General features: G+C 70.9%; 58 protein-coding genes, 1 tRNA gene, 1 other RNA gene and 2 pseudogenes. 24 read left to right on the forward strand and 38 right to left on the reverse strand.

The window, feature by feature from the left end; genetic code table 11:
• Nucleotides 1–445 precede the first annotated feature (445 nt).
• Nucleotides 446–496: pseudogene (locus tag E6A26_RS18125) on the forward strand (hypothetical protein); the annotation flags it as partial.
• Nucleotides 497–640: 144 nt separating this feature from the next.
• Here E6A26_RS18125 and E6A26_RS17845 read toward each other — a convergent pair.
• Both E6A26_RS17845 and E6A26_RS04485 read right to left on the reverse strand, forming a co-directional pair.
• The gene (locus tag E6A26_RS17845; RefSeq protein WP_136609985.1) at nucleotides 641–832 is read right to left on the reverse strand and encodes a hypothetical protein; all 192 of its coding nucleotides are present in this window, start codon (nucleotides 830–832) and stop codon (nucleotides 641–643) included.
• Between the two features lie 99 nt (nucleotides 833–931).
• An RNA gene (locus E6A26_RS04485) (hammerhead ribozyme type II) lies at nucleotides 932–1,004 on the reverse strand.
• 62 nt (nucleotides 1,005–1,066) lie between these two features.
• On the opposite strand from E6A26_RS04485, the gene E6A26_RS04490 reads away from it, so the two are divergent.
• From E6A26_RS04490 to E6A26_RS04500, 3 genes are all read left to right on the forward strand, one after another.
• The gene (locus tag E6A26_RS04490) at nucleotides 1,067–3,691 is read left to right on the forward strand and encodes an MMPL family transporter (protein ID WP_136609986.1); all 2,625 of its coding nucleotides are present in this window, start codon (nucleotides 1,067–1,069) and stop codon (nucleotides 3,689–3,691) included.
• 35 nt (nucleotides 3,692–3,726) lie between these two features.
• The gene (locus E6A26_RS04495; RefSeq protein ID WP_136609987.1) at nucleotides 3,727–4,395 is read left to right on the forward strand and encodes a Maf family protein; all 669 of its coding nucleotides are present in this window, start codon (nucleotides 3,727–3,729) and stop codon (nucleotides 4,393–4,395) included.
• A gap of 117 nt (nucleotides 4,396–4,512) precedes the next feature.
• Nucleotides 4,513–6,354 carry an acetyl/propionyl/methylcrotonyl-CoA carboxylase subunit alpha gene (locus E6A26_RS04500; RefSeq protein WP_136609988.1) on the forward strand — a complete coding sequence of 614 codons (1,842 nt, stop codon included), beginning with the start codon at nucleotides 4,513–4,515 and terminating at the stop codon, nucleotides 6,352–6,354.
• 143 nt (nucleotides 6,355–6,497) lie between these two features.
• Here the strand turns inward: E6A26_RS04500 and E6A26_RS04505 are convergent, their stop codons facing one another.
• The gene (locus E6A26_RS04505; RefSeq protein ID WP_136609989.1) at nucleotides 6,498–7,925 is read right to left on the reverse strand and encodes an MFS transporter; all 1,428 of its coding nucleotides are present in this window, start codon (nucleotides 7,923–7,925) and stop codon (nucleotides 6,498–6,500) included.
• Between the two features lie 248 nt (nucleotides 7,926–8,173).
• On the opposite strand from E6A26_RS04505, the gene E6A26_RS04510 reads away from it, so the two are divergent.
• From E6A26_RS04510 to E6A26_RS04520, 3 genes are all read left to right on the forward strand, one after another.
• Nucleotides 8,174–9,616, forward strand: coding sequence for an MFS transporter (locus E6A26_RS04510; protein WP_136609990.1), 1,443 nt, complete (start codon nucleotides 8,174–8,176; stop codon nucleotides 9,614–9,616).
• A gap of 97 nt (nucleotides 9,617–9,713) precedes the next feature.
• The gene (locus E6A26_RS04515; protein ID WP_211128955.1) at nucleotides 9,714–11,903 is read left to right on the forward strand and encodes a molybdopterin oxidoreductase family protein; all 2,190 of its coding nucleotides are present in this window, start codon (nucleotides 9,714–9,716) and stop codon (nucleotides 11,901–11,903) included.
• On the forward strand, nucleotides 11,900–13,489 hold the full coding sequence (locus E6A26_RS04520) for an FAD-dependent oxidoreductase (protein WP_234865031.1): 1,590 nt from the start codon (nucleotides 11,900–11,902) through the stop codon (nucleotides 13,487–13,489). Before E6A26_RS04515 ends, E6A26_RS04520 begins: the two co-directional genes overlap by 4 nt.
• A gap of 277 nt (nucleotides 13,490–13,766) precedes the next feature.
• On the opposite strand, the gene E6A26_RS04525 is transcribed toward E6A26_RS04520, so the two are convergent.
• On the reverse strand, nucleotides 13,767–14,474 hold the full coding sequence (locus tag E6A26_RS04525; RefSeq protein WP_136609992.1) for a hypothetical protein: 708 nt from the start codon (nucleotides 14,472–14,474) through the stop codon (nucleotides 13,767–13,769).
• A 162-nt stretch (nucleotides 14,475–14,636) separates the two neighbouring features.
• On the opposite strand from E6A26_RS04525, the gene E6A26_RS04530 reads away from it, so the two are divergent.
• On the forward strand, nucleotides 14,637–14,945 hold the full coding sequence (locus E6A26_RS04530; protein WP_168928667.1) for a PadR family transcriptional regulator: 309 nt from the start codon (nucleotides 14,637–14,639) through the stop codon (nucleotides 14,943–14,945).
• 493 nt (nucleotides 14,946–15,438) lie between these two features.
• Here E6A26_RS04530 and E6A26_RS04535 read toward each other — a convergent pair whose 3' ends face one another.
• From E6A26_RS04535 to E6A26_RS04545, 3 genes are all read right to left on the reverse strand, one after another.
• Entirely contained in the window at nucleotides 15,439–15,912 is a 474-nt protein-coding gene (locus E6A26_RS04535; RefSeq protein ID WP_136609994.1) for a hemerythrin domain-containing protein, read from the reverse strand.
• A 73-nt stretch (nucleotides 15,913–15,985) separates the two neighbouring features.
• Entirely contained in the window at nucleotides 15,986–17,143 is a 1,158-nt protein-coding gene (locus tag E6A26_RS04540) for a M20 metallopeptidase family protein (RefSeq protein ID WP_136609995.1), read from the reverse strand.
• A gap of 25 nt (nucleotides 17,144–17,168) precedes the next feature.
• Entirely contained in the window at nucleotides 17,169–18,578 is a 1,410-nt protein-coding gene (locus E6A26_RS04545) for an NAD(P)H-quinone dehydrogenase (RefSeq protein WP_136609996.1), read from the reverse strand.
• A gap of 180 nt (nucleotides 18,579–18,758) precedes the next feature.
• Between E6A26_RS04545 and E6A26_RS04550 the strand changes: the two genes are divergently transcribed.
• Together E6A26_RS04550 and E6A26_RS04555 are read left to right on the forward strand one after the other, a co-directional pair.
• On the forward strand, nucleotides 18,759–19,598 hold the full coding sequence (locus E6A26_RS04550; RefSeq protein ID WP_234865033.1) for a purine-nucleoside phosphorylase: 840 nt from the start codon (nucleotides 18,759–18,761) through the stop codon (nucleotides 19,596–19,598).
• A gap of 17 nt (nucleotides 19,599–19,615) precedes the next feature.
• Nucleotides 19,616–21,394 carry a phospho-sugar mutase gene (locus E6A26_RS04555; protein WP_136609997.1) on the forward strand — a complete coding sequence of 593 codons (1,779 nt, stop codon included), beginning with the start codon at nucleotides 19,616–19,618 and terminating at the stop codon, nucleotides 21,392–21,394.
• A 111-nt stretch (nucleotides 21,395–21,505) separates the two neighbouring features.
• Here the strand turns inward: E6A26_RS04555 and nirD are convergent, their stop codons facing one another.
• A complete protein-coding gene (gene nirD / locus E6A26_RS04560) occupies nucleotides 21,506–21,910 on the reverse strand; it encodes a nitrite reductase small subunit NirD (RefSeq protein WP_211128946.1) in 405 nt (134 codons plus the stop codon).
• A gap of 304 nt (nucleotides 21,911–22,214) precedes the next feature.
• Here nirD and nirB point away from each other — a divergent pair, with 304 nt between their 5' ends.
• The 6 genes from nirB to E6A26_RS17850 all read left to right on the forward strand — a co-directional run bounded on the left by nirB (nucleotide 22,215) and on the right by E6A26_RS17850 (nucleotide 29,282).
• Nucleotides 22,215–24,773 (forward strand): nitrite reductase large subunit NirB, encoded by a 2,559-nt coding sequence (gene nirB, locus E6A26_RS04565; protein ID WP_234865060.1) that lies wholly within the window; start codon nucleotides 22,215–22,217, stop codon nucleotides 24,771–24,773.
• 1 nt (nucleotide 24,774) lies between these two features.
• A complete protein-coding gene (cobA, locus tag E6A26_RS04570) occupies nucleotides 24,775–25,860 on the forward strand; it encodes a uroporphyrinogen-III C-methyltransferase (protein WP_136609999.1) in 1,086 nt (361 codons plus the stop codon).
• A gap of 38 nt (nucleotides 25,861–25,898) precedes the next feature.
• Complete coding sequence (locus tag E6A26_RS04575; protein WP_136610000.1) at nucleotides 25,899–27,065, forward strand: uroporphyrinogen-III synthase; 1,167 nt, start codon at nucleotides 25,899–25,901, stop codon at nucleotides 27,063–27,065.
• 77 nt (nucleotides 27,066–27,142) lie between these two features.
• A complete protein-coding gene (deoC, locus tag E6A26_RS04580) occupies nucleotides 27,143–27,838 on the forward strand; it encodes a deoxyribose-phosphate aldolase (RefSeq protein WP_407695360.1) in 696 nt (231 codons plus the stop codon).
• A 19-nt stretch (nucleotides 27,839–27,857) separates the two neighbouring features.
• Nucleotides 27,858–28,091 carry a DUF2207 domain-containing protein gene (locus E6A26_RS04585; protein ID WP_136610001.1) on the forward strand — a complete coding sequence of 78 codons (234 nt, stop codon included), beginning with the start codon at nucleotides 27,858–27,860 and terminating at the stop codon, nucleotides 28,089–28,091.
• A gap of 249 nt (nucleotides 28,092–28,340) precedes the next feature.
• Nucleotides 28,341–29,282 (forward strand): hypothetical protein, encoded by a 942-nt coding sequence (locus E6A26_RS17850; protein WP_234865035.1) that lies wholly within the window; start codon nucleotides 28,341–28,343, stop codon nucleotides 29,280–29,282.
• Between the two features lie 262 nt (nucleotides 29,283–29,544).
• Here the strand turns inward: E6A26_RS17850 and mfd are convergent, their stop codons facing one another.
• Nucleotides 29,545–33,228, reverse strand: a complete 3,684-nt coding sequence (gene mfd, locus E6A26_RS04595) for a transcription-repair coupling factor (protein WP_168928668.1) — start codon at nucleotides 33,226–33,228, stop codon at nucleotides 29,545–29,547.
• Nucleotides 33,229–33,473: 245 nt separating this feature from the next.
• Between mfd and E6A26_RS04600 the strand changes: the two genes are divergently transcribed.
• From E6A26_RS04600 to nhaA, 3 genes are all read left to right on the forward strand, one after another.
• A complete protein-coding gene (locus E6A26_RS04600) occupies nucleotides 33,474–33,977 on the forward strand; it encodes a DUF2505 domain-containing protein (protein WP_136610002.1) in 504 nt (167 codons plus the stop codon).
• Nucleotides 33,977–34,198, forward strand: a complete 222-nt coding sequence (locus tag E6A26_RS04605; protein ID WP_136610003.1) for an SCO4848 family membrane protein — start codon at nucleotides 33,977–33,979, stop codon at nucleotides 34,196–34,198. The genes E6A26_RS04600 and E6A26_RS04605 overlap by 1 nt, the downstream gene beginning before the upstream one ends.
• 153 nt (nucleotides 34,199–34,351) lie before the next feature.
• Nucleotides 34,352–35,686: a Na+/H+ antiporter NhaA gene (gene nhaA, locus E6A26_RS04610; protein WP_136610004.1), complete on the forward strand. Its 1,335-nt coding sequence runs from the start codon at nucleotides 34,352–34,354 to the stop codon at nucleotides 35,684–35,686.
• 96 nt (nucleotides 35,687–35,782) lie between these two features.
• Here nhaA and E6A26_RS17545 read toward each other — a convergent pair whose 3' ends face one another.
• Complete coding sequence (locus E6A26_RS17545) at nucleotides 35,783–35,935, reverse strand: hypothetical protein (RefSeq protein ID WP_168928669.1); 153 nt, start codon at nucleotides 35,933–35,935, stop codon at nucleotides 35,783–35,785.
• On the opposite strand from E6A26_RS17545, the gene E6A26_RS17550 reads away from it, so the two are divergent.
• Nucleotides 35,934–37,085, forward strand: a complete 1,152-nt coding sequence (locus tag E6A26_RS17550; RefSeq protein WP_168928670.1) for a hypothetical protein — start codon at nucleotides 35,934–35,936, stop codon at nucleotides 37,083–37,085. The genes E6A26_RS17545 and E6A26_RS17550 overlap by 2 nt on opposite strands.
• On the opposite strand, the gene E6A26_RS04620 is transcribed toward E6A26_RS17550, so the two are convergent.
• On the reverse strand, nucleotides 37,025–37,714 hold the full coding sequence (locus E6A26_RS04620; RefSeq protein ID WP_136610005.1) for a hypothetical protein: 690 nt from the start codon (nucleotides 37,712–37,714) through the stop codon (nucleotides 37,025–37,027). The two genes, E6A26_RS17550 and E6A26_RS04620, sit on opposite strands and share 61 nt — an antisense overlap.
• A 632-nt stretch (nucleotides 37,715–38,346) precedes the next feature.
• Here E6A26_RS04620 and E6A26_RS04625 point away from each other — a divergent pair.
• From E6A26_RS04625 to E6A26_RS04635, 3 genes are all read left to right on the forward strand, one after another.
• The gene (locus tag E6A26_RS04625; RefSeq protein ID WP_136610006.1) at nucleotides 38,347–38,955 is read left to right on the forward strand and encodes an acyltransferase; all 609 of its coding nucleotides are present in this window, start codon (nucleotides 38,347–38,349) and stop codon (nucleotides 38,953–38,955) included.
• Nucleotides 38,952–41,702 carry a WecB/TagA/CpsF family glycosyltransferase gene (locus tag E6A26_RS04630; protein WP_168928671.1) on the forward strand — a complete coding sequence of 917 codons (2,751 nt, stop codon included), beginning with the start codon at nucleotides 38,952–38,954 and terminating at the stop codon, nucleotides 41,700–41,702. The genes E6A26_RS04625 and E6A26_RS04630 overlap by 4 nt, the downstream gene beginning before the upstream one ends.
• A gap of 128 nt (nucleotides 41,703–41,830) precedes the next feature.
• Nucleotides 41,831–46,756, forward strand: a complete 4,926-nt coding sequence (locus E6A26_RS04635) for a DUF4082 domain-containing protein (RefSeq protein WP_234865037.1) — start codon at nucleotides 41,831–41,833, stop codon at nucleotides 46,754–46,756.
• Between the two features lie 289 nt (nucleotides 46,757–47,045).
• Here E6A26_RS04635 and E6A26_RS04640 read toward each other — a convergent pair whose 3' ends face one another.
• The 24 genes from E6A26_RS04640 to E6A26_RS04755 form a co-directional block, all read right to left on the reverse strand.
• On the reverse strand, nucleotides 47,046–50,093 hold the full coding sequence (locus tag E6A26_RS04640) for an O-antigen ligase family protein (protein WP_168928672.1): 3,048 nt from the start codon (nucleotides 50,091–50,093) through the stop codon (nucleotides 47,046–47,048).
• A 259-nt stretch (nucleotides 50,094–50,352) separates the two neighbouring features.
• Nucleotides 50,353–51,186 carry a YveK family protein gene (locus tag E6A26_RS04645; RefSeq protein WP_136610010.1) on the reverse strand — a complete coding sequence of 278 codons (834 nt, stop codon included), beginning with the start codon at nucleotides 51,184–51,186 and terminating at the stop codon, nucleotides 50,353–50,355.
• Nucleotides 51,187–51,296: 110 nt separating this feature from the next.
• Complete coding sequence (locus E6A26_RS04650; protein WP_136610011.1) at nucleotides 51,297–52,163, reverse strand: glycosyltransferase; 867 nt, start codon at nucleotides 52,161–52,163, stop codon at nucleotides 51,297–51,299.
• Nucleotides 52,160–53,458: a hypothetical protein gene (locus tag E6A26_RS04655; protein ID WP_136610012.1), complete on the reverse strand. Its 1,299-nt coding sequence runs from the start codon at nucleotides 53,456–53,458 to the stop codon at nucleotides 52,160–52,162. The genes E6A26_RS04650 and E6A26_RS04655 overlap by 4 nt, the downstream gene beginning before the upstream one ends.
• Nucleotides 53,455–54,588 (reverse strand): glycosyltransferase family protein, encoded by a 1,134-nt coding sequence (locus tag E6A26_RS04660; RefSeq protein WP_136610013.1) that lies wholly within the window; start codon nucleotides 54,586–54,588, stop codon nucleotides 53,455–53,457. Before E6A26_RS04660 ends, E6A26_RS04655 begins: the two co-directional genes overlap by 4 nt.
• Nucleotides 54,585–55,841, reverse strand: coding sequence for a glycosyltransferase (locus tag E6A26_RS04665; RefSeq protein WP_136610014.1), 1,257 nt, complete (start codon nucleotides 55,839–55,841; stop codon nucleotides 54,585–54,587). Before E6A26_RS04665 ends, E6A26_RS04660 begins: the two co-directional genes overlap by 4 nt.
• Nucleotides 55,838–57,331 carry an oligosaccharide flippase family protein gene (locus tag E6A26_RS04670; protein WP_136610015.1) on the reverse strand — a complete coding sequence of 498 codons (1,494 nt, stop codon included), beginning with the start codon at nucleotides 57,329–57,331 and terminating at the stop codon, nucleotides 55,838–55,840. Before E6A26_RS04670 ends, E6A26_RS04665 begins: the two co-directional genes overlap by 4 nt.
• A complete protein-coding gene (locus tag E6A26_RS04675) occupies nucleotides 57,325–58,452 on the reverse strand; it encodes a DegT/DnrJ/EryC1/StrS family aminotransferase (protein WP_136610016.1) in 1,128 nt (375 codons plus the stop codon). Before E6A26_RS04675 ends, E6A26_RS04670 begins: the two co-directional genes overlap by 7 nt.
• The gene (locus E6A26_RS04680; RefSeq protein ID WP_136610017.1) at nucleotides 58,449–59,114 is read right to left on the reverse strand and encodes a NeuD/PglB/VioB family sugar acetyltransferase; all 666 of its coding nucleotides are present in this window, start codon (nucleotides 59,112–59,114) and stop codon (nucleotides 58,449–58,451) included. The genes E6A26_RS04675 and E6A26_RS04680 overlap by 4 nt, the downstream gene beginning before the upstream one ends.
• Nucleotides 59,111–60,319, reverse strand: coding sequence for a DegT/DnrJ/EryC1/StrS family aminotransferase (locus tag E6A26_RS04685; protein ID WP_234865039.1), 1,209 nt, complete (start codon nucleotides 60,317–60,319; stop codon nucleotides 59,111–59,113). Before E6A26_RS04685 ends, E6A26_RS04680 begins: the two co-directional genes overlap by 4 nt.
• Nucleotides 60,316–61,311 carry an NAD-dependent epimerase/dehydratase family protein gene (locus tag E6A26_RS04690; RefSeq protein ID WP_136610018.1) on the reverse strand — a complete coding sequence of 332 codons (996 nt, stop codon included), beginning with the start codon at nucleotides 61,309–61,311 and terminating at the stop codon, nucleotides 60,316–60,318. The genes E6A26_RS04685 and E6A26_RS04690 overlap by 4 nt, the downstream gene beginning before the upstream one ends.
• Nucleotides 61,308–62,477, reverse strand: a complete 1,170-nt coding sequence (locus E6A26_RS04695; protein ID WP_136610062.1) for a Gfo/Idh/MocA family protein — start codon at nucleotides 62,475–62,477, stop codon at nucleotides 61,308–61,310. The genes E6A26_RS04690 and E6A26_RS04695 overlap by 4 nt, the downstream gene beginning before the upstream one ends.
• A 59-nt stretch (nucleotides 62,478–62,536) precedes the next feature.
• Nucleotides 62,537–64,045, reverse strand: coding sequence for a sugar transferase (locus E6A26_RS04700; RefSeq protein ID WP_136610019.1), 1,509 nt, complete (start codon nucleotides 64,043–64,045; stop codon nucleotides 62,537–62,539).
• Nucleotides 64,046–64,369: 324 nt separating this feature from the next.
• On the reverse strand, nucleotides 64,370–67,048 hold the full coding sequence (locus E6A26_RS04705) for a helix-turn-helix transcriptional regulator (protein ID WP_168928673.1): 2,679 nt from the start codon (nucleotides 67,046–67,048) through the stop codon (nucleotides 64,370–64,372).
• A 25-nt stretch (nucleotides 67,049–67,073) separates the two neighbouring features.
• Nucleotides 67,074–69,785, reverse strand: a complete 2,712-nt coding sequence (locus E6A26_RS04710; protein ID WP_136610021.1) for a LuxR C-terminal-related transcriptional regulator — start codon at nucleotides 69,783–69,785, stop codon at nucleotides 67,074–67,076.
• A gap of 134 nt (nucleotides 69,786–69,919) precedes the next feature.
• Nucleotides 69,920–70,369, reverse strand: coding sequence for a Fe-S cluster assembly sulfur transfer protein SufU (gene sufU, locus E6A26_RS04715; RefSeq protein ID WP_136610022.1), 450 nt, complete (start codon nucleotides 70,367–70,369; stop codon nucleotides 69,920–69,922).
• Nucleotides 70,366–71,727: a cysteine desulfurase gene (locus E6A26_RS04720; RefSeq protein WP_136610023.1), complete on the reverse strand. Its 1,362-nt coding sequence runs from the start codon at nucleotides 71,725–71,727 to the stop codon at nucleotides 70,366–70,368. Before E6A26_RS04720 ends, sufU begins: the two co-directional genes overlap by 4 nt.
• Before the next feature lie 344 nt (nucleotides 71,728–72,071).
• Nucleotides 72,072–74,696, reverse strand: a complete 2,625-nt coding sequence (locus tag E6A26_RS04725; protein ID WP_136610024.1) for a helix-turn-helix transcriptional regulator — start codon at nucleotides 74,694–74,696, stop codon at nucleotides 72,072–72,074.
• A complete protein-coding gene (locus E6A26_RS04730) occupies nucleotides 74,693–77,407 on the reverse strand; it encodes a helix-turn-helix domain-containing protein (RefSeq protein ID WP_136610025.1) in 2,715 nt (904 codons plus the stop codon). The genes E6A26_RS04725 and E6A26_RS04730 overlap by 4 nt, the downstream gene beginning before the upstream one ends.
• A gap of 133 nt (nucleotides 77,408–77,540) precedes the next feature.
• The gene (pth, locus tag E6A26_RS04735; RefSeq protein WP_136610026.1) at nucleotides 77,541–78,125 is read right to left on the reverse strand and encodes an aminoacyl-tRNA hydrolase; all 585 of its coding nucleotides are present in this window, start codon (nucleotides 78,123–78,125) and stop codon (nucleotides 77,541–77,543) included.
• A 247-nt stretch (nucleotides 78,126–78,372) separates the two neighbouring features.
• On the reverse strand, nucleotides 78,373–78,984 hold the full coding sequence (locus tag E6A26_RS04740) for a 50S ribosomal protein L25/general stress protein Ctc (RefSeq protein WP_136610027.1): 612 nt from the start codon (nucleotides 78,982–78,984) through the stop codon (nucleotides 78,373–78,375).
• A 289-nt stretch (nucleotides 78,985–79,273) separates the two neighbouring features.
• Complete coding sequence (locus E6A26_RS04745; protein ID WP_136610028.1) at nucleotides 79,274–80,254, reverse strand: ribose-phosphate diphosphokinase; 981 nt, start codon at nucleotides 80,252–80,254, stop codon at nucleotides 79,274–79,276.
• On the reverse strand, nucleotides 80,255–81,814 hold the full coding sequence (gene glmU / locus E6A26_RS04750) for a bifunctional UDP-N-acetylglucosamine diphosphorylase/glucosamine-1-phosphate N-acetyltransferase GlmU (protein ID WP_268815207.1): 1,560 nt from the start codon (nucleotides 81,812–81,814) through the stop codon (nucleotides 80,255–80,257).
• A gap of 117 nt (nucleotides 81,815–81,931) precedes the next feature.
• Nucleotides 81,932–82,003, reverse strand: a tRNA-Gln gene (locus E6A26_RS04755).
• Between the two features lie 161 nt (nucleotides 82,004–82,164).
• On the opposite strand from E6A26_RS04755, the gene E6A26_RS04760 reads away from it, so the two are divergent.
• A complete protein-coding gene (locus E6A26_RS04760; RefSeq protein WP_234865043.1) occupies nucleotides 82,165–82,815 on the forward strand; it encodes a TetR/AcrR family transcriptional regulator in 651 nt (216 codons plus the stop codon).
• Nucleotides 82,816–82,869: 54 nt separating this feature from the next.
• Here E6A26_RS04760 and E6A26_RS04765 read toward each other — a convergent pair whose 3' ends face one another.
• The 3 genes and pseudogenes from E6A26_RS04765 to E6A26_RS17555 all read right to left on the reverse strand — a co-directional run.
• Nucleotides 82,870–83,532, reverse strand: a complete 663-nt coding sequence (locus E6A26_RS04765; protein WP_136610029.1) for a DedA family protein — start codon at nucleotides 83,530–83,532, stop codon at nucleotides 82,870–82,872.
• Nucleotides 83,533–83,592: 60 nt separating this feature from the next.
• Nucleotides 83,593–83,805 (reverse strand): hypothetical protein, encoded by a 213-nt coding sequence (locus E6A26_RS04770; protein WP_136610030.1) that lies wholly within the window; start codon nucleotides 83,803–83,805, stop codon nucleotides 83,593–83,595.
• Nucleotides 83,806–83,929: 124 nt separating this feature from the next.
• A pseudogene (locus tag E6A26_RS17555) lies at nucleotides 83,930–84,249 on the reverse strand (ABC transporter ATP-binding protein); the annotation flags it as partial.

Genomic DNA, 84,249 nt, shown 5'->3' on the forward strand with positions numbered 1-84,249 from the left:
TTGCGGGGTCCCGTCCCACCGGTTGCGGGGTCCCGTCCCACCGGTTGCGGGGTCCCGTCCCACCGGTTGCGGGGTCCCGTCCCACCGGTTGCGGGGTCCCGTCCCACCGGTTGCGGGGTCCCGTCCCCTCAGAAAGCGCCCGCGCACATCATGTGCGTGGGCGCTTTTCCGTTCGAGTAGCGGTGCCCCGACTTGGCGGACGAGACCCAACAAGGTTGTCGACGGGACCCCACAACACCCTGGACGGGACCCCACAAGCTAAGGGACGGGACCCCGCAACACCCGGGACGGGACCCCGCACCGGGAGGAGGCGAGAGTCGGTGTCTCAAGTTTGCACAGAGTGCAAACTTGCACTTAGTGTAATGGCGTGAGCACTTCATCCGATGCGCCGTCCCGCCGCGAGCTCAACAAGGCCGCGACGCGACAGTCGATCGTCCTCGCGACCGTGGGCCTTGCGCGCGAGCGCGGGCTCGGCGAGTTCACGGTCGAGGACGTCGCGGACGCCGCAGGCGTCTCCCGTCGCACGTTCTTCAACTACTTCTCGAGCGCCGAGGAGGCCATGGCCGCGCCGACGTTCGGCTTCCTCGACTCCGCGCTCGAGGGATTCCGCGCGCGCCCACAGGGCGAACCGCTCCTCGACTCAGCCATCGCGGTCCTCCTCGGAGTGGCCGACAACGAGTTCATTGAGCCCATGGCCGAATCGTTCATCGTCTCCCACGGACACGATCCGGTGACCCGCTACCAGCTCCAAGCCTTCGACGAGTGCAGCGAGAAGATCGTCGCCGCGATCCGCGAGCGCGAGGGCGAGACCCTCGACCCGATCTACATCCACGCGCTCGCCGGCTGCGTCATGTCCTGCGGCAAGGCCGCCCTCGAGGTCTGGCTCGCCGAGCGCGGCGGCGACCTCGCGCCGTCGTCCCTTGAGCGCCTCCGCGAGCTGCTCATCAGCTCGTTCGGCCACCTGAGGACGGGCTTCGCGGCCCGGTAGGCCGCCCGTTTCGCTTCCCAACCCACCCGTCCAGCCCGCCTCACCCATCCCGCCCGTCTCACCCAGAAGGCACCGATCATGGCTACCCTCCTCTATCGCCTCGGCCGCTTCGCCTACGACCGCCGCTGGCTCGTCCTCTCGGCCTGGATCGTGGTCCTCCTCGCCGTCGGCGGATCCGCCCTCGCGTTCCACGGCGCCCTGAGCAACACGTTCCAGATCCCCGGCACCGAGACCCAGCGCATGCTGGACAAGCTCAAGACGGACCTGCCCTCCTCCGCGGGCGGAAGCGCGAGCATCGTCTTCGAGTCCCCCGACGCCGCATTCACGCCCGCCCAGAAGCAGGGCATCAGCAACGCCCTGACCCAGATCAAGGGCCTGGACGGCGTCCAGAACGCCACCGACCCGTTCGCAACCCAGACCCAGCTCGACAACGCGGCCACTCAGGTGGCCAGCGGACAGAAGCAGCTCGCGGCCTCCGAGGCCCAGCTCGCCGCGGGACAGCAGCAGCTTGACGCCTCGGCGCAGCAGCTCGCCGCATCGAAGGCGCAGCTCGACGCGGGCCAGGCCCAGCTCGACGCCCAGAAGCAGGCCCTCGCCGCCCAGGGCATGTCTCCGGCAGCGGTCGCCCAGGCCACCGCGAGCGCGCAGGACAAGCTCGACGCCGGCCGGTCCCAGCTTGCCTCCGGCCAAGCGCAGTACGACGCCGCCAAGAAGAAGGCGGACGACGGCGCCGCGCAGCTCACGCAGGCGAAGGCCGACCTCGCGCTCGGCCAGCGTCAGGCCCAGGCCTCGCAGGGGCTCCGCTTCGTCTCGACCGACGGCAAGGCCGCGATCGCGACCATCCAGTTCACGAAGTCCACCGACGCCCTCCCCGCCGACCTTCGGCAGAAGGTGCAGGACCTCGCTGGCCAGGTCCCGGGCGTCCAGTCGCACGCGAGCAAGGAGCTCACGCAGGACATCTCGCAGCTCTTCGGCACCTCGGAGGCGACGGGCGTCATCATCGCCGCGATCGTGCTGCTCCTCATGCTCGGGACGTTCGTCGCCGCGGGCCTTCCGCTGCTCATGGCGCTCGTGGGCGTCGCAGTCGGCGTGGGCGGAACGTTCGCCCTGACCGGCCTCATCCAGATGAGCTCCACGACCCCCATGCTCGGGCTCATGCTCGGCCTCGCGGTGGGCATCGACTATTCGCTCTTCATCGTCAACCGGCACCGGACCCAGCTCCTGCACGGCATGCACCCCCGCGAGTCCGTCGCGCTGTCGATCGGCACCTCGGGCAACGCGGTCCTCTTCGCGGGCCTCACGGTGATCATCGCGCTCGCCGCGCTCGTAGTCCCGGGCCTGCCGTTCCTCGCCGTCATGGGCATCGCCGCGGCCGCCACGGTGGCCGTCTCCGTGCTCGTGGCGATCACGCTCCTCCCGGCCCTCCTCGCCTTCGCGGGCAAGCGCCTCATCTCCAAGCGGCGCTGGAAGAAGGCGGAGGCGCAGAACGCGCGGTTCGCCGGCCACGCCGAAGAGCGGGACGCGGCCGAGGCCCGCGAGGACCTGGTGAAGGCCGAGCGGGGCTGGGGCGCGTGGGTCACGCGGCACCCGTGGATTGCCCTCGTGGCGTCCGTGCTCGTCCTGGGTGCGCTCGCGCTCCCGGCGGCCCAGCTGCGGCTCGCCCTCCCCGACGGCGGCTCCGAGCCCGTCGAGTCGAGCGCCTACCAGGCCTACGACGCCACCGGGAAGTACTTCGGCCAGGGCATGACAGGGCCGATCGTGGTGGTTGGCGAGCTCCCGTCCGGCCTCGACGCGACCGCCGCGAAGACCAGGGAGTACGACGTCGCGGACCAGCTCCGCTCGGTCCAGGGCGTCACCGCCGCGGTCCCCGTCGCGCTGAGCGACGACCGCCGCACCGCGGTCTTCCAGGTCATCCCGACCGACGGCCCCGCGAGCGCCAGCACGGTGCAGGTGGTCCACGATCTCCGCGCGAAGGGGGCGCAGATCCAGAGCGCCACCGGCGTCACGATCGGCCTCACGGGACAGACCGCCGCGAACGTGGACGTCTCGTCCAAGCTCGCCGACGCCCTTCCGCCGTACCTCGCGATCGTCGTCGGACTCTCGCTCGTGCTCCTGCTCCTCGTGTTCCGTTCGCTCCTCGTGCCGCTCCTCGCGACCGGCGGGTTCCTCCTCTCCCTCGGGGCAGCGTTCGGCGCGGTGGTCGCGGTGTACCAGTGGGGATGGCTGGGCCAGGTGTTCGAGGTCTCGCACCCCGGCGCGGTGCTGAGCTTCCTTCCGATCCTGCTCATCGGCATCCTGTTCGGCCTCGCGATGGACTACCAGGTGTTCATCACGGCCGGCATCCGCGAGGCCTACGCGCATGGGCAGGAGGCGCACGTCGCGGTCAAGACGGGCTTCCGGCACGCGGCGCGCGTCGTGACGGCCGCCGCGATCATCATGGTGAGCGTCTTCGCGGGCTTCATCTTCAGCCACGTGACGATGATCCGGCCGCTCGGCTTCGCGCTCGCGCTCGGCGTCCTCCTGGACGCATTCCTGGTCCGCATGACACTCGTCCCGGCGGTCATGCGCCTCCTGGGCAAGGGCGCCTGGTGGCTCCCGCGCTGGCTCGGGCGGATCCTCCCGGACCTCGACATCGAGGGCGCGCGCCTCGAGCGGACGACGGCGGAGCCCACTCCGCGCGTCCCGGAGCCTGCCGGCCGCTAGGCCCCGCGACGAACTGCAGCGTTAGGCTGGACGGCGTGACTTCCACACCGTCCAGCCTTTCGCCGTCTCCGGGTCCCCTCGCGCCGCTCATCCTGGCCTCGAAGTCCCCTGCCCGCACGAAGCTCCTCGCGGAGGCCGGGATCCCGCACCGCATCGTCGTCTCGGCCATCGACGAGAATGCCATCACGGCCCAGCATCCCGAAGCGAGTCCGGCCGAGATCGCCCTCCTGCTCGCACGGTCCAAGGCGGAGGCCGTAGCGTCCCTCCCCGAGGCCGACGGCGCGCTCGTGCTCGGCTGCGACTCCGTGTTCGAGTTCGACGGCCACGCGCTCGGCAAGCCGTACACGCCCGACGTCGCCGTCGAGAGGCTGCGGGCCATGAGCGGCCGCGCGGGCGTGCTCCACACTGGCCATTGGCTCGTCGACTGCCGCGACGGAGTGGTCTCGAGCGAGGGCGAGCTCGCATCCGCGGGGGTCGAGTTCACCGAAATGGCCGACGACGAGATCGCCGCCTACGTCGCGACCGGCGAACCGCTCCACTGCGCCGGCTCGTTCACGATCGACGGCCTGGGCGGCGCGTTCCTCGCCCGAGTCGACGGCGACCCGCACACTGTCGTGGGCCTCTCGGTCTCGACCCTTCGGCTGCTGCTTTCCCGCGCCAAGGTGCGGATCACCGATTTCTGGGCTCCCGCCGTCGTGCGCTGAGCGGTTGCGCCCGTCCAAGGTGCGGATCACCGACTTCTGGGCCCCCGCCGTCGTGCGCTGAAATTTGTAGGACTCCGACAAAGGAATGGCCGGTCCCCCGCCGAATCCGCCATCAATATGGGCGATTCCGCCAAAGGGGCGTTAGGCTCTCGGACAGTACAGAACGGAGTAGCCTTGTCCCTCAACGCTGGAAGCACGTCCATCACGAAGGTGCTCATCGCGAACCGCGGTGAGATCGCCGTACGCGTCATCCGCGCGGCTCGCGACGCGGGGCTGGCCTCGGTCGCCGTCTACGCGGACCCGGACCGGGACGCGCTGCACGTGCGCCTGGCCGACGAGGCCTTCGCGCTCGGTGGGACGACGGCCGCCGAGTCGTATCTGGTCATGGACAAGATCCTCGACGCCGCCCGGCAGTCCGGCGCGGACGCCATCCACCCCGGCTACGGCTTCCTGTCCGAGAACGCGGAGTTCGCGCGCCGCGTCATCGAGGCCGGGCTGACCTGGATCGGTCCGTCGCCTGATGCGATCGCCGCGCTCGGCGACAAGGTGCGCGCCCGGCACATCGCGGAGAAGGTCGGCGCGCCGCTGGTTCCCGGCACGAAGGATCCCGTGGAGTCCGCGGCGGAGGTCCTCGAGTTCGCCCGCGAGTTCGGCCTGCCGGTCGCGATCAAGGCGGCCTACGGCGGCGGCGGCCGCGGCATCAAGGTGGCCCGTACGCTCGAGGAGATTCCCGAGCTCTACGACTCGGCCGTGCGCGAGGCCACGGCGGCGTTCGGCCGCGGCGAGTGCTTCATCGAGCGCTTCCTCGACGCCCCGCGCCACGTCGAGACGCAGTGTCTCGCCGATTCCGACGGCCACGTCGTGGTGGTCTCGACGCGCGACTGCTCGCTCCAGCGCCGCAACCAGAAGCTCGTCGAGGAGGCCCCGGCGCCGTTCCTCACGGAGGAGCAGACCAAGCGCCTCTACGAATCCTCGAAGGCGATCCTCAAGGAGGCCGGGTACCTCGGCGCCGGGACGTGCGAATTCCTCGTCGGCCAGGACGGCACCATCAGCTTCCTCGAGGTCAACACGCGCCTCCAGGTCGAGCACTGCGTCTCCGAGGAGGTCACGGGGCTCGACCTCGTGCGCGAGCAGTTCCGCCTGGCCCGCGGCGAGGCCCTCGGCTACGACGATCCCGAGATCCGCGGCCATTCCTTCGAGTTCCGGATCAACGGCGAGGACCCAGGCCGGAACTTCATGCCCGCACCCGGCACCGTCGAGACGCTCAAGTACCCGGCCGGCCCGGGCGTGCGCGTCGACTCCGGCATCGAGGCGGGCGAGGTCATCAGCGGCAACTTCGACTCGATGCTCGCGAAGCTCATCGTGACCGGCTCGAGCCGCGAGCAGGCGCTCGAGCGATCGCGCCGCGCGCTCGACGAGCTCGTCATCACGGGCATGCCCACGGTGGTCCCCTTCCACGCGGCCGTGGTGCGGGACGCCGCGTTCGCGCCGGCCTCGGGCCCCTTCAGCGTCCACACCCGCTGGATCGAGACGGAGTTCGAGAACGAGATCCCCGCGTGGTCGGGCGTGCCCGGCGCAGGCGCGGACGACGCCGGAGAGCGGCAGAGCGTCGTCGTCGAGGTGGGCGGCAAGCGCCTCGAGGTGACGATCCCGGCTGGCCTCGGCGGCGTGGCCCGGGCCAGCAAGGCCAAGGCCAAGAAGGCCCGCCCGCAGCGTGGTGGCGCGGCCTCGACGGCGGCGAGCGGGGACGCACTCACGGCGCCGATGCAGGGCACCATCGTCAAGGTGGCTGTCGAGAACGGCGAGCAGGTCGCGGAAGGCGATCTCGTCGTCGTCCTTGAGGCGATGAAGATGGAGCAGCCGCTCACGGCTCACCGCTCCGGCACCGTCCACGGCCTCACGGCCGCCCCGGGCCAGACGGTCGCGGCCGGCTCGGTGATCGCGACGATCGAGGACTGACCCCGCAACGCGACGGCAGGGACCCCGCAACACGAGGGACGGGACCCCACAACGAGAGGGACGGGACCCCACAACGAGAAGGTTCGTTGCGGGGTCCCGTCCCTTAGCTTGCGGGGTCCCGTCCCTTAGCTTGCGGGGTCAGGTTACGCCGCGATGTTGTCCTCGAAGTCCCGGTCGCGGGTCTCGCGCGTGAGGAACAGGGCGACGAGCGTCAGGAGCGCGGCGACGGCGAGGTAGACGCCCACGAGCACCGTGCTGCCCTTCCCGGCCTGCCACAGGGCGATCGCGACGAACGAGGCCGGCGCCGCGCCGATCACGGACGAGAGGTTGTACGCGATCGCCGAGCCCGTGTAGCGGACGTTCGCCGGGAACAGCTCGGGCAGGATCGCGGCCATGGGCCCGAACGTCGCGCCCATGAGCGTGAACCCAACGATGAGGCCGACCATCGCGGCGCCCGTGCCCGGCCCGAACATGAGCCCCCACGCGATGCCGAACGCGAAGATGCCGCCCGTGACCCACAGGAGGAACTTCCGCCGGCCGTACCTTTCGGCGAGCGGGCCCGAAACAACCGTGAAGACGCCGAAGAACACGACGCCGATGATGAGCATCCACAGGAACGTGCCCCTGTCGATCCCCAGCCCGGGCACGAAGGAGGCGGCGTCGAACGTCTTCCCCGCCTTCTCGGCGGCGGCCCGCGCCACCTCGGCCTTCGCGGGAGCCGTCCCATACGTGAGCGTGAAGCTCGTGGTCAGGTAGAACAGCACGTAGGTGGCCAGCATGATGAACGTGCCCGCGATGACGGCGCGCCAGTGGTGCTTGAACGTCGCGGCCAGCGGGACGCGGGCCACTTTGTCCTCCTCGAGGACCTTCTGGAACGACGTGCTCTCGACGAGCTTGAGCCGCACGTAGAGCCCGATCGCCACCATGACGACGCTGAACAGGAACGGGATGCGCCACCCGAAGTCCTCGAACTGCTTCGTGGTCAGGAAGCCGTTCATCACCACGTACATCGTGTTCGCGATGATGAAGCCGATCGGCGCCCCGAGCTGCGGGAACGTGCCCCACACCGCGCGCTTGCCCGCGGGCGCGTTCTCCGTCGCGAGGAGCGCCGCACCGGACCATTCGCCGCCGAGGGCGAGCCCCTGGAGGAAGCGGAGGACCACGAGCAGGAGCGGCGCGAGGACCACCCAGCCGGGCGTCGTGGCCGGCGGCAGGACCCCGATGAAGAACGTCGCGAGGCCCATGGTGAGCAGCGACGCGACGAGCGTGCCCTTCCGTCCGAGCTTGTCCCCGAAGTGGCCGAACACGATCGACCCGATGGGCCGCGCAAAGAAGGCGACGCCGAAGATCGCGAAGGAGGAGAGGATCGCGTTGATGTCCGTCGCGCCCGGGAAGAACAGCTTCGGGAAGACGAGGACGGACGCCGTCGCATACGCGTAGAAGTCGAAGAACTCGATCGTCGTTCCGATGAGACTCGAGAAGATCACCCGCCCGCGGGTGTTCGCGCTCTGCTGCGGCGTGGTTCTCTGCGGCTCGGCCGCCGATTCCTCGGCGACGGCTCGTGTGGCCATGGGTGCTGGTGCCTTTCGCATGCCGGACCCACCGTTGACACGGGTCCTGGGATTGTGCTCGGCCATCCTATGAACCGCGTCCACTGACCGGACATTCGGTCCATATAGCGGACATCACCTCACGCCTCACCGGGACCAGCCGTGAGGTGAGAGGTCGATGTCACGGCCTGTTTACACCCCGCGACGCTCGCGGAAACGCGCCGTTCCTAGCGTGGAACCAGATAAGTTCCCACGTCCAAGGAGCGCCCATGAGCACCGACCCCCAGATCACCGCCCGTGCCGGCACGGCGGAGCGGACGACGGCGGCCCCCGCCTCCCGCCCGAGCCTCGACTTCCGCGCGGGCCGCTGGATCGAACACTGGAACCCCGAGGACGCCACCCAATGGGAGCGCGAGGGCCGCGCGATCGCGCGGCGGAACCTCGCGTGGTCGATCTTCGCCGAGTTCCTCGGCTTCGTCGTGTGGCAGCTGTGGTCGATCGTCGTGGTCTCGCTCCCCGCGGCCGGCTTCAAGTTCGACACGTCGCAGGCATTCTGGCTCATCTCGATGCCGAGCCTCGTCGGCGCGACGCTCCGCATCCCGTACACGTTCATGGTGTCCCGCTTCGGCGGCCGGAACTGGACGATCGTCTCCGCGCTCCTGCTGCTCATCCCGACCGTCGGCCTCGCGGTCTGCGTGGCGAATCCCTCGACGCCGTTCTGGGCCATGCTCGCGGTCGCGGGCCTCGCCGGCTTCGGCGGCGGCAACTTCGCGAGCTCCATGGCCAACATCACGTTCTTCTTCCCGGCGAAGGAGAAGGGTTGGGCGCTCGGGCTCAACGCCGCCGGCGGCAACCTCGGCGCGGCGGTCTCGCAGCTCGCGGTGCCGATCGTGGTGAGCCTCACGGCCGTCGTCGTGACGGGCGCGGCGGGGACCGGCTCGACGCTTGCCATGGCGGGCCTCATGTGGGTCCCGTTCATTGTCATCGCCGCGTTCGGCGCGTGGCGGCGTATGGACAACCTCTCGAACGCGAAGGGCGATCTCGCGGGCTCGCTGGCCGCCCTCAGGGAGCCGCACCTGTGGGTCGTCGCGTTCCTCTACATCGGGACGTTCGGCTCGTTCATCGGCTTCGGCGGCGTCTTCCCCAAGCTCATCCACGACATCTTCCCCGCGTACTCGTCGTTCGCGCTCGGCCCGGCGGCGCTCTCCCTCGCGTTCCTCGGCCCGCTCGTCGGCTCGCTCTCCCGCCCCTACGGCGGCAGGCTCGCGGACCGCTTCGGCGGCGCGCGGATCACCGTCGCCTCCTTCGCGACGATGGCGGTCGTGACGCTCGCGCTCATCGCGACGCTTCCGGTCAAGAACTTCTGGCTCTTCCTCGTGCTGTTCCTCGCGCTGTTCGCCGCGAGCGGGATCGGCAACGGCTCGACCTACCGCATGATCCCGGTGATCTTCGCCCGGGCGAGCCGGGCCGCCCGGGCCGGCGCGGCGCCGTCGTACACGGCGCGGCTCTCCTCCGCCGCCCTCGGGCTCATCTCCGCCATCGGCGCGTACGGCGGCTTCGCCATCCCGCAACTGCTCGGCGCCTCGAGCACGGCGACGGGCTCCTACGTCCCCGCGTTCTACGGCTTCGTCGGCGCGTACGTGCTCATGCTCGTAGTGTCCTGGGCCTGCTACCTCCGCCGCGGGAGCACCGTGGCCCGGATGGGGGCCTGAGGTGCCCGGGCCCGGCGCCCCCGTGCAGGCCGCCCTGCCCGCGCAGGCCGCCCTGCCCACGGCGACGCACTGCCCCTACTGCGCCCTTCAATGCGGGATGAATCTCGCCCCCGCGGGCTCGGCCCGGACACCCGTCGAGGTGACCGCCCGGGACTTTCCGACCAACCGCGGCGGCCTGTGCCGCAAGGGCTGGACGTCCGCGGAACTCCTGCGGCACCCGGAACGGATCACCGAGCCGCTCGTGCGGGACGCCGAGGGCGTACTCCGCCCGGCGAGCTGGGAGGAGGCGCTCGGGCGCATCGCGGACGAGGTGCGCCGGGCCCAGGCCGCCCACGGACCGGACGCCGTCGGGATTTTCGGCGGCGGCGGCCTCACGAATGAGAAGGCCTACCTCCTCGGGAAGTTCGCCCGCGTGGCGCTCGGAACGTCGCGGATCGACTACAACGGCCGGTTCTGCATGTCCTCCGCGGCCGCCGCGGGCAACCGCGCGTTCGGGATCGACCGAGGGCTGCCGTTCCCGCTCGCCGACCTCGGCGCGGCGGATACGGTCCTCTTGCTCGGCTCCAACGTCGCCGAGACCATGCCGCCGTTCGTGCAGCACCTCGCGGGCGCGCGCGAGGCGGGCGGGCTCATCGTGGTGGACCCGCGGCACTCAGCGACGGCCCGGCTCACGGACGACGGCGCGGGCACTCACCTCGCGCCGGCCCCGCACACGGACCTGATCCTGCTCCTCGGCCTCGCCCACGTGGTGGTCAACGACGGCCTCCTCGACTCTCGGTACCTCGCCGAGCGCACCCAGGGACTCGAGGCCGTGATCCGCTCGGTGGCGCCCTGGTGGCCCGAGCGGGTCCAGGCTGCCACGGGCGTTCCCGCGGACCTTCTGCGCAGGACGGCGCACCGGCTTGCCGAGTCGGCGCGGACCGGCTCGTGCTACATCCTCACGGGCCGCGGCATCGAGCAGCACGCCGACGGCACGGACACCGTCACGGCGGCGATCAACCTCGCGCTCCTGCTGGGCCTGCCGGGCTCGCGCCGCGGCGGCTACGGGACCCTCACCGGCCAGGGGAACGGCCAGGGCGGCCGCGAACACGGGCAGAAGGCCGATCAGCTCCCCGGCTACCGCAAGATCACTGACCCCGAGGCCCGCGCCCACGTCGCACGAGTCTGGGGCGTGCCGGAGGCCAGCATCCCGGGTCCGGGGCTTCCCGCCGTCGAGCTTCTGCGCACCTTGGGAACGGACGACGGCGTGCGCGCCCTGCTCGTCCACGGCGCCAACGTCGTGGTCTCCGCGCCGGACGTGTCCGCGGTCCGCGAAGGGCTCCGGCGCCTCGATTTCCTCGCGGTGTCCGACTTCTTCCTGTCCGAGACGGCGCGCGAGGCCGACGTGGTGCTGCCGGTCCTCCAGTGGGCCGAGGAGGAGGGCACCATGACGAACCTCGAGGGGCGCGTCCTGCGGCGCCGCCGCGCCGTCGCGCCGCCGCCGGGCGCGCGGTCCGAGCTGTGGATCCTGAACCGGCTCGCGGAGCTGCTCGACGCGCCGTCGGCCTTCCCGACCGAGCCCGAAGTGGTTTTCGAGGAGCTCCGTGCCGCCTCGGCGGGCGGGCCTGCCGACTACTCGGGGATCTCCTACGGCCTCCTCGACGGGGGCGCCGAGGCGTATTGGCCGTATCCCGAGGGCTCCCAGGGCACGCCGAGGCTGTTCCTCGACCGGTTCGCGCACGACGACGGGCGGGCTCGGCTCGTCGCGGTGCGGGCCCAGTCGCCGGCGTGGTCGGGCTCCCGCCCCGCGGTCGAAGAGTTCCAGCTCGCGACCGGCCGCCTGCTCGAGCACTACCAGTCGGGCGCGCAGACCCGCCGCGTGGAGGCCCTGTCCGCCGCCCAGCCCGAGCCGCGGCTCCAGCTGCACCCAGCCCCTGCCGCGCGCCTGCGGATCGCGGCCGGCTCGTGGGTGCGGGTCACGCGCTCGGGCGGTGCCGCGCCGTCGGCTGTTTCCTCCTTGGACGGCGCGGCAGCGGCGATCGGCGCGGCAGCGGCGACCGACGCGGAAGCGGCGACGAGCCCCGAAGTGCTGTGCCAGGTCGAGCTCACGCTCGATATCCGCCCCGACACCGTGTTCCTGCCGTTCCACTTCCCGGGGCTCGCCGCAGCAAATCAGGTCACCGAGTCCCGCACCGACCCCATCTCGGGCATGCCCGAGTTCAAGACCACCCGAGTGCTCGTCGAGCCGACGGGCTTTCCGCCGGCGGACGCCGGACTCATCCACGCCCCACGAGAGGAGCGCCAGTGATTTTCGGCGCCGACCCGTCCCAGCCGCGGCCCGACGCCCCGGAGCGCATTGTCGTGGTGGGCTTCGGGCCAGTCGGCGCGCGCTTCGTCGACGAGCTGCGCCCGGCGACCCTCGCGGGCCTCGCGGAGGTGACGGTGGTCGGCGAGGAGGAGCAGGCGGCGTACAACCGCGTGCTCGTCGCCGATCTCGGTGTGGGGCGGACCACGCTCACGGCGATGCAGCTCGCCGACCGGGACGAGCTCGAGGTCGACGGCGTCCGGGTGCTCCTCGGCACGCGGGCGGCGCGGATCGACCGAAGCCGCCGTCGGCTGCACCTCTCGGACGGGACCACCGTCGCGTACGACAGGCTCGTCCTCGCGACCGGGGCCCGCGCCGCCGTCCCCAACCTCACTGGTCTCAACCCGGATCCGCTCCATCCCGTGCTCCCCCCGGGCGTCACGACACTGCGCGACCTCGCGGACGCCGAGCGGCTGGGCGAGGCCGTGCGCGGCGGGAGGCACATCGTGGTCCTCGGAGGCGGCGTGCTGGGCCTTGAGGCCGCGCTCGCGGCCTCCGAGGAGGGCGCGACGGTCACGGTCGTGCACCACGGCGAGAAGCCCCTCGGGCAGCAGATCGATCGGGCGGGCGGAGGGACGCTCTCCGCCGCCCTGCGCCGCCAGGGCCTGCGGCTCGCCCCCAATGCGCGGGCCAGGGGCATCGAGACGGGCGACGACGGCGCGTTCCGGGCGCTGCTCCTCGACGACGGCTCCGCGATCGACGGTGACCTCCTGGTCATCGCGTGCGGCGCGCGGCCGCGGCGCGAACTTGCCGAGGGCGCGGGCCTCGCGGTCGATCGAGGCATCCTCGTGGACCATCGGCTCGCCGCCGTCCACACGGAGCACGTCTTCGCGATCGGCGACTGCGCGGAGATCCGCTGCCCCGACCCTTCGTGCGCGGCGTGCGCGCATCAGCCGGGCCCGAGCGGCCTCATCGCCCCGGGATGGCGCCAGGCCGACTGGCTCGCCGCCTCCATCCGGGCCCGGCTCCTCGGCGATTCCGCCCCCGCTCCCCTGCCCGAGGAGCGGCCCGGCGTCATCCTGCTCAAGGCGCGCGGGGTGAACCTCGCCGTCGCGGGAGACGCGCAGACGGATCCGTGGGACACCGTCGCGTGGGACGCGGATCAGGCCGCGGGCCGCGGGCCGCTCGAGGTTTCGTTGTGGGCGGATCCGGCGCACGGCCGCTACGTGAAGATGTGCACGCGGGACGGAGTCCTCGAGGGCTTCATCGCGCTCGGCATGCCCCGCGCCGCGGCCGAGCTCACCCTCCTGTTCGGGAGCGGTTCCGAACTCCCCGCCGACCGCTCGGTGATCCTCCGCCTCGACGGGCCGGAGAGCTCGCTCGGCGCGCCGGGCTCCGCCGCCGGCCCAGAATCGACGCTGTGCCGCTGCGCCGGCGTGAGCCGGGGAACGGTCCAGGAGGCCATCGTGGGCGGCTGCTCGACCGTGGAGTCGGTCTCGAAGGAGACCCGCGCCGGAACCGGCTGCGGCGGCTGCAAGGACGGCGTCCGCGAGCTCATCGAGCAGCACTTCGCCGCCGTCGGGGCCTGATCGGGGCGCGCCGCTCTGGACCCTTCGGGGCCCGGCGGTCTCAAGAAACCTCAGGGCGGCCCGGCGATCTCAAAAAAACGGCGCCGAAAAATTTGTTTGGCGTAACCTTTCGCGCCGCCCCGGCGATTACCTCGTTGGAAGCCGGGACGGACTGTCCCCCAGCCCGGCTTTGCTCTGTCCCAGCAGCTGGGCCGGGCTGGAACCTTCCCCCAGTTGTTCCAGCCCGGCCGGGCCCGGGTTCTCGGTCCCGCGGCTGTGACTTCCTTACTGGACGTTCCTAGACGTCGTAGAAGACCCGGCTGACCACGCCGGGCCCGTTGACCGTGAGCTCCTGGTAGGAGCTGGCCTGGATCCGGCCCACCCCGTAGTTCAACTCATAGGTCCAGAGCGTGCGGCACATGCCCCTGCCGCCGCCGATCAGGAAGTGGCTCGTGCTCCCATTCACAAAGCCCAGCGGGTAATACTGTGAAGCAGCGTGCTGGCATGACTGGGTGTTCAGGACGACACCGCTCCCGGTCTGGTAGCTGAAGTCTTGCCGAAGGCTGAAGAGAAGCAGACCGAAAGATCGAATCTGGTGGACGTAGGACGCCCGGACGTTGTACGACGTTGACATCGGAGCAAGGGTTCGGGTCTTGCCCGCCGGAAGCTCGCTCGTTGACTCGGAGATCCCCTGGGCCTTGCGCTGCGCGGGGGTTCCGCCGACGATAGCCTGCTGAAAGGTCGGGTCATTGAACTTGGCGATCGCTTCGCCCTGCCTCTCGGCGCTCCACGACCTGAAAATCCTCAGGTTCTCCGCCGCAGCTGAGTCCGTGATCGCCTTGACTCTCAGGAACTCGATGTATCCAGAGGCGGTCAGCGGCCCCTGAACGCTCTTGACGGTGCTATTCGCCGGCACTGGAGCGGCATTTCCAGCGACGGCCGTGACGGCAACCATACCCATCGAAATGCCCAGCGCGAGAACCGCCTTTGCTATACCAGTATTCATTTTCAGCCCCCCACTTTCGGTGATTACTGACGTGCTAGGTTCTTCAGTGAATCACATCTGGAAATCGTGGCGGTAGTGAACCAAGAAAGGTACCGAATCGGGTATGAGAGTGAGCGCCGGGGGACTACTCACTAATCTTCGACGTGGGTCATGGAGTACTGCGTGCTCGCCGCCCTCCAGGACAATCCGGCTTACGTCTATCAGCTTGAACGCCTGATGTCCGCACAAGGCGTCATTGCCGGACCAGAGAGCAGCCTGTACCCCGTGATGACCCGCCTGCTCCGCATGGGCCACGTCTCGGCAAGCTGGAAACCCTCCGCATCAGGTCCACCGAGAAAGTACTACCGCATCACCGAGAAAGGACAGGGCGCGCTTGAAGAATTCAAAATTGTTTGGCCAGTATTCAGCGATTTCGTTTCAAACACCATGAATAGATCTCATCATGCAGAGAATTACGCGGCCCCCGAATGAAGAAATCTTAGGCGAGGCCACCAAGGCAGGCCGAATTGTCCGCCCGTGGAAGACTATGATTCTGGCTTTGGCCGTCGGCATCATAGCGATCACGGCCTTCGCCCTGAGCCTGAGCTCTTCAGACGGCCCCGCCGAGCCGATCGTCTCAACGCCGGCGTCCACTGCAGCGAACGGGAATTGACAATGGAGACCGCAATCGTTCTTAGTTTCGCCCTCTTTGTCATCGCTGCAGTCGCGGCAATTCTGATCGTCCGCGGGGTGATCCTGTGGATGCACAAGAGGCGCTCGATTCGTAGGCACACAGATGCTACGAGCCGCGACGGGGCTGGCCCGTAGCCCGGACTTTGGCTGCTCTGGGCGTTCTGGACGTTCTGCTCCGACAGCGCAATTCTTTCGACCGCGCACTCTTTCTTCGAGGGAGCACCTTTCCACGCCGCGAAACGTGCGCTCTCGCATCAGAGGTGCATCTTCGCGCCGACCGTCCGCTCTGGACCTAATCCTCGACCACGTCCTCGAGCGAGCCGACGGCCTCCGCCAGGCTCAGGTCGGGGCTTGCAGCGATGAAGGGCAGCAGCAGCCGCTCCTCCTGCCCGACGTGCAGGGCGAAGACCCTCGAAATAGCCATTCCGATGGCCGCAGCCCTTGCGCCCTCGGCGCCGCGCAGTTCGTCCGCGAGACCGACGAGGGTCTGATGCTCCTGGAGGAGCGCCTCGACCAGCAGCCCCGCCTCGCCGGTCCCGTGCGCGCCCGAATACAGCGGGCCCTCCTCGGCGAGCATGTGGGGAATGAGCTCGTCCTCGCACCAGGACACGAGGTTGGCTTGCTCATCGTGCGCGGTGCTCCGTGCGCCGGCCTCGACGGCGGCGAGGAGCGACCCCGTGAGGCCGCGAACCCGTTCAAGCATGCGGTCGTGACGGAACCCGAGGGCTGCCGCTGCCTCCCCGACCGTATGGTGATTGCGTTCCATGGCGTCATCATGCGACGCGGTTCGAGACCCCTCAAGGGCCGAGCCTGCTCACTCCCGAGCCGAGGCCGCACGTTCAGGCCTCCGCGGCGAGGAAGTCGAGCGCGATCTGCACCTCGAGCCGGGCGCCGAGGGTGAGTGCGGACTCCATGACGTTGAACTTCGGATGGTGGTTCTGGAACGGGAAGCCCTCGGACTCGTCGCCTCCACCGAGGAAGACGAAGCAGCCGGGCACGCGGGCCGCGTACACGGAGAAGTCCTCGCTCCCGCTCGTGGCCGGCCCCCACTCGATCTGGCCCTCGCCGAGGGCCGTGGCCGCCGCGGCGAACGCGAGCTCCGCCGCGCCGTCGTCGTTCTGGATCGCGTCGTAGCCCGGCTCCCAGTCGAGTCTGTAGGTCGCGCCGTGGACCGCGCACACGCCCGCGATCACCTCGTGCACGCGCCGTCGCACGGTCTCGCGGTCCTCGGGATCGGTTGTGCGGACGGAGAGGGCGAGCCGCGCCGTGTCGGGGATGATGTTGGGCGCTTCCCCCGAGTTGAAGGCCCCGACCGTCACCACCGCGAAGTGGTCCGGCGCGATGGAGCGGGACACGACCGTCTGCAGCGCGAGCACGATCTCCGAGCCGACCACCACGGGGTCGATGCCGTGCTGGGGCATCGACCCGTGGGAGCCTCGGCCCTGGATGGTGAGCATCCCGCCGTCGTACGCGGTCGAGGCCGCGCCACGCGTAATGGTGGCCGTCCCCGCCTTCTGATTCCGGACGTGAAGTCCGAACACCCCGTCGACGTCTTCGAGCGCCCCCGCCGCAACGATCTCGACAGCGCCGCCGGGCGGATGCTCCTCGGCGTGCTGGAAGAGGAACTTCACGTTCCCCGCGAGCTCGTCGCGCAGGCCGGCGAGCGTCTTGGCGGCGGCGAGCAGCATCGCGGTGTGCGTGTCGTGACCGCACGCGTGCATGACTCCCGGATTCCGGGACGCGAACGGCTCGCCGGTCTCTTCCTCCAGGGGGAGGGCGTCCATGTCGGCGCGCAGGGCCACGGTCCTGCCGGGCCGGGCGCCGCGGAGGAGGCCGACCACGCTCGTGGGCGACGGTCTCGTCACCTCGAGGCCGAAGCCCTCGAGGAGCGTCGCCACAAGGCCCGAGGTCCGGGTCTCGTGGTAGCTCAGCTCGGGGTTGGCGTGGATGTCACGCCGCAGCGCAACGAGGGACTCTTCGTCGATCTCCCAGTTCACGCACCCAAACCTACGCCCGATACCGCTACATGTGGACGTGCAGCCGGCGTGCCGCCTCGGAGATCGAGCCGGACAGCGACGGATACACCGCGTAGGTCGCCGCGACGTCGTCGACGTGGAGGCTCTGCTCCACCGCGATGGCGAGGCCGAAGATGAGCTCGGACGCGTTCGAACCCATGACGACGGCGCCGATGACCGTGCCGGTCCCCTTGCGCGCGATCACCTTCACGAAGCCGTCCGTCGAGTTGCGCATCTTGGCGCGCGCGTTGCTCTTGAGCCGCAGGGTGATCACGTCCCCCGCGACCTTCCCGCTCGTGACATCCGCCTCGGAGACGCCCACGGAGGCGATCTCGGGCGAGGTGAAGATGTTCGACGCAACGTGGTTGAGGTTGAGCGGCATGACCCGGTCCCCGAGGAAGTGCGCCACCGCGATGCGCCCCTGCATGGCCGCGACCGAGGCGAGCGCGAGCACGCCCGTGCAGTCCCCCGCCGCATAGACGTTGATCGCCGTGGTGCGGGAGACGCCGTCGACCTTGATGTGTCCGCTCTCCGAAAGTGCGATGCCTGCCTCTTCGAGGCCGATGCCCGCGGTGTTCGGGATGGAGCCGACGCACACGAGGCAGTGCGAGCCGGTCACCTTCGTGCCGTCGCCGAGGACGACGGCGACGCCGTCCCCCGTGCGCTCGACGGCGGCCGCGCGGGTGCGGGAGAGGACGTTGACGCCGCGGCGCGCGAAGACCTTCTCGAGCAGCTCGGCGCCGTCCTCGTCGTTGCCGGGGAGCACCCGATCGCGCGAGGACACGAGCGTGACCTTCGCGCCCAGGCCGTTGTACGCCGAGGCGAACTCGGCGCCGGTCACGCCCGAGCCCACCACGATGAGGTGCTCGGGGACCTCGTCCAGCTCGTAGAGCTGGGTCCAGTTGAGGATCCGCTCGCCGTCGTAGCGCGCCGTGGGGAGCTCCCGCGGGTGGGCGCCGACGGCGAGGATGACGGCGTCCGCGTCGATCGGCTCGACACCGTTCGCCGTCGTCGCCTCGATCGTGTGCGGGCCCGAGAGGCGGCCCGAGCCCTCGACAATGCGCACGCCGAGCTGCTCGAGCCCGGAGCGGATGTCCTGCGACTGCTGCCGGGCGAGGCCCAGGAGGCGCTCGTTGATGGCGCGCAGGTCGGCGTGCCGGATGAGCCCACCGTCGGTGTGGCCGAGGTGGATGCCCAGGGCGGCTGCCTCCTCGACGCGAGTCATGAGGTCGGAGGAGGCAATCAGGGTCTTCGAGGGGACGACGTCCGTGAGGACGGCCGAGCCGCCCAAGCCCGAACGCTCGACGACGGTCACGCGCGCGCCGAGCGACGCGGCGACGGACGCCGCCTCGTAGCCGCCGGGGCCACCGCCGAGGATCGCGATGTGGGGAACGCTGAAATCGGGGTTCATCGTCACGGACACCCATTGTGCCCTGACCATGCCGCACCCCACCACCGCGTACGCCACTCACCCGCGTGATCTCGGGCACTTCCGCCGCGTCACGCACCCGCGGCGGGCGCGGAAAGGTCCGGACCGCACTCGGACCGGCGCCGTGTGAGAGGTGCCACCCCGGGTCCGCATTGGTAGGTTCTTCCTGTGACAACTACTGAGCCTGTGACGGCTCCCGACCCCGAGTCGCCTTCTGCGCCCTTCCAGCTGGCCCAGGCTGCCGCCGACCACCTTGCGCGGGCCACCGGCGTGCCTTCGCATGACATCGCACTCGTGCTCGGATCCGGCTGGGGCGCCGCCGCGGACCTCATCGGCGAGGTCACCGCGACCGTCCCCGCAGACGAGGTCCCGGGCTTCTCTGCCCCGGCCGTCGAGGGACACGTGGGGACGATCCGCTCCGTCCTCACCCCCGAGGGCAAGCGCGCGCTCGTGCTCGGCGCCCGCACGCACTACTACGAGGGCAAGGGCGTGCGCGCCGTGGTCCACGGCGTGCGGACGGCTGCCGCTGCCGGCTGCCGCGTGCTCGTCCTGACCAACGGCTGCGGAGGGCTCAACCCCGCGTGGCAGCCCGGAACCCCCGTGCTCATCAGCGACCACATCAACCTCACGGCCACGTCGCCGCTCGAGGGCCCGACGTTCGTGGACCTCACCGATCTCTATTCGAGCCGCCTCCGGGACGTGGCCCGGGAGGTCGATCCGACGCTCGACGAGGGCGTCTACGCCCAGTTCCCCGGGCCGCACTACGAGACTCCGGCCGAGGTCCAGTACGCGAAGCGCATCGGCGCGGACCTCGTCGGCATGTCCACCGCGCTCGAGGCCATCGCGGCCCGCCACGCGGGGCTCGAAGTCTTCGGGATCTCGCTCGTCACGAATCTCGCCGCGGGCATCAGCCCCGTGCCGCTGAGCCACGAAGAGGTCATCGAGGCGGGCCGCGCGGCCGGGCCGCGGATCTCGAGGCTCCTGGCCGACGTCATCGCGAAACTCTGAAGGGACCTGGGGACACTATGAGCGCAACTCCCGCTGGATTCGAGGAGCTGCGGAGCACAGCCGAGGCGTGGGCCGAGGCCGATCCGGACCCTGAAACAGCCGCGCAGCTCCGGACGACGCTCGAGCAGGCGGCCGACGGGCAGGCCGTCGCCTACCAAGAGCTCGTCGACGCGTTCGGCGGGACGCTCCAGTTCGGCACGGCCGGGCTGCGCGCCGCGCTGGGCCCCGGGCCGAACCGCATGAACCGCGTCGTCGTGCGCCGGGCGGCCGCCGGGCTCGCGGAGTTCGTGGGCCGGCGGGTCGCCGAGGCGCACCCGGGCGGAGAGGACGACGGCGGCCGGCCGCGCGCCGTCGTCGGCTTCGACGCGCGCAAGAACTCCGATGCCTTCGCCCTCGAGACGGCGGCGGTCTTCACGGCCGCGGGCATCGAGACGTTCCTCATGCCGGGTCCGCTCCCGACCCCCGTGCTCGCGTACGCACTGCGCACGCTGGGCTGCGACGTGGGCGTCATGGTGACGGCCAGCCACAACCCGCCGCAGGACAACGGCTACAAGGTGTACCTCGGCGGCCGGACGGTCGAGGAGGAGGGCCGGGGCGCGCAGATCGTCGCGCCCGTCGACGCCGAGATCGCGAGCCTCATCGCCGAGGTCGGGCCGGTGGGCGAGATCACGCTCGCCGAGTCGGGCTGGACCATGCTCCCGGCGAGCATCGCCGCGGACTACCGCGCCGCCGTCGTCCGTCTGGCCGAGCCCGAGCGCTTCGGCGCCCGGGACCTCAGGATCGTGCTCACCCCGCTGCACGGCGTGGGCGGGACCACGGCGCTCGGCGTGCTGCGCGAGGCAGGCTTCGAGGACGTGACGCTCGTGGCCGAGCAGGCCGTGCCCGATCCCGGCTTCCCGACCGTTGCGTTCCCGAACCCCGAGGAGCCCGGCGCGCTCGACCTCGCGCTGGCTGCCGCAGCTGAGGCCAGCGCGGATCTCGTCATCGCCAACGACCCGGACGCGGACCGCTGCGCCGTCGCCGCCGTCGATCCCGCGAGCGGCGAGTGGCGCATGCTCCGCGGCGACGAGGTGGGCGCCCTCCTGGGCGCGCACGTGGTGCGCCGCCTGGGCCTCACGGACGACGCCGGGCGGGCGGCTGGCGCTGGTCCCGTGGACGGCGTGTTCGCGAACTCGATCGTCTCGTCGCGCCTCCTGGGCCGCATCGCGGACGCCGCGGGGATCGCGCACCGCGAGACGCTCACGGGGTTCAAGTGGATCTCCCGCGTCCCGGGGCTCGTGTACGGCTACGAGGAGGCGCTCGGCTATTGCGTCGCGCCGGAGCTCGTCAAGGACAAGGACGGGATCTCCGCTGCACTGCTCGTGGCCGAGCTCGCGGCGGATGCGAAGTCACAGGGTCTGAGCCTGTTCGACCGGCTCGACGCCCTGCATGTGCGCCACGGCGTGCACCTCACGGACCAGTTGAGCGTGCGCGTCGCCGATCTCGGGCTGCTCGGCGCCATGATGGTGCGCCTGCGGGAGAACCCGCCGGCCGCGTTTGCCGACTCCCCCGTCGAGCTCGCCGTCGACCTATCCGAGGGCTCCGCCGAGCTCCCGCCGACGGAGGGGCTGCTCTGGGTGACGCGCGATGCGACGCGCGTGATCGTGCGGCCCAGCGGCACGGAGCCGAAGCTCAAGTGCTATCTCGAGGTGATCCGCCCGGTGGACAGCTCGGCCGAGCTCGCGGAGGCCCGCCAGGCCGCGCGACAGGCGATGGACGCGGCGCTCGAGGACGTGCGCGAGGCGCTCGGCCTGTAGGCGGGACGGGACCCCGCAACACTAGGGACGGGACCCCACAACACCACGGACGGGACCCCGCAACGTTGTGGGGTCCCTGGCACCTCGTTGTGGGGTCTCTTGCTGGCCGGCTCAGGCCGCGATCTGGACGATGCCGTCCACCACGCGCGCCGGGAACGCGGGAAGCGGCGACCCGTCGGCGTCGAGCCGCTCGCCCGTGCGGAGGTCGTAGACCTGCTTGAGCAGCGGGGACGCGATCGTGGGTCGGTCGCCGCGCGAGCCGACGATGCCCCGGGCCATCACGTGGGCCGCGGTCGCGGGATCGCGCTGGTCCACCGCGTAGACCTCGCCGGACGGGAGGCGGAAGACCGCCACCTGTCGGCCAGCGATGAGAGCGGCTTCCCCCCAGTTGGGCTCCAGGTCGCTCAGGTTGCACACGCTGTGCCACATCGGCAGGGCCGTCGCCGTCGAGGCTTCAAGGGCGTCGAGGTCGTTCAGCACGGAGATGCCGCTGGGTGCAGAAGCTGTGATCGTCATGCTCCAACGCTAGATAGCGCCCCGTTTCCGCTGGGTTGACCTTGTGTCACGCGGACGTAAAACCGGGCTCACCGATCACGAAACGTCACTGTGACAGCGAAGTTAATCGGCCGTTACACCCGGGCAACTGATGCGAAATCGCCGCTTCCTAGGCTGGACGAAACCCCGCCGGGCAGTCCGGCGCCCTTCGACGGAAGGCCCCTTCGTGAGCATTCCCAGTACCAGCGCCCGCCGGCCGCCCGGCACTCCGCGGCGCGTCGTCGTCGTCGGTGGCGGGCCTGCGGCGCACCGCTTCGTGGACGCGATGGCCGCGCGGGGCCTCGAAGGCTTCGAGGTTACAGCGCTCACGGAGGAGGCGCACCTCCCCTACGACCGCGTGGCCCTCTCCAAGGCCCTCCTCGGGGACGTCGATCTGACGCTCGGCGAGGCCTCGATGTGGGACGCGGCCGGTGTCGACCTCCGCCGGGGGTCGAGAGCCGTCCGCATCGACACCGCGGCCCGTCTGGTCCACACGTCCGACGGCGGGCAGCACCCCTACGACGAGCTCGTCCTCGCTACGGGATCCGACGCCGCACAGCTCCCGTTCCCGGGCGCCGAGGCGGCCCACGTCTACCGGACGCTCGACGATGTGTGGCTCCTGCGCCGCGAGATCGCGCGCCTCGCCGACAAGCTGGGCCGTCGGCCAAAGGTAGTCGTGATCGGCGGAGGCCTCCTCGGGATCGAGGCCGCGGCGGGGGCTCAGCAGCTCGGCGGGGACGCCGCCGTCGTCAACCGCAGCCGCTGGCTCATGAACGCCCAGCTCGACGAGGGCGCCGGCCAGGCGCTCGGCCGACTCATCGCGGCGAAGGGCTTCGAGGTGCACACGGGCGTCGCGCCCGGGGAGGTCGTCACGGACGACGCCGGGACAGTCACCGGCGTGCGCATGGCTGACGAGCGCGTACTTCCGGCCGACCTCGTCGTCGCCGCGGTGGGCATCACACCGCGGGATGAACTTCTCCGCCGAGCGAACGACGACGCCACGGCCGCCGGGCACGAGGCGCCTTTCGCGCTGGGCCGGCGAGGAGGCGTCGTCATCGACGCGCGCTGCTCGACGGGTGTCGACGGGGTGTGGGCGGTCGGCGAGGTCGCGAACTTCGAGGGCGAATGCGTGGGCCTCGTGGCCCCCGCGAACACGATGGCGGAGATCGTCGCCGACCGCCTCCATGGAGGCGAGGCCACCTTCCCCGGCTTCGACACCGCCACGAAGCTCAAGCTCTCCGGCGTCGACGTGGCGAGCTTCGGCGACGCGTTCGCGAAGGAGCCCGGCGCGCTCGAGATCGTCTACGCCGACCCGGCCCGCGGGGTCTACCAGAAGATCGTCACGACCGACGACGCCAGGACCCTTCTCGGCGGCATCTTCGTGGGCGACGCGACCCCGTACCAGAGCCTCCGACCGCTCCTCGGCCGCGAGCTGCCGGCGGAGCCCGGCGCCTTCCTCACGGCGGCTGGCGGCGGCGAGGCCCCGGAGACCGAGCTCCCCGACGACGCGGTCCTGTGCTCGTGCAACAACGTGTCCGCCGGCACGCTGCGCGACGCGGTCAACGCATGCGGGACGTGCGAAGGCCGAGAGCCGGTCCGCGACATCCCCGGCCTCAAGGCCTGCACGCGAGCCGGGACCCAGTGCGGCTCGTGCGTGCCGATGATCAAGAAGGTCCTCGAGAAGGAGCTGCAGAAGTCCGGCGTGACGGTCTCGAAGGCCCTGTGCGAACACTTCGAGCTGTCCCGCCAGGAGCTCTTCGACGCGATCCGCGTCCTCCAGCTCACCTCGTTCGAGGACATCCTGTCCCGCTACGGCAAGGGCGCGGGCTGCGACATCTGCAAGCCCACGATCGCGTCGATCCTCGCGTCGCAGCACTCGGCCTACGTCCTCGACGCGGGCCGCGGCACGCTCCAGGACACGAACGACCGCGCGCTCGCGAACATGCAGAAGGACGGCACGTACTCGGTGGTGCCCCGCATCCCGGGCGGCGAGATCACGCCGGACCGGCTCGCGGTCATCGCGGCCGTCGCGAAGAAGTACGGCCTCTACACGAAGATCACGGGCGGACAGCGCATCGACCTGTTCGGCGCACGCCTCGAGCAGCTCCCGCTCATCTGGGGCGAGCTCATCGAGGCCGGCATGGAGTCCGGGCAGGCGTACGGCAAGAGCCTCCGCACGGTGAAGAGCTGCGTCGGCTCGACGTGGTGCCGCTACGGTGTGCTCGACTCGGTCGGCATGGCGATCAAGCTCGAGCTGCGCTACCGCGGCCTCCGCAGCCCGCACAAGCTCAAGCTCGGCGTCTCCGGCTGCGCGCGCGAGTGCGCGGAGGCCCGGGGCAAGGACGTCGGCGTCATCGCGACCTCGGACGGCTGGAACCTGTACGTGGGCGGCAACGGCGGCGCGAACCCCGCGCACGCCCAGCTCCTCGCGGGCGGCCTGGACGACGAGACGCTCGTCAAGTACATCGACCGCTACTTCATGTACTACATCCGCACCGCCGACCGCCTTCAGCGCACCGCGCACTGGCAGGCAGACCTCGACGGCGGGCTCGACCACGTGCGCCAGGTTGTCGTGGAGGACTCGCTCGGCATCGCAGAGGAGCTCGAGACGGCCATGGCCGCGCACGTCGAGAACTACGAGGACGAATGGGCCGCGACGCTCAAGGACCCCGAGCGGCTGCGCCGGTTCCGGCCCTTCGTCAACGCGCCGGACGCGGCGGACGAGTCGATCGTGCACGTCTCCGAGCGCGATCAGATCCGCCCCGCGACCGCCGCCGAGCGCGTCTCGCTCGGCGCGACCATTCCCGTCCGCACCGCGGCCGGCCATTCCCCGGAAGGAGTCTGAGATGCAGCTCGAGATCACGCTCGAAGGAGCGACCGTCGTCCTGCTCGGCGAGGCCGACGCCTCCCGCCAGGCGCTGCTGCGCTTCCGGCGGGCGGGCGCGGCCGTCGCGCACTTCGACTCCGCGGCGGCGTTCATGGCCCAGGCCGGCTCCCCCGCTCACCCTGCCCTCCCCGCGCGGCCGGGACTGGTCGCCGTCGTCGGCTCGCTCTCGGCGAACGGGAAGCACCACGGCGCCACGAACGACGACGGCGAGTGGGCGCCCGTGGTCGACCACTACCGCCGCGCGGGGGTGCCGATTGTGCGCGAGCCGGCCGCCGGGGCGCGCGGGCACGTGACGCTCGTGGGCGGCGGCCCCGGGTCGCGCGGGCTGCTCACGGTCGACGCGGTCGAGGCGCTGCGCGCCGCCGACGTGGTGCTGTTCGACCGGCTCGCCCCGTGGCGCGAGCTCGAACGGCTCACCACGGCGCAGCTCGTGGACGTGGGCAAGCTCCCCGGCCACCACAAGGTGCCGCAGGGCGAGATCAACCGGCTGTTGGTTGAGTTCGCCAAGGCCGGCTCCAATGTCGTGCGGCTCAAGGGCGGGGATCCGTTCGTGTTCGGCCGCGGCGGAGAGGAGGCCGCGGCCTGCGCCGAGGCCGGCGTCCCCCTACGCGTGGTCTCGGGGATCTCGAGCTCGATCGCCGTCCCGGCGGCAGCGGGGATCCCCGTGACTCACCGCGAGGTGAGCCACTGCTTCACGGTCATCTCGGGCCACGCGCCGCTGACGGCGTCCGAGCACGAACACCTAGCGGGCCTCGGCGGGACGATAGTGGTACTCATGGGCGTCGCCAACCTTCCCCACCTCGCCTCGGGCCTGCGGCGGGCGGGCATGCCGCTCGACACGCCGGTCGCCGTCGTCGAACGCGGACATCAGGCGGGCCAGCGCACCACGGTGACCGAGCTGGGACGTGCCGAGGCGGACACCTCCGCGTGCGGCAACCCCGCCGTGATCGTGATCGGCGACGTCGTGCGGCTCGCGGGAGGCGCGGGCCGCGCTGCGGAGGGGCGCGGGTTTCACGACCTCGCGGCCTCGCTGCTCACGGCGTGACGGGCAGCGGGCACGACGACGATGGGAAGGACGTTGGGATGAACGGAGCAGCGGCGCTGGGAGCAGCAACGACGAAGGACGCGGTGACGGAGCTTGAGACGGCCCTCAAGGGCTTCCGGGTCGGCGTCACCTCGCACCGGCGCGCCGAGGACCTCATCGAGGCCCTCGAGCGGCGCGGCGCCGAGGTGCTGCACGCCCCTGTGCTCACCATCGCGCCCGTGGGCCAGGATCTCGGCGTCATCGAGGACACGCGCCGCACCATCGAGGCGCGCCCCGACATCTGCATCGTCACCACCGCGTACGGCATGCGCCGGTGGCTCGAGGTCGCGGACGCCGCCGGGCTCGGCGAGAACCTCCAGGACGTGCTGAGCGCCTCCGCGCTCTACGTGCGCGGCCCCAAAGCGCGCGGGGCGGTCCGCGCGGCCGGGCTCGCCGACGTCGGCATTTCGAACGACGAGACGACGGCAACGCTCGTGGACCTCGTTCTGCGGGACGCGGGCGGGCGGCTCGACGGGCGCCGCGTGGTCATCCAGCTTCACGGGTACACCGACGGGACGCAGCTCGATCGGCTGCGCGACGCGGGGGCCGAGCTCATCACCGTCACGCCGTACCGGTGGGTGCGGCCCGAGGGCGAGGACCGGCTCGAGGTACTCATCGCCGCGGTGTGCGCGGGCGAGCTCGACGTCGTGACATTCACAAGCGCCCCCGCCGTCGACGCGCTGTTCAGCGCCGCCCACGAGCTGGGCCTCTACAGGCCTCTCGTCGCGGCGTTCCGGCAGCGGGTGGCGACGGCCGCCGTCGGCCCTGTCACTGCCGCCCCGCTCGAGGCGGCGGGCCTGCGGCCCTGGGTGCCAGACCGCTTCCGCATGGGCGCGCTCATCAAGCTCGTCACCGACAACCTCTCGCGGCGCCAGATCCGGCGAGTCGAGACGCCCGCCGGCCCCATCGAGCTGCGCGGGCGGACCATGACCCTGGCGGGCGAGGAGCTGTGCCTCGCGCCCGCCGCGATGCTCTTGTTCCGGGCGCTCTTCGACGCTGGCGGGGCCGTGGTGCCGCGCGAGGCGCTCGCCCGGCTGCTCTCGCAGTCCGGCTCGAGCCACGCGCTCGACATGGCCGTGAACCGGCTGCGCAGCGCGCTGCCCAGCCCTGACCTCATCCAGACTGTCGTGAAGCGCGGGTACCGGCTTCGGGTCGAGCGGAGTTAGGGGCGGCCATGCGGGCGGCCATGCGGGCGGCCCGGATGTGCCAGTATGGGGATGATCCCGACCGAAAGGACGCCACCGTGCCTTCCGAGCCCCATCTCAGCCCCGCGGACATCGCCGGATTCATCGACCACACTCTGCTCAAGCCGACCGCGAGCGAGGCAGAGATCCTGAAGCTATGCAGCGAGGCTGTCGAGCACGGCTTCAAGTCCGTGTGCGTCAACCCGCGGTGGGTCAAGACCGCGCACAAGGCCCTGCGAGGCAGCAGCGTGCTGACGTGTTCCGTCGCCGCGTTCCCGCTCGGCGCCACACCGACCGATGTCAAGGTCTACGAGGCGCGCGGGGCCACCCTCGACGGCGCGGACGAGGTCGACATGGTGATCGACATCGCGGCGGCCCAGGCCCTCGACCGCGGCGCGCTCGTGGACGACGTCCGAGCCGTGGCGGAGGCCGTGCACGGGAGTTCGGCGATCCTCAAGGTCATCATCGAGACGGCGCTCCTGACGGACGAGCAGAAGATCCTTGCGTGCGAGGCGGCGGTCGACGCCGGCGCGGACTTCGTGAAGACGTCGACGGGCTTCAACGGCGGCGGCGCGACGATCGAGGACGTGGCGCTCATGCGCCGGGTCGTGGGCCCGAACCTCGGCGTCAAGGCGTCCGGCGGCGTACGGACCCTCGCGGACGCGCGGGCTATGATTGCTGCGGGTGCCAACCGGATCGGCGCAAGCTCCGGTGTGGCCATTGTGACCGGCGGCTCCGGCTCCGGTTCGTACTGAGCACGTAAGGAGACACAGCATGGCTGAGAACGCCAACAACCGTCCGGTGGAGAATGAGAACCCCCTGGTCGGCAACATCGTCATCTTCGTCGTCCTGATGGCGATCTTCCTGCTGGGCCTCGTAGCCGTCTCCTGGCTCGACTTCACGACCGTCTGGCCGATGGCCGTTCTCATCCTGTGCTTCGTCGGCGCGTTCTTCATCCCGATGACGTTCCTGGGCCGCTCGGACTCGGGCAAGGAACACCGCAACTAACGCCCCCGCCCAGGCGTCTCGGGTACAGATACTCCACCGCACAGGCGTCTCGGGTACAGATACTCCGCTCCACAGGCGTCTCGGGTACAGATAAGCCCGGCCGGATGACATATCTGGCCGGGCTTATCTGTACCCGAGACCATCTGGATTGTTCCCCACAGAAATCGCTGGCGCGTTCTAGTCCACATAGGCTTCGACGGCCGGCAGGCGCCCGTACAGCGCCTGACTCAATTGGGTATGGCTCACGAAATGCTGCCCAATCCTCTGCGCGCTGCGTCTTTCACCGTCGAGGAAGCGCTGAATCTCGGCGTCGGTCCGAAACGGCTAGTGGCTCCAGATCTCCTCAGGCCCAGCAGAGGAATCCGTGTCCCGGAGCTGGCGCGCCAATCGCTGCTGCAGCGAGCGCGGCCCTATACGGCAATCCATGAAACAACCGTCCTTTCGCACCTCAGTGCGGCAATGGCGCACAAGATCCCGCTCCCCGCGTGGGCACAGGATCCGTCGATCTTCGATCTTTCCCGGGCCCCTCATCGCAATGTCGGCGATAAGGAACGTCTCGGCCAGCCCCGGCGCTCCGAGATCCGAGGCCATCGGCTCCGTCTCGAAAACGAAGACGTCATGATGATCGCTGGCACCCGCGTCACAACCCCCGCGCGAACGTGGCTGGACCTTTGCAGCATCAGACGGCTGACGCTTGATGACCTCATTGCTGCTGGCGAATACCTTGTCTCGGAGCACGAGCGAACGTTTCGCCCGAAGACCGCGATTCTCCGGCTGACGGACCTTCGTTCGTACATCGAGAGCCGCCATCGGGTCGTCGGCCTCGGACGCGGGCGCATCGCCCTGGATCTGTTGGCCGTTGGCGTCGACTCCCCGCAAGAGTCGTATCTGCGCCAGATGCTGGAGCGTGCCGGGCTCCCCAAGTTCGTCCCCAATTGTCCTGTCACGGATCCTTGGGGCGGGACGGTTTGGATCGACCTCGGAAATGTTGAGTTCCGAACCGGGGTCGAGTACGAGGGCGAGCATCATCTCGCCGAGGAGCAAATCGCCTTGGACGCGTGGCGCGACGCTCGCACCCGAGCCTCGCGGTGGAACCAAGTCAAGATCACGAAGTATGACATGGCTCGCGGCGAACCCTACGTGGTGAAGCTCGTCCTAGATGCGCTTCGCGACCACGGGTACCGCGGATAGCGCGAGTATCCGCACCCGAGACAGCTCCGGGCGGGAGCATCCGTACCCGAGACAGCTCCGGGCGGGAGCATCCGTACCCGAGACAGCTCCGGGCGGGAGCATCCGTACCCGAGACGGCCCCGAGCGGGAGTATCTGTACCCGAGACGGCCCCGAGCGGGAGTATCTGTACCCGAGACGGCTGGGGGCGGGAGTATCTGTACCCGAGACGGCTGGGGGCGGGAGTATCTGTACCCGAGACGGATTGTGCGCGGGGGGTGGGGGTTAGTCGGTGAAGATGGCCGCGACCACCTGGTCGGCCCAGTCGAGGATTTCCTTGTCCTGCAGGTCGCGCCCGCCGACGGGCGAGGTCTTGGGCTTGGGCACGAGCACGGCGCCCAGCCCGGCCTTGAACTGGGCCCCCTTGTACATGCGGGTGAGCCGCATGACCTTCGACTCAGCCAGGTCGGCGGGCGAGAAGCGCACCATGTTGCCTTGGAGCGCGACGTCGGTGAGCCCCGCCGCGCGCGCTCGGACCCGGAAGCGGGCGACGGCGGCGAGGTTCTCCACGGGGGCGGGCGGCTCGCCGTACCTGTCGGTGAGTTCGTCCATCACCTCCGTGATGGCGGCGTCGTCCGTCGCGGCGGCGAGCTTCCGATACGCCTCGAGGCGCAGCCGCTCACCCGGAACATAGTCGTGCGGGAGATGTGCGTTGACCGGAAGCTCGATCTTCATGTCCGCGGTCTTCTCCTCGGACTCGCCACGGAAGTCCGCCACGGCCTCCCCGACGAGCCGGATGTACAGGTCGAAGCCGACACCGGCGATGTGGCCGGACTGCTCGCCGCCCAGCAGATTGCCCGCGCCGCGGATCTCGAGGTCCTTCATGGCAAGCTGCAGGCCGGCCCCAAGCTCATTGTGGGCCGCGACGGCCTTGAGGCGCTCGAGCGCCACCTCGCCGAGCGGCTTCTCCGACGGATACAGGAAGTACGCGTACGCCCGCTCGCGACCACGGCCCACGCGCCCGCGGAGCTGGTGCAGCTGCGAGAGGCCGTAGGAGTCGGCGCGGTCCACGATGAGCGTGTTCGCGTTCGAGATGTCGAGGCCGGTCTCGATGATGGTCGTGCACACGAGGACGTCGAAGCGCTTCTCCCAGAAGTCCACGATGATCTGCTCGAGGCGATGCTCGGACATCTGCCCGTGCGCGACCTCGACGCGCGCCTCGGGCACGAGCTCGCGAATCGACGCGGCCATCTTGTCGATCGAGGAGACGCGGTTGTGCACGAAGAACACCTGGCCCTCGCGCATGAGCTCGCGCCGGATCGCGGCGGAGACCTGCTTGTCCGTGTAAGGGCCCACGTACGTGAGCACGGGGTGGCGCTCCTCGGGCGGAGTCGCGAGCGTCGAGGTCTCGCGGATGCCCGTGAGGGACATCTCGAGCGTGCGCGGGATCGGCGTCGCGGACATCGCGAGCACGTCCACGTTGGTGCGCATCTTCTTGAGCGCCTCTTTGTGCTCGACGCCGAAGCGCTGCTCCTCGTCGACGATGACGAGGCCGAGGTCCTTGAACTCGACCTCCTTCGAGAGGAGCCGGTGCGTCCCGATGACGACGTCGACGCTCCCCTTCCGGAGCCCCTCCATCGTCTCCTTGGCCTCGCCCCCGGTCTGGAAGCGGCTCAGCGCCTGCACGCGCACCGGGAAGCCCGAGAACCGCTCCGAGAACGTCTCGAAGTGCTGCTGCGCGAGCAGCGTGGTCGGCACGAGGACGGCCACCTGCTTGCCGTCCTGCACTGCCTTGAACGCGGCACGGACGGCGATCTCGGTCTTGCCGTAGCCGACGTCGCCCGAGACGAGGCGGTCCATGGGGATGTCCCGCTCCATGTCCGCCTTGACCTCGTTGATCGTGGTGAGCTGGTCCGGCGTCTCGATGTACGGGAACGCCTCCTCGAGCTCGCGCTGCCACGGCGTGTCCGGGCCGAAGGCGTGCCCGCGCGAGGCCATGCGGGCCGAGTACAGCCGGATGAGCTCGCCGGCGATCTCCTTGACCGCCTTCTTCGCCTTGGACTTCGTGGCCGCCCAGTCCGCGCCGCCCATCTTGGAGAGCGACGGCGTGTCCCCACCCACGTAGCGGGTCACTTGGTCGAGCTGGTCGGTTGGGACGAAGAGCCGGTCCCCCGGTGCCCCGCGCTTCGACGACGCGTACTCGAGCACGAGGTACTCGCGCATCGCGTCCGCGCCGGCACTGTGCCCGCCGCCGGCAACCTTGCGCTGGACCAACTCGACGAACTTCCCGATGCCGTGCTGCTCGTGCACCACGAAGTCCCCTGCGTGGAGCTGGAGGGGGTCGACGGCGTTGCGGCGCCGCGAGGGCATCTTCCGCATGTCGCGGGTCCCCGCCGCGCTCGCCCGCCCGAGGAGGTCCGCCTCCGTGAGCAGGCCGAGCTTGAGTCCGTCGAGCACGAAGCCCTTGCCGGCCGTCGCGGTCGTGATCTCGATGATGCCGGGCTGGGGCTCGCCCTCGAGGCCCTCAAGCCGTGTGCACGGAATCTCGGCGTCGTGGAAGAGCTCGGCGAGGCGCTGCGCGGGGCCGGGTCCGTCCGTCGCGACGACGATCCGCCACTGGTCCGCGACCCGGGAGCCGATGAACTGCATCATCTCCCCCACGTCGCCGTGGTATCCGCGCGGCTCGCGCGCCGCGATCGAGAGCGTGTCGACGTCGAGCACGGTCTCCTCGTCGACGCCGAGGGACGTCACCGACCACCACGAGATGGAGCGGGCGACGGCGGCCGAGCGCGTGTCTGCGAGCGTCGCGAAGCTCGCGTCTTCGAGGCGTCCCGCGTGCTCCGCCCCCTCCTGGCCTGCGCCGTCCCCTGCGGCGACGCTCAGATCCAGCGGTGCGGCCCCGCCGTCGGACGCTGTGGCCCAGGCCGCGGCGAGGAACTCGTCGTTGGTCGCGGCGAGGTCGTGGGCGCGGGACCGCACCTTCTCGGGCTCGAGGAGCAGCGCCACGGAGCCCTCGGGCAGCTCGTCGACGAACGGAACCATCGAATCGACGAGGAGCGGTGCGAGGGACTCCATGCCCTCCACCGCGATGCCGCCCGCGATCTTCTCGAGCATGTCCTCGGCGGCGGGGAGCTTCCCCTTGAGCCGCGCGGCGCGGCTCATGACCGACGGCGTGATGAGCAGCTCGCGGCACGGCGGGGCGACGAGCGACGACGGGTGATGGACGTGCGGGCCCGTGAGCGAGCGCTGGTCTGCGACGGCGAACCAGCGCATCTGCTCGATCTCGTCGCCGAAGAAGTCGACGCGCACCGGGTGGTCCTCCGTGGGTGGGAAGACGTCGATGATGCCACCGCGGACCGCGAACTCGCCGCGCCGGCTCACCATGTCGACGCGCGCATAGGCGGCCGCCGCGAGTGAGCGCACCACGGCGTCGAACGAGCGTTCCTGCCCCACCGAGAGCGCGACCGGAGCGAGGTCGCCGAGGCCCGCGACCATCGGCTGCAGGACCGAGCGGATGGGGGCGACGACGACGCGAAGCGGCGTCTCTGCGGGCTGCCCGGCGGCGTCGTGCACCGGGAGCTCCGGGTGGGCGAGCCGACGCAGGACGGCGAGCCGCCGGCCCACGGTGTCCGAGCGCGGCGAGAGCCTCTCGTGCGGGAGCGTCTCCCAGCTCGGAAAGAGCGCCGCCGCGCCGGCCGGGAGGTAGGCGCCGAGGGCGGCGACGAGGTCCTCGGCCTCGCGGCCCGTCGCCGTCACCGCGAGCAGGATGGAGCCCTCGTCGGGGAGCGTCTCGAGGATCTCCGCGATCAGGACCGGGCGCAGGCCGGCGGGAGCGGCGACCTGCAGGTCCTGGCTGCGCCGGCTGGCGGGCTTCGACGCGTAGTCGCGGAGCCGCGCGACGGTCTGGTCTTCGGCCACGGCACGGCGGAGGCCTTCGAGCGATGCGGGGCGCAGCACGTCAACGGACACGGGATCCTCCAAAGGCACAACCGAGGCAGCACAGAAACCCGGAACTGAGCGACAGTCCGGGGGATGTCAGCAAGCCTATCGCGACCGCGGGCCCTCGGCATGGCCCGCTCGCACGCGACGTGCGCACCCAAGGTCCTCGGCGACCTCCCTGAGCCCGTTGCTGCGTCATCGTGGTCGAGGGCCGTCCGTCGGCCCCCTAGGATGGTCCCGGCCCCCATTCCCCAGAGGCAGATTGGAAGGACCCCATGGCCCTCGAAGCCACCACCACCCTCAACTACCCCGTAGACCAGGTCGCCGCGGTCTTCGCCGACGAGGCGTTCCAGCGCCACGTGAGCGAGCTCGTGGGCGGCAAGCTCGAATCGTTCTCGATCGTGGGCGACGTCGCCGGCGCCTTCACGGCCACCGTGGTCCGCCAGGTGCCGACGGGCCGCCTCCCGGAGATCGCGAAGAAGTTCGTGGGCGAAACCCTCAAGGTCACGCAGGTCGAGGCATGGACAGGTCCCGAAGCCGACGGATCGCGCCAGGCGGACATCTCGGTCAAGGTCGCGGGCGCCCCCGTGGACGTCGCAGCGGTGCAGCGTCTCGCGGCGAACGGCGGGACGACCCGCATCGAGCTGACCGGCAAGGTCACGAGCTCGGTCCCGCTGCTCGGCGGCAAGATCGCCGACGCGGCGGAGCCCATGGTCGGGAAGGCCCTCAACCTCGAGGCCACCCAGGCCGAGGCCTGGCTCGCGGGCGAGATCGTCTGATGCAGCTCCCCGCGGCACTCTCCTGGCTGCTCGTCGTGGCCGGCGTCTGGAGCATCGTCGTGTGGCCGCAGTTCCTGCGCCGGGTCATGAAGGATCCGCGCGCGCGGGACGAGGCGGGGCGGGCGACGCGCTTCCTCATGGTCCACATCTATCTGGTCGCCATCTCGGTCACGCTCGGAGTCGCGGTAGCGGTCGTGGGGGTGCGGACGCTCTTCGCGTAGCCGAGTCCTCGGCCCGACGTGCGCCTCGAGGGGCGCCCCGCTGCTGCGTGCGGCGGGGCGCCCCTCGCGTTTCCCGGGGCGGCTACGATGGATCCAGGTGTGCCGGGAAGTCTGGTCGGCAGTCACGCCGCCGACTCCAGACAGGAGCCCACCATGGTCCGATCGCCGCATCCCCCGAGGCGGCATCGCCCCGGCCGCCCGGCGCGCCTCCGAACCCTCTCGCGCGGGAGCTATCCCGAATACCGGCGCATCGCGGGGATCCTCCGCAAGGAGACCGTGGGCGGCGGCCTGCTGCTCGTCGCGACGGCGGTCGCGCTGGCCTGGGCCAACTCCCCATGGCAATCCGCCTACTTCGCGCTCCGGGACCTTCACGTCGGGTTCGCGCCATGGCGCCTCGAGCTGAGCCTCGGCGAGTGGGCCGCAGACGGGCTCCTCGCGATCTTCTTCTTCGTCGCGGGGCTCGAGCTCAAACGCGAGTTCGTTGCAGGCGACCTCCGCCGCCCCGCCTCCGCGATCGTGCCGGTCGTCGCCGCGTGCGGCGGCGTGGCGCTCCCGGCCGCCCTCTTCACGCTCATCAACCTCCCGTCCGGCGGCGGGTCCCTGCGCGGGTGGGCGGTGCCCACGGCGACGGACATCGCGTTCGCCCTCGCCGTGCTCGCGGTCATCAGCACCCACCTGCCAGCGGCACTCCGGACGTTCCTCCTGACGCTCGCGGTGGTCGACGACCTCCTCGCGATCGGCATCATCGCCCTGTTCTACACGGATGAGATCAACCTCGCCGCGCTCGGTCTCGCGCTGCTGCCGCTTGCGGCCTTCACCTGGCTCGTCCAGCGGCGCGTACGCGCGTGGTACGTGCTCATGCCCCTCGCCCTGGCGACCTGGGCCCTCGTGCACGCGTCCGGCATCCACGCCACGGTCGCGGGCGTGCTCCTCGCGTTCGCGGTCCCCGTGCACCGCAGCGAGCAGGCGGGCGGCCCGGGGGCAGGGCCGGGACTCGCCGAGCACTTCGAGCACCGGCTCCGGCCGATCTCCGCGGGCGTGGCGGTTCCGCTCTTCGCCTTCTTCTCCGCGGGCGTCGCGCTGGGCGGTCTCCGCGGCATCGCGGCCGCCCTCGCGGATCCCGTCGCGATCGGCGTCGTCGTGGGGCTCGTCGTGGGCAAGTCGCTCGGCGTGTTCGGCGCGACGTGGCTCGCCACGAAATCACGGCACGCCGAGCTCGCTCCCGGTCTTGCCTGGATCGATGTCTTCGGGCTCTCGGTGCTCGCGGGCGTCGGCTTCACGGTCGCCCTCCTCGTCGGCGAGCTGGGCTTCGGACCGGGGTCGGCACATGACGAGCATGCCAAGGTGGCCATCCTCACCGGCTCGCTCGCCGCGGCGGTGCTGGCCGCCGTCGTCCTTCGAGTCCGCAACCGGCATTACCGGCGCGTCGCCTCGGACGGCCGCCTGGGCGGTCTTGGCGACCGGCTCGAGACGCTCGACGGCGAGTAGGCGGCCGAGGTCGGCCGGTGCGCTCCACCGAAACGCACCCGTGCCGTCGTCCTGGCCTCGAACAGCCAGGACGACGGCACGGCGCACCCGTCTCCCTCAGTTGTGCATGCCCCACCGCCGCGGACGGCGGGCGAACTTCGGGACGAGGGTTCCGAGCACCATCAGCACACCGGCCACGAAGAACGCATTGGAGGTCGTGTAGTCCGTCGAGGGTGCACTGGCCGCGGTCTGGGCCCGGAGGCTCACCATGCCCGAATTCGCGGGCGGGTCGCCAGCCGCGGCGGGAGCCGCGGACGACGCCGGCGGGTCACCGGCGGTGGTTGTCGCGCCGGGCGAGGACGGGCCCGGGTCGGCGGACGATGGGACCGTGACCGGCACCGCCGGATCGGTCTCGCTCGGGGTGGGCGCGCTCGTCGTTGGGCTCGCCGTCGGCGTGCCGGCCTGGATTGGCGTCGTCGGAGCAGGCGTCGTCGGAGCCGGCGTGGTCGGAGCCGGCGTCGTCGGGTCAACCGTCGGCGTGCTGGTCTGCGTCGGAGCCGGCGTGGTCGGTGCAGGCGTCGTCGGGTCTACCGTCGGCGTACTGCTCTGCGTCGGTGCAGGCGTGGTCGGTGCAGGCGTCGTCGGGTCTACCGTCGGCGTACTGCTCTGCGTCGGAGCCGGCGTAGTCGGCGCAGGCGTCGTCGGAGCCGGCGTCGTCGGATCAACCGTCGGCGTACTGCTTTGCGTCGGAGCCGGCGTGGTCGGAGCAGGCGTGGTCGGAGCCGGCGTCGTCGGATCAACCGTCGGCGTACTGCTCTGCGTCGGCGCAGGCGTGGTCGGAGCAGGCGTCGTCGGAGCGGGCGTCGTCGGCGGCGCCGTCGTCGGCGGGCTGCTTGGTGTCTGCGTCGGGGTCGGCGTGGGAGTCGGGGTGTTCAGGCTCGCCACGCAGGTCGCGTACAGCGCCTGGCCTGCGGCGTCCCAGTTCTGCCCGACGATCGAGACGATGGTGCCATTGCTCTGGACATACGTGAACGGCGGAAAGATGTCGTTCAGGTTCCGCGGCTGCGAGCCGACGATCGAGGACTTCGCGGTATTTATCGCGTGCCAGGGATTCGTGGCCGACGACGTCCTGTGGCAGACCTCAATCATCGTTGTCGGATCCGTGGCGCCCGGTGCCGCGGCGACCGCAGGACTCGTGGCCACGCCGACGGCAAACAGACCGGCTGCCCCCGCGGCAAACAGCCCACTCACTTGCTTCTTGGTCAATCGTGAAATCTGCGGCACGAGGCTCGCCTCCTCTGGTCTCCCCCTTGCGCGGTCACCTCTTGTGGTGGCGGCCGCGACCCGCAGCGGGCACTTTCATGTGCATTGCCCGCACCGAAATGTCAAAAGAACAATCTGCCCGTCGGGATTCTCGTAATTGCAGGAGAAGGCGACGACGAGGCATGGATCATTTGCAAACGAAAATGCCTTGGACTTGTCCACCACCTGCCGGCTGGCGAGGGCGCATTCCACGACCTTGCCGAGCGCGTCGGTGACGCTCGCAGGCTGACCGATTTCCCAGCCCGCGAAGCTCAAGCGGTTGAACGGAAACGTGGCGTCGTTGCACAGCGCCACGGCCTGGTGGCACGAATGCGCCGCCAGGACGATGGGCCGCACGTCGTCTGACTCCCCCGTGCCCGCGAGCCAATGGGCCACGGGGTCGAAGTTGTTCGAATCGAGCGGTGGGTCCACGGGCTGGTCCTTGCTCCACGAGGTCGAGACGACGCTGACGCTGAGACCGGCGGCGGGCCACGAGAACTTGGACGGGGGTAGCGCAATCGACGGCGAGCGGGACGCGGATCCCGCGGCCGAGGCAGGAGCGCCCGGCGCCGCCGTCGTCGTGGGAGTCGGGGCCAGGGCCGTCGGGGTTGCCCCCTGCACCGGCCCCGAGGCCGGGGTGGCCAGCTGCTGCGCGGCCCCGGTCCGGAGCTGCTCGTGCCGATCGACCTCCAACTGGTGCGCACCGGCAGTGGCGGCAATTGCCGTCGCGATTCCAAAGGTCAACATCCTGAACCACCCCCAGCCTCTTCCCTGCGCCCGAGCCAGATGCCGCACAACGCGCCTCGACTTCCATTCATCAATTCGCCGCGGCAGAAATTGCCCGCCCCGGCGAGGTGCGCGACGCGGGATTCCCAGCAATCCCCGTCGCCCAACAAATTCGGCGAATTACCGAACTTCACGTTTCAAGTACAGCGGGGCGCGGCTGCGGGGTCACCAGTAGTCGGTACCCGGGTTCTCGGCGCCCTCTGACGGGGCACCTCTGTGAGTACGCGCAAATCCTCGCGTGAGGCGACCAAGTAGTGGGCAGGTGGGCACCGCGAACGGTCCCGCGTGCTGGGGCCCGATCCCCCGGACCCCCCGCGGCCGGGCCCGAGCGTCTCGCCCGGAATCCCGGGGCAGATGGCCCGTTTCGCGGCCCGAGTAGCCGGTACGCACAGCGCCGCGAAGGCGCCGCGGGGACTACTTGCCCGCGCGCCCGGCCCGTACGTGCAGCTCATGCAGCGGGGAACCGGCATCACCCGATTACCGGCCCGCGAGGACCCGTTTCTGCCAGACGACCTTGTCCACCCGGGGGCCGGATTCCGACCGTAGAACCAGGCGCAAGCGCGCCCGTAGCTGGGGCCGGGATGGAGGGGCACATGGTCCGGATCCACCAGACCGCGGAAGTCGAGGTCGGGGCAGTGATCGGCGACGGAACGGTCGTCTGGCAGTATGCACACGTCAGGGCGGGGGCCCACGTGGGCCGGGAGAGCATCCTGGGCCGCGGCGTGTACGTGGGGCCCGGGGTCCACCTCGGAGACCGCTGCAAGCTCCAGAACTATGCCCTCGTCTACGAGCCGGCCGCCCTCGCGGACGGCGTCTTCGTAGGTCCCGCCGCCGTCCTCACCAACGACCTCAATCCGCGCGCCGTCACCCCGGACGGCCGGCTCAAGGGATCCGACGACTGGATCGCGGTCGGCGTCACCGTCGAGACGGGAGCGTCGATCGGCTCCCGCGCGGTGTGCGTGGCGCCCTTGCGCATCGGCGCGTGGGCCACGGTGGCCGCGGGCGCCGTCGTCGTCAGGGACGTCCCGGACTACGCACTCGTAGCGGGCGTCCCGGCGCGGCAGATCGGCTGGGTCGGCGAGGCGGGCCACCGGCTCAAGCAGGACACGGACTCCCCCGACGGGGGCACGGCGTGGCTGTGCCCCGCGACAGGCGCGCGGTACATGGAACGCGACGGGCGGCTCCGGAGGGCGGAGCCGTGAGCGCCGACGCCCTCGTCGGCCCCACCGGCCTGGATCCGGACCACCCGGACCCGGCCACCCCGGGCCGCACACACCAGCGGCCAGGCCTCGCCGTGACTCTCGGCGGCACCGCGGTGACACTCCTCGACCGCGACGACGCGGTGGACGCGATCCTCGCGGGCTGCCGCGAGCGCACACGGCCGCTCGGCGTCGTCTCCGCGAACCTCGACCACGTGTACCACTTCGGTGCCGGCGGGCGCTGGGAGCGCGCCCTCGCGACCGCCGGCCGCATCGAATGGCTCACGCTCCTCGACGGCGCCCCGCTCGCGGTGCAGGCCGAGCGACTCACCGGCCGGCCCTGGCCTCGGCTCGCTGGCAGCGACCTCATCGGCCCGGTCCTGGACCGGGCCGAGGCGGACGGGCTCAGTGTCGGCTTCCTGGGCGGGAGCCCCGACGCCCAGGTGCTCCTGCGTGGTCGGCTCGCGGAGCGTCGGCCGGGCCTCGCCGTGGCTGGCTTCTGGGCCCCGAGCCGCGGCGAGCTCGAAGACCCGACGATGTCCGCCGCCGTCGCCCGTTCGATCGCAGAGGCGCGCACCGACGTCCTCGTGGTGGGCCTCGGCAAGCCGCGCCAGGAGCTGTGGATTGCCGAGCACGGCGCCGAGACCGGCGCCCGCGTGCTCCTCGCGTTCGGCGCCGTGGTCGACTTCCTCGCCGAGAGAATCCGGCGTGCCCCGGTGTGGGTTGCCGACCACGGCTTCGAATGGGCGTGGCGGCTCGCGCTCGAGCCGGCGCGCCTCTCGGAGCGCTACCTCGTGCAGGGGCCCGAGGCCTACGTGCGGCTGCGGCGCCACAGCGCCGCCTGGCCGGAGACCGGCATCGCGCTGACTGGGGCTGCGAGGGCCGCCGCGGGCCGCGTCGCTGCTCAGGCGGCGCACCCAGCTGGCCGGGGGCTCGTGCCCGGGAGCCCCCGGCCGGAGGCCGACGGCCGCTTCGTGGCCCCGGGCCTGCCGGCGGACGTTGCCGTGCTCGTCGCGACGTACAACAACGCCGAGACGGTCGGGCCGCTCGTCGACTCGCTGAGGTCCGCCGCCCACAGCGTCCGGCTCCGGGTCGTCGTGGCCGACAACTCCCCCGACCGCCGGACCCTCGACGCCCTCGCGGCCTTCCCCGACGTCATGGCGTTCCGCACGGGCGGCAATCTCGGGTACGCGGGCGCGATCAACGCCGCGACGGCCGCGGCCGGCGACGCCGAGGCCTACCTCGTGCTCAACCCGGACTCCGAGGTGTTCCCCGGCGCGGTCGACTCGATGCTTGCGCGGCTCCGCACCACCGGGGCCGGCGCCGTGGTGCCCCTGCTCCTGACGGACGACGGCGGGCGGTACCCGTCGCTGCGGCGCGAACCGACCGCAGTGCGCGCGTGGGGCGACGCGCTCTTCGGCGCCCGGCTGCCGCGGCGGCCACAGTGGAGCGCAGAGACCGACTACGACAAGGAGAGCTACGCCCACGCCCACACCGTCGACTGGGCAACGGGCGCGGCGATCCTGGTTTCGGCCGAGGCCGCGCGCGCCGCGGGGCCCTGGGACGAGCGGTACTTCATGTACTCCGAGGAGACCGACTACTGCCGGGCCCTGCGGCTCGCGGGCTTCGACGTGTGGTTCGAGCCCGCGGCGCAGGTCATGCACTCGGGAGCCGGGAGCGGGACGTCGACCGGTCTGGCCGCGCTCATGGCCGTCAACAAGATCCGGTACATGCGCAAGCACCACCCCGGCGCGCCCGCGGCGCTCGCGGCGGCCGCCGTCGTCATCCGCGAAGCGCTCCGAGCGGGCGACGCCGGGCACCGCCAGACGCTCGCCGCGCTCGTGCGGCCGGGCCGCTGGCGCGCGCTCCCGCACGCGAGCCTGCACACAGCGGAGCCGGGGCCTGACTTCCCCGCGGGGTCGGTGGTGATCCCGGCGCACAACGAGGCCTCGGTCATCGCCCGGACTCTCGACGGGCTCCGGCCCGCGCTCGAGAGCGGTCGCGTCGAGGTGATCGTGGCGTGCAACGCGTGCACGGACCGGACCGCCGAGATCGCGTCCCAGTATCCGGGCGTTCGGGTGCTGGACCTCCCCGAACCCGGGAAGGCGCGCGCGCTCAACGCCGCGGACGCCGTCGCGAGCCGGTGGCCGCGCGTGTACCTCGACGCGGACATCGAGGTCCCGCCCGCCGCGCTCGCCGCCATCCTGACCGAGCTCGGCCGGGGCGAATTCCTCGCGGGCCGGCCGGACTTCCGCTACGACACGTCCGGCTGCGATCCGCTCGTGGCCGCGTACTACCGCGCTCGCGTGCGGATTCCCTCGAACCGCCAGGCCCTGTGGGGCGCCGGCTGCTATGCCATGACCGAGGAGGGGCACCGGCTCCTCGGCTCGTTCCCGGAAGGGGCCGCGGACGACTTCTACGTCGACGCCGCCTTCGCCCCGGGGCACAAGGTCCTGCTGGGCGGCCCAGCGGTTGTCGTGCGCCCCCCGCGCACCTCGGCCTCGCTCGTTGCCACGCTGCACCGGATCTACCGGGCACCAGCCTCCTCTGGAGGGGCCTCGGCGCCGATGCGGACGTTCCGGGGGCTTGCCGCCTCCGTGCGCGGACCGCTTTCTGCCCTCGACGCCGCGGTCTACGCGTCCTTCGCCCTCGCCGGACGGCGTCAGCCCGGCGGGGCGAGGGGCGCTCACGGCGCTCCCCCGGGCACCGCTGCCCTCGTGTGGGAGCGCGACGAGAGCAGCCGGCAATGAGACGCAGAGACACGTTCAGAACACCCATCTCGACTCACCAAGGAGAGACAGTGGCCCACAGAGCAGCACACCGGTCACCACACCGCCCAAGCCTCCGGGCCCTCGCTGCTTGGGCGTCCACGGCCTTGGTGGCTGCGCTCTTCGTGGCCCTGCCCTCGGTTGCGGTCCAGGCCGCGACCGATCCGTGTGCCGCCCCGGTCCAGAGCGCCGTGGCCTGCGAGAACTCGAAGCCCGGGAACCCGCAGTCCGACTGGCTCGTCTCCGGCTCGGGCGATTCGACCATCCAGGGCTACGCGACGCAGATGAGCGCGAACCTCGGGGACACCCTGCAGTTCAAGGTCAGCACGAACGCCAGGGCGTACCACATCGACATCTACCGTCTGGGCTACTACCAGGGCAACGGGGCCCGGAAGATCGCGGGCAACATCCTCCCGAGCGCTGCGCTGCCGCAGAACCAGCCCGCGTGCCAGACGTTCTCGGCGACGGGCCTCATCGACTGCGGCAACTGGGCCGTCTCGGCCTCGTGGGCGGTCCCGACGAACGCGGTCTCGGGCGTCTACGTCGCCCTCCTCACACGCAATGACACGGGCGGCTCGAGCTGGATCCCGTTCGTGGTGCGCAACGACGCCGGGACGACGGCCATGGTCTACCAGACGGCGGACGAGACGTGGGAGGCGTACAACACGTACGGCGGCAACGACCTCTACACGTGCAGCGTGGCCTGCCCGCCGGGAAGCCCCCAGGCGTACAAGGGGGCCTTCAAGGTCTCCTACAACCGGCCGTTCCTGAACGACGGCACGAACTACCTCACGGCGGCCGAACTGCCAATGATCCGGTTCATGGAGGCCAACGGCTACGACCTGAGCTACATCGCCGGCAACGACGCCGCGACCCGCGGGTCCCTCCTCACCAACCACAAGGTCTACGTCACCGCGGGCCACGACGAGTACTGGTCCAACGACCAGCGCGCCAACGTCGAGGCCGCCCGCGACAAGGGCGTGAGCCTCGCGATGTTCACGGGCAACGAGGTCTTCTGGCGCACCCGCTGGGAGTCGAGCCAGGCGGGGCCGACGACGGCGGGACGCACCTTGGTCTGCTATAAGGACACCCACTTCAACGCCCCGACCGATCCCGTGACGTGGACCGGAGCCTGGGCCGACCCGCGGTTCGGCACCTCTGGAGGCGGCGGAAACCCCCAGAACGCCCTCACGGGACAGCTCTTCAACGTCAACTCGGGGACGAGCGACATCACCGTTCCCGCGCGTTTCGCGAAGGACAGGCTGTGGCGCAACACGCCGGTCGCCAACCTCACGGGGACGCAGTCCGTCACGCTCGCGCCCGGCGTCGGCACGCTGGGCTATGAGTGGGACCTCGACGCGAACAACGGATTCCGACCGGCCGGTCTCTTCGACCTCTCGTCGACCACGGTGACGAACGCCGAAGTCTTCACGGACTACGGCAGTACGACCCAGGCCGGGCAGACGGCCACCCACAACCTCACCGAGTACCGGGCGGCGAGCGGCGCGCTCGTGTTCGGCGCCGGGACGGTCCAGTGGTCGTGGGGCCTCGACTCGTTCACGACCGGCAAGAGCGTGGACACGACGATGCAGCAGGCCACGGTCAACCTGTTCGCCGACATGGGCGCCCAGCCGGTCACCCTCATCCCAGGGCTCGTCGCGGCCTCGGCCTCGACCGACAAGACCGCGCCGACGTCCGCGATCACGTCTCCCACCGCCGGAACGTCGACGCCGGACGGCACGGCGATCACGATCAAGGGCACCGCGAGCGACACCGGTGGCGGTGTGGTGGCCGGCGTCGAGGTCTCAACCGACGGCGGCACGACGTGGCATCCCGCGTCCGGGACGACCTCGTGGACGTACACGTGGATCGCCCACGGCAGCCCCTCGGCGGTCATCAAGAGCCGCGCCGTCGACGACAGCGGCAACCTCGAGTCGCCGGGCGGCGGGGTGTCCCTCGGCATCCCGTGCCCGTGCTCGGTCCTCGGGACCGCCGCGACGCCGAAGACCGTCGACGCCGGCGACCCGGGCGCGGTCGAGGTCGGCACCCAGTTCCACGCGGACGTCAACGGGACGGTGACGGGCGTGCGCTTCTACAAGGCGGCCAAGAACACCGGCTCGCACGTCGGCAACCTCTGGACCACGAGCGGCACCCTCCTCGCGAGCGCGACGTTCACGGGTGAGACGGCCTCCGGCTGGCAGAGCGTCACGTTCTCCCCGCCGGCGAGCATCACGGCCGGGACGAACTACATCGTGTCCTACTACGCGCCCAACGGCCACTACTCCGACGACGACGGCTACTTCTTCAACAACCCGTCTCCGCCGCCCGCCGGCAGCGACTCCGTCGATTCGCCTCCGCTGCACTTCACCAGGAGCGTTCCGGGCTCCCCCAACGGCTTCTACGTCTACAGCGGGTCCTCGACGTTCCCGAGCCAGTACTACGACGCCGACAACTACTGGGTTGATCCGGTCTTCTCGCCGGGCGCCAACCCGGCCCCGGCCGTGACCACGACGTCCCCGGCATCGGGCGCCACCGGCGTCGCGACGAGCGTCGCCCCGAGCGCGACGTTCAACCAGACGGTGACGGCCTCGAGCGTGACGTTCACGCTCAAGGACCCGACCGGCGCCTCCGTCGCGGGGTCGACCTCGCTCGGGAGTAACGGCACCGTGGCGACGTTCACGCCGTCGGCCGCGCTCGCGTACAGCACCCAGTACACCGCGACCGTGAGCGGGGCGACCAACTCGGGCGGCCAGACGATGGCCTCGCCGTACTCGTGGAGCTTCACGACGGCGTCCGCGCCTCCTGTCCCGGCCGTCGCCTCGACCTCGCCGGCCTCCGGCGCCACTGGCGTGGCGATCGGCGTCGCGCCCAACGCGACGTTCAACCAGGCCGTGACCCCCTCGAGCGTGACGTTCACGTTCAAGGACCCGACCGGCGCCTCCGTCGCCGGCACGACGAGCCTCAACTCCGCCGGCACCGTGGCGACGTTCACGCCGTCGGCCGCTCTGGCCTACAGCACGCAGTACACGGCGACCGTGAGCGGGGCCGCGAACTCCGCGGGCCAGACGATGGCCTCGCCGTACTCGTGGAGCTTCACGACGGCGGCCGCACCCCCGGCGCCGGCCGTGACGTCCACCTCGCCGGCCTCCGGCGCAACCGGGGTGGCGATCGGCGTCGCGCCCAGCGCGACGTTCAACCAGGCCGTCACCGCCTCGAGCGTGACGTTCACGCTCAAGGATCCGACCGGCGCCTCCGTCGCCGGCGCGACGAGCCTCAACTCCGCCGGCACCGTGGCGACGTTCACGCCGTCGGCCGCCCTCGCCTACAGCACCCAGTACACGGCGACGGTCAGCGGCGCGACCAACTCGACGGGCCAGACGATGGCTTCGCCATCCTCGTGGAGCTTCACGACCGTTGCCCCGCCGCCGCCGCCGAACGTGAGCTCGAGCAACCCCGCGCCGGGCGCCACCGGCATTGACCCCGGGGCCACGGTGAACGCGACGTTCAGCCAGGACGTCACGCCGTCGTCGATCACGTTCGTGCTCAAGGACCCCACGGGCGCGACCATCGCCGGCTCGACGTCCTACTCGAGCACGACGACCACCGCGACGTTCACGCCGTCCGCGCTGCTTGCCAACAACACGCAGTACACGGCCACCGTCAGTGGGGCGACCAATGCCACGGGGCAGACGATGTCCCCCTACAGCTGGAGCTTCACGACGGCTCCCGGCTACAGCTGCCCGTGCACGGTGTTCGCCGCCAACTCCACTCCGGCGACCGCGAGCGCGTCTGACACGGGCTCGGTCGAGCTGGGCATGAAGTTCCGCCCGAGCGTGGCGGGCCAGATCACGGGCGTGCGCTTCTACAAGGGTCCGCAGAACATCGGCACCCACGTGGGCAACCTGTGGTCCTCGACGGGGACGAAGCTCGCGACTGTGACGTTCGTCAACGAGAGCACCTCCGGCTGGCAGCAGGCGTACTTCTCGTCGCCCGTGGCTGTATCGGCGAACACGACGTACGTGATCTCCTACTTCGCTCCGAGCGGCGGCTACGCCTACACGAGCAACGGCTTCTCGTCGGCACAAGGAGCGGCGCCCATAACCGGCCTCGCGAACGGGACCGACGGAGGGAACGGGGTGTACGTCTACGGAGCGTCCTCCGCGTTCCCGGCGAGCACGTACGGGGCCACGAACTACTGGGTTGACGCAGTCTTCAAGTCCGGCGGTTCGAGCGCACCTGTCGTGCTGCAGGCCTCGCCGTCCCAGGGCGCGACAGGCGTCTCGCCCAGTGCCGCGGTGTCCGCGACGTTCGACCAGGCCGTGGACACCACGAGCGCCACGTTCACGGTCGCGCCGAGCGGCGGAGCGAACGTTGCCGGATCCACCGGCAACCTCACAGCCACGGGCACGTACACGTTCACGCCGACGTCGCCGCTCGCGGCCAACACCACCTACACGGCGACCGTCTCGGGGGTGAAGAACTCGGCCGGGCAGCCCATGGCCTCCGCCTACAGCTGGAGCTTCACCACGGGCGCCTCCAGCGGACCCAAGTGCCCGTGCAGCGTCTTCAGTTCCTCGTCGGTCCCGGCCACCGTGTCGGTCGCTGACCCGAATCAGGTCGAGCTGGGCATGCAGTTCACCTCGGACGTCGCCGGATCGGTCACGGGCATCACGTTCTACAAGGGCCCCCAGAACACGGGCACGCACGTCGGCCACCTGTGGACGGCCTCCGGCACGCTGCTCGCGACCGTGACGTTCTCGGGTGAGACGGCGAGCGGATGGCAGACGGCGACCCTGTCGAGCCCCGTTTCCATCAGCGCCAACACGACGTACGTCGTGTCCTACTACGCACCGAACGGCAACTACTCGGCCAACGGCGCCTACTTCACCTCGGCGGCGGACAACCCGCCGCTCCACGGCCTGGTCTCCGCACCGGGACAGTACAACGGGGTCTACGCGTACGGAGCGTCGCAGTTCCCGTCGCGGACGTACAACGCGACGAACTACTGGGTCGACGTGATCTTCACGACTCCGTAGCCTGGCTCGCACGGTAGGCGACTAGCAGCAGCCCCCGAACCTCGCAGTCCGGGGGCTGCACTGTGTGTGCGGGCTGCATGTGTCTGGGGCTGCTCCGTCACGCGACGCGGAGGCGACGTGGGCAACCGTGTCCGGCGCCGCCGTCGGCCGTCACACTGCAGCCGTAGGCTGCGATCACACCGCTGCCCGCAGGCTGCTGCGGTCACACCGCTGCCCGCGGGCTTACGGTCGTGTCACAGCCCGCGGGGTCACAGCCCGCGGATCAAGCCCCCAGCCCGGTGGATCGTGGTCACAGCCCGCGGGCCACCGTCGCTGCAGCGGCCAGCCAGGCGCGGCGCGTCTTCGGCATGAGCGAACCGTAGGCGAGCAGGCCATCCTTCATCGCGGGGTCGAACGGGATCTTGACCACGGCGCGTGCGATCGGCTTGAAACCCGCAGCGATCTCCTCGACGATCCTGTCGGGAACGGTCGGGTTCTCCTGAGAGACAATGACGACGGCGTTCAGCGCGAGGCTGGCGTAGTGGCCGCCCCGCTCGTAGAGCGCATCGAGGAGAAGCGCGGCCGACTCGGCCGAATCGCGGCGGGTCGTGGTAGGCACCACGATCTGGTTCGCGTGGTGGATCATGCGCAGCCACATGGCGTCGCTCTCGTCGTTCCCGCTGTCGATCAGGATCAGCCGGTAGTACTTGGTCGCGACGGCTTGGACGGCGTCGACGGTATCGGCGTCGAACCGCTGCTGCTCGGCCAGGAGTTCGGGCCGCGATCGGAGCACATCGTATTTGTCCCGCGTCTGGTGGTGCACGTAGCGGGCCAGATCGGCCGCCTGCGCGCCCGGGGACAGGAGCCGACCCACCTGCGGGAGGAGTTCGAGCAGGCTCGCATCGTGCGGTCCCTTCTCGGTCCGCCAGCCCAACGTGCCGCGGGTCTGATTGTTGTCCTCCGCAAGGACTCCGGCACCGCCATAGCGGGCGAACGTTGCGGAAAGGCAGATCGTAGTCATGGACTTGCCCACGCCGCCGCGGCCGTTGACGACCGCAATCGTGCGAGGACCTGGCCAGTGCTGGGAGACGGCCTGAATATCGGCCCGCTCGGACCGTTCGGCCTTGCCGGGACCCATCCTGATCCCGATCCCCGTGAGAAACCCACGCCAGCCGACGGTGGAGGGCTCCTCGACCACCTCTTGCGTGAGGAAGGACCGCCGGTCCTCGCGAACCGTGGTCTCGAAATCAAGTACCCGAAGCGGTTCGCCACGGTCCTCGCCGCGATTCCACGAATCATCCGCCGGCTCGGCCTCACCGTCCGGGGACACGATCAGGACCGCGGAACCGCTCTCATCCATCGCTGTCATCCGCACTGGGCGCCCGAGCGAGGCCGCGACGCCTATGACGCGCTGCATGAGTGCCTCCCTCAGCGCCGAGGGACTCGCTTCGTAGAACGACTCCTTGCGGGCATCGATGGTGAGCTCGCCCGTGCGGTCCGCGTACAGGACAGCTGTGATGACCGGCGAATCTTGGACCCTCGAGTGATCGATAACCATGAGTCGTTCTCCGTCCCTGACCTGGTTGGCTCCGTAGACTGCAGACTTAGTCCTGCGATCCTTCTCTGGAGGTCGCCCTCGGCCCTCGCGGCGAAGGCGACGCTCGCGCCCCGCGAACATGCTGCGGTCCAGGAGCGCCGAGGACCCGAAGGCGAGCCCCAGCGATGCTGCGCCCCAGCCGATCCAGGCGCTCCGCAGGCGGGGCGCCACGTAGGTCACGGTGGCCTGCGTGGGCCGCTGCACGGCGGTGATCTGAGCCTGCCTCCAGATTCCGAGGCAATCCTGCGTGCTTCCCGCGAGTCGGATCAGCTCCGCCGTGGTCGCGGAAGCCCTCTCCCGAACCGTCGACGGATCTCCCGCGACGACCTCGACGTCGATGAGCGGGGCGTCGAAGTTCGTCTGCCACTGCCCGCCGTCGTTCCTCAGAGAAACAGACTCCGAATCTGTGAGATCGGCACCGAACAGCGGTGCAGAGTTCGGACGGACTGGGGCGGGCGCATACTCGTCCGCGTACAGCCTCTGCACCATCGCCGCGTATCCCACCAGGGACCATGCCTCCGTGCGCAGCGGATTGTTCTTGGTGGCCGCCGGGGGTGCCTGGAATTCGACGGTCACCTTCGTGTAGTAGACCCCCGTCGCGGTCCGGGTCCACGAGGGTACGGGAGACGCCGACAGGAGGAGGACGGGCAGGAAGACGTACCAGCGCCGCGCGACAATCTGTGCCCAGGATCGGTGCGGGGGCTCGGCGACGGCGACCTGGCCCGCACCCGAGGTCGGAGGGGCCGCGAAGTTGCCTATCGAGCCGCAGAGGCCGAGGCACAGGAAGAGCATTCCGACAGCCTGAGGGAAGGCGAACGCATCGAAGGAGCCGCACAGGAGCGCCCCCGCGATCACCGAACCGCCCAAGGCGGGACCCAGCTTGCCAATTCGCTCCACGCGACGCGCGCGGAAGGATGTCACCGCGGCGACGAGGACCAGCAGGCAGAACGCCGCGGTCCCGACGACGCCGATTTCGATGAGGAGGTCCAGATACTGGTTGTCGAAGATGTGGTACGACGCGCTCATGGAGCCGAGACCGCGACCGAAGACCGGATGGATCGAGAAGTAGCTCCAGAACGCGTCATAGCTGTCGGTCCGCGAGGCCAGACTCGGGTCGCCCGGGGCGAACATCCCCAGGATCGTGCCGACGAGGCCTGGCACCAGGAAATACATCGCCACGAGAGCAGCGGCTCCGAGCAGAAGGGCGGCCCGACGGGTCTTCCGGTCCCATGTGGGAACCAAGATCCCGACACCGACCACGATGCCAAGAAGGGCGGAACGCGTCATCGAGACGACGGCGGCGACGGCGACGAGCGCGGCCGGCCACGCGCGCCGAACCATCGACCATCTGGATGGCACGAGGCTGAGGCTGAGCGCGAGGGGAAGGATCATGGAGAGCACAGCGGCGTACTCGAGCGGATGTCGGGCCGTCGCTTGGGGCCTCAAAAACCCGCCGCGGACGTCCACTCCTCCGGATCCGCTCGAGACCAGACCGGGGATCTGGATGGCGTCGACAAAGTTCTGCCCGGTGAAGAACTGGACGAGGCCCAAACACGCGTAGAGCCCGCCCATCACGGCGATGCGCCGGATGAGCACCAGGAACCGCTCGCGGTCGGCGATGCCGTCATGTGCCACGAGGAGGACTCCGGCGTGCGACGCGATGCTGATCAGGGCCATGTTCGTTCCCTTGGCGTCTTCGCCGGGAAGCGCAGACAGCCCTGCTTGAGCGTAGGCAATCAGGATGCAGAGCACGAACACCATCAGGGCGAGGCGAACTGGCCGAATCCGGTTTCCCCTGTGGGACTCCCGGTGCCTCACGTGATGCCAAATCCACCACAGCATCATCCCGAGGCCATAGATTCCGGCCGGCGAGCCGGCAGCGCCCAGAGGGCCCACGCCCCGGTCAGAGGGGATCACCAGCAGCAGGAACACGTACAGGGAGAGGACGGACGCCGCGTCCACACCGGTCCGATGTTCTCGCCGGGGTGGACCGGTTGGGTGCCGGACACCTAGCCCGGACTCACGGACGAGCATCGTCCCAGGAGGCTGGCGCCAAGGTGGTGGGCTTGTCCCCGGCGGTCTGAGCGTCGCGCGGGTGGACCGTACGGTGCGAATGCTGGACCGGGCTAGGGCGGAAGCGGCCCCGCACCCGCGTGCCGAAAGTAGTCACGGTCACCACCCCCGCCTCGAGGTTGGGCTCCTCGGATTCCACCGGTTCCTCAGCCTTGTGGCGCTCTTTCGACGCCTTCTTCAGAGCACGCTTGAGGGTGCGGACGGGCTTCATGCGCGCCCGCCTTGCCATGAGCCTGTCAATCAGCCCGACGAAGACGACCGTCCCGGCGACCCCGCCTACCGCGACCATCGCCATGGTCTGGAGCTGGGACTTGCTGACCTTCGTCGGCACGTCGTCTGACGACAGCTTCATCGACGTGATGACGGAGTCCGGGGGCACTCTCAGCTGAGCCTGCAGCGTGGCGAGCGTCGAGGGGACGAGGTCCTCGGCCCCCTGGAGGAGCTTCATGACGGACGACGGATCGTCCGCCGTCGCAGAGATCGCGAGGATGGGACCCGAGGTGGTGACATCACGGGTCACCGTGAGGATCCCTCCGGGATAGCGCTTGACGAGGTCCCCGGAGACTTCCGGCGCCGAGACCTTGACCTGCAGAACCCCGAGGGCTTGGTCCAAGCCTCCGAGGTAGAGATACGGATTGTCACCGGTCGTGATCGCCACCTTGGGCGGAATCAGGACGATGCTCGCCTTGGCGTCATAGGTTGGGTGCACGGCCATATAGGCGCCATACGTTCCGGCCGCCGTCACCAGCAGCCCCACGATGACGAAATACCAGCGCCGCAAGCAGCTTATAAACATTTCCCGGAGTTGCATCATCAGTCCCCAGTCTTTTCAGTGATTACCTTGACATCGATCCACCTTCGCTGCCCCGAACATTTCCGGCGGACCGCATTTCACGTTTCGGCACGAAGCCGCGCCGAAGCTGCAGATTTCAACCTGTCCAGACCCTCCTTTCCGGCAATTCCGACGATCACGCGACGGGCCCCGGAACGCGCTCCGTCGCGCACAGCACGGCTGGGGACCTTCAGGAGACGGTCGACCAGGAATTCTTCGAGTGTTGGCGCCGCGATTCCCTCTGTCCCGGCCTGGAAGAGGTGTGCATACCGCTCCGGGGCCACCCGCGCCCCGCGAACCCGATTGCTCACGTTTCCGCCATGCACGACCTGAAGCCAGCCGGGCTGGCCGCCGATGTTTCGAACCGGCATGATTCCGCCGAGGCGGTTGTGCCAATCGGCCCAACACGTGAGGGGCTCGTCCCAAGTCTCGGCCACCGAGCAGAAGGCGTTGTGCGGATCCCGCCGCCGGTACAGCGCGTTGCCCTGCCTGATGAGGCCGTTGTCGAGATAGAGCGCGGTCCGGCGCCGGTCGGTCACCGCTGCCTGAATCCGCGCAGCGAAGTCGACGGCCACGCCGTCGTCGTTGTCGAGGTTGCTCGTGACGAGCACGTCGCCCCGGTGTCCGGTGACGTCGGAGAGGTCGCGAAGAAGATCGCCGTGCGGGACTTCCTCCCGATACAGCGGCACCAACGCACCGGAAGCGCCGAACGCGTCCATGCGGTCCTTGAGCCAGGCAGGGCTTTCGGTATCGAGATAGACGATCCAGCGCAGTCCGGGCGCCGTCTGGGCGGCCACCGACGGGAGGCAGAACCGTTCGAAGAGCGCCAGGCGGTCGCGGAGCCAGCCCGCCTTGGCGCGCACCAGGCTCTCGATGCCCCGCGATGGCAGATTGAACCGGGTCAGCAGCACGTGGTCGATGTTCATGGCGAGATCTTCACCTTGTAGATGTGGAACGCCGATTCGCGGTCGAAGGAGTCCGTGAATCGCCCGAGCGAATCAGCAGAGAGCGAGCGCGACTCGTTAACCACCTCGATCTGGCGCCCCGCGATCTGGGACGGCAATTGGAAGTCCCGCGATCCCGGGGCCGAACCGGCGCTCGTCATCGCGAAGACATAGGCGTACCCGCCCTCGGCCTTGAGCATGGTGTCCAGCCCCGGGCCGAAGTTCCAGACGAAGGACTGCGTGTTGATGACGGGCGCCAGCTGGTGGACGATCGTGTCCACTGCCTTGACTGCGGCCACTTGGGGGTTTCCGCAGAACGAGCGGGTCGTCTCGGCCGAACGGAAGACGTTCGCGCTCTGGCACGGGCCAGCAAGGCTCTGATTGAAGTACAGAATGCCTCGTGCCTCGTGGATGATCGAATTCATCACGGCGCCCTCGAGCTGCTCGGGCGTGATGTAGGTCTTGAAGGCCTCCGGATCGTTGATGCCCGCCATATTCTCGACGAAGGCCCACACGGGCTGAAGCTTCCCGTCCACGGCGTCGCGCTGCCGGAGGGCATCGATGGTCCTTCCGTAGCTCGACGCCGTCCTGCATTCTGCCTGCGCGATCGGCACGAGGAACGGATTCCGGTACGGCGTCAGGCTGCACTGCGGAATCGTGTACCAGTACTTGTCCACCGAGATGACATCGGTGAAGCCATTGACGTACTTCTGGGCGTCCGTCGGGGACATATCGTTCTCGAGGATCATCGAAGTGAAGTTTGCGAAGCCGAACAATCCCTTGGGCATTTCCTTGCGAAGCGCGGCAAGGTGGTCGCGCCCTTCCGCAGGCGAATATCGGCCGTCGACCTCGTCATCCAGGAAATACCCCACCCAGCTGCGGGTGTTCGAAGTGAATGAATCGTTGAGTTTGCCGCCGATCCAGAACATGCCAGCGTCGTCGAGAAGCGACGAATCGAGCGTCTCCGGCATGCCGATGTAGGTGTTGATGCCCAGCGACTTGTCGAACGCAGCCTCCTCCGGGGACGAGACGCTGTCATACCAGGCGACAATGGGAAAGAAGGAAGGATCCGCCCAACCGCCGGCTTTGGCCTTCGCAAAGCTGTTCCAGTAGCTCGGGCCGCCTTCCCACGGAACGGTCGGGAGGTCCAAGGCGGCCGGGACGCTGTCCGACTTGGCCGACTCGATGCACCCGCTGCAGGCGAGGGCGGCGCAGAACACCATCGCCATCGCCCCGCCGACCCAGGCCCGGCGGCCCCGTCTGCCCGTACGCCTCATGCCGTCACCTCCGCCCATCCCAGCAGCTCGGCCGCGCGGGAATCCCACGTGTGCTGTGCCGCAAACCGCTTGCGCGCCGCGACGTCGTCGGCGCGAACGGGCGCTTCCAAGGCCTGAGCGACAAGGTCCACGAAATGTTCCGCGGAGTCCGCCACATGCACCCATGGAGTGTTCAGCCATCGAGACGCCGGGAGATCGGTCGAGACGGCCGGAACTCCCACGGCCAGGTATTCGAGGGTCTTGAGGGGGAAGCTTGCCCGGTTGAACGGGTCGTCCCGGTACGGGGTCAGGCCCACGGCCCAGCCACCGACGGCAGCCAACGCCTGGGCGGTGCCGAGCTCGCCGAGCCACGTCACGTGCTCCCCGCGCAGGAAGGCGCGCAATCGCTGGACGGTCCGCGGGTCGCGCGCCGTGATCGGCCCGACCACTTCGACTCTGCAGGTCGCCGCCACCGACTCGAGGAGATCCATGTCGAGCCGCTCATTGAGCTGGCCCAAGAGACCCGCGACAGGCCTCCCTTCGCGGCGTGGAGCGGACTCGGGTCCCGGCAGCGGGCATCCATTCGGCACCACGTGCACGGGCCCTGCGCCCAGGCGTTCGAGGGTCTCACGGAGTCCGGGAGACACGCTGCAGACCACGTCTGCGGCCGCGATGTTGGCGCGGAGTGTCCGCTCGACGACGCCGCGCCTGAGGCCCATGAGCTGCGCGCCGCCCGGCCAGTCGTCCGTCACATGGAGGATCCTCGTGCCGCCGGTCCTCGACGGAAACCCGTCCCTTCCGGACATGAGCAGGATGGCCCTGACCCGCGTCGGTCCGGATGCGAGGGCCGCGCGCAGCGCCCGATGCACCAGGAGGGCAGCGCCGTGGCGGATTCCGGGCCGCGTGAACCCCGGGGGGCCCAACGTCCGCAGCCTGAACAGCCGAGGGCCGAGCTCATCGACGGCGTAGCCAGGGATCAGCGGCGGTCGGTCGGCGGCAGCTGTGGTTCCGGCCGCAGGCACAACCGGGTCAACCCAGAGCACGGGGATGAGTTCCGACAGCGCCTGGGCCAGCCGGTGGTCGGTCCCCGGGACGCCGCTCCACCTAGTCCCGGCAATGAGCACCACGGCTTCGCGCCCAAGGCCGGTCATCGTTCTCGCGCTCCTGCGGCCGCGCCGCGTTCCGCGGCGACCGGACGGCTGTTGAAGTCTTCGCTCGGGGCCGGTCCGGTACGGCTCGCGAGCGCCCGTTGCGCGTGGTAGGCGAAGAGTCCGAAACCGGCGTCCAAGCTTTCCCGCCAGCTCGTGCGCGGAGGCGCTGCGATCGCTCGCTCGTAGAACGCGATCTGCCGCTCGGCGACCCGCGAGACCGAGAAACGGGACTCGACGGTCCTTCGCGCAAACCGACCGAGGACCTCGCGCACGCCCCTGTCGTCCCTCAGCTCGCGGAGACAGGCGGCAAGCCGCTCGGCTGCCCCGCCGGAGCCAGGCCCGACCCCGTACCACCCCTGCCAGAGGAAGTCCTCGACGGTCGCGGCGGACAGCGTGCGCCAGAAGCCCCGCTCGCCTTGGACGATGAGCGGAACGCCGAAAGCCATGGAGCGGAGGGCAGAGCCTCCCATCCCGATGCCGACGTCCGCGAGGGCATAAACCGGTCTGGGATCCGTCAGCTCGCCGGTGCAGACCACGATCCGCTCGCCGGCGATGCCGTTGACGGCGGCGGCGTGGGCCCGGACCTCGGTTTCGGCCGGACCTCCTCCGGCGATCACGAGCTGGATGGGCGCCTCGCGGTGGAGAAGCTCCACAGCGTCCATTGCGGTGAGGATTCCCTCGAGCTTCATCTCCCTGGCCAGCCGCGACACGATCGACACGGTGAAGATCCCCGGCTCGATCCCGTGCTCGCGCGCGAAGGCGGCGACGGGAACCGCGCCGGGGGCGTTCGCCGCCACGTCGACGGGCGGCTCGAGCAGTTCGACGGCGGGCCGGCCGTGCTCGCGCTCGGCTTCACGGATCTGCTCCGTTCCGACGCCCAGCGGCAGGTAGCGCGGCAGGAACGGCGCGACCGACATCGACAGGACCGTCGAGACGGCGCGCCCCGTGTGGGCCACGCGGCAGGCCAAGAGGGCCTCGAGCGACGGCGGCCATTCGTACCCGTGGGCGATGTCGATGCGGCGCTCCGTCAGGACGCGGGCGAGGTCCCTGACGACGCCGGGGGTCGGCCGCACATGGACGTCGGGAGAAGGGATCAACTCGAGGCCGGCCGCCGCGACCTCACCGACCAGTGGGCCCGGCTGACCATAGACGACGACGGCGTGACCGCGGTCCCGCACGGCGGCGGCCAGCTGGATGGCGTTGAGCTGGCTTCCGCCGATGCTCAGGTCATGCGGATAGACGAGGACTCTCATGCCCGCACCTCCGCCGCATGGCCCCAGCTCCGGATCGCCGCCAGATCCCGACGGCTCGCGATCACGAGGGCTCCCATGACGACGGCCCCGCACCCCGCCGAGGCGCAGAGGGCCAGGAGCGGCTGGTCGATCGACGTCCTCAAGAGGAGCGTCACGCCGGCCAGCGGCACGCACGCCGCGAGCGGCAGCCAGGTCCGCTGGAGCAGCGACCCGAGCCTGAAGCCCCTCCTCGCCAGCAGCACGAGGTAGACGGGCAGGATGATCAGGAGCCCCTCGGCCAGCGAAGCGAACGCCAGTCCCGCGATCCCGGCGAACCGTGCCCCTGCGGCCAGCGCGGGCACCAGCCCCGCGATCCACAGGCACTGGACCCACAGGATGGCGCCGGACTCCCCGAGCACCACGAGGAAGTCGTAGACGAGCTCGAAGAAGATGCGCAGACCCGCCGTCGCCGCCAACCACACGAGAGCCTGAGCGGATGCCGCCCAGGCCGCTCCGTAGATCGTCGAGACGAGCGGGAGGGCCGCGACGGCCATGACCGTCACGACCGGCAGGACCGCGGCCGCGGTGACGCCCACCAGCGACAGGAACGCCTCGCGCATGGCCTGCGGGTCATGCTGGAGCTTGGCGAAGACGGGCGGCGCGACGCCTCGAAGAGGCTGCGAGAAAATGTTCACCGGCCAGTTGGCGAGGTTCGCGGCCAGCACGTAGAAGCCGAGGCCCAGGCTGCCGAGCAGATTGCCCGCCACGATCTGGTCGGCATAGCCCACGGCGAACGCGATCACGCTGGACCCTGCCAGCGGGAGCCCGAAGCGCAGGAGCGGGCGGACGCGTTCCTGCCTCCAGCCGAACCGCAACGGCAGCGGGGAGTAGGCGATGAAGAGGACCGCCGCGACGAGGCTCGCAACGATCCTCCCGACCGCCAGGCTCATCGCCCCCACGCCGGACGCGACGAGGACCACCGACACGATCGCGCCGAGCCACACGTTGACCTGATCGATGATCAGGCGGACGCCCTGGCGGAAGTCCCTCTGCAGGAGCGCGGCGGGCGTGGCCACGAGGCCGTTGATGAGCACGCACACGGCCATGGCGCGCACGACGTCGGTGGCGGCCGGGTCCCCCATCGCCGCCGCGAAGGCTGGTGCACCAGCCCAGGACGCGCCGAGGATCAGGGCGCTGGCGCCCACGGAAATCGTCGTCACTGTCGGGGCGATCTCTGCGGGGTCGCTCGGCCATCTGACGATCGCGAGGCTGACCCCGAGCTCGTTGAAGCTCAGGACCGCGAGCAAGGCGACCAGCGCGATGGCATATGTGCCGAACTGGGCGGGCCCCAAGAGCCGCGCGAGCAGGACGCCGATCGCGATCGTGCCGAATTTTGAGATGACCGTGTTGAGGAGGCTCAGCGCGAAGGCGCGGGACGCCGTCGCCGGTCGTTGGCCGGACGCGCGGCCGCGCAGCGCGGTCGCCCCAGGATCCAGGCCTCCCCTCAGCATCCCCGCACCACCTCCGCGACGAGCCGCTGCTGCTCGGGCGTGATGTGCGGGAACATGGGCAGCGAGAGCAGCTCGCGCGAGGCCGTCTCCGCGACGGGGAAGTCGCCTCGCGAGTACCCGAGATAGGAAAAGGCATCCGTGAGGTGCACGGGCGTCGGGTAATGGATTCCCGTCCCGATCCCTGCCGAGGCGAGCGCGCCCTGCACGCGCGAGCGGTCCTCGAGCCGGAGCACGTAGAGATGCCACACGTCCTCGTTGCCCGACTGGCTCCGCGGGGTCCGCACCCCAGGCACCCCGTCGAGAAGCTCCGCGTACAGCCGCGCCGCCTGGCGCCGTCGTGCGTTCCAATCGGCGAGCCGCCGCAGCTTGGCGCGCAGCACGATCGCCTGCACGGCGTCGAGCCGCGAGTTGAAGCCGACGACCTCGTGCACGTACTTGACCGCGCTCCCGTGCGCGGCGAGGAGCCGCACGAGCTCGGCGAGTACCGGATCGTTCGTGGTCACGGCGCCCGCGTCCCCGGCCGCACCCAGGTTCTTGCCGGGATAGAAGCTCGTGGCGGCGATGTGGCCCAGCGACCCCGCGCTGCGGCCGAACCGCCGCGCACCCTGCGCCTGGGCGGCATCCTCGACCACCGCGATCCCGCGCCGCGCCGCCAGCGGGACGATCGCCTCGACGGGCGCGGTCTGGCCGAACAGGTGAACCGGGACGATGGCCTGAGTCCTAGGCCCCACCGCCCGGCCCACCTTGTCCGTGTCGATGAGCAGCGTCTCCGGATCGACGTCGACTATCACGGGCCGCGCCCCCGCCCGGACCACCGCCTCCGCGGTGGCCACGAACGTGTTGGCCGGCAGGATCACCTCGCCGCCGGGCCCCACGCCGACGGCGCGGAGCGCGAGCTCGAGCGCGTCGGTTCCGTTCGCGACGCCGATGCACGCGCGGACGCCGACGAACTCGGCGTACTCGCGCTCGAACGCCTCGACGTCCGGCCCCCCGATGAACGCGCCGGTATCGAGCACCCGCACCACTTCAGGCACGACGTCCGCACTCACCTCGCGCTGCTGCGCCGCCAGATCCACGAAAGGAACCCTGTGGATGCGGCCAGCCTGTGCCTCCGCGGTCATCGTTCCACCCCTCGAGAGCTCCCGCCGGACAGCTGAGACATGGGCCGGGCGGGGACTCCGACCCATGTCTGCCCCTCGGGCACGTCCGTCACCACGGCCGCACCCATGCCGATCACGGCCCGCGCGCCCACCCGGGTGCGCTGCCGAATGCTGCAGTTCATGCCCAGGTAGGCGGCGCGGCCGACGACGACGGAGCCTCCTAGCGAGACCCCGGCACCGAACGTCACGTAGTCGTCCACGAAGTCGCCGTGGGTGAGCGTCACCCCGGGCATGACGACGACGTGGCGGCCCACCGCGACTGCGGCGGTCATGACGACGTTCGCCAACAGGATGCTCCCCTCCCCCACCGTGCAGCCCTCCGGCACGATCGCGGTGGGATGCACGATCGTCGCGAAGTGGCCGGGAGGGAGGCCGAGCGCCCCGAGCCGGCGGACGATGTCCGCGCGGGTCGCGCCGCTCCCCACGCACACCACGATGCGGGCACCGGGATGCTTCCTCACCTCCGCCAGGGGGCCGAGCACGTGGGCGCCGTCGAGGACGCTTCCGGCGCGGACGGGATCGTCGTCGAGGATCCCGAGGACGTCGAAGTCGTCCCCGGCGCGCACCAGGGCCATGACCTCGCGGGCCAGCCCGCTCGCGGCGACCAGCAGGAGTTCGGTCACGTCCGCACTTCCCTCCGGGCGTGGCCGGCCACGGGCGCGGACGCGCGGCGGACGGCGTCCGCGACGCGCAGCACGCCGGCCTCGCCGAGCTCGTGGTAGAGCGGAAGGATGAGGGTCCGGGCCGTGAGCCGCTCGGTCGCGGTGAGCGGGACGCGCAGGGGCCACCCAGAGAACGCAGGCTCGAGGTGGGCCGCCATGATCCCCGGGCGCGCCGAGATGCCCTCGGCCGCGAGCGCGTCGAGCAGGGCGTCGCGGTCGAGGGGGAACTCGTCCCCGATCTCGGCCCAGAGCGACTGGAAGTTCGCGGCGCCACCGGGCGGGTCCTCGACGAGCCTGAGTCCGGGGACGCCGTCGAGCGCGTCGCGGTAGACCGCGGCGAGCGCGCGCCGCCGCTCGACCATCTCCTGGAGCCGCCCGAGCTGGACCAGGCCGATCGCCGCCTGCACATCCGTCATGCGGTAGTTGAAGCCGATCTCGGTGTAGCGCTCGGCGGGCGCGCGGAGCGACGCGTGCCGCTCTGCGGCGGAGACGCTCGCGGAGTGCTGCCGGAGGCGCCGGGCGCGCTCGGCCCACTCGGCGCGGTCCGTGGTGAGCATGCCGCCCTCGCCGGTCGTGAGGAGCTTGCGCGGGTGGAACGACCATGCGGCGATGTCCGCGCCGACGCCCACGGGCCGGCCCAGGTACAGCGAGCCGACGGCACACGCGGCGTCCTCGACGAGCGCGATCCCCCGCGCGGCGCACAGCTCGGCGAGCGGCTCGACGTCCGCGGGGATGCCGCCCTGGTCCACGACGATGACGGCCGTGGTGCGGGGCCCGAGCACCTGGGCCACGCCGGCCACCGTGAGGTTCCCGGTCACGGGATCGACGTCGGCGAAGACCGGCTCGGCGCCGACGTACCGGGGCGCGTTGGCCGTCGCGATGAAGGAGAAGGAGGGCACCACGACCTCGTCGCCCGGCTGGACGCCCGCGACGACGAGGGCGAGGTGCAGCGCCGCCGTGCAGCTCGACACGGCGACGCCGTACGCGACATCCTGGGCCGAGGCGAACGCCCGCTCGAACTCCGCGACGCGGGGCCCCTGAGCGAGCCACCCGGACGCGATGACCTCCGCGACCGCGTGTGCCTCCTCCACCCCGACCCAGGGCTTCATGACATTGATGCGCTCCCCGTCGAGGTGCGCCGTGGGGTGCCCCGCCTCCGCGCTCATGACGCGGCCACGACCCGTGCCGCGGCGATCTCCTCGCGCAGCGGGCGCCACCACGAGACGAGGCGCCGGAGTCCCTCGTCGAGCGGCATCTCGGCGCGGAACCCGAGGTCGCGGGCCGCCGCGGCCGTGTCCGCGAGGCGGCGTGCCACCCCGTTGACCTTCCGCTCGGGACCGAACTCGACGGAGAGCTTCGAGTCCATCGCATCCAGGAGCGCGACCGCGAGCGCGAGCAGGCTCGTCTCGGTGCCGCTCGCCACGTTGTACACGCCCTCCCGGACCGCCGACTCGGCCGCGTAGATGTTGGCCCGCGCCACGTCGCTCGTGTAGACGAAGTCCATGGTCTGCTCGCCGTTGCCGTAGACGAGCGGCGGCCGCCCGTCGGCGATGCGCTCCATCCAGCGCACCAGGACCTCGGTGTAGAGCCCGTGGACGTCCATGCGTGGCCCGTACACGTTGAAGTAGCGCAGGGCCACGTAGTCGAGCCCGTACATCGCCCGAAAGCTGCGGGCCATTCCCTCGTTGAAGCTCTTCGCGGCGCCGTACATCGTGTCGTTGTTGTGGTGATGGTGTCGCTCCCCGGTCGGGAACTCGTCCGCGGCGCCGTAGACCGAAGCGCTCGAGGCAAGCACCACCTTGTCCACGCCGTGCTGCGACGCGGCCTCGAGCACCGTGAACGTCCCGTCGACGAGCACCTCGAGCGCGAGCCGCGGGTCCTCGGCGCACTGCGTGATGCGGATCGCGGCCTCGTGGAACACGAGATCCTTGCCTACCGTCGCGTCGTGGACCGTGTCCCGATCCCGCAGATCGCCTTCGACGAGCCGCACCCGGCCCGTGGCGAGCGCATGGTCCAGATTCGCGAGGCGGCCCCGCGTGAGGTTGTCGAGGACGTCGACGTGTTCGACGCCCGCATCGAGCAGGTGGTCCACGATCGTCGATCCGATCGTCCCGGCCCCGCCGGTCACGAGCACGCGAGCCCCCGCCAGCACTGTCATGCCCCCGCCTCCTGCCTCAGGGAGCCGCCCATGAGCTCGCGCCCGAACAGCCCCGGCCCGTCCATACGGTCATGCGGCACGACGTCGGCCTTCCCGCCCCCGTCCTGGAGGCTGCGGCTCGTGGCCTCGAGCACGCCGAGGACGCGCAGGGCAGACGCCCCGCTCGTGGCCGCGGGGCGCTCCTCCCGGATCGCGGCGGCGAATTCGGCGACCATCTGGCCGAGCGCCTCGCGCTCGGGGAGGGCGGGCGACCAGGTGTCGCCGAGCCGGTACGAGATGGCGGCGTCGCGGCGGTCCGCGGCGCTGCGCGAACCGCGCGCGGGCAGCTGGACTCCGCGGTCATAGATGCTCAGCCGCTGCTGCGGGTTGAGATCGTCCCACACGAGCGTGCGCTGCGTGCCGCCGATGACCATCTGCCGGATCTTGGTGGGGCTGAGCCAGTTCACGTGGATGTGGGCCATGGCGCCGTACGGGAGGTCGAAGGAGAGATGGCCCACGCAGTCGCGCCCGGTCCCGAGCGGATCGGCGCCGTGCGCGGACACGGTGTCCGGCGTGAGCCCGTCACGGAGGACGTAGTCGAGGATGGACAGGTCGTGCGGCGCGAGGTCCCAGAACACGTCGACGTCCGGCTGGACGAGCCCGAGGTTGATCCGGACCGAATCGACGTAGAGGATGTCCCCGAGCTCGCCAGCGGCGAGCAGGGCGCGCATCTTCTGCACGGCAGGCGTGTAGCAGTACGTGTGGTCGGCCATGAGGACCAGGCCGCGCTTCTCGGCCGTCGCGACCATGTCCGCTCCCCTGTCCCAGTGGTCCGCGAGCGGCTTCTCGACGAGTACGTGTTTGCCGGCCCCGAGCGCCGTGAGAGCCACGTGGTGATGGGTCCTGGCCGGCGTCGCGATCGCCACGGCGTCGACATCGACCGTGTCGAGCACCTCATCGAGCGAGCTGAACGCGGCCGCGCCGTAGAGCGAGGCGAGGGCCTCCGCACGCTCGGTGTCCAGGTCGCACACCGCCCGGAGCTCCCACTCGGCCGAGCGGTGGAAGTTCCGCGCCAGGTTGGGCCCCCAGTAGCCCGCGCCGACGACGACGACCGAGAGCGGTCGGTCAGGCTCGCTCCCCGAACCGGTCGCCCGGAACTTCAGGAGCGAATGCGGAAGGTCCGCCATGGTCTTGCCTCTTCTCTCGATGCGCTCGTGCTGGGTTGACCGGCGTCGTGAGCGGGTCATCAGTAGGCCCCGGTGGGGGCGAAGACGGCGCGGAAGGTGCGCCACAGGATCATGAGGTCCCCCATGATCGACCAGTTCTCCACGTAGTACAGGTCCAGCCGGACCGAGTCGTCCCAATCGAGATCCGACCGCCCGCTGATCTGCCACAGCCCCGTGATGCCCGGCTTGATGAGCATCCGGCGGTGCGTGTAGCGCTCGTACTTCCCGACCTCCCGGCTGAGCGGAGGCCGGGGCCCGACGAGGCTCATCTCGCCCTTGAGGACGTTGAGGAACTGCGGGAGCTCGTCGAGCGAGTACTTCCGCATCCACTTGCCGCACCGGGTGACGCGCGGATCGTCCTTGACCTTGAACAGGACTCCCGCGCCCTCGTTGTCCGCCTCGAGGTCCCGGAGCCGCGACTCGGCGTCCTGCACCATCGAGCGGAACTTGAGCATCGAGAACGGCCGCCCCGCCTTGCCGATCCGTTCCTGGCGGAACAGGATCGGGCCCTCCGAGTCGAGGTGCACGATGATCGCGAGGACGCCCAAGATCGGCGCGAGCATCACGAGGGCCGCGCTCGCGAGCACGAGGTCGAGGGCCCGCTTCACCACGTGCTTCGCGCCCGTGTAGTGCGGCAGGTCCACCTCCATGAGCGGGAGTCCCTGGACGGGCCGCCAATGGATGCGCGGCCCCGCGACGTTGGTGAGGGTCGAGGCGAGGACCAGCTCGGCATCGTGCTGTTCGAGGTTCCACCCGAGCTCCCGCACGTAGCGGTTGCCGCCCGGAACCGGGCCGGCGATGATCACGGCAGCTGCCTTCTTGAGCGCGACCGTCCGCACGACGTCGTCCGTCGAACTCAGGACGGGGAGCCGCACGCCGTCGACCGCGAGGCTCTGGCCGCGCCGCCCGCCCGGGAGGACGGCACCCAGGACGTTGTAGGGCGCGCCGTCGCTCGCGGCGATCCGCCGCACCACGTAGCGCACGTCCTCGGGTTCGCCGACCACGACTGCGGGCGTGAGGTACAGACCGTTCTGGCGCTGGTGGTTGAGCCAGCGCCGGCTCACCCACCGCACGGCGAGGAGCGCCATGACACCGGAGCCGAACACGAGCGCGAACACGTGGGCGGGGAGCCAGTTGGTCATGAGCACCGAGGCGATGGCCAGAACGGCGAAGAGCTGGAACGATGCCGCGACAACTCGCCGGTACTCCTCCGCGCCGATCCCCAGCACCGACGCGTCCCGGCTTCCATAGACGCCGAGCGCCACGGGCCACAGGACGGCAATCGCGACGACGGCGGCGAGCCCCCGCGGGCTCGTGTCGCCGAGGATGAGCCCGCCCGCCGCGGCAGCGAGGACGACGGCGGAATCCGCCGCACGCAGGTACAGCGCGTATCGTCGTGGCCAGGCCTGCGCCCGGGCCGAGCGGGCGATGCGCGCTGACGGTGAGCCGGGCTTCAGGACGGACGAGAGGCGGGGACCCCACCACGCGGTGATCGAGTGGGCCACGTTCTGCTGCGCGCCTACGGACATGACAGTTCCTCGGCTTCCCCAAAATGGGGACCGGTCGGTGTTGCCGGTCCCTCACCACTCCAGTACAGCCGCGCGGTGTTCGGCGGTCACCAGTAGTCGGTACCCGAGCTTCAACCCGCCCTCTGAGGGTGAACCCTTGGCCTGTACGCAGGAGTGCGCGAACCCATTACGCGTAGTTGCGCACTCGGCACTGGGCACGGCGTGCGAGTACTCGAATGGTCCTGTATATCGCCGAGTCGCTTCGAGCAGACCGGCCCCTGACCTGCGGTTACTCGGGGCGTGGCGTCGCCCCGAAGGCGAGTAGCGCGGCGCCCGCGGCAGGCGTCAGTCGTTCACCGCGTCGCGCAGCTCGTCCCGGCTGCGCACGCCGAGCTTCGCGTAGCTACGGTGCAGGTGGCCTTCGACGGTGCGCACGGAGAGGTGGAGCTGGTCCGCGATCTGCCGATCGCTCATGCCCTCGAGCGCGAGGTCCACGACGTCCTGCTCGCGCCGGCTGAGCCGGAGGGACGCGAGGATCGCTTCCTCTTGCTCCCCCGCCTCGCCGGAGCCCGGCAGGCCCTCGCACGCCCGGGCGAGGGAGCCGGCCCGGCGCGCCGCCGCGCGGTCGCCCACCGCGTCGAAGCACCCGGCCGCCCGGGCGTAGGCGGCCCGCGCCCGGCGGTACAGGTCGAGCCCTTGAAAGAGCTCGCCTGCCGCGAGGTACCCGTCGCCGCTCCCGGCGGCTTCGGCGGCGGCCCAGGCGCCCCATGCCGCGGCCCACGGGCCCTCGGCCGCCGCCGCGAGCTCCGCGGCACGCCCGTCCACGTCCGCCGCGCCGAGCTCGAAGCCCAGGACACGGGCCAGGAGCTCCCAGCCGGGCCGTCCCGCGGCGCGGTTCTCCTCGGCGATCCCGTCGAGAAGCGGCCGGCCCGAGCCGGGCGCCATCAGCTCGAGGGCGCCCGCGCGGTGCATCGCGGCGACCTGGCGCATGGCCACGCTGCCCAGGCCGGCCGTCGCTTCCGCGCGGGCGAGGTGCTGGCGAGCCGCCGCGGCGTTGCCCGTGGCGGCGGCCGCCCAGGCCGCAAACGACGTCGCGACCCCCAAGAGCTGGAGGGGATCCACGAGCTCGAGGTTCTCGACGACGTCCCGCAGGATCGACTCGGCCTCGGGCTCGCGGCCCTGGCGCAGGAAGGCGTAGGCCCGCGCACAGTAGAGTCCCGGCCCGAACACGACGATGGGCCGCAGCGTGCCGCCCGGATACGAACTCAGGACGCCTTCGACGCTCGGCCAGTCGCCCACGAGGAGCGCCGCGGCCAGGTAGCGGAGCAGCCCGTGCTCCTCGAGCGGGAAGTGCTCGTCGTCGGCCTCGGGGTCCGAGAGCGCGAGCCCCGTGGTCCGCACGGCCGCCTCGAAGCGGCCCGCAGCAAGCTGGACCTCCGCGTCCAGGATGAGCCACAGGTTCCGTTCGATCGCGGGTGCCGCGGCGGCCTGCGGGAGCCGGCCGTCGTGGTCGAGGGCCTTGACGACGGCGGCGAAGTCCGCGCGCTCGACCGCGGCGAGGGCGCGGAGCAGCCGGGCGCGCCGGAGCACGGACTCCTTCACGCCCGGGCCGTACGGGATCCCGCCCGCGCCCGTGCGGAGGTCGACGCCCTCGGCCGCCCATTCGAGCTCGGCGGCGTCCGCGTCCACGAGGTCGAGTTCGCCGAGGGCGGTGCGCGCCGTGAATTTCACGAGCGAGCCTGCGAGCACGTCGCGGACGTCCGACGGCACGGCCGGACCGACGGACAGGGCGGCAAGCGCCGCCGCTGGGTCGCCGAGGTTGAGGTGGGCGCGCGCCACGATGCCGCGCGCGAGCGAGCGTTCGGCCGACCGGTCGATGAGGGCGGCGGCCCTCAGCCCGAGGTCGTTGCGGAACGCGCGCACGGCGGCCGCCGCGCCGCGCACCAGCTCTGCGGCGGGGAGCGTGGCCCCGGTGTCGAGCGCGAGCTCGAGCAGGCGCAGCTCGTTGGCCGGCTGCCGCAGCTCCTCGCCGCCCAGCGCGAGCGCGCGTCGGTAAAGGTGAAGCCGGCGCGTCGCCGTCGTCATGCGGCGCACGGCGTCGGCCTTGAGCGGGTAGCGCAGCCGCACGCCTTCGGGGCCGGGCTCGGCGAACCAGCCGAGGTCGGTGAGGCGGTCCAGGACGTCGCGGTCGACCAGCACGCGGGCGGCGGCCCGCGGGAGCGGCTCCGTGAGGGCCACAAGCATGAGCACCTCCCGCTCTGCCGGCGTGAGCGATTCCATGCTGCTGCGCACGGGTTCGGCGAGCGCGTCGCCGCGGCTCGAGAAGCCGCTCGAAAGCAGCCAGATGCCGCGCTTGCGCACGAGCGTCCCGGCGGCCACCGCCTCGTCGATGAGGGAGAGGAGGTGGAGGGGATTGCCCCCGCTCAGGCCGTGCAGCACGCCTGTGGCCGTGACGGACAGGTTCCCGCCGAGATGCTCCTCTGCCACGTTCTGGCTCTCCTCGAGGCCCAGAGGCGCGAGCTCGATGCGCTCCGCGATGCCGTCGTGCCACATGTCGAGGAAGTCGCGGGGCAGTCCGTGGCGCGCCGTCCCGGCGGCGAGGAGCCGCACCCAGGACGAGGCGACGGCCTCCGCGATGAGGCCGGCCGAGCCGTCGTCGAGATCCTGCGCGTCGTCGACCACGAGGAGCACGGGGCGTCCCGCCTCGCCGGAGAGCCGATGCAGCTCGGCCCAGAGCGCGCGCAGCACGCCGATCCGGTCCTGGACGTCGTCGGGCGCGAGCTTGGGCAGGCACTCGATGAGGGCCGCGTACGTCACGGACCGGAGGCTGCGCCCCGTGCGGAGCTCGAGGACCTCGGTCTCGGCTCGGAGGGCCCCGACGACGTCGTCGAGCAGGTGCGTCTTGCCCATTCCGCCTTCTCCGACCACGAGGACGGCGCCGGTCCCCTCGCGGCGGAGCGCCCCCGAGGCGGCCGCGGCGAGGTCGCGCCTGGTCGCCTCGGCGACGGACCGACTCCCTGCCACCTTCACCCCCGGCCCCGCGGCCACGTCAGACCAAGCCTTCTAGCCCGCCCCGGGACGAGACCCCGAGTTTCATGAAGACCTGGTACAGATGCCCCTCGACGGTGCGCACGGAGACCCCCACCCCATCCGCGATGTCCCGGTTCGACGCCCCGGAGGCGGCCATGACGGCGATCTGCCGCTCGCGCTCCGTGAGCACCGGTGCCGGAACCTGCGGGACGAGCGGGAGCGTGGGGAGGATCCGGGTGAGCCGGTCGAGCCTCGTCTGGGCTCGGCCGGCCGCGGCGGACTCGCTGCGATCGCGCGCGAAGTCGAGCGCGAGCGCCGCGCAGCGCGCCTCGACCGCGTCGAGCTCCATCCCGTACGCGAGCTCCGCGGCGTCGAGGAGCGCCTCGGCGTCCTTGCGGCGCGACGCGCTCGCGACCGCGGCCATGAGATGCGCGAGCGGACCCTGCCGGTGATGGGAGAGACGCTCGATCCACAGGAATTCGCGCTCCGAACCAGGGACGCTCGCGCCGAACACGCAGATGCCGGCCGCCGTCACGCGCCCGGCGGCTTCGTCCTCGACGGCGTGCGCGAGCAGCGCCTCTGAGGCCGCCGCCTCGCCGAGCCACCGGCGGGCCATGCCCTCGCAGAAGTCGGCGACGAACTCGAAGACCCACGGCGCCCTGTTCTGGCTCGGGGCCGCGTGCTCGAGGAACCGCTCCGCCTCGCCGGCGTCCCCGATCTGCGCGTAGGCGAACGCCGTCGTCGCGTACGCTGCGCGGAGGGCGTTCCGGGCCGGGAACTCCTCGAGCTGGGCCACGGCGTTGAGCAGCGGCTCGAGCGCCGCGCTCCCCCGTCCGGCCAGGACGAGCGCGACGGCGAGGAACAGCTCGGCAATGCCGCCGCGCAAGCTCAGTCGCCGCCCGCCGCGGTCCACATACGCCTCGAAGAGGTCGACGCAGCGCTTCCAGTCCCCCGTGCTGATCCAGACGGCGAACGCAGCGGTGAGGTACGCGTCGTCGTCCGTGTGCAGCGGCGAGTTGAGCCCGAAGGAGGCCATGAGCGCCGCGGCGTCCGCCTCGCGTCCGCACGCCGCCCAGCCGAGGGCCAGGAGCAGCGAGCTCTCGCGCCGGAAGTACTCGCTCGAGCCCGTGCGCCGCGACGCCGACTCGAGCGCGTCGAGCACCGAGGAGAAGTCGCCCTGGAAGGAGTGCATCCGGAACTCCGCAAGGTCCAGGACCTCGCCGGCGTCCTTGACGTCGGACGGATCGTCGTCGCCCCGCTTCGCGAGTTCGTCCCACGCGACATGCAGCGGCTCCTGCGGGTCGCCGCGCTCTGGGAGCCACGTGAGGAGCTCGGACCTCGCGGCGGCGTGCCGCGCCATCGTCACGGCGTCGAGGCGCGCGATGGACTCGGGCGGCACCGCGCCGAGCACCGAGAGCGCCTCGTCCTTGCGTTCGAGGAGGGACAGCGCGGCGGCCCGCTGGAACGCGCCCTCGACCGCGGTGGGGCCCACGAGGTCCGGCGCTCGGTCGAGGAGTTCGAGGGCGCGGCGCGGTTCGTACAGCGCGATCGCGGCGCGGGCCGCGTGGACGGTCAGCTCCGGCGCGAGCGTGCTCCCCACGCCGAGGCTCCACTCGACGTAGGAGACCAGATCCTCGCGGTCGAGCCCGGTCTCCTCGGGGGCCCCGCCGAGGGACGTCAGGGACGCGAGCTCGCGGTGCCGGTCGGGCCCGAGCCGCTCCCGGACGAGCTCGGCCATGCGGGGCTCGCGCAGGTACGCGCAGCGGTGCTCGGTCGCATCCACGGAGATGAGCGCGCGGTCCTCCATGTCCACGAGCACCTCGGAACCGAAAAGCCCGGCGAGTCCCGCGATGGGGACCCGCCGGGCCACGGCCAGGTGTTCGATGACCTCGCGGACATCCTGCGGTTCGCGCGCCCACCGAGCGCGGATGATCTCATCCGTCCCACTTCCCGGTTCCGGCTCGACCGCGCCGTCGAGCGTCCACACCCCGCCCCGCTTGTGGAGGTTGCCCGTGGCCCGCTCGCGCCGGACGATTCCCTGGACGGATGCGGGGTTCCCCCCGCACGCGTGGTGGAGCTCGCCCACGGCGGACGAGGCGACACGCCCGTCCACGAGCGCGGAGACGAGGAGCCTGGTCTCGGGGATGCCGATCCCGTGCAGGGGGATCTCGGCGAGACGCCCGCGCCGCACGAGCCGCAGGAAGTCCGCGGGCAGGTCGGTGGCGCGCTGCGCCACGGCCAGGAGCCTCGCGGTTCCGGTCAGGAGCAGATGCAGGAGGACGCCGACGCTCCCCTCGTCCAGGGTCCCGGTGAATTCGACGACGAGGACCACAGGATGGCCCCCGGAATCCTCGCGGAGCATGCGTTCGACGGCGAGAAGGAGTCCCGTGGGCGAGGACGCCGTGCCCTTGGGGAGACGCGCGAGGAGCGCGCCGAGGCACGCGTAGGCGGTGGTCGGGCCCGTGGTCGACGTCCGGAGCCGCAGCGGGTACACGCCCGCACCGAGCGAGGTCAGGACCGCGCTCGCGAGGAACGACTTCCCCACCCCGGGCGGCCCCGAGATGACGGTGCCGAGGGACCCGCGGGCCTCGAGCGCGCGCGTCGCGGCCTCGAGTTCACTCTGCCGGACGAGCATGGCCCATTGCAGGCGATCGGCCTGGCGCTCCGCCGCGTCTGGCGACGGCCTGACTTGCCGTCTCGGCAGCGCCGAGACGGCTGAATCTCGCAGCATCAGCATGCCTCCCCCCGCCCACGGCGACCTTTCGCCCCCGGAGTCAGCCATAGAGTACGCCGAAGTCACAGATCGGCAACAGGGAAATGAGGCCTACCCTGAGGGGGCCTTACGCAACTCTGACGCGGCCGGAATCAGCCCTGTGCCTGGCGCGCGGCGTCCTCCGCAGCGACCCACGCGATCATCGCGCACTTCACCCGCGCGACGTATCTCGAGACGCCCTCGAAGGCCGCGGCGTCGCCCAGGACCTCGGGGTCGCCGGAGATCGCACCCCGCGAGCGCAGCATGTCCCGGAAAACGGAGACGAGCGCCTGGAAGTCCTCGGTCGTGGCGCCCTCCGCGAGATCGTGGAGCACGGAGGCGGACGCCATCGAGATCGAGCATCCGTGGCCCTCCCAGCGAAGGCTGCGGATCGCGCCGTCGGCCACGTCCACGCGCACGGTGACCTCGTCGCCGCACACGGGGTTGAGCTGATGGGACTCGCCGTGGCCGGCTGCCGGCGTGGGCGCGCCGTCGAAGCCGCTCCCGTGCCGTTCCTTCGCGTGCTCGAGGATGACCTGCTGGTACAGCGCGTCCAGGCTCATGCGCCCACCTTCGCGGTGACCCCGAAGTAGCCGCGCACCTCGGCGAGCGTCGCGACGAGCGCATCGACGTCCGCCTCGGTCGTGTAGAGGTACGCGCTCGCGCGGGTCGAGGCTGTGAGTCCGAGGCGGCGATGGAGCGGCTGGGCGCAGTGGTGGCCCACGCGGACGGCGATGCCCCGGCTGTCGAGGTACTGGCCGACGTCGTGCGCGTGCACGCCGTCGACGTCGAACGCCGCGAGCCCGAAGCGCGCGTGGCCATACCACTGCTCGCCGGGCGCGGGGCCGAGCAGCCGGACGCCGTCGATCGCGGCGACGCCCTCCGCGAGCCGGGCGCCGAGCTCGGCCTCGCGCGCGGCGATGCGCGCCATCCCGGTCTCGCTCAGGTAGTCGACCGCGGCGGCGAGCGCCACGGCCTGCGAGATGCGCTGCGTCCCGGCCTCGAAGCGCTGCGGCGCGGGCAGGTACTCGGCGCGCTCCATCGTGACCTTCGTGATCATCGAGCCGCCCACGAGGAACGGCGGCAGGGCGTCGAGGAGCTCGGCTCGGCCGTAGAGCGCCCCGATGCCCGTGGGCGCGAGCATCTTGTGGCCCGAGAACGCCGCGAAGTCGACGCCGAGCGCCTTGACGTCCACGGGCATGTGCGGGACCGACTGGCACGCATCGAGGACCACGAGCGCGCCGGCCCGGTGTGCGAGCTCGACGAGGTCCCCTACCGGGCTCACGGTGCCGAGCACGTTCGAAGCGTGCGAGAACGCAAGGATCCGGGTCCGTGGCCCGATGATCCGGGCGGCCTCGGCGAGGTCCAGGCGGCCGGCGTCGTCCACCGGGATGTAGCGGAGGGCGGCGCCCGTGCGGAACGCGAGCTCCTGCCACGGGATGAGGTTGGCGTGGTGCTCGAGCTCGGTCACGACGATCTCGTCTCCCGCGCCGAGCGCGAAGCGCGCGAGCTCGGCTCCCCCGCGGCCACGCTCGGCCCACGCGCTCGCGTTGGAGAGCGCGTACGCCACGAGGTTGATCGCCTCGGTGGCGTTGGACGTCCACACGAGCTCCTCGGTCTCTGCACCGACGAACGCCGCCACCTTGGCGCGCGCGTCCTCGTACGCGTCCGTGGCGCGTACGGCGAGCTCATGGGCCCCCCGGTGCACCGCGGCGTTGCGCGACTCGTAGAAGTCCTGCTCCGCCTCGAGCACGCTGCGCGGCTTCTGCGACGTGGCGCCCGAGTCGAGGTAGACGAGCGGGTGCCCGTTGACCTCCTGATCGAGGGCGGGGAAGTCGCGGCGGATGCGCTCCGCCTCCGAGTCGTCGAGACGGGCCTCCTGGACGGTTCGCAGGCCGGCAGGGATGCTGACGAGGGCCACGGTGGCGGCTCCTTCACGCAGGGAGGACAATTACGTTACGGCTGTGTGCCGCAATCCATTCTCCCATGCTTCGCCGCGGGCCTCGGACGCGCGGCGGTTCGAGCCGCCAATCGACGCCCTGCGGCCCGTCAACCCAGCAGTCGATCCTCCCGACAGGGAAGAGCCGGCGACGGCTGGGGGAGGAACCTTGGTCTCGGGGAGGTTCCGTCGTCGCCGGCTCAGTCCTTGGGCTTGCCGTTTCGGGCTAGCCGTGCCGGGTGGCCCGACCCTTCAACTGTCCCACTCCGCGGGCCCGGAAGCATCAGTGGCAACTACGCATTTGCACGCCGGGCCCCGCTGCGCCACTACTTGCTCTGCTGCGCCGTGTACTCACCCTCCGGGGCGAGTCCGACGGCGGTCGAAAGCTGCTCGCGGCTACTCACCCCGAGCTTCGAATAGGCGCGGTAGAGGTGCCCCTCGACCGTCCGCACGGAGACGATGAGTCGGTCCGCGATCTCGCGGTCGCTGAGCCCGCTGATGGCGAGCGCGACGATCTGCCGCTCGCGCCGCGTGAGCTCCCCCGCCGACGCCGACGGCTGGGCGGGAAGCTCGGCCTCGCCGAGCTCCGCGTCGCAGGCGCGCTGCCCCTCCCACACCGCGCGGGCGTCCGCGCGCGACGGCGTGTTCTCGAGCTGGGCGAGCGCCTCGCCGTAGCAGTCGCGGGCCAGGCGCGGGTAGAAGGCGCTGCGCAGCGCATCGCCCGCCGAGCGCAGCGAATCGGGGCTTCCCTCGGCGAATGCGGCCGAGAGGAGCACGGCAGCCTCCGCCCACTCCCCCTCCATGGGCCAGGAGACGGCGAGCAGCTCGTCGAGCCGGTCGCGCTGGCCTGCCTCGAACCAGAGGAAGAGCGCCTGGAGGCACACGTCCCGGCGCGGCCCCCGCACGGCGGCATCGACCACGTGCTCGAGCGAGGCGAGCGCGCCGTCGTCCGGGTGGACCGCGCACGCGGCCGCCGCGGCGAAGAGCTCCGCGATGGGCCGCACGATCGACGCGGAGACGCGCTCCGCGGACCGCGTGTCCTCGAGGAAGTCCGCGGACTTGCCCCAGTCGCCGAGCCGCGCCGCGGCATACGCCGCGCCTGCCGCGCACAGCTGGAAGACGTGCTGCGAGTCGCACACGCGGAGCTCCTCGAGCGTGGGCTCGAGGACCGCGAGCGCGGGCCCGAACTTCCCTTGGCGCAGGAAGGCGAGGCCGCGCGCGCACTCGAGGGTGGCCGCGAGTTGGAACGACTCCTCGTGGCGCCGCCTGCCCGAGAACCACGCGGGAATCGACTCGACGGCACCCCATTGGCCCGCGGTGACCGCCGCGTAGACGAGCCGGACGGCGGCAAACTCGGCGAGGCACCCGCTCCCCTCGACAGATCCGAGCAGCTCGAGCGCTCTCGACGCTGCGGAGACGCTCTCGAGCAGGAGCCCCCGGCACGCGAGCACTTCGGCCTCGAGCGCGGCCGCGACCGCGCGCTCCACCGCGGAGCGCTCCGTCGCCTCGGTGGCCCGCCACGCGGCCAGCCCGACCTCGAGCGCCACGTAGTCGCCTGCGACGGAGGCGAACACGAGGCGCAGGAGGTCCCACGGCCCGCCGTCGGCCGCGGCCGCGAGCCGCTCGACGTCGCGCGCCATCTCCTCGCGGGGATGCCCGAGCGCGTCGCGGCTGTAGAGCCAGAGGAGCCCCGCCGTGAGCACGCCTTCGGCGTCGAGCTCGGCGGACGGCTCGAGCAGCCGCGCCGCCTCGCTGTGCCGGCTCGCGGAGTACGCCACGATCCCGCGCACCAGGAGGGCCTCGGCCCGGAGTTCGGGCGACCTCACGGCGTCGGCCGCGCGGAGCGCGAGCGAGGTCTCGCCGAGGCGCGCCGCAAGCTTCGCGGCCCGCAGGAAGGTCGTCTCTTCGAGCGCGAGCCCACAGCCGAGCGCCCACGACACGGCGCAGAGAAGACCGTCGGCGGTCGCGATCTGCCGGGCGCGATGGTTCGCGGCGAGCTGCTGGAGCCGGAGCGAGCGGCTCAGCGGGATGAGCTGGAAGATGGCCTCGCCGTAGACGCTGTGACGGAGCCGGAGGGAGCCATCGGGCCCGTCCGGCGGCAGGATGAGCCGCTTCGCGACGAGGCTCCGCACCACCTCGGCCGAATAGCTGCCCTCGACGAGGCTGAGCGCCGCGGGCTGCGCGACGGCCACGAGCATGAGCGCGTCGCGCTCGTCCGCGGAGAGCCGCTGGAGCTGCTCGCGGACCAGCCCCACGAGGCCGTCGCCGCGGCGCTCGAGCTCGGACGCGAGGATCCACGTGTTCTTGCGCTCCACGAGCGCGCCCGTGCTCTGAGCCTCATCGACGAGGCAGCGCAGGAGCATGGGGTTCCCCTGCGACTCGCGCCACAGCCTGCGCACGGTCGAGGGCAGGACGCGGCCCCCGAGCGTCGATTCGAGGAAGAGGGCGGCCTCGGGATACGCGAACGGCTCAAGGTCGATCCGCTCGGCGCTCCCGTCGAGCCAGAGCTGCATGAGCGGCGGCGGGAGGAGGGCGCCGTCGGGCGAGGTGACGAGTGCCTGCGCCCATCCGGCCCCCACGAGCTCGGCGATGACCTCTGCCGTGAGCGAGTCGATCGAATGCGCGTCGTCGATGACGAGCACCAGCCGGCTCTCGGGGCCGTCGCGCAGCTCCTCGATGCGGCGCCAGAACGCACGCAGCACAGAGATCCGCGAGCCGGCCTCCTCAGTGGGCAGCCCGCCGAGGAACGGGGCTAGCACACCATAGGGCACGCGCTGGAGCGACGGGCTCCCGTGGATCTCGAACAGCTGGGTGGCGGGCGCGACCTCGTCCCGCACCGCCGCGATGAGCGCCGACTTCCCCACTCCGGTCTCCCCCAGCACGAGCACGGCCGGGACCCGGTCGCGGAGCAGCGCGGCGCACCGCGCAGTCTCGTGCTCCCGGCCGATCACAGCAGCCCCGCGAGTTCCGAACGGGACGTGATCCCGAGCTTCGAGAACACCTGGTACAGATGACCCTCCACGGTACGCACTGACAGCCCCATCTCCTCAGCGATCGTCCGGTTTGATTCCCCGCGGGCCGCGAGCACCGCGACCTCGCGTTCCCGCGACGTCAGCAGCGGCCCGAGGCTCTGCGGGACGACGGGAAGTACTTCGACCAGGCCCGTGAGCCGGTCGAGGCGTGCCTGCAGGCTACGCGCGGAGCGCACGTCACCCTTGTCCCGCGCGACATCGAGGCCGACGGCGGTGCAGCGCGACTCGAGCGTGTCGAGGCCGAGCTCGGCGGCGAGATCCGCCGCGGCGATGAGGTCTGGGAGGCTCCTGAGCCGGGAGCCCCGCGCGAGGCGGCGGCCCAGCTCCGCGAGGGGCCCCTGCCGGTGCGCGCAGACCTCCTCGAGGAGGCTCAACTCCTCCTGCCCGGTGTCCACGGTGGCTCCCAGCAGCTTGATCCCCGCCATCGTCCACCGCCCCTCGAGCAGGTCCGCCCGGGCGGATGCGACAAGGCGGGCCGCGGCGCCCCGCTCGCCGATCCATCGGCGCGCCATGTCGGCGCAGAAGTCCATCGAGCTCTTGATCGAGTAATTGCACGGCGCGGACCATGCCTCGACCTTGTCCAAGTACGTGCGCGCGGCCGCGGCGTCCCCCTGCTGTGCGAACGCGAAAGCCGTGGCGGCGTAGGCGCAGCCGAGGGTGGACTGGACGTGGCCCTGCTCGAGCTGGGCGGTCGCGGCGAGGAGGACCGAGAGCGCCTCGGAGCCACGGCCCGCGTAGACGAGCGCGAGGCCCGCCGCGAACTCGTAGTGCGCGCCCTCGATCCGCAGGCTCGGGACCGTGGACCGCCCGGAGGAGCGGACCAGCGCGAGGCATTGGCGCCAGTGGCCGTTGAGCAGCAGGACGTAGAACGCGCGGGTTCCGAACTCGTGCCGCACGCGCATCGTTCCGGCGGGTCCGCCGAGCTCGCTCGAGATGTCGTGGAGCAGCGCGAGCGCGTCCGATTCGCGTCCCACGAACGCAAGCGACTGCATGAGCAGGCACTCCGACCGGAGCCGCAGTTCGGGGTCCCAGCCGAGGAGTCCGGCCTCGGCCCCCTCGAGCCGCTCGACGACGGACGTGAAATTTCCTTCATGCACGGCGTCGGCGAGCTCGACGAGGTCCAGGATGGCCCGCGCGCGCTCGGTCTCCTCGTCGGGGACGTCGGAAAGGCCCGCCTGCACAAGGAGCCGCGCCCGCGCGTCGTCAAGGAGCGGGCCGATCTCCTGCTCCCGCGAGGAAAGCACCCGCTTGGCCACGACAAGCGCCTCTATGAAGTCCGCGAACTCGACCGGCCCGAGGCTGTCGAGTTCGTCCTCGGTGACCTGCTCGAGCATCGAGTGGGCCTGGACGCGCTGGCCGAGGGCCAGATACGCCGTGGCGCGCAGCCGCTGGACGGTGGCCCACGTGCTGCGGACACGAGGGACGCCCTCGAGGCAGTCGAGCGCGAAGCGCGGATCGTAGAGCCGGAGGGCCGCACCCGCCGCCGCGATCGCGTGGGACGCCGGCAGCACGGTCTGGCACTCGCGGGTCCAGGCCGCGTAGCCCAAGAGCTCGACGACGCTGAGCGACGCGAGCTGCGGCTCCGCGTTCCCGATGATGAGCGCGCGGAGCTCCCGCCGCCGCGGGATGCTGAGCCAGCCGCGGACCACCTCCGCCATGATGGGATCCGCGAGCGAGACGGCGTTGCGCTCCTCGACGTGGATGAGGCCCGATTCGTCCATGAGCGCGACTGTCTCGGGTCCGAAGACGCTGGTGAGCCGCTCGAGCGGGAGCCGCCGCGCACACGCGAGCGCGTCGATCGCGGACTGCACTGCGATCGGCTCGCGTTCCACGCGGGAGCGCACCACGTCGTCGATCTCGCGGCTGCGCGTCGACTCGGCGTCCTCGGCAAGCGTCCACACGCCGTCGGCCAGGCGAAGCTGCTCGCTGAGCAGGAAGTCGCCGACGATCCGGTACAGGAGTTCGGGGTTCCCGTGGGCCATGGCGTGGAGGAGGCGGGCCACGGTCCGCGGCACGATCCCGCCGAGCACCTCGCGGAGCACCTGCTCCGTGCGGTCCTCGGGCAGGAGCTCGAGCGGGATCTCGCGGATGCGCTGCTCCGTGAGCATCCAGTGGAAGTCCTGCGGGAGGTCGCTCGTGCGGGTCGCCGTGACAATGACCTTGGCCCTGCCGGTGGTCATGAGCTGCACGAGGGTCGCCGTGCTCAGCTCGTCGAGTCCGCCCGGCGTCTCGAGGGCGATGACGGCGGGGCGGCCTTCGGCGTCCCGGACGAGCGTCTCCATGATGCCGCGCATCGTCGCGCCGGGGCTCTCGAGCGCCTCGTCGGGGAGCCTCGCGAGGAGCGGGGCGAGCGCGCCGTAGGGCGTCTCGGCGCCCGCAATCGTGCTGCGCAGGGTCTGGGCGTACGTGGACGGCGCGAGCGACCGGACGAGCGCGGTCTGGAACGCGCCCTTCCCGATGTCCCGCTCGCCGGTGATGACGATCCCGAAGCTGTGGGCGTCGGCGAGAGCGTCGCGGGCGGCCTGGAGCTCATCGCGGCGGACGCCGCGCATCCACTGGACGCGGTCAGCAGCGAATTCGCGGGCACCGCCAGACTGACGGCGCTCGGACACACCGGCCGACCACTGCATTGCCCCTCCCCAAGCTCCCCGCATCTGCAGGTGAGCACAAGATACCCCGTCTGGCCAACGGCGGGCAGGGCCTTAGGCAACTTTCATGTTGTACAAGTAAAAATGTTGCTTCACATTGGGCAGGAAGAGGGGCTCACGCCTTGGCCGGGTGGTGCTTCTGCTGGGCCGAGAGGAGGCCCTCGCGCACCAGGAGCTCCACGGCGTCGGCCGCCTCGGACAGGAGGAAGGGGAGGTCCTTGCGCTCTGCCGGCGAGAAGTCCCGGAGCACGTAGTCGGCGGCGTCCATGCGGCCCGGTGGCCGGCCCACCCCTACGCGGACGCGATAGTAGTCCTTCGTGCCGAGCGCCTTCGTGATGTCGCGCAGGCCGTTGTGCCCGCCTTCTCCACCGCCGAGCTTGAGGCGGACGGTGTCGAACGGGATGTCGATCTCGTCGTGGACCGCGACGACGCGCTCGGGCTCCACGCCGTAGAACTTCGCGGCGGAGGAGACCGGGCCGCCTGATTCGTTCATGTAGGTGACCGGCTTGGCGAGGACCACGCGGGGGCCGCCGATGCCGAGCCGCCCCTCGAGCACCATCGCGCGCGAGCGATGCGAGGAGAAGCCCCCACCCACGCGACCCGCGAGCTCGTCGAGGACCATGTAGCCCACGTTGTGGCGGTTGCCACTGTACTTGGGTCCCGGGTTACCGAGGCCGACAATGAGCCATGTCTCTGCCATGGGGTTTGGCGCTCCTTCGGGGGCGGCGGGGGGCGGGCGAATTCGTCTCGGGTACAGATAACCCTCGATCTAGACGTCTCGGGTACAGATAACCCTCAAGCTAAGCCTCTCGGGTACAGATAACCCTCGACCTAAGCCTCTCGGGTACAGATGATCTGTACCCGAGACCTGTAGCCGAAACGAAAAGGGCGGCGGCCCGTCCCCACCGGGAACGGGCCGCCTGAGGTTCGTGCAGCAGACTACCTGCTTACTCGGCAGCTTCCTCGGCGGGCTCCTCGGCCTCGGCAGCCTCGGCGGCCTCGCCCTCGGCGGGCTCCTCAGCCACGACGACGGCCTCGGAGATGTTGACGACGATCGCGTCGGCCTCCGTCACGAGCTCCACGTTATTCGGGAGCTTGACGTCGCCGGCGTGGACGTGCTGGCCGATCTCGTGGCCCTCGATGCTGACCTCGAGCACGGACGGGAGGTGGGTCGCCTCGGCCTCGACCGTCACCGTCACGGCCTCCTGGGTGACGACCGTCCCCGCGGCGGCCTCGCCGACGAGGTGCACGGGCACGTCCACGGAGACCTTCTCGCCGCGGCGAACCGTGAGGAGGTCGACGTGCTCGATGATCTGGCGGACCGGGTCCCGCTGGATGTCCTTGACGAGCGCGAGGTGCTCTTCGCCCTCGATGTCGATCGTCAGGAGGGCGTTCGCGGCGCGCACGGCGATCATGGTCTCGTGGCCCGGCAGGTTGACGTGCAGCGGCTCGGCACCGTGGCCGTAGATGACTGCGGGGATCTTGCCGGCGGCGCGGGCGCGGCGGGCGTAGCCCTTGCCGAATTCGGTGCGCTTCTGGGCGGCGAGCTTCTCGCTCATTCTTGCTCCTTCGATGGTCGGTTGGCCTGACGCGAGGGCGGCCACAACTGGCCCGCACACCTCGAGCGCCACAAGGCACCCCGGAGGAGTCTCAGACCCAGTCGATCACGGCCCCGCCGCCTCGTGAGCACAGGCTCACAGCGGCCGATTCCCTCGCCAAGGTTCGCCGTCCATCGTACCAGACCAGCGCGCCCCCTCACCGCGCCCGGCAGACAGAGCGAGCGGACGACGGCGGTGTGCACCCGCCGTCGTCCGCTCGCGCTGGAGGCTGCTCGCCTCGAAGGTGCGGCTAGCTGCGGCCGTCGAAGAGGCTCGTGACCGAGCCGTCGTCGAAGACCTCGTGGATGGCGCGCGCGATGAGCGGCGCGATCGAAAGGACCGTGAGCTGCTCGAAGCGCTTGTCCGACGCGATGGGCAGCGTATTCGTCACGACCACCTCGCGTGCCCCGCACTCCGCGAGCCGGCGTGGCGCCGGGTCGGAGAACACGGCGTGCGTCGCGGCGATGATCACGGAGCGAGCGCCGGCGTTCTTGAGCACCTGGACGGCGCCGGAGATCGTGCCGCCGGTGTCGATCATGTCGTCGATGAGCACGCAGTCGCGCCCCTCGATCTGGCCGACGACCTGCTTGGAGACGGCCTGGTTGGGCACGTTGACATCGCGGGACTTGTGGACGAACGCGAGCGGCGCGCCGCCGAGCCGCTCTGCCCACTGCTCGGCCACGCGCACGCGACCGGTGTCAGGGGACACGACCGTGACCTTGTTGAGGTCCACGCGCGTGCGCACGTAGTCGGCGAGGAGCGGGATCGCCATGAGGTGATCGACCGGCCCGTCGAAGAAGCCCTGGATCTGCGCGGTGTGCAGGTCAACGCTCATGAGGCGGTGTGCGCCCGCGGTCTTGTAGAGGTCCGCGATGAGGCGGGCCGAGATGGGCTCGCGGCCGCGGTGCTTCTTGTCCTGACGGGCGTACGGGTAGAACGGCGAGACGACCGTGATCCGCTTGGCGCTCGCGCGCTTGAGCGAGTCGATCATGATGAGCTGCTCCATGATCCACTCGTTGATCGGGGCAGGGTGTGCCTGGATCACGAAAGCGTCGGCGCCGCGCACGCTGTCCTCGAAACGCACGTAGGTCTCGCCGTTCGCGAAGTCGTACGCCGACGTCGGCAGGAGCTCGGTGCCGAGCTCCTTGGCGATCTCCTGCGCGAGCTCGGGATGGGCCCGGCCTGACGCGACGACGAGGCGCTTCTCGCCGTGGGCCGTGATCTCGGTCATCTACTTGCCTTCTTCTGTCGTGGGACTGCTGGCGGGGGGAGAAACCTCTGCTCGCGCGGCCGCGGCGGCGAGGGCCGACGGCGACCCGGGCCGCCTCGCCTCCGTCCAGCCCTCGGCGTTGCGCTGCGGCGCGACGCTCAGCGCGAGCGCCCCGGCCGGAACGTCCTTGCGCACCACGGCGCCCGCGCCTGTGTACGCGCCGTCGCCCACGGTGACCGGGGCCACGAAGACGGTGTTCGAGGCCGTCCGCACGTGCGCGCCGATCACAGTGCGGTGCTTGTTGACGCCGTCGTAGTTCGCGGTGATGTTGCCGCAGCCGATGTTCGTGCCCTCGCCGACCTCGGCGTCGCCCACATAGCCGAGGTGGGAGAGCTTCGCGCCGCGGCCGATCTGGGCGTTCTTCGTCTCGTAGAACGCCCCGATCTTGCCGTCCGCGCCGAGCACCGTCCCCGCCCGGAGGTACGTGAACGGGCCCACCGTGGCGCCCGGGCCGATCTGGGCCTTCGTGCCGTCCGTGCGGCGCACGTTCGCGCCCTCGCCCACAACGACGTCCGTGAGCGTCGTGTCCGGGCCCACCACGGCATCGCGCTCAATCACCGTCTGGCCGTGAAGCTGCGTGTTGGGCTTGATCGTGACGTCCTCGGCGAGCCGCACGGTCCCGTCGATCCAGGTGCTCGCCGGGTCGATCACCGTCACGCCCGCGCGCATCCAGGCCTCGACCGTGCGGCGGTTGTGCTCGGCCGCGAGCGCCTGGAGCTGGACGCGGTCGTTCGCGCCCTCGACCTGCCAGCGGTCCTCGGTGACGAGCGCCGCGACGCGACCGCCTGCCTCGCGCGCGATCGCGAGGACGTCGGTGAGGTACTTCTCGCCCTGCGCGTTGTCGGTCGTGACGCGGCGCAGAGCGTCGGCGAGGACCCGCGCGTCGAACGCGTAGATCCCGGAGTTGACCTCGCGGACCTCGCGCTCGTCGCTGGTCGCGTCCTTGTGCTCGCGGATCGCGGCGACCGCGCCGTCCTCGTCCCGCAGGATCCGCCCGTAGCCGTGGGCGTCGTCGAGGACGGCGGTCAGGACCGTCACGGCGTTGCCCTCGTCCTCGTGGCGGGCCACGAGCTCGCGCAGGAGGCCGGTGCTCAGGAGCGGGACGTCGCCATACGTGACCACGACCGTGCCCTCGAGGGCGGACTGGGCGGCCAGCGCGTCGAGCGCGACCTCCACCGCCCGACCAGTGCCCGGGATCTCGTCCTGGTCCACGATGAGGGCCGCGGCATCGAGCCCGGCGATGTGCTCCGCGACGCGGTCGCGCTCGTGGCGAACGACGACGGCGAGGCGCTGCGGCTCGAGGCCCCGCGCCGCGGCGAGCGCGTGGGCCACCATGGACCGGCCGCCGAGCTCGTGGAGGATCTTGGGGGTGCGGGACTTCATGCGAGTCCCCGCGCCGGCGGCGAGGACGACGACGGCGGCCGGCCCCTGAGCAACCGGTCCCCCGGCCGTGTGGGCCCCTGGCTGCGGCGACTCCGGGCGATCGGCTTCAGGGCTGTGTCCGGGGATCTCCGCATTCACTGTCGCTGGTTCTCCTGCTCGTCGGGTCCGGGTGGTCTGCTCGTTCACACCCCATCTAATGAGCGCTCGCCGGCCATTCTATCCGCTGGTCCGTCGGCGCCCGGTTCCGCTCCGTCGTTCCGCCCCTAGGATTCGAACCTAGACTGCACGGCTCCAAAGGCCGGCGTGCTGCCATTACACCAGGGCGGACCGTGCCCGGACCGACGGCGGGAATCCCCGCCGCAGCGCGTGGCACAGTCGTCTATTCTGCCATTCTTTTGGGCGCCCCAGCACTCACACGACGAGCCGCGCCCGCCCGGAGAACCCGTCCCCTCCCGGGCCGAAGTCCTGCAAGTCCTTACGATGGTCGAATGACCCAACCGAGCCCAGACCGAGCCGCGCCGCGGATCCGCATGACGGGCCCCGCGCGGCGTCGACAGCTCGTCGACGTGGGGCGCGGGCTCTTTGCGGCGAAGGGGGCCGACTCGGCCACGATCGAGGAGATCGCCTCCGCCGCCGGCGTGACGAAGCCCGTGATCTACGAGCACTTCGGCTCGAAGGAGGGCCTGTATCGGGTGGTCGTCGAGGAGGAGTCCGAGCTCCTCCTCGTGGGCATCACGGGTGCCCTCGCCGAGGACGCGAAGCCGCGCGTCCTCGTGGAGCGTGCCGCGATGGCGCTCCTGACGTACATCGAGGATCGCAGCGACGGCTTCCGGATCCTTGTGCGCGACGCTCCTCCCGGCCAGCAGGCGGGCGCCCTCGCCTCGCTCCTCTCCCGCGTCACGGCGCGCGTCGAGCACATCCTCGCGGACGAGTTCGCCGCACGCGGCTTCAGCGCAGGGGACGGTGCGATGTACGCACAGATGCTCGTCGGCATGGTCGCGATGACCGGCCAATGGTGGCTCGATGCCCGCTCCCCGGACAAGCGCACGGTCGCCGCCCACCTCGTCAACCTCGCATGGAACGGGCTCACGGGCCTTCAGAAGGAGCCCAGCCTCGTCGACGGCTTCTCGCATGCCTGAGCGCCCAGCCTCGTCGACGGCTTCTCGCATGCTTGAGGGCGCCGTCCGGACCCGTCAGGAATCGTCCTCCGAGCTGGGCTCCTGGTGGCCCGTACGGTACGTGCGCTCCTTGCGGCGCTCGGAGCGGTTCTTGCGGACGCGCCACACGATGATCCCGATCACCACGATGACGAGGACGATGGCGGCGAGGTCGCGGCCGGCCGCCTTCGCGACGACGTCGTACGAGGCTCCCGCGACGTAGCCGAGCAGCGTGAAGCCCACGCCCCACGTGACGCCGCCGAGCGCGTTGAACGCAACGAATCGGGGGTAGTGCATCTGCGAGGCGCCCGCAAGCGCGGGCATCATGGCGCGGAAGAACGCGACGAACCGTCCGAGGAACACGGCCCAGCCGCCCTTCCTCCGCAGGAACGCCTGGGCGTCCTCGAGCCTCTTCCGGTGGCGATCGAAGACCCGGAAGCCGAGCAGACGGGGTCCCAGATGCTTCCCGATCTCATAGCCCACGGTGTCCCCGACGATCGCGGCGAGGACCACGAGGGGAACCATGATCCCAATGTTCGCGTGGCCCTGGCTCGAGACCACGCCGCCGAGGACGGCCGCGGTCTCGCCCGGAATGACGAAGCCCACGAAGATGGCATCCTCGGCGAACACGAGCGCGAACACGACGAGGTACGCCGCAAGCGGCGGCATCCCGAGAATTGCCTCAACGATCGCGCCCATCTCAAGGATGCTAGCCCGGCAGTACGGACACATCCAGCAAGGACGCTGGATCCGAAAGCGCTACCCGGCGGCCCTGAGGCCGTCGATGCGCCGCACTTCGGCGCCGTCCGTCACGTGCACCATCCGGCGGCTCATGCCGCCGTCCTCCCGGATCCAGAAGACGCTCCCGTCTGGAGCGACCTCCTCGATGATCCCGGTCAGGTTGAGGCCTTCCAGGCCCTCGACGGCCACTGAATCACCGCGAACGAACCGCCCGAAATCATCCATATGCATTGTTGTCCCCTAGAGCAAGAGCTTGCTGTCCCAGTTCAAGCACCTTCAGCCTAGGAGGGCTTCGATACGCGGAGATGACGCGCCGGTGAACGCTGATCCTCCCTCGGGAACAGCTAGCCTGCGCCTACTCGAGCACCTCGGAGGCCTCGAGCCATGCGAGTTCGAGCTCCTCCTTCTCCGCGGCAATCCCCTGGAGCTGCGCGTTGAGCTCCGCGAGGCGGCCGTAGTCCTCGACGGCCCGCGCCATCTTCTCGTGCAGCGCGGCCTCCTGCTCTGCGAGCTTGCCGAGCTGTCGCTCCACGCGGTTGAGGTCCTTGCGGGCCTGGCGCTTCTCCGCCTCGGTGGCCCCGGCGGCGCCGCCCGTGCCGGCGCCCGCCCCGGTGCCCGACGCCGCGGACCGTGCCCCGCCGTCGTCGGCCGCGGCCTGCGCCCCGCCCGCCGCCG

It is taken from the genome of Sinomonas albida (assembly GCF_004919045.1).
GTDB lineage: Bacteria > Actinomycetota > Actinomycetes > Actinomycetales > Micrococcaceae > Sinomonas > Sinomonas albida.

Bases quoted from the DNA above. Each gene is read 5' to 3' on its own strand.
- E6A26_RS04765 (WP_136610029.1), bottom strand. From the start codon at position 83,532: ATGGGCGCGATCGTTGAGGCAATTCTCGGGATGCCGCCGCTTGCGGCG.
- E6A26_RS04710 (WP_136610021.1), bottom strand. From the start codon at position 69,785: ATGCTGCGAGATTCAGCCGTCTCGGCGCTGCCGAGACGGCAAGTCAGG.
- E6A26_RS17550 (WP_168928670.1), top strand. From the start codon at position 35,934: ATGCCCGAATTCGCGGGCGGGTCGCCAGCCGCGGCGGGAGCCGCGGAC.
- E6A26_RS04625 (WP_136610006.1), top strand. From the start codon at position 38,347: ATGGTCCGGATCCACCAGACCGCGGAAGTCGAGGTCGGGGCAGTGATC.
- E6A26_RS04685 (WP_234865039.1), bottom strand. From the start codon at position 60,319: ATGAGCGCGGAGGCGGGGCACCCCACGGCGCACCTCGACGGGGAGCGC.
- E6A26_RS04490 (WP_136609986.1), top strand. From the start codon at position 1,067: ATGGCTACCCTCCTCTATCGCCTCGGCCGCTTCGCCTACGACCGCCGC.
- E6A26_RS04605 (WP_136610003.1), top strand. From the start codon at position 33,977: ATGCAGCTCCCCGCGGCACTCTCCTGGCTGCTCGTCGTGGCCGGCGTC.
- E6A26_RS04500 (WP_136609988.1), top strand. From the start codon at position 4,513: ATGGGCGATTCCGCCAAAGGGGCGTTAGGCTCTCGGACAGTACAGAAC.
- E6A26_RS04660 (WP_136610013.1), bottom strand. From the start codon at position 54,588: ATGACCGGCCTTGGGCGCGAAGCCGTGGTGCTCATTGCCGGGACTAGG.
- E6A26_RS17850 (WP_234865035.1), top strand. From the start codon at position 28,341: ATGCTGCCCAATCCTCTGCGCGCTGCGTCTTTCACCGTCGAGGAAGCG.
- E6A26_RS17545 (WP_168928669.1), bottom strand. From the start codon at position 35,935: ATGGTGAGCCTCCGGGCCCAGACCGCGGCCAGTGCACCCTCGACGGAC.
- E6A26_RS04600 (WP_136610002.1), top strand. From the start codon at position 33,474: ATGGCCCTCGAAGCCACCACCACCCTCAACTACCCCGTAGACCAGGTC.
- pth (WP_136610026.1), bottom strand. From the start codon at position 78,125: ATGGCAGAGACATGGCTCATTGTCGGCCTCGGTAACCCGGGACCCAAG.
- E6A26_RS04515 (WP_211128955.1), top strand. From the start codon at position 9,714: ATGAATCTCGCCCCCGCGGGCTCGGCCCGGACACCCGTCGAGGTGACC.
- sufU (WP_136610022.1), bottom strand. From the start codon at position 70,369: ATGAGCCTGGACGCGCTGTACCAGCAGGTCATCCTCGAGCACGCGAAG.
- E6A26_RS04700 (WP_136610019.1), bottom strand. From the start codon at position 64,045: ATGTCCGTAGGCGCGCAGCAGAACGTGGCCCACTCGATCACCGCGTGG.
- E6A26_RS04730 (WP_136610025.1), bottom strand. From the start codon at position 77,407: ATGCAGTGGTCGGCCGGTGTGTCCGAGCGCCGTCAGTCTGGCGGTGCC.
- E6A26_RS04670 (WP_136610015.1), bottom strand. From the start codon at position 57,331: ATGCTGAGGGGAGGCCTGGATCCTGGGGCGACCGCGCTGCGCGGCCGC.
- E6A26_RS04675 (WP_136610016.1), bottom strand. From the start codon at position 58,452: ATGACCGCGGAGGCACAGGCTGGCCGCATCCACAGGGTTCCTTTCGTG.
- nirD (WP_211128946.1), bottom strand. From the start codon at position 21,910: ATGACGATCACAGCTTCTGCACCCAGCGGCATCTCCGTGCTGAACGAC.
- E6A26_RS04655 (WP_136610012.1), bottom strand. From the start codon at position 53,458: ATGAGGCGTACGGGCAGACGGGGCCGCCGGGCCTGGGTCGGCGGGGCG.
- E6A26_RS04695 (WP_136610062.1), bottom strand. From the start codon at position 62,477: ATGGCGGACCTTCCGCATTCGCTCCTGAAGTTCCGGGCGACCGGTTCG.
- E6A26_RS04760 (WP_234865043.1), top strand. From the start codon at position 82,165: ATGACCCAACCGAGCCCAGACCGAGCCGCGCCGCGGATCCGCATGACG.
- E6A26_RS04505 (WP_136609989.1), bottom strand. From the start codon at position 7,925: ATGGCCACACGAGCCGTCGCCGAGGAATCGGCGGCCGAGCCGCAGAGA.
- E6A26_RS04585 (WP_136610001.1), top strand. From the start codon at position 27,858: ATGGCTGAGAACGCCAACAACCGTCCGGTGGAGAATGAGAACCCCCTG.
- E6A26_RS04690 (WP_136610018.1), bottom strand. From the start codon at position 61,311: ATGACAGTGCTGGCGGGGGCTCGCGTGCTCGTGACCGGCGGGGCCGGG.
- E6A26_RS04535 (WP_136609994.1), bottom strand. From the start codon at position 15,912: ATGGAACGCAATCACCATACGGTCGGGGAGGCAGCGGCAGCCCTCGGG.
- E6A26_RS04640 (WP_168928672.1), bottom strand. From the start codon at position 50,093: ATGGTGTTCGTGCTCTGCATCCTGATTGCCTACGCTCAAGCAGGGCTG.
- E6A26_RS04745 (WP_136610028.1), bottom strand. From the start codon at position 80,254: ATGACCGAGATCACGGCCCACGGCGAGAAGCGCCTCGTCGTCGCGTCA.
- E6A26_RS04575 (WP_136610000.1), top strand. From the start codon at position 25,899: ATGAACGGAGCAGCGGCGCTGGGAGCAGCAACGACGAAGGACGCGGTG.
- nirB (WP_234865060.1), top strand. From the start codon at position 22,215: ATGGCCGCGCGGGGCCTCGAAGGCTTCGAGGTTACAGCGCTCACGGAG.
- E6A26_RS04510 (WP_136609990.1), top strand. From the start codon at position 8,174: ATGAGCACCGACCCCCAGATCACCGCCCGTGCCGGCACGGCGGAGCGG.
- E6A26_RS04770 (WP_136610030.1), bottom strand. From the start codon at position 83,805: ATGCATATGGATGATTTCGGGCGGTTCGTTCGCGGTGATTCAGTGGCC.
- E6A26_RS04665 (WP_136610014.1), bottom strand. From the start codon at position 55,841: ATGAGAGTCCTCGTCTATCCGCATGACCTGAGCATCGGCGGAAGCCAG.
- cobA (WP_136609999.1), top strand. From the start codon at position 24,775: ATGCAGCTCGAGATCACGCTCGAAGGAGCGACCGTCGTCCTGCTCGGC.
- E6A26_RS04740 (WP_136610027.1), bottom strand. From the start codon at position 78,984: ATGAGCGAGAAGCTCGCCGCCCAGAAGCGCACCGAATTCGGCAAGGGC.
- E6A26_RS04620 (WP_136610005.1), bottom strand. From the start codon at position 37,714: ATGTTGACCTTTGGAATCGCGACGGCAATTGCCGCCACTGCCGGTGCG.
- E6A26_RS04555 (WP_136609997.1), top strand. From the start codon at position 19,616: ATGAGCGCAACTCCCGCTGGATTCGAGGAGCTGCGGAGCACAGCCGAG.
- E6A26_RS04650 (WP_136610011.1), bottom strand. From the start codon at position 52,163: ATGAACATCGACCACGTGCTGCTGACCCGGTTCAATCTGCCATCGCGG.
- nhaA (WP_136610004.1), top strand. From the start codon at position 34,352: ATGGTCCGATCGCCGCATCCCCCGAGGCGGCATCGCCCCGGCCGCCCG.
- E6A26_RS04525 (WP_136609992.1), bottom strand. From the start codon at position 14,474: ATGAATACTGGTATAGCAAAGGCGGTTCTCGCGCTGGGCATTTCGATG.